The following is a 113,650-nucleotide window of genomic DNA, read 5'->3' on the forward strand; positions in this document are numbered from 1 at the left end:
CATGATCGTCGGAGCGCTCTGTCTCGCCTGGTGAGCCATGGCGATCCCACCGCTCCGCACATGGAAGACTTGTCAGCATGTTGCGCTGGTTGACCGCCGGAGAGTCCCACGGCCCCGAACTCGTCGCCATCCTCGAAGGACTGCCCGCGGGGGTGGAGGTGACCACGGCCGCCATCGACGAGGCGCTGCGCCGTCGCCGCCTCGGCTACGGCCGCGGCGCGCGGATGAAGTTCGAGGAGGACAAGGTCTCCATCGTCGGCGGCCTGCGCCACGGTCGCACCCTCGGCAGCCCTGTCGCCATCCGCGTCGGCAACACCGAGTGGCCCAAGTGGGAGAAGGTCATGGCGGCCGACCCTGTCGACCCCGCCGAGCTGGAGGGCCTGGCCCGCAACGCGCCGCGCTCCCGCCCCAGGCCCGGCCACGCCGACCTGGCCGGCATGCAGAAGTACGGCTTCGACGACGCCCGCCCCGTGCTCGACAGGGCCAGCGCCCGCGAGACCGCCGCCAGGGTGGCGCTCGGCGAGGTCGCCAAGCGCTTCCTCAAGCAGGCGCTCGGCGTCGAGATCTTCAGCCACGTCGTGTCGATCGGCGCGGCCCGTTCGCCCGGCAACGTCTTCCCCGTCCCCGGCGACCTCGCGGCCATCGACGCCGACCCCGTGCGCTGCATCGACCCCGAGGGCAGCGCCGCGATGATCGCCGAGATCGACAAGGCCCACAAGGACGGCGACACGCTCGGCGGCGTCGTCGAGGTTCTCGCCTACGGCCTGCCGCCGGGTCTCGGCAGCTACACGCACTGGGACCGCCGCCTCGACGCCCGCCTAGCCGCCGCCCTCATGGGCATCCAGGCCATCAAGGGCGTCGGCGTGGGAGACGGCTTCGAGACCGCCGCGCGTCCCGGCTCCAGGGCCCACGACGAGATCGAGTACACCACCGACGACGGCGTCAAGCGCATCACCAACCGCGCGGGCGGCGTCGAGGGCGGCATGACCAACGGCGAGGTCCTGCGCGTCAGCGCCGCGATGAAGCCGATCTCCACCGTCCCGAGGGCGCTGGCCACGATCGACGTCAAGACCGGCGAGGCCACCAAGGCCCACCACGAGCGTTCCGACGTCTGCGCGGTGCCCGCCGCCGGCATCGTGGCCGAGGCCATGGTGGCGCTGGTGCTGGCCGACGCGGCCCTCGAGAAGTTCGGCGGCGACTCCGTCGAGGAAGTCGCCCGCAACCTGTCCGGCTACCTCTCATCCATGGTGATCAAATGACCAAGGCCGTGCTGATCGGCCCGCCAGGGTCGGGCAAGACCACGCTCGGCCGCCTGCTCGCGCAGCGGCTCGGCGTCGCCTTCCGTGACACCGACACCGACGTCGAGTCGGTCGCGGGCAAGGCCGTGAGCGACATCTTCATCGAGGACGGCGAGGCGCGCTTCCGCGAGCTCGAGCACGAGGCCGTCCGCGTGGCCCTGGCCGAGCACGACGGCGTCCTGGCGCTCGGCGGCGGCGCGATCCTGCACGAGGGCACCCAGGCGCTGCTCGACGGGCACGCCGTCGTCTACCTCGAGGTAGGCCTCGCCGACGCCGTCCAGCGCGTCGGCCTCGGCTCGGCCCGCCCGCTGCTGGTCCTCAACCCGCGCAGCCAGCTGAAGAAGCTCATGGACGAGCGCCGCCCCGTCTACGAGCGGCTCGCCGTGCTGACCGTGGTGACCGACAAGCGCGACCCCGAGGACCTCGTCGAGGAGATCGTGAAGGGGCTGCCGGCATGAGCGCCACCCGCATCACCGTGCGCGGCGACAGCCCCTACGACGTCGTCATCGGCACCGGCGTGCTGGGCGAGCTGCCAGGCCTGCTCGGCGAGGGCGTCCGCACCGTGGCCGTCGTCCACCCTTCGACGCTGCCCGAGATCTCCAGGCCCGTGTGCGGTGCGCTCGAGGAGGCGGGCTACGACGTGATCCCGCTGCCGGTCCCCGACGGCGAGGCGGCCAAGTCCGTCGAGGTCGCCGCCCAGCTCTGGTCGGCTTTCGGCCGGTACGGCATCAGCCGCTCCGACGCCGTCGTCGGCGTGGGCGGCGGCGCCACCACCGACCTGGCGGGTTTCGTCGCCGCCACCTGGCTGCGCGGCGTCAAGGTCGTCATGGTCCCCACCACGCTGCTGGCCATGGTCGACGCGGCGGTCGGCGGCAAGAACGGCATCGACACCCCCGAGGGCAAGAACCTCGTCGGCACCTTCCTGCCGCCCGCGGGCGTGCTCTGCGACCTGGCCACGCTGCCGTCCATGCCGCGCGACGACTACGTCGCAGGCCTCGCGGAGATCATCAAGGGCGGTTTCATCGCCGACCCGACCATCCTCATGCTGGTCGAGGACGACCCCGAGGGCGCCACCAGGCCAGAGGGTGAGCACACCCGCCAGCTGATCGAGCGCAAGATCCAGGTCAAGGCCGACGTCGTCGGCGCCGACCTGCGCGAGGCGGGCCTGCGCGAGATCCTCAACTACGGCCACACCCTCGCCCACGCCATCGAGCGTGCCGAGCACTACCAGATCCGCCACGGCGAGGCCGTCGCCATCGGCATGGTCTACGCCGCCGAGCTGTCCCGCCTGGCGGGCAGGGCCGACCTGGTCGAACGGACCCGCTCCATCCTCACCTCGGTGGGCCTGCCCACCGCCTACCGCAAGGACGCGTGGCCTGAGCTGCGCGACCACATGCGGCTCGACAAGAAGAACCGCGGCGCCAAGCAACGCTTCGTCGTCCTCGACGGCCTGGCCAAGCCGGGCCGGTTGGAAGACCCCGCCGAGGAGCTGCTGGAGGCCGCCTACCGCGAGGTGGCGCGATGATCTACGTGCTCAACGGCCCCAACCTGTCGCGCCTCGGCACCCGGGAGCCCGACGTCTACGGCGCGGAGACCTTCGAGGACCTGCGCACCCTCTGCGTCGCCACCGGGCGCGAGCTCGGCCTCCACGTCGAGGTCCGGCAGACCGACGACGAGGCCGAACTCGTCGGCTGGATCCACGAGGCGGCCGACGGCAAGATCCCCGTCGTGCTCAACCCCGCGGCGTTCACCCACTACTCCTACGCGCTGCGCGACGCCCTCGCCCAGCGCACCGCGCCACTGATCGAGGTGCACATCTCCAACCCGGCCGCGCGCGAGGAGTTCAGGCACACCTCCGTCGTGGCCGCCGTCGCCACCGGTACCATCGCCGGGTTCGGACTCCAGTCCTACGTCCTTGCGCTGAGGGCGATGGCGGACCTGATCAACGAGTAGGGCCCCCACGATGACGCGGTACCGCTCCTACGTCGCGCTCGGCGACAGCTTCACCGAAGGGCTCAACGACCCCGGCCCCGACGGCCGCTTCCGCGGCTGGGCCGACCGGGTCGCCGAACGCCTGGCACAGCTCGAGCCCGACTTCCACTACGCGAACCTCGCCGTGCGCGGCAAGCTCATCGACCAGATCGTCGCCGAGCAGGTCCCGGTGGCCGTGGCGATGAAGCCCGACCTGGTCAGCTTCTGCGCCGGCGGCAACGACCTGCTCAGGCCGGGCAGCGACCCCGACAGGATGGCCAAGAAGCTCGCCGCCGCCGTCGCCGAGCTGCGCGCGACCGGCGCCGAGGTGCTGCTGTTCACCGGCGTCGACCCGCGCGACACGCCGCTCATGCGGCGCGTGCGCGGCAAGTTCGCCGTCTTCTACCTGCACCTGCGCTCCATCGCCGACCTGTACGGCTGCCGCGTCGTCGACCAGTGGTCGATGCAGGCGATCCGCGACTGGCGGGCATGGAGCGACGACCGGCTCCACCTGAACGAGGACGGGCATCGGCTGGTCGCCGCCAGGGTGCTCGACGTGCTCGACGTGCCGTGCGACGACTCGTGGCACAAGGACTGGCCGGCCCGCGTCGTCGACCCCAGGGTCAAGCGGCGCGAGGACGCCCGCTGGGTGCGCGAGTTCCTGGTGCCCTGGGTCAACCGCCGCCTGCGCGGCACCTCCTCCGGCGACGGCCTCGACCCCAAACGCCCCGACCTGAGGCGCTGGAACCTCCACTAGCACCTGCCGGTCGGGCGGCGCCCAGCTCATCGCCGACGAGATCGCACACCGCGATCCACCCGGCGACGCCCTGGCCGGACACCGCCCCGCGCATCCCGCCCGACTCACGGCCTCCGGAGTGCTGGCCTGCCCGGTGTGCTGGCCTGCCCGGTGTGCTGGCCTGCCCGGTGTGCTGGCCTGTCCGGTGTGCTGGCCTGTCCGGTGTGCTGGCCTGTCCGGCCCGCCGCCCGCATGGCGGTCGCTCATGCCCTGGTGCTTCCCGGCTGCGGGCGAGACCCGGATGGCCGCAACGGCGGGTGACTGAGCGCCTCACCGCAGCCGAGCACCACGGTCAGCGTCTCGCCGACGATCAGGCCGCACGGGTCGCGGACGGCCGGTTCTTCTCGCACAGGGTGAGGCTCGCCGGCTCGAGCTCGTCTCGGCGTGATCTCGCCGGATCGGACCTCCTTCGCCGGCCGGGAGAGCCCCTCCGCTAGATCCGATCTAGCGATGATCTAGCGCCTCCTTCATGAAAGGAGGTGCGGGATGAAGGCTTCGGGCCCGCTGCGGATGGCGGTGATCATCGGCAGCACGCGCGAGGGCAGGGTCGGTGACAGCATCGGCCGCTGGTTCGCCTCCCGTGCCGGGCTCCGCGACGACCTCGACGTCTCCGTCCTCGACCTGGCCCACTACACCTTTCCGCCGGCCTTCCCCTCCGTGGCCACACCCGCCATGCGGGCGTTCGCGGCCTCGGTGTCGGCGGCGGAGGCCTTCGTCGTGGTCACCCCCGAGTACAACCGCAGCTTCCCCGCCTCCCTCAAGCAGGCGATCGACTTCGCCTACGACGAGTGGCAGGCCAAACCGGTCGGGTTCGTCTCCTACGGGTCCGGATCGTGCGGCCTTTACGCCATCGAGCACCTGCGAACCGTGTTCATCGGCCTGCATGCCGTCACCGTGCGTGACGGTGTCGGGGTCGACCTGCTCGACGGCGGTGTGGGCGAGGACGGCAGGCCGTACGACACCGACCAACGCGAGCAGGCGGTCACCACGATGCTCGACCAGCTCCTGTGGTGGGGGCTCGCGCTGCGCGCCGCCCGCGCCGCCCGGCCCTTCGCCTCCTGAAGAACCTCCTGAAGAACTCCATACAGAAAGCGACGTCACCATGACAGAACTAGCCATCGAAACATCAGGCCTGGTCAAGTCGTTCGGCGACAACCGCGCCGTCGACGGGCTCGACCTGAGCGTCCCCGCCGGCATCGTGTACGGCGTGCTCGGCCCCAACGGAGCCGGAAAGACCACCGCCGTCCGCATGCTCGCCACACTCCTGCGTCCCGACGGCGGCCAGGCCAGGGTCTTCGGCCACGATGTCAGGCGCGAGGCCGATGCCGTACGCGCCAGAGTGAGCCTGACCGGGCAGTACGCCTCGGTGGACGAGGATCTGAGCGGCATGGAGAACCTCGTCCTGCTCGCCCGGCTGCTCGGCCACCGCAAGCCCGCCGCGCGCGACAGGGCACGGGAACTGCTGGAGGCGTTCGGCCTCACCGAGGCGGCCGACCGCCTGGTCAAGAACTACTCGGGCGGCATGCGCCGCAGGCTCGACATCGCCGCCAGCATCCTCAACACTCCCGACCTGCTCTTCCTCGACGAACCGACCACCGGGCTCGACCCGCGCAGCCGTAACCAGGTCTGGGACATCATCCGCATCGTCGTCGCCCACGGCACCACCGTGCTCCTGACCACCCAGTACCTCGAAGAGGCCGACAGACTGGCCGGCCGCATCGCGGTCATCGACCACGGCAAGGTCATCGCCGAGGGCACGCCAGGCCGGCTGAAGTCGTCCATCGGCGCGGGCGCGGTCCACGTGCGGCTGCGCGACGCCGCCCAGCGTCCCGAGGCCGAACGGCTGCTGTCCGCCGCGCTCGGCACGCACGTCTACCTCGAAGCCGACCCGGTCGCGCTGACGGCCCGCGTCGCAGGCGCCGACAACGGGGAGCGCGTCGCCGCCGAGCAGGCCTCGCTCGCCCTGGCGGAGCTGGCCCGCGCCGGCATCGTCGTCGACGACTTCTCCCTCGGCCAGCCCAGCCTGGACGAGGTCTTCCTCGCCCTCACCGACCGTCCCGCCTCCGAGAAGGAGATCGCAGCATGAGCACCGACACCTCCACCGCCTACGTTCCCGTGGCCGAGACGCTCGGCACCGTGCTCGCTCCGTCCGCCCGGCCGCAACGCCCGAGTGCGCTGTCGTCGTCCATGACGTTCGGCTGGCGGGCGATGTTGAAGATCAAGCACGTGCCCGAGCAGCTCTTCGACGTCACCGCGTTCCCGATCATGATGACGCTGATGTTCACGTTCCTGTTCGGCGGTGCCCTCGCGGGCTCGCCGGGGCAGTACCTTCAGTTCGTCTTGCCCGGCATCATGGTGCAGAGCGTCGTGATGATCACGATGTACACCGGCGTCGAGGTCAACAAGGACATCGAACGAGGCGTGTTCGACCGCTTCAGGACCCTGCCCATGTGGCGGCCCGCGCCCATGGTCGGCTACCTGCTGGGCGACATGCTCCGCTACGTGACGGCCTCGACCGTCATCCTCATCGTCGGCCTGATCCTCGGCTTCCGCCCTGGCGGCGGCATCGCGGGCGCCGTGGCGGGAATCGCGGTGCTGGTCGGCTTCTCGTTCGCGTTCTCATGGCTCTGGACGATGCTCGGCCTGCTCCTGCGCAGCGAGAAGTCGGTGATGGGGTGGAGCATGATGGTGCTGTTCCCGCTCACGTTCCTCAGCAACGTCTTCGTCAACCCCGACACGATGCCGGGCTGGCTACAGGTGTTCGTGGTCCACATCAACCCGATCAGCCACCTGGTCGCCGCCGTCCGCTCCCTGATGGGCGGGAACGCCGACTTCGGCGAGCTGGGCTGGGTGCTGGCGGCGAGCCTCGTCCTCGTCGCGGTGTTCGGCGCCCTGACCATGCGCCTGTACAACCGCAAGTAGTGACACACCGTCGTACCAGCTGAAACATCGATAACGATCATTCTGAGGACACAGCGGCGGGCGCGAAGAAGGCATCCACGGCCTTTCGCGCCCGCTCCGCTGCGTCGGCGCTGAAGCGGGGGCGAATCCTGTGCGTGAACCTTGCGGCAAGCTCAAGTCGGGCAGTCACGAGCGCCCGTCGATGGTTCGCGCCCTGGTTCATCGTCGGCGGCGTCATGATCGCACTGGTCGTGGATGCCCCGCTGTGGATCCGCTTCGCCGGAGGCGGTGGTCACAAGCGCCACGTGAGGTCGGAGTCGGGGTCGTAGCGGCAGGTGGTGCCCGTCGAGACGGTGGCGCGCAGGTGCGCGGCCAGCTCGGGGTGGAGGGTGTCGAGCTTCCTCAGCACGTCGCGGATCCTCGCGGTGACCGTCTTGCGTGCTCGTTCCGCCTCGTCGCCGAGTCTGCGCGCCCGCCCTCCGAGCCCCGCGGCGGCTCTCAGCTCGGCCAGCAGCGCCTCGCGCTCCCTGTCGAGCGCCGCCGCCCGCGAGTCGTCGCCCAGCTCCAGCGCGCGGTCGGTCTCCTCGTCGAGCCTGGCCAGGTGGTGGCGGTACCGCGCCTTGGCCTCCTCGTCGAGGACCGCGTCGCCGCCCAGTCGGCGCGCGGCGACCACCACCTCGCCGCCCTCGGGAGCCAGGAGCTGTACGGCGGGCAGATCCGTGCCGGGCCGGCTCAGCAGGTGGTGAAGGTCCCGCAGCCCTTTGGCGTCGGGAACGTGAGCGGTGCGGCCACCGAACGTCAGGGACCACACCGACCCCTGCCTGGTGAACTCGCGGCCGGCGTCCGCCACCCCGACCTCCGCGAACGCCTCCCGCCCGTCCGTCACCCCCCACGAGCTCGCCGTCCCGCGAGACGATCCGTCGACACCCGGAGGCCCAGGGGAGTGCTCTCCGAGGGACTGTCCGCCGCCCGGCTCCCGTAGGCCCCCCATGTCCGACCAGGGGATCCGCTCTCCGTCTTCCTGTGATGCTCGACTCCCGCGCGCCTCCTGAGCGCGACGCCGGCTCGCCGCCGTCCGACTCCCGGCAGACCCGGCCGGGTCGCCGTCCACCGGCCCTTCGCCATGAGCGCCGGTCCTGACGTCGTCGGGCATGCCGGCCTCACGCACACCCGGCCCGACGAACGGGGCGTGATCGGATCGGTGAGCCGGCCCGCTCCTCTGCTCGGTGTGCGGCGCGCGATCGGGGCGCCGGGCCTGGCGCTCGTCCGATGACGTGGGCTCGTCGTTCGCGCGCCGTTCCACGCCTTCGGCCGGTACGGCGGCGCGGCCACGAGGGGCCTGCCGTACTCGGTCAAGGCGGTCGGGCATGTGGCGCATGTCCAGCGTGGCCGCCTCGGCGGCCAGGTCGTCCAGCAAGCGCTCGGCGGTCCGCGCGTCGCCCGGGTGGGCGCGGGCGAGCAGCGCGGCGGCCAGGTGCAGGCGGGCCTCCACCGACCACAGCCGCGCGTGCAGCCGGTCGGCCGAGCTCTTGGCGGCGGTGAAGGCCTCGATCGCCGCGTCCCAGCGTTCCTCGGCCGCCTCCACGAGGCCCTGCCAGAGGATCATGGGGCCGCTGACGTCCCAGCCGTAGAGGGAGACGGCCCACTCGTCCAGGTGGGGTGCCAGGAGCTCCCTCGCTCTCGCGCACAGCTCGGGGTCTCGGGAGGCCGCCGCCACCTCGGCCAGGTAGCGCAACCACAGCGGCCGGATCGACTCGTCGGAGGGCGCGTCGCCGATTCGCGGCAGCGCGGGCTCGGCCCGCCCACGCCGCAGGTCGGTCAGCGCCTCGAGCATGGCCGCGTAGGGGTGACGGCCGGCGCGGAGCCGTTCGTGCACGGAGCGCAGCTCCTCGAAGCGCCCCTGTGCCAGCAGCACCGCCCAGCGATGGTGGTCGACCATGTAGCCGAAAGGGGTGTGATCGTGGCCGCCGGCGACCTCGATGACCTCGTCCAGGAGCGACTCCGCCGTGGCGAAGTCGCCGGACAGGAGCTCGATGATGCTCAGGTCGATCAACGTGGACAGGCCGACGTGGGCGTGGTCGCTGCGCCTGCCCATCGTGATGTAGTGGTGGAACTGGTCGAGGAATCGGGGATCGCCGAGCTCCAGCAACGCCACCCAGTGGAGTGAGGTGGTGAAGTGTTCCATCTCGGCGTCGTTGCCGCGGCGGGCCAGCGCGCGCAGCTCCTCGGTCAGCTCCACCCGCTGCTTGGCGGTGCCCGGCCCCCAGATCGTGTCGTGGAGCGCCCACAGGCCGAACGTCAGCGCCTCGTCGTCGTCGCTGTTGCGCGCGACGAAGCTGATGCGCACCGCGAGGTCCTGCGCGAGCCGGTCGGCGGAGGGCCGGTCGCTGCCGCCCGCGTCGGGGACGAACCTTCGGTGCGCGTCGCGGAGCAGCTCCAGGCTGGTGGCGGTGTCCTCGTTGCGGCAGGTGCCGTAGTAGGTGAGCGCCGCGCGGGCCAGCAGCGCGGGGTCGTCCAGCCTGCGGGCGGCGGTGATGGCCCGGTCGAAGACCCGCGCGGACTCCTCGCTCTCGCCGCCGCGGTGCAGCTCCCGGCCGAACGCCAGACCGACCTTGATCAACGACTCGGGCGGTCCCTTCTCGGCCAGCTCCATCGCCCTGCGCCAGTGGGTCAGCGACTCCTCCATGGCCAGCCGGTGCAGCGCCTGCTTGGCCGCCGACACCAGCAGCTCGCAGGCGAGGACGGGATCGAGGGCGTCGCCCGCGAGGTAGGCGTGGCGCGCCAGATCCCCCGGCAGGGCCTCCGGCACGGCCCGCAGCGCGTGGACGGTCGCGACGTGCCTGGCGCGCAGGTCCGCCTCGTCGAGCGAGTCGTAGAGCGTCTCCCTGACCAGGTCGTGGGCGAAGGCGAACACGCCGCCGCCGTGGGGGACGACCAACCTGGCGGCGGCGGCCTGGGCCAGCAGCCTGTCGACATGGGCGGCAGGGGACGCGGCGACGGCCGCGAGCACCTGCCGATGGAACTCCCTGCCGAGCACCGCGGCGTCGGTCAGCAGGGTGACCACGCTGGAGGGCAGCAGCGACAGCCGCCGCCGCAGTGTGTCGCGCACACTCGGCGGGATGGCCGCCATCGAGCCGTTGCTGCGCCACAGCCGGGCGGTCTGCTCGACGAAGAAGGGGTTGCCTCCGGTGCGCAGGTGGATCTCCTCCACCACGTCGTCACCGGGCTCGTGGCCTATGGTGCGGGCGATGAGCGCGGCCACCTGCGCCCTGTCGAGCCCGGTGAGCGTGATCATCGTGGCGCGCGCCGACAGCGAGGTCAGCTGCGGGCGCAGCGGATGCTCGACCTGCTCGACCTCCACGTCGCGGTAGGTGCCGAGCAGCAGCAGCCGCTCGAACCAGGTGTGCTGCGCCGCGAACTCCAGCAGCCGCAGCGAAGCCCCGTCGGCCCAGTGGAGGTCGTCGAGCACCACCACGACGGGGCGCGTCTGTGACAGCGTGACCAGAGCGGTGGTGACGGCGTCGTAGACCTGGAAGGCGTCGCCCGCCTCTCCTGTGGCGCCGTCGCCGAGCAGCGCGGCCAGACTCCCGCCCGCGGCCTCCTCGATGACCGGCCACTCGCCGGTACGGCGCAGCGCGCGGATGACCTGCACCCACGGCCAGTAGCCTGGCGCGGCCTCGGAATCCCAGCAGGACCCGCTCAGCACCACCGCGCCCGCACGCCTGGCCTGCTCGGCCGCGCTGGTCACCAGCGTGGTCTTGCCGATGCCCGCCTCGCCCGTCACCAGCACCAGGCCGCCGTGGCTGGCGGTCACCCTGCCGATCTCGGCACGCAGCAGCTCGGCAGGGTGATCCCTGCCGATGAGCGCCTGGCCGTCGTGAGTTCGCATCGTGCTCAGAAGGTAGCGGTTGGTGCCGACAAAATCCGTGCCCGACCTCAGGGTACGACGGGCAGGTAGGCGAGAGAGCGCTCTCTCACGTCGTAGAGTGGGCTCGTGCTGATCACGCAGATCCGTATATATCCGATCAAATCCATTTCAGGATGGGCAGTGGACACCGCGTACGTCCACCCCTGGGGTCTGGACGGAGACCGTCGGTGGGCGGTCGTCGATCACCAAGGTGACAATCTCTGGCTCGGCGAGTATCCCCGGCTGCTGGCCGTCACCGCCGCGGAGCGGAGCGACGGCGGCCTGCTGCTGTCCGCGGAAGGACTCCCGGATCTCGAGGTGCCACCGGCGCGCGGAGGGAGCGTTCCCGTGGGATTCTCGGGGCTGGACCGCGCCGTGCTCGCCGCGGACGAGGCCCACTCCTGGTTCACCGACCTGCTCGGCGTGCCCGCCAGACTGGTGTGGCTCGACGACCCGGCCCGCCGTTCCATCGACCCTGCCCATGGCGGGCTGCCGGGGGAGGTGGTGACGTTCGCCTGGGACGCGCCGCTGCTGCTCACCTCCGCCGCCTCCGCACGCAGACTCGACGAATGGATCGAGGAGGGCGCACGCGAGCGGGGCGAGCCGTCGCCAGGGCCGCTGTCGCCGCTGCGGTTCAGGCCGAGCGTGGTCGTCGACGGGCTCGTGCCGTTCGAGGAGGACGGCTGGCGGGAGGTGCGGATCGGCGGCGTCGACTTCCGGGTGTCGGAGCTGTGCGACCGGTGCGCGGTGACGATCATCGACCCCGACACCCGGCTGAGGGGCAAGGAACCGCTCCGGACGCTCGCCAGGCACCGCAGGTGGGACGGCAAGACGTGGTTCGGTATCCGTCTGGTCCCGCGCACCCTGGGCGTGATCAACGTGGGCGACCCGGTGACGGCCCGCTGACCGCAGGGCCGTCGAGCGCCCTGGCGGCCCGTCAGCTCGTCAGGCGCTTGAGTGCGGTCCTGACCACCGCAGGGTCGCTGGTCCGCCAGAACGGAGGCAGCGAGTTGAGCAGGAACCCGCTGTAGCGGGCCGTGGCCAGCCGAGGGTCGAGCACCGCCACCACCCCCTTGTCGTCCTGCGCCCGCAGCAGCCGCCCGGCCCCCTGCGCCAGCAGCAGCGCCGCGTGGTTGGCCGCCACCGCCATGAACCCGTTGCCGCCCTTGGCCATCACGTGTCGCTGCCGCGCCGAGGTCAGCGGGTCGTCCGGCCTGGGGAACGGCACCCTGTCGATGATCACCAGCCGCAGCGAGGGGCCGGGCACGTCGACGCCCTGCCACAGCGACAGCGTGCCGAACAGGCAGGTCGCCTCATCCTCGGCGAACTGCTTGACCAGCAGCATCGTGGAGTCGTCACCCTGGCACAGCAGCGGCACGTCGAGCCGGTCGCGCAAGGCCTCCGTCGCCGCCTTGGCCGCCCGCATCGAGGAGAACAACCCGAGCGTGCGCCCGCCCGCCGCCTCGATCAGCTCGGCGATCTCGTCGACGTAGGCCTGCGGCAGCCCGTCACGCCCCGGCTGGGGCAGATGCTTGGCGACGTAGAGGATGCCGGAGCGCGGGTGGTCGAAGGGCGAGCCGACGTCGATGCCCGTCCAACCCTTGTCACCGAGCCCCCACTGCGCGGCCAGCCCGTCGAAGGTGCCGCCGAGGGCGAGCGTGGCCGAGGTCAGCACGACCGTCCGCTCGCCGAACAGCTTGTCGCGCAGCATCCCGCCCACGCTCAGCGGCGCCACGCGCAGCGTCGCGGGCCGCCTGTCGGTGGCGCCGTCGAGCCACACCACCTCGGCTCTGTCGACCTCCGAGGCGTGCCCGTAGGCCTCCAGCATGCGCACGGCCGTGTCGTGCACCTCGTCGAGCGCGGTGAAGGCCGCCTTGCGCTGGCCCACAGTGTCCATGTTGTCGGGATCGGCGGAGTTGTTGGCCCCGCGCGGGCCCATCGCGGTGACGCACCTGGCGGCGCTGTCGCGAACCAGCGCGAGCGTCAGCCCCAGCACTTCGGGCAGATCGTCGATCCGGCCGGGCGGCGCGGCGTCGAGCAGCGCCTTGAGGTCCTCGCCCGCCTCCATCAGCTGGTCGGCGATCGGCTGCTCGATGAGCCGCCCGACCCGCCGTACGGCCAGCGAGACCGAGGCCTCCGACAGCTCGTCGGTCACCACCGAGGTGACCCTGTCGACCAGCTCGTGCGCCTCGTCGACGACCACGACCTCGTGCTCGGGCAGGATCGACATGCCCTCCATCGCGTCGATGGCCAGCAGCGCGTGGTTGGTGACGACCACGTCGACCTCTCCGGCCCGCGCCTTGGCCAGCTCGGCGAAGCACTCGGCGCCGCTCGGGCAGCGCTGCGCCCCCAGGCACTCCTTGGCGCTCACCGAATACTGCCGCCAGGCCTGCTCGTTGACGCCGGGCACGAGCTCGTCGCGGTCGCCCGTCGTGGTCTCCTCGGCCCATTCCTGGATGCGCTGGACCATCCGGCCCGTGGCACTGACCTCGCGGGGGTCGAACAGCTGGTCCTGCTCCTCCTCCGGCCATCCGGCCGTCACCTTGTAGCGGCACAGATAGTTGCGCCGCCCTTTGAGGATGGCGAAGGTCGGCTCGTGCGGCAGGTCCTTGCCGAGGGTCTCGGCCAGGCGCGGCAGGTCACGGTCGACGAGCTGCCGCTGGAGGGCGATCGTGGCGGTGGAGACGATCACGGGGGAGTCGGACTCCATCGCGTGCCGGATCGAGGGCACCAGGTAGGCGAGCGACTTGCCGGTGCCCGTGCCGGCCTGGACCGCGAGGTGCTCCTCGTCGTCGATGGCCCGCTGCACGGCCTTGACCATGGTGATCTGCCCTGGCCTGTCGCTCCCTCCCAGGGCGCCTACGGCGATGGACAGCAGCTCTTCGACTGGTGGGAGTGTGGAGTCCGGCACGGCAGAAACCGTACCCGGTCGCGGCGACAGATTTGGCAGCCTTGCGATCGGGCCGCGTCGCGGCCGTCCGCAGGCATCCTCAAGAGTCGCCCAAAGGGTTGCAAAACCCCGGTCACCTCTCCGTACGGAGGTGAACACATCCTGGCGTTCCAGGCACCCTTGCGCGTACGGCGTGGCACACTTGCCGGGCGTAACCCGCCAGGTCAAAGAAGATCTTCCCGCCGTGGCGCCCCGGTGCTCGCAGTGGGTGTGGAAAGCCCGTTTAGGTAGGGTTTCTCAAGGTTGAGTGGACGAATAAAGGCTGGTTAAAGCAGTATGTCTGCCATGTCGGAAGTTGTCCCGTTGCCGTCGTTCGGCGAAGTGTTCTTCGATGCACGAGGTCAGGAGAGGTGTCTCCGGGTCACGTGGCACGAGGGAACCCTGGTGCTCAGCCTGTGGCGAGGGGAGATGTGCACCGGCAGTTTCCGGATGCCGATGGACGACGTCGGGCGGCTGCTCGACACCCTCGACGACGGCTACGCGGAGGCCGCGGGCGAGGAGCCCGCCGCCCCTGTCGTCCAGCCCGTCGCCGATCCTGTGGAGTACCCGGGCACGGGCCAGTACCACCGCCCCCCGCCCTTCGAGCACGAGCCGCAGCGCGCCCACGACGACAGGCCGACGGCGACGCTGTCGCCCAACGACGTGCTCGTGGCCCGCGGCGCGCCCGCCCAGCAGGACAAGCTCGTCGCCTCCTACGGTGACCAGCGCGAAACGCCCATCCCCGCCGACGGCAGGCCCCGGCTGGCCGAGCAGCCTCCTGTGAGCGCCGAGCCGATGGCCGCCGCGGGTCCCGGCTACCCGATGCCCGACTACCAGCTGCCGTCCGAGCGCGAAGGCGCCAGGGGGCCGCAGTCCACCGATCCGCTGGGCTTCCCCCGGCAGTCGGCCACGCCGTACGCGACGCACTCGGAGCCGTTCGCCGCGCAGAACGCTCACCCCGGCTCCTTCCCGGGACAGGGCGGTCAGCCCGACCCCTTCGCGGGTCAGGGCGCCCAGCACGACCCGTTCGCGAGCTCGCAGCCCGATCCGTTCGGGACGCAGGGACAGCCGCAGCCCAGGCAGGACGCCTACGCGCAGGACCCCTACGGCCAGGACCCGTACACCCAGCCGGGGCGGCCGCCCGCCCAGCCGTACACCGACCCCTTCGCGCCGCCGCAGCGGGCGCAGAGCGCCCCAGGCTCGGCCGGGCTCGGCACGCCCATGCACGGCATCCCCGGCGCGGGCCGCAGGACGGCCCCCGAGCCCTACCCCCAGCCCGAGCCGCACGGCCAGCAGGACCAGTACGGCCAGCAGGACCAGTACGTCCAGCAGGACCAGTACGGGCAGCCCTCCTACCAGCAGGGGCCGATGAACCCTTCGGACCCGCTGGGCCTCGGCCCCGACGCCTACCAGCACCAGCAGTCCGACCCCTCCATCCATCGCCCCTACGTGACCGACCAGATGTATGTCACGGGCGAACGCCTGCGCCCCGAGCAGCAGCACCGCGACGACAGGATCGAACGCAGAGAGTGGTGACCGCCCGCCCCTGATGCCCGCGGACGTCGTCCGTGTGAGAAACTGGCCGCCGGGTCAGACCGGTCGGATTCGCCCGTTTCTCGGCAACAGGGGGGCACGTGGACGCGTCAGCGGGTCTGTACTGGCTTCTGGTGGCCAGTGGCTCGATCTTCGTCGCGTGGGTCGCCAGACGAAGGGGCTGGCCCGCGCCGCTGCTCCTGGTGCTCGCCGGCCTGGTGGTCTCGCCGTTCGTGCCCATGGTCGCGCTGCAGCCCGAGCTCATCCTCTACGTGTTCCTGCCGCCGCTGCTCTACTCGGCGGCGCTGGACAGCTCCTACCTCACCCTGCGAGAGAACAAGAGAGCGATCGGCCTGCTGTCGGTCGGCCTCGTGCTGTTCACCACCTTGGTCATCGGCGGCGTCGTGCACCTGATGCTGCCCGACCTGCCGCTGGCCGCCGCCTTCGCGCTGGGCGCGATCGTGGCCCCGCCGGACGCCGTCGCCGCGGTCGCGGTCGGACGCAGACTGGGACTGCCGCGCAGATCGCTGACGATCCTCATCGGCGAGAGCCTGTTCAACGACGCGACGGCGCTGACCGCCTACCGGGTGGCGATCGGGGCCGCGGCCGGCCACGGCATCAGCCTGCTCGAGGGCGCCGGCGAGTTCCTCTACACCGCGGTCGGCGGCGTGGTGATCGGCATCGCGGTCGCCATGGTGGCGGGGTGGCTGCTGGAGCGGGCGCGCGACGCGCTGGTCGAGAACACCGTCATGCTGCTGATCCCGTTCGCCACCTACCTGGGCGCCGAGTCCGTCCACGCCTCCGGCGTGATCGCGGTGGTGATCGTCGGCCTCTACCTCGGTCACCGGATGCACCGCACCGGCGCCGGCACCCGTCTGGTGCTCACCTCGGTGTGGAAGGTCACCGACTTCCTGCTGGAGTCGATCGTCTTCGCGCTGATCGGCCTGCAGTTGGTGCCGGTGCTGAGCGGGCTGGCGGGACGCAGCCCGTGGGAGGTCGCCGGCTACGTCCTGGCCATCTTCCTGGCGACCGTCCTGGCGAGGTTCGTCTGGGTCTTCCCCGCCACCTACCTGCCGCTGATGGTGCGCAGGACCTCGATGAAGCCGCCTTGGCAGAACGTCGTGGTCGTCGGCTGGGCGGGCATGCGCGGCGTGGTGTCGATGGCCGCTGCCTTCGCCATCCCCCAGGGCTTCCCCGAACGCGACCTTCTGCTGTTCCTCACCTTCAGCACGGTGATCCTCACCCTGCTGGTGCAGGGCCTGACCTTCCCCACGCTCATCAGGAAGCTGCGCGTCACGAGCGAGCGCGAGCAGTACGAGGACAACCTGTCGGAGGCCGCGGCCCAGCAGGCGGCGGTCGAGGCGGGCATGGCCAGGCTGGAGGAGATCCTCAGGGAGGAGGAGACGGACGAGGTCCACGCCGAGGTCATCGACATGCTGCGCGCCAAGTCGGAGCGAAGGGCGCTCAACGCGTGGGAGCGGCTCGGCGGCGGGACCGCGCAGGGCGGCGTCGAGACGCCGAGCCGCCTCTACCGGCGGCTGCGCAGAGAGATGCTGGCCGCGGAGCGCGAGGTGTTCGTACGGCTCCGCGACGAGCGTCGGCTCGATGACGAGGTGCTCCGCCGCGTCACGGCGGAGCTCGATTTCGAAGAGGCGATCCTGGAGCGTTAGGCCATCGCGTTGTGCACGAAACACCACTTCCAGTCCTCGCCGGGCTCGAACGACTGCATCACAGGGTGACCCTCCGCACGGTAGTGCGCGGTGGCGTGCTTGTTCGGTGAGGAGTCACAGCAGCCGATGTGACCACAGTCCAGGCACCGGCGCAGGTGCACCCACCGCGCCCCCATCGCCATACACTCCTCGCAGCCCTGAGGCGTGCGCGGTGCCGGGTCGTCTGCCTCGAGAAGATGCTCGCAAATTGCCATGGCAAGAAGCTTAGGACCAGAACACAGTTCCAATTTGGTCGCACCTATTGATCGGGCGGGTGGTGCGGGCGACTCTTTCTCTCATCGGGGGGTCCCCACCTAGGAGGCCCGCGTGCTTGAGGTTCGCAATCTCGAGGTCGTGTACGACGATGTGATGCTCGTGCTGCGCGGAGTGAGCCTCGCCGTGCCGCCCGGGTCGATCGTCGCGCTGCTCGGGGCGAACGGCGCGGGCAAGACCACGCTCCTGCGCGCCCTGTCGGGCCTGCTCGACGTGCACGACGGCGAGATCACCAAGGGTTCGGTCACGCTCGACGGCCGGCCGATCCACACCATGAGACCCGCCCAGATCGTACGGCTCGGCATCAGCCAGGTCATGGAGGGGCGGCGCATCCTCGGCGAGCTCACCGTCGAGGAGAACCTCAGGGTGGGCGGCCACACCTCGTCGACCTCGCACCTGGACAGGGTCTACGCCCTGTTCCCCGTGCTGAAGGAGCGGCGCAAGAGCGTGTCCGGCTATCTGTCCGGCGGTGAGCAGCAGATGCTGGCGGTCGGCAGGGCGCTGATGGCGGGCCCCCGCTACCTGCTGCTCGACGAGCCCAGCCTGGGGCTGGCGCCCGCGCTGGTGGGGCAGATCCGCGACCTGGTCCTCGAGATCAACCGGCAGGGGACCACGGTTCTGCTGGTCGAGCAGAACGCGACGATGGCGCTGTCGATCGCGGCCCACGGGTACGTGATGGAGACCGGCAAGATCGTGATGGACAAGCCGGCGGGGGAGCTGCTGGCCGACGAGGACATCAAGGAGTTCTACCTGGGGCTGGGCGCCGAGGGAGCCGCCAAGTCCTTCAGGGACGTCAAGCACTACAAGAGACGGAAGCGGTGGCTCTCATGACCGCCCCCACCCCGAGCCCTCCGGACGACGTTCGAGCCCATCCCGGCACCACCTCGTCGAACGCGACCGAGGCGCGCCCGCCCGGCGATCCCCCGGAAGCCCGCGGATCCAGCGGGAACGTCCTGGAGGTGCACGACATCCGGCTGTCGTTCGCCGGGGTGAAGGCGATCGACGGCGTCTCGTTCGACGTCAGGCCAGGGGAGCTGTTCGCCGTCATCGGCCCCAACGGCGCGGGCAAGACCTCCATCTTCAACGTCCTGTCCGGCGTCTACCGCCCCCAGCGCGGCTCCGTCACCTTCCAGGGCGAGGACCTGCTCACCAGACGCCCCCACGACATCGCCGCCATGGGCATGGCCCGCACCTTCCAGAACGTCGAGCTGTTCCACAACCTGACCGTCCTCGACAACCTCATGCTCGGCCGCCACTGCCACTTCCGCTACGGCGCGCTCCCGGCCATCGTCTGGTTCGGCAGGGCCCGCAGGGAGGAGCTGGCCGCCAGGGCCAGGATCGAGGACATCATCGACTTCCTCGAGCTGGAGGCCTGGCGCAGGCACCCGGTACGGCTGCTGCCGTACGGGATCCAGAAGCGGGTGGAGCTCGGGCGCGCGCTGGCGATGGAGCCGAGGCTGCTGCTCCTGGACGAGCCGGTCGCCGGGATGAACCTGGAGGAGACCGAGGACATGGCCAGGTTCGTCCTGGACATCCGCGACGAGCTGGGCATTCCCATCGTGCTCGTCGACCACGACATGGGCCTGGTGATGGACCTGGCCGACCGGGTGCTCGTGCTCGACTTCGGCCGCCCCGTCGCGCTCGGGACGCCCGCGCAGGTGCAGCAGGACCCGAAGGTCATCGAGGCGTACCTGGGAGGCGCCGCATGACAATCACCGCCACGAGAACAGAGACCATCGCCACGAGGGTCCGCCGCAGGGCGCGCGAGAGCCCTGACGCCGTCGCCATGCGCCACAAGGACTTCGGCGTCTGGGAGGAGGTCGGCTGGCGCGCCTACTGGGCGAACGTGGAACTGGTCGCGCACGCGCTGCTCGCGCTCGGCGTCGAGCCGGGCGACCGGGTGGCGGTCCACTCGGAGAACCGGCCCGAGTGGCTCTACGCCGACCTCGGGATCGTCGCGGTCAGGGGCGTCACAGTGGGCCTCTACCCGACCAACCCGCCGGCCGAGGTGGCCTACCTGCTGTCGAACTCCGGGGCGAGGATCCTCATCGCCGAGGACCAGGAGCAGGTGGACAAGGCCCTGGCCGTCCTCGACGAGTGTCCAGGGCTGGAGCGGATCGTCTACCTGGAGCCGCGGGGCATCAGGGGCCGCTACGCGGATCCGCGTCTGATGTCGTGGCCCGAGCTGCTGGAGCTGGGCGCCGAGCACAGCGCGCTGCACCCGGACGCGCTGGAGGCCAGGATGGCGACGGCCGAGCCGGGCGACGTCGTGACGCTCATCTACACCTCGGGCACGACGGGACCGCCGAAGGGCGTGATGCTCACGGTGGCCAACGTGGAGTTCGCGGTCAGGACGCTGGTCGAGGGCGGCGGCTTCACCTCGCCACCGCCGTCCGAGCGCGATCTGGTCGTCTCCTACCTGCCGCTCTGCCACGTCGCCGAGCGCGCCTTCACCGTCTGGTTCAACGCCGCCGCGGGCGTGCAGGTCAACTTCGCCGAGTCCATCGACACCGTCCAGGCGAACCTGCGCGAGGTGCAGCCGACGATCCTGTTCGGCGTGCCGCGCATCTGGGAGAAGGTCCTGGCCCAGGTCAACATCAAGATCGATTCTGCCTCGCCGCTCAAGCGCGCCGTCGCCCGGTTCTGGCTGCGCGTGGCCGACCGCATCGGCGACACGCTGGTGCGCACCGGCGGCGTCCACACCCCGGGCACGCGGCTGCTCTACGGCCTGGGCTGGTTGATGTGCTACCGCTCGCTGCGCGAACGCCTCGGGATGCGCCGTGTCCGCTACGCCGCCTCGGGCGCCGCGCCGATCGCGCCCGCGGTGCTCAAGTTCTACATGGGCATCGGCGTCGCCATGCACGAGGTGTACGGCATGAGCGAGAACACCGCGATCGCCACGGGCAACAGGCCGGGCCGGATCAGGCTCGGCACCGTCGGCGAGCCGCAGCCGGGCACCGAGCTGCGGATCGACGAGCCGACGGGCGAGATCCTCACCCGCCATCCGGGCACGTTCGCCGGATACTGGGGCAACCCCCGCGCGACCGCGGACGTGCTGGACGAGGACGGCTGGCTGCACACCGGAGACGTCGGCGAGTGGGTCGAGGGCACGCACGTGCGCATCACCGACAGGATGAAGGACATCCTGATCACCGCGGGCGGCAAGAACATCGCGCCCAGCGAGCTGGAGAACGCGCTGAAGGCCTCGCCGTACCTGAAGGAGGCGGTGGTGATCGGCGACCGGCGGCCGTACCTGGTCGCGCTGATCGGCATCGAGCTGGACACGGTGGGGGAGTGGGCGCGCAGGCGCGGCCTGTCCTACACCACCTACCGCGACCTGTCGGACAAGCCCGAGGTGCGTGAGCTGGTCCAGGGCATCGTCGACGACGTCAACGCCAGGTTCGCCAGAGTCGAGCAGGTCAGGCGGTTCGCGTTCCTGCCCAAGGAGCTCGACCACGAGGACGGCGAGCTGACCGCCACCCAGAAGGTCAAGCGCGGCGCGATAGCCAAGCTCTTCGAAGAGCAGGTCGAAGGGATGTACCGCGGGTGAAGGGCGTGCTGGAGTCGGTCATCAGGGGCCTGGGCAACGGATCGGTGTACGCGCTGCTCGCCCTCGGCTTCGTGATCATCTACAAGGCGACGCGGGTGATCAGCTTCGCGCAGCCGTCGCTGATGCTGGCGGGCGCGGTCGCGGTCAGCTACCTGGCCGAGGTCACCGGCTTCTATCCCGCGGTGCTGCTGGCCGCGTTGCTGATCGCGGGGGTCGCGCTGGCGATCGAACGGATCGCGATCAGGCCGATGGTCGGCAGGCCCGTCTTCGTCGTCGCGATCATCACGCTCGGCATCGACGTCGTGGTCCGGGTGGTCGTCAACGCGTTCATCGGCAGGGACGTGCGTCAGATGGGCGACCCGTGGGGCTTCACGCAGGTCTCGCTCGGCCCGCTGGTCGTGCAGACCAGGTGGCTGGCCATGCTCGCGGTCACGGCCGTGCTCGTGGGGCTGCTGTTCGCCTTCTTCCGCTTCACCAGGTACGGCCTGGCGATGCGGGCCGCCGCCTTCGACCAGGAGACCGCGCTCGCCCAGGGCGTGTCCGTCGGCATGGTGTTCGCGCTGTCGTGGGGGCTGGCGGGCTTCCTCGCGGCCATCGCGGGGATGTTCGTCGGGACCGGCCAGGGCGTGGAGCAGCTCACCTGGATCATCGCGCTCAAGGCGCTGCCCGCGATCATCGTGGGCGGCCTCGACTCCCTCGGCGGCGCGGTCGTCGGCGGGCTGGCGATCGGCGTGGTCGAGTCGCTGTTCCAGAGCTACCAGGGCGAGTTCGCGCCGTGGCTGGGGCAGAACTTCGCGGTGGTCACGCCGTACGTCGTGATGCTGCTCGTGCTCCTGGTCAGACCCTACGGCCTGTTCGGCACGAGAGAGGTGGAGCGGGTATGAGCGAGCTCGACACGCCGGCGAAGGAGCGGCGCGCGTCGCGGCCCCGCATCTCCGACATACCGACCGGACGGTCTCGACGTCCCCGCGGGCGGCCGTCGCTCTACACCGCCTACGCCCAGGACATGGCGCTGCTCGACACCAGGGCCAAGAAGGTGTGGACCGCGGTGCTCGTGCTGGCCGCCTTCGCCCTGTCGGTGGTGCTCGCCGACCGCTCGCTCGAGGTGCTGGCGGGCGCGTACGTGCTGGCGATCGGCGCCATCGGGCTCAACATCGTCACCGGCTACGCGGGCCAGGTCTCGCTGGGCCACGCCTTCTTCGTCGCGATCGGCGCCTACACGGGCGCCGCGCTGTCGGCGCCGCCGGGCGGCAGGACGATCGGGCTCGGCCTCGCCGAGATCTGGATCTGGCTGCCCGCCGCGGGCCTGGCCGCCGCCCTGGCGGGCGTGCTCGTCGCGCCCCTGGCAACCCGGCTGCGCGGCCTCTACCTCGCCGTCGTCACGCTCGGCCTGGTCTTCCTCGGCGAGCACGTCTTCAAGGAGTGGGACGCCCTCACCGGCGGCCCAGGCGTCGGCCGCTCGGCCGCGGTGCCGCAGCTGTTCGGCGTCCGCCTGGACCAGGACGGCCCGCTCGGCACCCGCGAGCAACTCCTCTACCTGCTGATGCTGGCCGCGCTCGTGCTCTTCGCGCTGGCCGCGCGCAACCTGGCCCGCTCCCGCATCGGCAGGGCCTTCATGGCCGTCCGCGACCGCGACATCGCCGCCGAGGTCATGGGCGTGCCGCTCACCCGCTACAAGGTGCTCGCCTTCGGCATCTCCTCCTTCTACGCCGGGTGCGCGGGAGCGCTGCTCTACAGCATCACCGGCTTCGTCGAGCCAGGCTCCTTCAGCCTGCTGCTGTCGGTGCAGTTCATCGCGATGGTGCTGATCGGCGGCGTCGCCACGGTGTCGGGCGCGATCGCAGGGGCCCTGTTCATCTCGCTGCTGCAGCCGCTGACCAGGTCGCTGCCCGCGCTGGTGCCGTTCGTCAGCGGCGACACCACCGTGACGCCCAACGTCTTCCAGGTCGAGACCGTCCTGTACGGCCTGCTGATCATCCTGTTCCTCGTCTTCGAGCCGCGCGGCCTGTTCGGCATCTGGGTCCGCGTGCGCAACTACTGGAAAGCCTGGCCCTTCTCCTACTAGAAAGGGAAATTTTGTGAAGAGTCGCTATGTCGTGACTGGTGTCGCGGTAGTGGCCCTTCTGTCCGCTTGCGGCGTCATCCGGGGGGACGACGAGGGCAGCAAGGGCGGCGGCGCCATGGCAACGGGCGTCACCAGCGAGCCATGTCCCAAGGCGGTCGACAAGAACAAGGGATGCATCTACCTCGGCACGATCTCCGACCTCACCCAGGGCCCCTTCGCGGCGCTGGCCGTCCCCATCACCGACGCGCAGAAGGCCTTCTGGAAGCGGGTGAACACCGCGGGAGGCATCGGCGGCAAGTACGAGGTCGACGTCGAGACCTACGTCAGGGACAACAAGTACAACCCCGAGACCCACCGGCAGGTCTACAACGAGATCAAGGACAAGGTCCTCGGCCTGGCGCAGACGCTCGGCTCGCCGACGACCGCCGCGATCCTGGACGACCTCAAGGCCAACAGCGTCGTGTCCGCGCCCGCCTCGTGGACCTCGGCGTGGGAGTTCGAGGACGTCATCGTCGAGACCGGGTCCAACTACTGCATCGAGGCCATGAACTCGGTCGACTACGCGATGGAGGCCTACAAGCCCAAGAGCGTGATGGCCGTGCACCTGGCGGGCGACTACGGCGCCGACGCGGCGGCGGGCGCGAAGATCGCCGCCGAGCGGAACAAGCTGGAGTTCACCGCCGTCGAGACCCCGCCCGGGGCCACCGAGCAGGGGCGTGCGATCACCGAGATCACCAAGAACAAGCCCGACCTGGTGATCCTCACGACAGGCCCCGCCGACGCGGCGGCCATCATCGGCCAGTCGGCGGCGGCCGGGTACAAGGGCCGTTTCATCGGCACCGGGCCCACGTGGAATCCCGCCCTGCTCAAGTCGCCCGCCGCGCCCGCGCTGAAGGCGCTGTACGAGCAGTCGGCGCCGGGCAAGCCGTACGGATCGGACACCCCGGGCCACAAGGCCATGCGCGACGCGCTGCCTGGAGTGACGGCGAACGACGGCTACACCTCGGGCTGGGCCTGGTCCTATCCGCTCAAGGCCGCGCTGGACAAGATGGTCGCGAGCGGCGACGTCAGCCGCAAGGGCCTGCTGGCCGGGGTGAAGTCCCTCTCGACCGTCGACTACGAGGGCATGCTGCCCACCGAGGCGGGCAACTTCTCCGGCGACGCCAACACCGCCACCTTCCGCCAGACGCTGATCAACAAGGTGGACGAGTCGGCGCCCACCGGGGTCGCGATCGTCAAGGACTTCTTCACAGGCCCGACCGCACAGGGGTACACGATGGACGGCCCCTGCTTCAACAAACTGTCATGATCAGCGCAAGGGGCGCGGCCGTTGGCTAGTGTCGAGGACATGCGACTCGTTGCCAGCAGGTTCGTGCCCCTTGCCGCCTTCGCCGTTGTCGTCTTCGCCAGCGGCTGCAGCGAGATCAACGCGACGGTCGACAAGGCTCAGGCCTGTCTGGAGGCCCCCAAGATAGTCTCGGAGACCGTCGCCAAGATCAGCGGCCTGGTCAACGACCCCGCCGCGATGGAGAAGGAACTCGACGCCGCCTCGAAGAAGCTGGGCGAGGTGGCCGACAAGGCGTCCAACACCACGCTGAAGGAGGCCACCGACGATCTGGCCGCCAGCCTGAGCAAGCTCGACGTCAACAGCGCCAACGAGGCGGTCGACGCCGTACAGAAGGTCGGCAACGACACCGCCGCCTACCTGACGAAGCTGAAGGAGGCCTGCAGCTAGGCCTCGTCCGCCAGATGGGCGGCCAGCAGCCCGGCGCCGAAGTCGGCGCCCGGCCTCCTGATCACGGTGTGCGCGTGATCGGCGGCGTCCTGCGTGTTGTCGTACTCGACGAGCAGCCCAGGGCCCTGGATCCGGTAGTAGTGACCGGCGCCCGCCGCGACGGGCCCGGCCCACGCGAAGGAGAAGGCGGCCGGATCGTGCGCGCCCCGCAAGGAGGGGGCCAGCCGGTCCAGGTAGACACCGAGCAGCCCGCCCAGCAGGTCGCGCTGGGCGGAGGCCAGCTCGCCGCCCCACACGCCGCGCGGTTCCAGCTCCGCGGCCACCGCGGACGTGCCGGTGAGGATGTCGGGCGGCGCGACGTCCGCGACCACCGCCCGGGCGCGCAGCGCGGGGGACAGGTCGGCCACCAGCGCCCTGGCCATCTCCTCCTCCAGCGGTAGCGGCCTGACCACGGCGGTCTCGCCGTACCGGACGGCGGCCGGGTGGGCGCCGAGGAACAGCGGCGCCACCTCGACCCGCCCGCCCGCGACCGTCGCCGTGACCGACACGTGGTGGCCTTCGAAGCGCCAGCTCCACGCCTCCGTCCCCGGCGTGCCGAAGATCGCCACGTGGTAGTCGTCGCTGTGGCGGCCCCTGCGCCCTCCCTCGTCGAGGTCGAGCACCTCCTCCATCGCCATGATCGTCACCACCTGGGCGAACGCGTGCCGCGACAGCGCCGTGGCCAGCAACCGGTGCGCCGCCTTGCGCGCCTCGCGGCTCAGCCCGAGCAGCGAGGCTCCTGGTCTGGGCGCGGGCACGTAGGTCCAGCGCCGCCGCAGCGGGTCGCCGAACTCGTAGGCGGCGGCCTGCCGCTGCTCCGGCGTCAGGCGGTCGAGGAACCGGGTAGCGATCTGCGCCATGAGCATGACAACAGGATCTCCTATCCCGGCTTCTCTAGGGGAAATGGGGTCGATTTAGCGTGGTCACATGAACGGCACCGAGCCTGATCCCCGCTTCACCCTCGCCAACGAAAGGACCTTCCTGACCTGGTTGAGCACGTCCCTGGCGCTGTGCGCGGGCGGCGTGGCGATGGCGGCGGTCTCCGACGACATCTTCGTGCCGTGGGTGCGCACCGTGATGGCCCTGATCCTGGTCCTTCTCGCCGCGCTCGCCGCGGGCATGGCCTACCCGCGCTGGCGCAACATCCAGCGCGCGCTGCGCAACCAGGCGCCGCTGCCGCCGCCCGCCCTGGCGGCCGTCTTCGGCTACGGCGTGGCCGCCGTCGCCGTCGTGGCTCTCGTCCTCATCCTGATGGCCTGAGCATGTCGGCCGAGATCTGGGACCCCGGGCTGCAGAGCGAGCGCACCCGCCTGGCGTGGGTGCGCACCGCCGTCGCCCTGTCCACGGGCGGCCTGGGCGCGGCGGGGCTGGCCGCCCGCGCGGGGCTAGGCCTGGTGTTCGTGGCGGCGTTCGCGCTGGCGGCGCTCTGCGGAGGGGTCCTGCTCGTGCGGACCGCCTCCCGCTTCCGCCACGTCCAGCGCGCCCTGCACAACGGCGATCCGCTCGACAGCAGGCCCGACGCGCTGCTGGCCTGGGTCGGCACCCTCTGCGTGGTGGCCGGCTCGATCTGTTTCGTCGTCACGACGAGCCTGGCCCACGGCTAGAGAGCGGGAGCAGCCCCGCGTCCACCACGGCGCGTCCGAAGGGCCTGGCCAGCTCGGCCAGGCGCGAGCAGCCGTCCTCGCCCAGCGCGGCGTAGGCGGGCATGGCCAGCTCGTCGGTCCTGCTCTCGATGTGGCCGCGCAGCCTGGCGCCCTCCTCGGTCAGGCCGTCGGCGAGCAGGCCGCGTGCCTTGAGCGCGTCCGCCGCCTCGCCCCACGCCTCCTCGGGCCAGCCCCGCGACGTCTTGAGGAAGATCTCGGGCACCTCCCTCGACGCGGCATGCAGGACCAGGGCCTCGACCGGCGACAGCCCCTCCGAGACCAGCAGCGCCACGTGCCCGTCGCCCCTGAACTCCCGCAGCAGCGTCTGCGCGTGGAACAGGTCGAGCAGCGGCTCGCCCGGCCAGGGGAGAGCCGCGTGGGCGGCGAACAGCGGGCGGCCGTGCACGTGCTCAGCCGCCGCCTCCGCCGCCCTCCTTGCCAGGGCGAGCGTCTCGGCCAGCGCGCCGGCCCCGTCGACGCCACCTCGGCGCAGCGCCGTGCCGGCCGCCTCCAGCCTGGCCGCCAGGACCTCGGTGGGGCTCGTCTTCTCCCAGGCCGCGGCGAGGGAGCGCCGTACGAGGTCGGGGTTGAAGTTGTAGAACGTCGCGATGACCACCTCGGCGGACGCGGCGCCGAAGGCGGCGCCGCGGGAGGCGAAGTAGCCCGCGCGTCCCCGCAGGCCGAGGGCCGCGTACAGCTCCCGTGCCTCCGGCACGAAGTAGATCATGCCGTGCACCGGCTCCAGGCGGCGCCATGCGCGTCTTGCCTCGCGGGTGTCGACCATCGACTGTCTCCTCGCCTCCGAACCAACCGGTCGGTATGGGAACCTACGGGGCCTTTCCCGCCTCGTCAACGGCTTGCGGGGGCGGCAGGGGGAGGCGGACACTCGAAGAAGACCAGCTCGGAGGTGATTCACGTGCACGAGGGCTATGACGCACGCGAGACATGGCCGTTCGAGTGCCAGTGCTGCTGGCACGTCTGGCAGGAGGAGTACCTCGTCAGGCACCTCACCGACAGCCATGGCAACGAGGTCGAGGTGTGGATGCGGTCCGGCGTGGCCGTCCAGCCGCCCACCTCCGACAGGAGTTGCCCCAAGTGCGGGGCGGTCCAGATCACGACCTTCCCGGCCGGATACATGGCCAGAGATCAGGAACCGCCCGTGCCCGCCCCTCGTGAGGTGACCAAGGAGACGGCGCTGAAGTTCACCTGGCGCGCGGCGATCACGTGACCGCCCGGTCCCGGGCGCGCGGCAGCGGCGCAGGCCGATGACACGTGCCCGGGAGGGAGGAGGTCAGGCCAGGCTGTCCAGCCAGGCCTGGTGCAGACCGGCGAACCGTCCCGCCGCGGTGATGAGCGCCTCGGGCGGCCCGTCCTCGACGATCGTGCCGCGCTCCATCACCAGGACCCTGTCGGCGATCTCCACCGTCGACAGGCGGTGCGCGATGATGAGCGCGGTCCTGTCGGCGAGGATTGTGCGCAGCGCCCGCTGGACCAGCCGCTCGCTCGGCACGTCGAGCGACGAGGTGGCCTCGTCGAGGATCAGCACCGCCGGGTCGGCCAGGAAGGCGCGGGCGAAGGCGACCAGCTGCCGCTGGCCCGCCGACATCCGGCCGCCGCGCTTGCCGACCTCGGTGTCGTAACCCTCGGGCAGCGCCGAGATGAACTCGTGCGCGCCGATGGCCTTGGCCGCGTCCACGACCTCCTTGATGGAGGCCTCCGGCCTTCCGAAGCGGATGTTCTCGGTGACCGTGCCGGAGAACAGGAAGTTCTCCTGCGTCACCATCACCACGGCCTTGCGGAGCGTCGTCTCGTCCAGGTCGCGCAGGTCGACGCCGTCGAGCAGCACCCGTCCCGCCGTAGGGTCGTAGAAGCGGGAGATGAGCTTGGCCAGCGTGGTCTTGCCCGCGCCCGTCGCGCCGACCAGCGCCACGCTCTGCCCGGCGGGGATGGTCAGGTCGAGACGCGGCATGATCGGCATCTCGGGCACGTAGGAGAACTCCGCGCCCTCGAAGCGGACCTGACCCCGCGCCCTCGCCAGTTCCGCGCCCCGCGGCGGCTCGGGAACCGACGGCTCCTCCTCCAGCACGCCCGACAGCTTCTCGAGCGCCGCGCCCGCCGACTGCAGCGTGTTGTAGAACTGGCTGATCTCCTGCATCGGCTCGTAGAACTGGCGCAGGTAGAGCAGGAACGCCGCCAGCACGCCGACCGTGACCTCGTCGTGGAAGGCCAGCCAGCCGCCGTAGATCAGCACGCCGGCGATCGTGAGGTTGCCGATGAGCTTGATGCCCGGCATGAACATCGCGATCAGCTGCATCGCCCGTGCGTTGGCGTCGCGGTAGTCGGCGTTGAGCTGGCCGAAGATCTCCTGGTTGCGGGGCTCGCGGCGGAAGGCCTGGACGGCCTTGATGCCGGTCATCGACTCCACGAAGTGCACGATGACCAGGGCCACCGTCTCCCTGGTGCGCCGATAGGTGATCGCCGACTGGCGGCGGAACCACCGGGTGAACAGCAGCAGGACAGGCAGCGGGACCAGCGCCACCAGACCGAGGTGCACGTCGAGGATGAGCAGCAGCGCCGCTGTCCCGAACATCGTCAGCACCGCGGTGACCAGGCCGTCGAAGCCCGACTGCAGCAGCTCGGCGATCGCCTCGATGTCGGAGGTCAGTCGCGAGATCACCCGGCCCGAGGTGTACTTCTCGTGGAAGGCGAGCGAGAGCCGCTGGAAGTGGTCGAAGACCCTGCGCCGCAGCTCCAGCAGGATGTCCTGGCCGATCCTGCCCGACAGCTTCAGGAACGCCTGCCTGGTCAGCGCCTGGGTGACGGCCGCGGCCAGGATGACCGCGATCACCGTGAGCAGCGTGACGGGGCCCTGCCCGCGCAGCATCGGCGGGATGCCCGAGTCGATGCCGACCTTCACCAGGTACGGGATGGCCAGCCCCGCGCCGCTGGAGCAGATGATGATCGCGGTGAGCAGCGCGATCGCCCTGCGGTGCGGCCTCAGCAGATCGGTCAGCAGCCCGCGCGAGCGGGTCCGCAGCAGCAGCGAGACCTTCTCCGGCAGGTCGTCCTTGTTCTCCGAGGCGACGCCGCGCCAGTCGGTGGTGGCCGTCATCGCAGGGCTCCTTCCTCGGACAGGTCGGCGTCCTGCGCCAGCAGCGCGCGGTACTCGGGCACCTCGGCCAGCAGGTCCTGGTGCCTGCCGACATGGGTGATCGTGCCGTCACGCAACAGCGCCACCTTGTCGGCGAGCAGCACGGTGGAGGCGCGGTGCGCGACGACGATGCCGGTCGCGTCGCGCAGCACGTGGCGCAGCGCCTCCTCGACCAGCGCCTCGGTCTCCACGTCCAGCGCCGACAGCGTGTCGTCGAGCACGAGGATCTTCGGCTTGGACAGGACCGCCCTGGCCAGCGCCAGACGCTGGCGCTGGCCGCCCGACAGGGACATGCCCTGCTCGCCGATGCGGGTGTCGAGGCCCCACGGCAGGTCGTGGACGAACGTCGCCTGCGCCACCTCGAGCGCCTCGCGCAGGTCGTCGTCGGAGGCGTCGCGGTGGCCGAGCGTGAGGTTCTCGCGCACGCTCATCGAGAACAGCGTGGGCTCCTCGAACGCGGTGGCCACCACCTCCCTCAGCGTGCTCAGCTTCAGGTCGCGCACGTCGTGGCCGTCGATGGTGACCCTTCCCGAGGTCACGTCGATCAGCCGGGGGACGAGCGCGGTCAGCGTGGTCTTGCCCGAACCCGTCGCGCCCACGACGGCCACTGTCTCGCCCGGCCGTACGTCGAGCCAGACGTCGTGGAGCACCGGCCGGTCGGCGCCGGGGAAGCGGAAGCCCACGCCTTCCAGCCGCAGGTGGCCGCGCGGGTGCTCGATCGTCTCCGTGCCGTCCTCGATGGAGGGGACGGTGTCCATGACCTCCATGACGCGGTCGGCGGAGGTCATCGACTCCTGCGCCATCGCCAGGATGTAGCCAAGGCTCGCGATCGGCCAGACCAGCTGCAGCACCAGCGTGGTGAAGGCGACGAGCGAGCCCTGCGAGAGCGAGCCCGACCCCACGGCCAGCGCGCCGAGCAGCAGGACCAGGGCGAGCGTGAGGTTCGGGATCACCTCGAGGAAGGTGAAGAAGCGGGCCGAGAGCCCCACCTTGTCGAGGGAGGTGGCGTACACCTTCCGCGCGGAGTCGTCGAAGGTGTCGAAGACGTGGTGCCGGCGGCCGAACGCCTTGATCGTGCGGATCCCGATCGCCGACTCCTCGACGAGCGTGGCGAGGTCGCCCTGCTCGTCCTGGACCTGGCGGGAGATCTTGATGTACCTCTTCTCGAACCGCAGCGACACCCAGACGATGGGTACGGCGGAGGCCGCCACGAGCAGGCCGAGCGGCCAGTACATGTTCAGCAGCACGATCGTCACCGTGGTGAGCTGGATGACGTTCATGACCAGGAAGAGCATGCCGAAGCCGAGGAAGCGCCGGATGGTCGACAGGTCGGTCGTGGCCCGCGAGAGCAGCTGGCCGGACTGCCACTCGTTGTGGAAGGCCATGGGCAGGCGCTGCAGGTGCCTGTAGAGGTCGTCGCGGATCTCGGTCTCGAGGCCGAGGACGGGCTTGGTCTGCACCCATCGCCTGAGGAAGATCATCAGGGCTTCCGCGACGCCGACACCCACGGCCAGGAGGCCCAGAGGGAGCAGGTCGACGGTCTGCTTGGCGTCGATCACTTCCTTGCCCACCAAGGGGAAGGCGATGCTGGCGGCGATTCCGAGGATGGCCACCAGCCAGATGAACACCAGTTTGCCGACGTAGGGGCGTAGGTAGGACCGCATACGCCACAGGGAGTTGGAGGAGAGCAGGGGACGGCTGGGAACGTTCGTATCGGGAGGCATCACCTTCTAGGTTAAACCTTGGGATCAATCCATTTTTTTGCCCGCAGACCGGACCATCGCGCCCACGAGGCAGGCGGTCGCGGCGGTCGACAGGACGGCTCTGACGAGGTTCCACGCCACCCACGGGCCCTCGAACTGCTCTCTCGTGACGGTCCCCGCGGCGAGGCCGTCGTTGAGCGGGACGTTGATCGCCGAAGTGGTCACAAAACCGATCAGGTAAAGGGCCAATCCCGCCAGGATCCACGGGACAACAGATCTGGCGCGGCGGTGACGGACCAGTGCCCAGATGGGCAGGACCACCGCGGCCAGGAAGGGAACAAGGAACGCGGGGTTGATGATGGCGGTGTTGATCTGGTTCATGACGCTGACGAAGGCGCGGTCGTCGACGGCGGCGAGCCCCGGCATGACCGCGATGGAGAAGCCGTAGTAGGTGCCGGCGACCAGACCGGTGGCGAGTGCGGAGAGGCTCAGGATGAGGCGCATGCACGTATTCAACCGGCGGGGACGGGCCGGTCACCATCGCTGAGGCGCTCGCCCGCATGTCCGGCCGTATCACCGGCGTGCCATCGGCTCTTCACGGAGGTCACCGCGCACGGCGGCGGGGCCTCCACGCGCCTCGGGCGAGGCGTGTGGAGGGCCCGCGGCGGCTCCGATCGTCACATGGGGCTGAGCTTGCCCAACCAGGCATAGCCGCCACTGTGGATCTTCAACCAGTTGCCCTCGGCCTTGCCACCGGTGAGGCCGCCCGCCGGGATCCAGTCGATCGCCGGGCAGGACTTGCTGGGACACGCGCGGACGGGCGCCCCGCCGGGACTGGTGACGACGTAGCCGCCCCCATGGCGTCCAGCGGTGGTGTCGGCGCTGGCGGCGCCGGCGAGCGCGGTTCCCGCCACGGCGGCGGCGGTGATCGTCAGGGCCACGGTCGAGGCGGCGATGTACTTACGCATGGGAACATTCCCTCGGATGTCTCGTTACTTGCTGACATCCCCGAGAATGCGGTCGGCGGCCATAGGGCGGTGTCATGGTGACGTTAAGGCCGTCCTAAGGCCCGGGGATCACGGGACCTCGGGCGCCGACAGCTTCACCCCCACGCCGCGCACCGTGTGCAGGTAGCGGGGGCTGTCGGCCGTCTCCCCCAGCTTGCGGCGCAGCCACGACAGGTGGACGTCGACGGTCCTGTCCGCCCCGCCGTAGGGCAGCTGCCACACCTCGACCATCAGCTCCCTCTTGGTGACGACCTTCCCCCTCCTGGCGGCCAGGTAGTGCAGCAGGTCGAACTCCCTCGGGCTCAGCTCCAGCGCCACGCCGTCCAGCGTCGCCTCGCGCGCCTGCGGATTCACTCTGAGCCCGCCCACCTCGATGCCCGCCTCGTCCTCCGGCGCCGCGCTCCCTCGGCGCAGCACCGCCCTGATCCTGGCGTCGAGCTGCTCGGCGCCGAACGGTTTGATGACGTAGTCGTCGGCGCCCGCGTTGAGCGCCTTGACGATCTCCGCCTCGGCGTCCCTGGCCGAGGCCACCACCACAGGGGTCGCGCTGATCGCCCTCAGCATCCTGAGCATCTCGCAGCCGTCCACGTCGGGCAGGCCGAGGTCGAGGACCACGACGTCGGGACGGCGCTCCATCACCTCGTTCAGCCCGCCCATGGCGGTGGGGCTGGAGGACACCGCGTGGCCGCGATCGGTCAGGGCCCTGGTCAGCGCCGTCCTGATCGCCGCGTCGTCCTCGATGAGGAGAACATGCACCACGACCTCACGCTAACCGCGCTTTCGCGGCCTTGACCCGAGCGCGACGGTGTCCATGCCACACCGAGACCCGCACGTGAGGTCCCGTCGGTGACGGTGGAAAGGTGGAGTTCAGCAGGTTGCGTCCGCGATCGATCAGAGCGCGCATGACGGCGGCCACCGTGGTCGGCTTCGGCGTCATCCTGTTCATCGGGGTCCTCGCCCTCTGCCTGACCTTCCCGCGCTGGGTTCGCGCCCAGCAGGTCGACCGCGCGGACCAGGCCAGCAGGCAGGTCACCCTCCTCGTCGACGACGAGCCGGTGCACGGGCCGATCCCGCCGCAGCACGGCGTACGGCTCCTGCAGGTCGTGGACGCGGAGGACAAGGTGGTGGCCGCCAGCGCCGCCCTGAAGGGCAGGCCCCCGCTCACCGCCGCGCGCCCCGAGCGCGGCGACTCCAGGGTGCAGACGCGGGTGTGCGACAAGGGCACGGAGGACTGCCTGATCGTCGTCGGCACCACCAACAGGTCGACGCCCTACGGACCGGTCATCGCCTACGCCGCGGTCAGGGAGTCGATCGCGCTGCACGTGCCGCTCGTGGCCACGGTCCTCTCCCTTGGCGCGGCGCTCCTGCTCGCGCTCATGGCGTGGGCCACGTGGATCGGCGTCGGCAGGGTTCTGGCCCCCGTCGAACGCATCAGGTCGGGTCTGGAGCAGATCAGCGCCACCGACCTGAGCGACCGCATGCCGGTGCCCGACACCGGTGACGAGGTGGCCCAGCTCGCCGTCACCGTCAACGACACGCTGGCCCGCCTGGAGGACGCGGTCGACCGTCACCGCCGCTTCGTCTCCGACGCCTCCCACGAGCTGCGCACGCCGCTGACCGCGATGCTGGTGCGGCTGGAGGGCAGGCCCGAGGGAGAGGACTGCGAGACCCTGAGGGAGGCGCTCGGCGACGCCCAGCGGTTGTCGGCGATCGTCCAGGACCTGCTGCTCATGGCGCGCCTCGACGCGGGCGTGCGAGCGCCCGACGAGGTCCTCGATCTCGGCAAGCTGGTGGCCGACGAGATCGACAGGCGCCCGTCCCGCCTGCCGTTCACCGCCTCGATCGAGCCGGGCCTCATGGTGCGCGGCAACAGGCTCCGCCTCGACAGGCTGCTGACGAACCTGCTGTCCAACGCCGACCGGTACGGCGAGAGCGCCGTCCGGATCACGGTCGCGCGCGACGGCTCCGACGCCGTCGTCGAGATCGTCGACGACGGTCCCGGCATCCCCGCAGGCCAGCGCGAGGCGGTCTTCCGGCGGTTCACCAGGCTCGACACCGCCCGCTCGCGCGACACCGGCGGGACCGGCCTCGGCCTTCCCATCGCCCGCGACATCGCCACCGCCCACGGCGGCACGCTCAGGGTGGCCGACGCCCCCGCCAAGGGCGCCCGGCTGGTCCTGCGCCTCCCTCTGAGCTGACATGTCAGGCACAATCCGGACATGAGTGATCCACTGTTCGAACGGGACACGGCTCCCGCCGCCCTGGACCTCGTGGCCCGCGCGGCGGCCCCCTTCCTCGGCTCGCTGACCGACCGGCCCGTCCACGATCACGCCGCCGATCATCTGATGGATCTCCTCGACGGACCCCTCCCCGAGGAGGGCGAGGGCACGCTGGCCGCCATCGAGGAGTTGCTCGCCGTGGGCACCGGGGCCTCCACCCAGACCTCAGGCCCGCGTTTCTTCCACTTCATCGTCGGCGGCGCCACCCCTGCGGCGCAGGCGGGCGACTGGGTGACCTCGCTGCTCGACCAGGCCAGCGGCCTGCACCTGACCTCGCCGCTGGCCGCGAGGGCGGAGAAGGTGGCGCTGGACTGGCTGAAGGACCTGTGCGGGCTGCCCGAGCCGTACGGGGGAGTGCTGACGCCGAGCGCCACCTTCGCCAACCTGACCGGCCTGACGTGCGCGCGGCAGTGGTGGGGTGAGCGTCACGGCGCCGACATCACCTCGCAGGGCCTGGCGGGCCTGCCGCGGATGCCGGTGGTGGCGAGCGGCTACATCCATCCCAGCAGCCGCAAGGCGCTGCAGATCCTCGGCGTCGGCCGCGACGGCGTGACGGTGTGCGCGCGCGACGACGCAGGCAGGGTGGACCTGGAGGCGATGGAGCGGACGCTGTCCGAGCTCGACGGCCCCGCCGTGATCGTCGGGAACGCGGGGGAGGTCAACGCGGGCGACTTCGACCCCATCGCCGACCTGGCCGACCTGGCCGAACGGTACGGCGCGTGGCTGCACGTGGACGGCGCGTTCGGGCTGTTCGCGGCCGCCTCGCCGCGCCTGCGGCACCTTGTGTCGGGCGTCGAGCGCGCCCATTCCGTCGCCGCCGACGGCCACAAGTGGCTGAACGTCCCCTACGAGAGCGGCTTCGCCTTCGTCCACGATCAGGACCTGATGTTCAGGTCGTTCGGCGCGTGGGGCGCCCACTACCTGCCCGCCGACGTCAACTACAACAACCTCGGCCCCGAGTCCTCCCGCAGAGCGCGGGCCTTCCCCATCTGGGCGACCCTGCGGGCGTACGGCAGGCAGGGATACGCGCAGCTCGTCGACCGGCACCACGACCTGGCGCTCCGCCTGGGCGAGGCCGTGGAGAAGGCCCCCGACCTGGAGCTGCTCGCGCCCGTGACGCTCTGCGTGGTGTGCTTCAGATACGCGCCGCGGGGCGTGGCCGAGGGCGAACTGAACGAGCTGAACCGCCGCATCGGCGAGGAGTTGATCGCCGACGGCCGCTACTACGCGGGCACGACCACCTACAGGGGGATGACCGCCCTCCGCCCCGCGATCGTCAACTGGCGCACGACGGAGGAGGACATCGACGGTCTGGTGGAGGTGCTGAGGGAGGTCATCGCCCGCGTCCACCCTGGCTCGTAGCCGTAGCCGTAGCCGTAGCCGTAGCCGGACGGCGGAGGGCCGGCACGTGGAGTGTCAGAAGGTGGGGCGTCAGGAGGTCGAGCCCATGGCGATGGTTTCGGCGACCTCGGCGTGGCGCTCGGCCTCCTCGACGGCGAAACGCTCGGCGTCGAGCTTGTCGGCGATGTCCTCGTCCTGCTTCATGAGCGCCTCGAGCGACTGCCCCGCCATCTCGAGCACGCCCATGTCCGCGTACGCCTGCTGCAGGCGCGGCGACCACAGGCCGATGTCCTTGACGCACGGCACGATCCTGCTGAACAGCAGCGACCTGAACAGCCGCAGATACTCCGACTGGTCGACGGCCTCCATGGCCTCGGCGACCTCGGCCTGCGACAGGCCGAGCGTCTCCCAGGTCTCCCTGCCGCGCAGCCGGTCGCGCATCAGGTAACAGCCCTCGATGACGAAGTCCTCGCGTTCACGCAGCTCGCTCTCCGACAGGTTCCTGTAATAGTCGCGCAGCGCCATCCGGCCGAAGGCGACGTGCCTGGCCTCGTCCTGCATGACGTAGGCCAGGATCTGCTTGGGCAGAGGCTTGGTGGTGATGTCGCGCATGACGCCGAAGGCCGCCAGCGCGAGGCCCTCGATCAGCACCTGCATCCCCAGGTACGGCATGTCCCACCTGGAGTCGGTCAGCGTTGAGTCGAGCAGCGACTTCAGATGCTCGTTGATCGGGTAGGCCAGGCCCACCTTCTCCTGCAGGAACCGCGCGTAGGTCTCGGCGTGCCTGGCCTCGTCCATCGTCTGGGTGGCGGCGTAGAACTTGGAGTCGAGGTCGGGAACCGACTCCACGATCCGGGCCGAGCAGATCATCGCGCCCTGCTCCCCATGGAGGAACTGGGAGAACTGCCACGCGGCGCCGTGCCTGCGGACCTCCGCGCGGGTCTTGTTGTCCATCCGCTCCCACAGCGGCGTGCCGTAGATGGCGATGGTGTTGTCGGGGATGCCGAGCACGTCGTATGGATCGACCTCGAGACCCCAGTCGATCCTCTTCACGGAGTCCCACTGCTTGTCCTTGCCCTTCTGGTACAGGGCGAGCATGCGGTCCCTGCCGTCGTCGTACTCCCATGTGAAGCGGCTGGACCCGGCCATATCCACGTTCCACGTGGAGAGCTCTGCGGGGATCGTGTAGAGATCGTGCGTCGACATGCGGCCTCCAGGGGGGACGTACACCGTACGTATGCCTCCGAGAGTTGCACGTACGGTGTACGTGCGTCAATAGAATGAGCTATGCCCAGCGAGCCGCTCTCCCGCGCGCGCATCGTCGCCGCCGCGATCGACCTCATCGAGCGTGAGGGCGCGGACGCGGTGTCCATGCGCAGGATCGCCTCCGACCTGAGTGTCGGCGTCATGTCGCTCTACAACCACGTGCCGAACAAGGCCTCGCTGCTCGACGGCGTCGCCGAGTCGGTGCTGTCGCAGATCGAGTTCACCGACGACCCCGAGGCCCACTGGACCGACAGGGTGCGGATGCAGGCCAGGGCCTTCCGGCAGATCGCCCACCACTATCCCCGCTCCACCATGCTGGTGGTCAGCCGCCAGCTCCACTCCAACGCGGGGCTGTTCCCCGTCGAGCGGGCGCTGACCACGCTGCGCCAGGCGGGCTTCGACGGCGCCGACGCGGTACGCATGCTGCGCCTGTTCATCGCCTACGTCATCGGCTCGCTGCTGCGCGAGGTGGGCGTCACGCCGACCTTCGCGCCCGTCCCCGGCGCGCCTCCGGTCAGCGACGTGGACCCTGAGCTGTTCCCTCAGGTCAGCGCTCTCGCGTCCCTGCTCGGCTCGTGCGACCACGAGGAGGAGTTCGACTTCGGTCTCGAACTGCTCATCCAGGCCATCGCCGTCCATCTGGACAGGAAGGGCACCCGGGGCTGAGCCCGGATGCCCTCCCACGACAGCCGCCACTTCCCCTCGGCGGCTGCCTAGTACCAGTTGTGCGCCCTGAAGTGGCCCCAGGCGCCGCACGGCCTGCCGTAACGGCCCTCGATGTACTTCAGGCCCCACTGGATCTGGGTGGTGGGATTGTCCCGCCAGTCGCGTCCGGCGCCCGACATCTTGCCCGCAGGCAGCGCCTGCGGGATGCCGTAAGCCCCTGAGCTGGGGTTCTGCGCCCGATGGTTCCAGTTGCTCTCCCTGGTCCAGAGGCTGTCCAGGCACTGGAACTCACGGAACGACCACGACCTCCGTACCACGAGGTCGAGCGCGATCCGCTTGTTCGTGTTCTTGCCCGGCAGCATGGGCCGCACCTTCGGCTGGGCCTTGGTCTCCCACGTGGCCTGGTGGATCACGTGAGGAACGGCCTGCACCGTCCAGGTCCGCTGGTGGACCACCGCCCCTGGCGACCAGGTCCGCTGGTGGACCCTGTCGGGTGACTCCGTGTCAGCCAGGGCGATCGTGGATGTCCCGCCAGTGAACGCGGCAGAGGCGATCATTACGGCGAGAGCGCGTTTGCTGTCCAACTTGATCCTTGCTGTCCGGCCGCGTGCGGGCGGGCTCCTGCGAAGCAGGGGTCCTGCCGACCCGCGCCCGTGGCTCGGACGAGGATGGTCCCGCGCGGCCTTCCGAGTCCATTCCCGCCCCATCTACCTGGACGGCCCGGAAGGCACCGCGACGATGTCTCTAGGCGGTTTCTAATACGCCATGTCGCCACAGGTGAGTGATCTCAGGCGGGGGAAGAAGAGGACTTTGCCGCTGAGCGGTCTCGCCTTGAGCCGTCCCGGCGGCGAGGTGACCATGACTATTCGAACAGCGGATGAGGAGATCAGTACCAGCCGCGCGACTGGAAGTGAGCCCAGGCGGAGCACGGCGAGCCGTATCTCTGCTTGATATAGGAAAGGCCCCATTTGATCTGGGTCTTGGGGTTCGTGCGCCAGTCGCGGCCCGCGCTCGCCATCTTGTGCCCGGGCAGCGCCTGCGGGATGCCGTAGGCTCCCGAGCCGTTGCCGGCCCTGTGGTTCCAGCCGCTCTCACGGGCCCACAGCCGCTCGAGGCAGGCGAAGTGGGCCCTGCTCCAGCCGCGATCGCTCACCATGGGCCTGGCGATGGCCTTGTTCCTGACACTGGCGGCGTTTCTGGCACTGGCGGCGTTTCCGGCGGTGCTGCTGTCCGCGTGCGCGGCCGTCGCTGTTCCCGCTCCCGACACCACGAGCGTGGTGGTCAGGAGCAAGGCTCGAAGCGTTGGCATGCGGTTTTCCCTTCGAAGGGTTCGGGGGACTGCGTCACCCTGCCGCAGATGAGCCGTTTGTCGCCAATTGACCATGAAAAGGTAGATCGTTGGTAAAGATCGCGATCTATGGCTGTTCAGGTCTTTTGCCGGTAAAAAGTGGGCTCTGTCACATTTTGTGGAGGGGTAGGGTCGGATCATGAATCTCCGTGACATCCCGGTCCGCACGCTCGCGGACGCCCCGACCACGCTCGCCGAGCTCACCGGCGACCGGGCCCTGCTCATCGTGAACGTCGCCTCCAGGTGCGGTCTGACCCCGCAGTACACCGGCCTGGTCAAGCTCCAGCAGGAGTACGGCCCGCGCGGCTTCAGCGTGGTGGGCGTGCCGTGCAACCAGTTCATGGGCCAGGAGCCCGGCTCGGCGGAGGAGATCCAGGAGTTCTGCGCCACCACCTACGGCGTCGACTTCCCGCTGCTGGAGAAGACCGACGTGAACGGCGAGGCCCGCCACCCGCTCTACGATCAGCTGACGGGCACGCCCGACGCCGACGGCGCGGCCGGCGACATCCAGTGGAACTTCGAGAAGTTCCTCGTCGACCGCGAGGGGACGGTTGTGGCCCGGTTCAGGCCCGGCGTCGAGCCCTCCGACCCGGCCGTCGTCACCGCGATCGAGAAGCTTCTTTGAGCGGAAGGTCATGCCCGTGCGGGCTGCCCGCGGCCTACGAGGAGTGCTGCGGGCGGCTGCACAGCGGCCGGGCGGCGGCCGAGACGGCCGAGCAGCTCATGCGCTCGCGGTTCAGCGCCTTCGCCGTGGGTGACGCCTCCTACCTGCTCCGCAGCTGGCATCCCTCGACCAGGCCTGCCGAGGTCACCTTCGAGCCCTTCCTGCGGTGGAAGAAGCTGACGATCGTGAGCACCAGCGGCGGCGGCGCGGGCGACGCCGAGGGGACCGTCGAGTTCCGCGCCCGCTACAGCCAGGCGGGCAGGGCGGGGGAGATGCGCGAGACCAGCAGGTTCACCAGGCACGAGGGCGCCTGGGTCTACCTCACGGGCGAGGCCCGCAGCTCCCGCGCACGATGAGCTCGGTGGGCAGCAGCACGCCGCGCGGGCGGCGGGCACCCGCCCTGAGCACCAGCTCGGCCGCTCGGTAGCCGAGATCCTGGCCGGGCTGGGCGATGACGGTCAGCGGGGGCGAGCACAGCTCGGCCCACGGCACGTCGTCGTACATCACCAGCGACAGGTCGCCGGGGATGCGCAGGCCCAGTTCGCGCGAGGCGAGCACCGCCGCCTCGCCCAGCGGGTTGCCGCCGGCCAGCAGCGCGGTGACGTCGCGGTGGCTCTGGAGGAGGCTGGAGGCCGCGGCGTAGGCCGAGTCGCGGCTGCCGCCCGCGAACACGATCAGGTCCTCGTCGGCCAGCGGGCCCAGCGCCTGTCTGAAGGCGGCCACGCGGCGCGGATGTCCTGGGCCGCCGAGGTAGGCGATGCGGCGGTGGCCCAGACCCTTGAGGTACTGCACCGCCGTACGGACGCCCGACCGGTCGTCGGCCAGCACGGTGGGGATGGCGCTGTCGGGCCTGGGCGCGCTCCTGACCCCGTCGAGCAGCAGGAGTTCGTCGAGGGGGTCGTCGTCGCCGGGCTCCTGCTCCGGCTGCTCGCCGACGAACACGACCGTCATGCCGGCCCTCATGGCGGGGCCCCATACCTCGGCGTCGCCGGAGGGCACCGCGATCACCCTGTCGACGCTCTGCTCCAGCAGCATGCCGATGAGCTCGGCCTCCTGCTCGGGGTCGTCGCCCGTCGAGCCGACCACGACGGGCTCGCCCGCCGAGCGGGCGCAGGCGAGCACGCCTTCGGCGAGCCTGCCGTACAGGGTGTCGGTCAGGTCGGGCACGAGCAGGCCGATGCCGCCCGTGCGCTGCTGGCGCAGGTTGCGCCCCAGCGCGCTGGGGCGGTAGTCGAGATGCGCGGCCACCGCGAGCACCCTCTCGCGGGTCTCGGGGCTGGCCGATCCACCGGACAGCACCCGGGAGACGGTGGCGACGCCAACGCCGGCCGCCTCGGCCACGTCCTTGATGGTGGTGCGCTTCATGGAAACGATTCCATCATGTGTTCCGTAAGACTTCCAGCTCGAATGGATAACATCGCCTGGTCCCTTGACAGGGATGTCCCTTTCGGGTGAGATGCATGAAAACGTATCCACAGTGAGTGGCGACCCCCACGAACGTCCGGGTTCCGGCCCGTTGCGCGAAGGACTGTGATGGCATCCATCGTTCTGTCAAACGTCGACAAGATCTACGCCGGTGGCGTGAAGGCCGTGAACGGGCTCAACCTTGAGATCAAGGATGGCGAGTTCATGGTGCTCGTCGGTCCCTCCGGTTGCGGCAAGTCGACCGCGCTGCGGATGATCGCCGGACTCGAGGACATCAGCGGCGGCGAGATCTCCATCGGCGACAAGGTGGTCAACCACCTGCCGCCGAAGGACCGCGACATCGCGATGGTGTTCCAGAACTACGCGCTCTACCCCCACATGACCGTCGAGGAGAACCTCGCCTTCGGTCTGAAGCTCCGCAAGATGCCCAAGCCGGAGATCCAGAAGCGCGTCAACGAGGCCGCCAAGATGCTCGGCCTCGAGACCTACCTCAAGCGCAAGCCCGCCGCCCTGTCCGGTGGCCAGCGCCAGCGTGTGGCCATGGGCCGCGCCATCGTCCGCGAGCCGCAGGCCTTCCTCATGGACGAGCCGCTGTCGAACCTGGACGCCAAGCTCCGCGTCTCCATGCGCGCCTCGCTCAACCAGATGCACGAGCGCCTCGGCGTCACCACCGTCTACGTCACGCACGACCAGGTCGAGGCCATGACCCTCGGCGACCGCGTCTGCGTGCTGCGCGACGGCCTGCTCCAGCAGGTCGACACCCCGCAGAACCTGTTCGACAAGCCGGTCAACCTCTTCGTGGCCGGCTTCATGGGTTCGCCGTCCATGAACTTCGTGAACGCGGAGCTGGTCCGCGACGGGAACGGCGCCGCCGTCTCCTTCGCCGGCTTCAAGCTGGCGATCCCCGAGTCCACCTTCAGCGACAAGCCGGGCCTCGACCAGTACATCGGCAAGTCGCTCATCCTCGGCATCCGCCCCTCCGACTTCGAGGACGCCAGCGCCGCCGGCAACCACGCCAACGGCTGGGCCACCCTGGCGGCCAAGGCCGAGGTCACCGAGGAGCTCGGCTCCGAGATCAACGTCCTGTTCCTGATCGACGCCCCGCCGGTCGAGCACAAGGACACCGTCGCCGCCCAGGACACCGGTGACGACGAGGAGGCCGCGCTGCCGCTGTCCGGCGACAAGTCGCTGTGGACCGCCCGCGTCAACGCCCGCAGCCACGTGCGTCCCGGCCAGTCGATCGACCTGGTCGTCGACACCCACAACCTGCACTTCTTCGACACCACCAGCGGCCTGGCGATCGGCCACGAGGCCAACCGCTAAGCCTGCCCCGTTCGTCCCCCCGCCGCGACCCCCTCCCGCGGCGGGGGGATCGGTTTTCCTCTCCCCTTCCCGTCCGCTTCGCTTCGGCCGCCGGCTCCCAGCCCCGTCGGCCGAACGGCGTCCGGCCTCACACTCCCGGGCACGGCCGGCGATCACGCAGGCCGTGCCCGGGGCTCATCCGGCTCGGGTCTCATCTGAAGGCGTCGAGGTGGCCCGCCGCCCACTGGCGGAAGGTGCGGAGCGGGCCCCCGACGAGCTCCCCGACCAGGGGCGTGGGCGTCGCGAAGGGGCTCGAGCCGTCGCCGCGCAGCGATCCGACGCTCTGCTCGGCCTCCTGCCTGGAGATCCCGAAGCCCATCATCGACCGGACGCCCTCCTCCTCGGATATCTCCTCGAAGGCCAGCTCCCGCCCGAGCAGCTCGCCGAGCACCCGCGTCTGCTCGGCGGGCGTGGTGCGTTCGGGCCCGGTCATCGCGTACGAGCGCCCCTCGTGGCCGGGAGACAGCAGCGCCACGGCGGCCACCGCCGCGATGTCCTGCGGATCGATCGGCGCGACAGGGGCGTTCCCCGTCTGCGCGAGCCTCGCCGCCGAGCCCGGTTGCTCACTGCTCGAGCACGACCTCCTGGCCTGGCTGGCCGCCGCGCCGTCCTGCCGGTCGCGGATGCTCGACCTGGCCGATCAGCTGGCCGTCGCGCGTGGCGGCCTCACGCGCATCGTCGACAGGTTCGTCGAGCGGGGCTGGATCGAGCGTGACAGGCCCGAGGCCAATCGGCGGGAGGTGTACGCCGTGCTGACCGCCGAGGGTCGCGCGATCCTCTCCGCCGCCCGCGCGGTGTATTCACGCGTTCTGAAGGAGACGCTCGGCGCGCACCTGGACGAGCGTGACCTGTCCGATCTCGCCAGGATCACCGGCAAACTGCTCGACGCGATGGGCTGACCCGCCGTCCGCCCGGATCGGTCGACCTGCACCCAAAAGCCAAAGAAGTCTTTGACATACTCGAGATGTCAAAGCTATCTTTGGGAATGTGAAGATCACCGATCCACGCGCGATGCGCGCGCTGGCACACCCCCTGCGCCTCGACCTGATCGAACTGCTCGGCCGCATCGGTCCCGCCACCGCCGCCGAATGCGCCAGGCACCTCGGCTCCACGCAGGCGTCGTGCTCGTTCCATCTGCGGCAGCTGGCCAAGTACGGCTACGTCGTCGAGGCGTCGAGCGGCGACGGGCGCGAGCGGCCGTGGAAGGTCGCCGACCTGGAGCAGAGCTGGTCGGCAGGCCACGGCGGCGTCGCCGCGGCCGAGCTCGAGCGCGTGTTCGTCGAGCGCGAGGCGGGCAGGATGCTCGACTGGTCCCAGACCCGGGACTCGGCCGCCCCCGAATGGCGCGAGGCGGCCTTCCTCAGTGGTGTCACCGCCCCGATGACCGCCCAGGAGCTGGACGAGGTGGGCGAGCGCCTGATGGAGGTGCTCGCGCCGTACATCGCCAGGTCCAAGGGTGAGGCGGCGGTGCCCGAGGACGCCAGGTTCGTGCGCGTCCTGCTGTCCGGCCTGCCCGTCGACGAGGCCGGTGCCTCCGGTGAGCGGGAAGGCGGCGAGCGGTGACCGCGCTGCGCAACCCCCTCTTCCGCCGCCTGCTGGCAGGCGACGCGATCTCCAGCTTCGGCGACAGCGCTCTCTACCTGTCGCTCGGCATCTGGGCCAAGGACCTCACCGGGTCCGACTCCGCCGCCGGTCTTGTCTTCCTGTGCCTGGCGGTGCCGGGGCTGTTCTCGCCCCTCTACGGCCACGTCGTGGACCGTGTGCGCCGCAGGCCGCTGCTGATCGCGATGAACGCCACGATGGCCCTGGTCGTCATGGCCCTGCTCCTGGTGCGCTCGGCCGACCAGCTGTGGATCCTGTACGCCGTCGCCCTCGCCTACGGCGTCACGTTCTCCGTCCCCGCGTACGGCGGGCTTCTGAAGGACCTGCTCCCCTCGGAGGAGGCCGCCGGAGCGAGAGCGGCCCTCATCACCGTACGGCAGGGCGTGCGCATCCTGTCACCCGTCGCCGGGGCCGCTGTCTACCTCGCCTACGGCGGCGGCGTGCTCGCCGTCGTCGACGCCGCGACCTTCGTCGTCGCGATCCTCTTCCTCGCCTCACTCAAGATCGTCGAGTCGGCTCCCGAACCCGCGGGAGAGCGGTTCCTGCCCTCTCTCACCGCGGGCTTCCGCTACCTGCGGCACGTGCCGCTCCTGGGCAGGCTCGCCGTCGCCGAGGCGATCTTCATGGCCACCGCCGGCCTGATGGACACCGCCGCCTTCGCCGCCATCGAGCGCGGCCTCGGCAGGCCCGCCGCCTTCTTCGGCGTGCTCACCACCGTCCAGGGAGCGGGTTCGGTCGTCGGGGGGATCCTGGCGGGCATGCTCGTCAAGCGGCTGGGGGAGTCGCGCGCCTCGGGCGCGGGCTACGCGCTCTTCGCGCTCGGCGCGGGCGCGTTCCTGGCCCCTTCGGCGGTGCTGTTCCTCGCAGGGGCCGCGCTCTACGGCCTGGCGATCCCGCTCTTCTCCGTCGCCCTCGCCACCGCCCTGCACCTCTACGTGCCCTCCAGGCTGCAGGGACGCGTGGGCGCGGCGACGGGCACGCTCACCACGATCACCCAGACGGCCTCCATCGCCACGGGAGCGGCGCTCATCGGGGTCGTGGACTACCGGATCATGTACGGCGTGCTGGGAGTGACCGCCCTGGCCTGCGCGGCACTCGTGGTCTTCCGCCCTGCCCCGGTGCCCGAGGTCGTCCCCTCCATCGCCGACGAGCGGGCCGCGGTGCCCGCGTGAGCCCCGGCTACCTGCGGCCGAGCGTGTTGGACACCTGTTGGGCGACCCTGCGCGGGACGAGCCTGCCCACCGCCACGACCAGCTTGTACCGCAGGTCGGGGATCGAGACCAGCTTGCCGCGTGCCAGATCTCGCATGGCCTCGTTGACGACGTCGTCGGCCTTCAGCCACATGAATCCGGGAATGCCCGAGACGTCCATCGAAGCCCGCTGGTGGAACTCGGTGCGCACGAACCCGGGACACAGCGCCATGATCCGGATCTTCGGGTCGTCCACCTCCATGGCCACCGACTCGCTGAAGTTGACCACCCAGGCCTTCGAGGCGCTGTAGGTGCCGCGGTTGAAGAAGGCGGCCACGGACGCCACGTTGATCACCGCGCCCCTGCCGCGGGAGCGCATGCCGGGCAGCGCGGCGAGGGTGAGCCTGAGAACGGCCTCGCAGTGCACCTTGAGCATGCGCCGCTCCTCCTCGACCGGCACCTCGAGGAAGCGGCCGGGGTGCCCGAACCCCGCGTTGTTGACGAGGAAGTCGACGCCGTCGCGCACGCGGGCCTCGACATCCTCCAGCCCCTGGTCGGTGGCCAGGTCGGCGGGCAGGATCTCGACGGCGACGCCGTACCTCTGCTTGAGCCGGTCGGCGGTCTCGGCCAGCCGGGCTTCGTCGCGGGAGACGAGGACCAGCGAGAAACCGTCGGCGGCCAGGCGGCGGGCGAACGCCGCGCCGATGCCGGCGGTCGCGCCCGTGATCAATGCGGTAGGCATACGGCCAGCGTAACGCCCGCCTCGGAGGGCCCCGCACCGCCCGGACGATCTCCGGCGTGGCATGAGGCGGGGGAGGGGAGAACCTTCGGCGATGAAGGCGACTAGACGCTGTGTGACGAGATCGCATGAGAGGATCGACGGCGTGCGCCATGCGCTTCCCGCCGCCGCCCTGGTCGCGGTGCTGACCGCCTGCTCGGCCGTCCAGCCAGGGGCGACCCGACCGCCGCAGGACCGCTCGCGGGCCCCCGCGCCGGCACTGTCTCCGACCGCCGTGCCCTCGGCGCAGGTGGGGTCGGCTCCACCGCCCGCGAAGCTGGAGTTCGCCGAGATCGCGCGGTTCGACAAGCCTGTCGCCTTCGCCGTGCGCGAGGGCGACGATGCCCTCTACGTCGCCGAGCAGGGCGGCAGGCTGCGCTCGCTCAAGGACGGCAGGCAGACGGTGATCGTCGACCTGTCCGCCGAGGTCAGCGACGGCAACGAGCAGGGCCTGCTGGGCGTGGCCTTCCACCCGAGCGGCAAGTGGCTCTACCTCGACTGGACCGACGACCAGGGCGACACCCACGTCACCGAGTGGGCCTTCGACGGGGTCAGGGCCCGCGACCGGCGTGACGTGCTCACCCAGGACCAGCCGTACGCCAACCACAACGGCGGACAGCTCGCCTTCGGGCCCGACGGCCACCTCTACATCGCGCTCGGCGACGGCGGCAGCGGCGGCGACCCCCACGGCAACGGCCAGAACCTGCGCACGTGGCTGGGCAAGATCCTGCGCATCGACCCGCGGGGCAAGCCGTACACGGTCCCGAAGGACAACCCGTTCGTGGGCCGGCGCGGTGCCGAACCGGAGATCTGGGCGTACGGCCTGCGCAACCCGTGGCGGTTCACCTTCGACAGGGAGACCGGCGACCTCTGGATCGGCGACGTCGGCCAGGACGCGTGGGAAGAGGTCGACCATGAGCCCAGGGGCCAGGGCGGCCGCAACTACGGATGGAACGCCTTCGAGGGCGGGCGCCGCTACGAAGCGGGCGTGGCGGCGGCAGGCGCCACCGATCCTGTCATCACCTATCCCCTCCACGAGGACGGCAACTGCTCGGTCATCGCCGGCTACGTCTACAGAGGCGCCGAGATCCCCGGACTGCGGGGCCATTTCCTCTACGGCGACTTCTGCGCCGGATGGGTGAAGGCGGCGCCCGTGACCGACCCGGCCAAGGGCGTCGAGGTGGGGCGGGTCGAGCAGCTGTCGTCGTTTGGGCAGGGCCACGACGGCGAGCTCTACGCCCTCAGCCTCCAGGGCCCGCTGTACCAGGTGAAGGCCCCGTGAGCAGGCTGCTGATCGTCCACCACACCGCCTCGCCCGCCACGCAGGAGATGCTGGAGAAGGTGCGGCAGGGGGCGACGACGGACGAGATCGAGGGCGTCGAGGTCGTCACCAGAGCCGCGCTCAACGCGACCGCCTCGGACGTCTTCGCCGCCGACGCCGTCATTCTCGGGACGCCCGCCAACATCGGCTACATGAGCGGCGCGCTCAAGCACTTCTTCGACACGATCTACTATCCGTGCCTGGAGGAGACGCGGCGCCTGCCGTATGGGCTGTACGTGCACGGCAACAACGACGCCACCGGAGCGCTGCGCGCGGTCGAGGCGATCGCCGGCGGGCTCGGCTGGGAGCGGGCCGCGGCGCCCGTCGTGGTCGTCGGCGCCGTGACGAAGACGGACCTGGAGGCGTGCTGGGAGCTGGGCGCGACGGTCGCCGCGACGATCAGTCCATGAGCACGCGATCGATCAGCTCCTCCACCTGGCCGTTGAGCCGCGCCCCCCGTGCCCACCCCGCGTAGTGGGTGAGGAAGACGACCGTCTCCCTCAACTCCTCCACGCTCAGGTCACCGGTGCGCAACGCCGTCTCAAGCTGCACCTCGACCGCCTGGTCGAGCCCCTGACCGACCAGCAGGCCGATCAGCAGCAACCGGCGGTCGCGGTCGCTGATCGCCTCGCGCGCCCACACCTCGGCGAACAGGTGCTCCACGGTCATGGCGAAGTTGATCGGTTCGTTCATGTCGGGCTCCGAGCGACGCGGGAGGGGGGTCCGAAGCTCCTTATCCTTCGCCAGATCGGCGCGAAGAGATAGGCCCTTCGCGAAGACATCTTGGCTGCAAACCGGTTGCGCAAACGTTGCAACAGGGTAGGGATGGGCAAGGAGGTCTTGATCCGGACTTTCTACGCCGCTTCGCGATCTGTAACAAACGGAGCCCATAAACGGCGGCAATTTGGTCAAGACTTCTGGGCGCCGAAGAGGAGATTAGCCGCCAAAAACGGGCACAACCAATGCGTTGGCGGGTAACGCGGAGGTAAGCCCTGGTGAAAAAGACACGGGCTTGGATGAAAATGGCCGCGACCACGGTCGCGGCCTTCCTGATGGCCGGAATCGCCGCCTGCGGTCAGGCGGACTACACCTACGTGCGCGACAGGGAAGGGACCACCTATTTCAAGGTGCCCTCCTCCTTCTCGAAGATCGATTCCACGAAGATCGATCTCCTGCTCAGCGGTGACCATCCCAACTCCGAGACGGCCAAGCTGCGCAAGCAGCTCGTCTGGTCGACCGCTTTCGACCAGGCCGCCGAACCGGGCGTGGACCACCTGCTGGGTTCCCAGGACCCGTTCGTCTACTCGACCGTGCATCTGCTGACCGAGCCGCAGCGGAACATGATCTCGCTCAACACGATGCGCGACTTCATCCTGCCCGTGACCGAGGAGATGCGTCAGGCCTACACCCAGCGCCTGACCGAGGCGGGCCAGCAGCCGTCACTCTCCCGGTTCGAGCTGCTCAACGACCAGCCGATCGCGCTCGACGACGGCGCGAGAGGCGTGCGCGTGCGCTTCAACTACCTGATCGGCGACACCATCCAGACCTTCGACCAGACGGCCTACCTCGACAAGACCGGCGGAACCGTGTCGGTGCTGCTGATCCGCTGCACCGCCGACTGCTTCACCAAGAGGGCCGCCGAGTTCGACGGCATCGCCGAGTCCTTCAAGCTGCTCAAGATGCCAGGCTGAGGGAGCCAACGTGACCACGACCCACCATGAGGGCCTGCGCGCTCCCGGCAGCGGCCCCAACGATCCCGACTCCCTGACCCGCAAGAGAATGGCCTTCTGGGATCGCAGCAAGTTCCTGATCGGCCTGGGGCTGGCCTTCCTCGTGCTCGCGTGGAAGGAGATGGCCGACTACGAGGGCATCATGCCCTTCACCGACGCATTACGGCGTATCGGGGAGAACCACCCCTGGATCTTCTACCTGCTTGCCGCCGAGTTCGTCAGACAGCTGCACTTCTTCGTCAGCGAGCGCTCGGCCGGCTACCACCGCTTCTGGAGCAAGAGCGTCTTCGGCGGCTTCGAACGGTGGACCCACCGCAGGTTCAGCGACTGGACGAGGTTCAGGCTCGCCAGAGTGATCAAGATCGCGTTCTGGATCACCCTGCTGGCGCTCGTGCTGGGCGCGGTCCTCGACCGAAGCCCCTTCCTCGCCCTCTTCCAGGCCCCCGCGCTGGCCTTCCAGGCGCTGCCGTACGTCGCCCAGCTGGCCTTCGCGTTCTTCTTCGTCATCTTCCAGTTCGTCGGACTGTTCTGGTTCCTGTCCAGGGGCGGCGTCGAGACCTACTATCCCGACGACATCAAGACCAGGTTCAGGGACGTGTGGGGCCAGGACCACGTCGTCGAGCGCGTCAAGGAGAACATCGTCTTCCTCGAGCAGCCCGACGCCATCGAGGCGCGCGGCGGCTACGTGCCCAGCGGACTGCTGCTGTGGGGTCCGCCGGGAACCGGTAAGACGCTGATGGCCGAGGCCGTGGCCGGTGAGACGGGCAAGCCGTACGTGTTCGTCGACCCAGGCGCGTTCATCAACATGTTCATGGGCATCGGCGTGCTCAAGGTCAAGTCGCTTTTCAGGAAGTTGCGCAAGCTCGCGCTCCGCTACGGCGGCGTGATCGTCTTCTTCGACGAGGCCGACTCCCTCGGCCGCCGCGGCCGCCTGGCCGGGCAGGCCCCTCCGGGGCAGGGCTTCAGCGCCGACGGCTGCCACGGCTTCGGCTACCTGTCGGAGTCGTCGAGGTCGGTCCTGTCCACCAGGGTCAAGCAGCCGGACGCGGAGAGCAGCAAGTTCTTCATGGGCGGCGGCATGAACGGCGGCGGCGGCGACATGGGCACGCTGCAGGCGCTGCTCACCGAGCTGTCGGGCCTGAAGAAGCCGCGCGGCCTGTTCAACCGGCTCGTCCGGCGCGCGCTCGGCATGCGTCCCAAGCCGCCGCCGAAGTACCGCATCCTGGTCATGATGGCGACCAACATGCCGGACGCGCTCGACGACGCGTTGCTGCGGCCGGGCCGTATCGACCGTATCTACAAGGTCGGCTACCCGTCCAAGGCGGGCAGGGTCCGCACGTACCAGGGCTACTTCGCCAAGGTCCAGCACGAGCTGACCGACGAGCAGATCGACAAGCTGGCCACCATCACCCCCTACGCCACGGGCGCCACGATCAAGGACCTGGTCAACGAGGCGCTCATCACCACCATCCGCGACGGGCGCGAGGTCATCACCTGGTCGGACGTGCTGCGCGCCAAGCGGCTCAAGCAGCTCGGCCCGCCCGAGGACGTCGAGTACATCGAGCGCGAACGGCACGCGGTGGCCGTCCACGAGGCCTGCCACGCCGTCATCGCCTACCGCACCCGCTACCACCTCGAGATCGACATCGCCACCATCGAGAAGGGCGCCGACTACCTGGGCATGGTCGCCTCGATCAAGCCCGAGGACCAGTTCACCCGGTGGAAGTCCGAGCACGAGGCCGACATCATGGTCTCGCTCGCGTCGCTGGCGGGCGAGCGGATGTTCTTCGGCGACGACAACTCCTCGGGCGTCTCGGGAGACCTGATGTCGGCGACCTACCTCGTCGGCCTGATGGAGTCGCACTGGGGCATGGGCACCGGCATCGCGTCCCTGCCCGCGCTGCAGGAGCTCGGCATCCACGCGGGCAAGGCGATGCGCGGCCAGCCGGGCGCGCAGGAGCACAACCCCGCGCCGCCCGAGAGCGTCATCCCCGAGCACCTCAGCGAGCGGGTCGAGTTCAACCTCGTCAGGCTGCTGGAGCAGACCGAGGAACTGCTGCGCGAGCACAGGCGCGAGGTGCTGTGCCTGGCACACGCGCTGGAGACGCACAAGACCCTCAACGGCGAGGACGTCGTCGCGGTGCTCGAAGGCACGCAGGGGCCGCTGCTCGACGGCTCGATCTACCGGTCGGACGCCCTCGTCGAGGAGATCGAGGAGTACCACCTCGCCGCGGCCAGGGCGCACCGCGAGCACAGCAGGGTCGAGCGCGACCTGCCGGGTCCCGTGACCGTCGAGGCGGAGCTCGTCGAACCGTCCTACGACGTGCAGGTGCTGGCCGCGCCCGGCACGCCCGACGGCGCCCAGGCCCACGGAGGCAACGGAGCCGACGGAGCTCACGGGGCCGCCCTGGTGCCGGACGACCGGCGCCCCGAGTTCGTCCCGTGGGCGCCCCAGGCCCAGGGTCCGGCCGCCGGCCCTGCCCACTCCCCGCTGTACGACGGGGGTCCGTTCAGCGCGGACCCGTCCGGTACGGCGGAGCCGCCGCCCGCCCGCAGGTCGCCCGCGACCGTGTGGGTGGTGGTCGGCAGCCTGATCACGCTCGCGGGACTGGCGCTGTTCGGCGCGCTGGCCGCCACGGGCGCGACGGGCAGAGCGGTCGGCGCGGTCGGGGCGATGTCGCCGGGTCTGCTGCTCGTGCTGTTCATCATCGTGGTGGCGGTGGTCGTCGGCATCGGCGTGGCGCTCATCGCGGTGAAGGCGGTGCGCACGGCGCAGAAACGGGCCGAACAGGAACGCGACAGGGCCAACGCCCGCGCCCAGCTCCTGGCCGCGGCGATGGACCCGGAGACGGCGATGCGCCTGCTCGGCTACGACGGACGCGGGCCCGGCGAACGCTCCTAGAGTGGCGCGAGGAGCGGGACTGTCCGGAGTCCCGCTCCTTGTCCTTCCTCTCCATGAGGGAACGGTCTCTCCATGAGGGAACGACGCCCGTGCCCGCGGGCCAGGTCAGGCGGCGTGGTCGACCACACCGGGCGTGAGGTCGCCGAGGCCGGGCACGACCGCCGTCGCCAGGGCGAGCGCGTCGGCGGCGGGCGGGTACCCCGGATGGGGGACGGCGATCACCCGCATCCCCGCCGCAGCCGCCGACCGAAGCCCGTTGCTGGAGTCCTCGACGGCCACGCAGTCGCCGGGGTCGACGCCCATCCGCCCGGCGGCCTCCAGATAGCCGTCGGGGGCGGGCTTGCCACGCGCGACCTCCTCGGTGGAGACCGTCGCGGTGAAGAACGCCGCCAGGCCGGTGGCGTCCAGGACCACGTCGATCAGGGCCCGCGGCGACGAGCTGGCCAGGCCCAGCGGCCGCCGGTGCTCGGCCAGGCGCGCGACCGCCTCCTTGGCGCCGGGCATGAGCGGGACACCGTGCCGGTACCGCTCCGCCATCCGCTCGACGACACCGGAGGCGATCTCGCGGGGCGGCAGCCGTACCCCCAGCTCGGCCAGGTAGGCGGCCCACTCGCCGGTGCTCATGCCCATGAGCCTCGACTGCGTCTCCGGCAGCCACGTGCCGCCGTGCTCGGCGACGAACGCCCTGCGGACCTCCTCCCACACCGGCTCCGAATCGACGAGCACGCCGTCCAGGTCGAAGATGACAGGCCTCATGCGCGGTGCTCCATCCAGTACTCGACGAACTCCGTGCAGCGGCCCTCGCCGTCCAGCCGGATCAGCCAGAGGTTGCTGAAGGTGGTGCCGGGGTAGGTGGTGACGCCCTTGACGACGGCCACGTCGGCGGTGACGGCGACGGGCTCGTACTCGAAGGCGGAGGGGCCGCTCTCGTCCTTGCGCGCCAGCCACTCCTTGACGATCGCGTCCCTGCCGCGCCACGGCTGCGCGTGGGGTTCGGGGTAGTAGGCGGCGTCCTCGGCGAACAGCGCGCCGACGTCGGCGGGGCGGTTGGTGGCCCACGCCCTGAGGTAGGCGTCCATCCAGCTCTCGAGCTCGGTCATGGACACCTTTCTACCCGGCCCTGGTGAAGAGCCGCAGACCGCAGCTGGAGGCGATCGCCAGCGTCATGCGTCTAACCCCGCCATCCTGATCTCCATGCCCGCCAGCGGGCCGATGCCCTCACGCACCAGAGGATCGTCGGGGTGGATCTCCTCGTGGTCGCGCGCCACCCGCCCGCCGTTCACGCAGTCGAAGACGCCCCTGCCGGTACTGGAGGAGACGAACAGCAGGTCACGGCCCGCGAACCCGAAGCCGACGTCGGTCAGACCGCCGATCGCGATCGGCGCCAGCGGGCGCCAGGGGGCGGGCGGAGGGAGCAGCGGAGCCTCGCGGAATCGACGACGGAGCGCAGTCCAGTCCATAACCCCCGATTCTTCCGGAAGAATGGGTCGCCACACCTCGATGAAGGGCTATTCCATGACCGACTGGGTCTCCCAACTCGCGGACGACGTCATCGCCGAGTCGGAGCGTCGCGCGCCCGGCAAAACGATCGTCTGCGCCTCGGGTCTCAGCCCTTCTGGACCGATCCACCTGGGCAATCTCCGCGAGGTCATGACCCCGCACCTGGTGGCCGACGAGATCAGGCGGCGTGGCCTCGAGTGCGTCCACCTGCTGTCGTGGGACGACTACGACCGCTTCAGAAAGGTCCCCGCGGGCATCGACCCGTCGTGGGCCGAGCACATCGGCAAGCCGCTCACCTCGGTCCCCGCCCCTCCGGGCAGCGCCTACCCCAACTGGGCCGAGCACTTCAAGACCCCGATGATCTCCGCGCTGGCCAGGCTGGGCGTCACCTACCGGGGCATCAGCCAGACCAAGCAGTACACCTCGGGCGTCTACCGCGAGCAGATCCTCCACGCGATGCGCGAACGCGACCGCATCGACGCCGTCCTGTCGCGCTACCGCACCAAGGCCAAGCCGAAGGCCAAGGACGCCGACGAGGCCGCCGCGCTCGAAGGCTCCGGCGCGGCGGAGGAGGAGGCGGGCTACTACCCGTACAAGCCGTACTGCGCGCTGTGCGGGCGCGACCTCACCACGGTGACCGGCTACGACGACGAGACGACCGAGCTGGCCTACACCTGCGAGTGCGGTTACGGCGAGACCGTACGGCTGGCCACCCACGACCGCGGCAAGCTGGTGTGGAAGGTCGACTGGCCGATGCGCTGGGCCTACGAGGGGGTCGTCTTCGAGCCCTCGGGCGTCGACCACACCTCGCCAGGCTCCTCCTTCGAGGTCGGCGGCCACCTGGTCGGCGAGATCTTCGGCGGCGCGCAGCCGATCGGCCCGCGCTACGCCTTCGTCGGCATCAGCGGCATGGCGAAGATGAGCAGCTCCAAGGGCGGCGTGCCGACCGCGGCCGACGCCCTGGAGATCATGGAGGCGCCGCTGCTGCGCTGGATGTACGCGCGCCGCAAGCCCGCCCAGTCCTTCAAGGTCGCCTTCGACCAGGAGATCCAGCGCCTGTACGACGAGTGGGACGCTCTTGAGCGCAAGGTGGCCGACGGGCAGGCGCTGCCCGCCGACCGGCTCGCCCACGCCAGGGCGGTGGGGACGGCCGAGCAGCCGCTGGAGGCGACCGAGCGGCGCGTGCCGTACCGGATGCTGGCCTCGATCGCGGACGTGACCACCGGCGACGAGGAGCAGACGCTGCGGATCCTGCGCGAGCTCGACCCCGCCGAGCCGATCAAGGACCTCGCGCTGGTGCGGCCGCGCCTGGACAGGGCACAGCGGTGGGTCAGCACGCAGGTGGCCACCGAGCAGCGCACCACCGTCAGGTCGGAGCCCGACGAGGAGCTGCTGGCGGGGTTGGAGGAGGGGCAGCGCGAGTCGCTGCGGCTGCTGCTCGAAGGGCTGGACGAGCACTGGTCGCTCGACGGGCTGACGGACCTGGTGTACGGCGTGCCGAAGCGGCAGGCGGGCCTGGCCGCCGACGCTCAGGCGACGCCGGAGCTGAAGGCCGCGCAGCGCGAGTTCTTCGTCCTGCTCTACACGCTGCTCGTCGGCCGTGACACCGGCCCCCGGCTGCCCACGCTGCTGCTGGCCGTCGGGGCCGACCGCGTTCGAAAGCTGCTGGGCGCGTAGAGTCAGGATCATGAGACCTGTGCTCGTGTTCGACGGCGACTGCGGCTTCTGCACCACCTGCGTGCGCTTCGTCGAGCGGCGCCTGCGCACGAAGGCGACGATCATCGCCTGGCAGTTCGCCGACCTGGACGAGCTGGGTGTGACGCAGGCGCGGGCCGAGTACGAGCTGCTGTGGGTCGACGAGCGCGGTGGCGTCTTCGGCGGCGCGCAGGCCGTGGCCAAGCTGCTCGTCGACGCGGGCCTGCCGTGGAAGGCGCTCGGCCTCCTGCTGAGGGTGCCGCCCGTGCGCTGGCTAGCGCACGGGTTCTACCGCGCCGTCGCCAACAACAGGGGCAGGCTTCCCGGCGGCACTCCCGCCTGCGCGCTTCCGGCGGATCGTCGCCCGCTCCAGCGGTAGGAAGGCCGCCAGGCAGATGACGTGCGGCAGGAAGTGGATCGTGATCGCCGCCCATGTCAGCAGGTGGAACAGCCCCCAGAAGGCGACCGCGGCGTAGAGCGCCCTGCCGCGCAGGAACAGCAGCACGGGCGAGGCCGTCTCGGCCAGCAGCACGGTCCACTGCCCGATCAGCAGCGCGCCGGGCACGGAGGCGACGAACTCGCCGAAGAACGTGCCGCGTCTGGAGATCGCCCACTGGAAGGTGGCGCCGTTGGGCCATTCCCAGCCGCCGTGCCTGATCTTGGCGTACGCCGACAGGAAGTAGGCGGCGACGACGGCGATCTGGACGCATCTCATCGCCCACCCGGCCGCCTCCTCGCCCGCGCGGGCGGCGGTCGGCAGCACGAACAGGGCGACGACCAGCGCGAGGTGGTCGTGGTCGACCTTGCCGTACGACATCGCCAGCAGCGCCCAGTACAGATAGCCGGTCGCGACGAGGTAGCCCGCCGCGCGTGGCAGCCTTCCCCATGCCGCCACCAGCGCCGCCCCGACCACCACCGCGAACAGCGTGTAGACCAGCGCGGGGCTCGCGCCCGGCAGGTGCAGCAGGCGGGCGACCAGGACGGGCCGGTACCCGGCCGAGTTCTCGGCGTGACCCCAGACGCTGCCGGTGAACAGCAGCATGTCCAGCGGGAGGAACAGGTAGACGATCACCGACAGGACCCGCACGCGCCGGGCGGGGACGGGCGCGAACCACCAGCGCTCTAGCGCACCACCCATGACACCCTCTCCACGTCCTTGGTCCACGCGGGACGGCGGTCCCTGAGCGTGATCACTCTGGTGACCACGATGAGCTTGGCGAGCCGCGGGTCGGCGGGGCGGATCCGCTTGTGAGCGTCCGCCAGGCTCTGTAACAGTTCGGGCCTGGCGAGATAGCTGGTCAGCTGGCCTTCGAGTTCGGCCCGGCGGATGCCGACGTAGTAGGGCTCGATCGGGATCTCGACCTTGGCCCCCGCGACGGTCACCGCCTGCAGGTGGAGGGACTTGATCTCACCGTCGGGCGGGATGCTGAACGCGTACTGCACCATCGGCCCGAAAGGGAACAGGTCGTCGTCGCCCAGCACCGTGCCGTACCCCAGGGCGGCGAGCACGGCCCCCGCCGCTCCTAACCGCCATACTTTGCCCAGCTTTGTCAAGCCTCCCCGCATGCGAGCAAGCTAGCAGATCATGTCCTCAGTGATCATGATATTCCGGACCTTGATCCCGTATCGCCACCACAGGCTCACCTTCCGGTACGGCAGGCCGGCCCCGCGCCGAGGTGGTCCGCCCCACCGATGCGTTTCGCTGACCTCGGCGGTCGCGCCGATTCACGGCAGCTCCGCGAAGCGCTCCACGTTCTCGGTCCTGCCGGAGACCAGGATGACGTCGCCGTAGGAGAGCTCGGTCTCCGCGGTCGCGTAGGTGAACTCCTCGCCGGGGCTCTTGACCGCCACCACCGTCACCCCGAACTTCTTGCGCAACCCCGACGAACCGAGCCGCACCCCCACGTACTCCTTCGGCGGCCGCGTCTTGGCCAGCGCGAAACCTTCGTCCACCTGCATGTAGTCGAGCATCCGGCCGCTGACCAGATGCGCCACCCGCTCGCCCATGTCGTGCTCGGGCAGCACCACGTGGTGGGCCCCGATCCTGGTGAGGATCTGGCCGTGCTGCCTGCTCACGGCCTTGGCCCAGATGTCCTCGACCGCCATGTCGACCAGCAGGGACGTGGTCAGGATGCTGGCCTCGAGGTCGTTGCCGATCGCCACCACCGCGCGGTAGAAGTCGGGAACGCCGAGCTGGGTGAGCGCCTCGGAGTCGGTGGAGTCGGCGATGGCGATCTGGGTGATCTGGCCCGACAGCGCCTGCACCACCTTGGGACGGCTGTCGATGGCCAGCACCTCGGTGCCGCGCCTGGTCAGCTCCAGGGCGAGCGCGGTACCGAACCTGCCAAGCCCGATCACGACCACGGGGTCGTTTCTCATGTCAACCAACTATGACCCGTTCCTCAGGTAGTTCGTAGCGGGTGGAGCGTTCTTTCAGCGCGAGCGCGGAGCCCAGCGTGAGCGGCCCGATCCGGCCCACGAACATCAGCAGGACGAGCAGCAGATGCCCGGCAGGCGGCAGGTCGGAGGTGATGCCGGTGGACAGGCCCGCCGTGCCGAAGGCGGCGATCACCTCGAACAGCACCCTGTCGAGGCTGTGCGGCGTGATCACGAGCAGGATGTAGGTGGAGACGGCCACGAACGCGACGGCCATCAGGCTGATCGCGACGGCCTGCCGCTGCGCGGACTCGGGCAGGCGGCGGTGGCCGATGTTGACCCTGGGCTCGCCGCGCAGCTCGGCCCAGATCACGAAGGCCAGCAGCCCGAACGTGGTCACCTTGATCCCGCCGGCCGTGCCGGCGCTGCCGCCGCCGATGAACATCAGCACGTCGGTGACCAGCCAGCTCGACGGGTGCATCTGGGAGATGTCGAGGGTGTTGAAGCCGGCCGAGCGCGGCATGACGCTGGCGAAGAAGGCGGCCAGCAGCTTGCCGGGGTCGTCGAGAGCGCCGAGGGTGCGCGGGTTGGTCCACTCGGCCACCAGGAAGGCCAGCGTGCCCACGGTCAGCAGGGCGAGGGTCATCCAGACCGTGATCTTGGTGAGGACGGTCCACTTGGCCGGATGCCGCCAGGCGCGGAACAGCTCGAACACGACCGGATAGCCGAGCCCGCCGACGATCACGGCGACGGCGATCGTCAGGCAGATCCACGGGTCGCCCACGAAGCGCATCAGGCCGTCGCTCCACAGGGCGAACCCGGCGTCGTTGAAGGAGGAGATGGCGTGGAAGACGCCCAGGTAGATCGCCTTGCCGGGCGGCTCGCCGTACCCGATGAGGAAGCGCAGGGTCAGGATGACGGCGATGATCGCCTCGCAGCTGAGGCTGAAGTACAGCACCTTGCGCGCGACCCTGCGCATGTCGGCGGTGCCGAGCGCCTTCGACTCCGCCTGCGCCAGCATGCGGGCGCGCAGACCCAGTCGTCCCGACACCAGGACCGTGAACATGGTGGCGAGCGTCATGATGCCGAGCCCGCCGACCTGGATCAGCGCGGCGATCACGATCTCGCCCATCACCGACCAGTGGCCGTCGGTGTCGACGGTCGCCATGCCGGTCACCGTCACCGCCGACGTGGCGGTGAACAGCGCGACGACCCATCCGGCCGACTCGCCCGTGGTCGTGGCCGCGGGCAGCCGCAGTAACAGCGTCCCAGCCAGGACGGCCAGCCCGAACGCGGTCGCGATCACCTGCGTCGGGCTCTGGAACCGTTCGAGTGCGGTCGAGCCTCTCATCTCACGCACTCCACCTTGCCGGACGGCACCGTCACGAATGTCACGACCCAGACCGTATCGGGTGAGAACGGGATGGCGAGTCCGGGGTGAACCCGGAGCGCGCGGCACACGTTTGCAGGGGCATGAGGAATCTGGTCGCGGCGATGGGTGTCCTGTTCGCGCTGTCCGGCTGCGCGGCCGAACGGGCGTGCACGCTGATCGGCACCCCTGTCGGGATCGCGGTGCGCGTCGACGCGCCGCTCGCCGGCAGGGTGTCGGCGGCCGAGCTGACGGCGTGCTGGGACGGCTCCTGCCGTACGGCCAAGGTGGAGCTTCACCCGGCCGGCGGCGTCGCACGGCAGACCTGCGAGGGCGAGGCCTGCACGGCGGAGGTCGAGCCCACGGGCGGTAAACAGGGCTTCGTGGACGTGGCCGGGCTGCCCAAGGCGCGCGTGCGGGCGACGTTGCGGCTGACGGGGCCGACGGGCGAGGCCGTCGTGGAGCGGGAGCTGACCGTCACGCCCAAGGGCGCCTTCCCCAACGGGCCGGACTGTGGCGAGGGCGGTCCGCAGGCATCGATCGCCGTCTCGGGCTCGGGCGAGGTCAGCGAGGTGAGGTGACCTCGTGGTGGCGGGTCAGGCGGGCTCTTCTCGCAGCGCGCCGTACAGGAAGATCTGGACGAGGTCGGCGGTTGAGAGGCCTTCGTCCTGGCGCGCCTTGCTGAAGCGCAGGTCGAGGAAGAGCGCGGCGATCTGTTCCGCGGGTGCCCGCAGTGACGCGGCCTCCGGCTCGAACAGGTCGGCGGTGGCCCTGATGAGGTCCGTGGAAGGGCCGCGCCTCCTGGGAGGAGCGGGGGCGGGGTCGCGCCGGTGGTGGCCCGACGCCATCAGCGCGCCCGCCACGGCGCCGATGCGCTCGAGGTGGCCGCCGAGCGCGTCGGCGGCCTCGGCCAGGCGGTCGGCGAGCGGCTGGTCCATCGGGATGGAGGCGATCTGCTCGACCGCGTGATCGGGGCGCAGCGCCTCGGCCATGCACGCGTCGAGCAGCTCCTCCTTGTCGGAGAAGACGCGGAAGATGGTCGCCTCGCCGATGCCGGCCGCTCGGGCGATCTGGCTGGTGGTCACGGCGGTGCCGTACTCGGCGACCAGGGGGAGCGCCGCCCCGATGATCATCGCGCGCCGCTGATCGGGGCTCATGCCGGGTGCCCGGCGCCTGGGTTGCTCTGTCGTCGTCATGCGGATCACGGTACGGAGTGAGTACTCACTCCGTCAAGAAACCCGATAGGGTGATCCATATGAAGATGCGTTGGACCGTTATCGTGCCCATCGTCGCCCTTCTCGTGCTCGCTCTCACCTGGGGTCGCTCGACCGGTGGTCTCCTGGTCGCGGTCGTCGCGCTGGCCCTGGTCGGCGCCGTCATAGCCGCCGTGCATCACGCGGAGATCGTCGCCCACCGGGTGGGAGAGCCCTTCGGGACGCTGATCCTGGCCGTCGCCGTCACCGTCATCGAGGTCGGCCTGATCGTGATGCTGATGAGCGCGAAGGGTGAGGGTTCGGAGTCGCTGGCGCGCGACACGGTCTTCTCCGCCTTCATGATCGTCTGTAACGGCGTGATGGGCCTGTGCCTGTTGGTCGGCGCGCTCAAGCACCGCGTGCTGGAGTTCAGGGTCGACGGCGTCACCGCCGCGCTCGCGACGCTGAGCGCGGTGGCCACGCTCGCGCTGGTCCTGCCCAACTTCACGGTCGCTACGCCCGGCCCGACCTACTCGACCGCGCAACTGGCCTTCGCCGGAATCGCCTCCCTCACCCTCTACGGCGTCTTCGTCTTCATGCAGACCGTTCGCCACCGCGACTACTTCCTGCCGGTGCGGGCCGACAGCGAGAGGGGCCCTTCCGAGGAGCACGCCGACCCGCCGGCCCTGCGGACCGCCATGACCAGCCTCGGCCTGCTGGTGCTCTGCCTGGTCAGCGTCGTGGGCCTGGCCAAGACCGCCTCGCCCGCCATCGAGGCGAGCATCAGGGCGATCGGCGCGCCGCGCACCACCGTCGGTGTGACGATCGCGCTGCTGGTGCTGCTGCCGGAGACGGCGGCGGCGGTGCGCGCCGCCGCCCGCAACAGGGTGCAGAACAGCTTCAACCTCGCGCTCGGCTCGGCGCTGGCGAGCATCGGCCTGACCATTCCCTCGATCGCGGTCGTGTCGATGCTGAGCGGCACCAGTCTCGCGCTCGGCCTTGGACCGCTCCAGATGGTGCTGCTCGCACTGACGGTGGTGATAACAACTCTGACCGTCGCTCCGGGAAGAGCGACACTCATGCAGGGAACCGTCCATCTGGTGCTTTTCGGGGCTTTCCTCTTCCTTGCCGTCAGCCCCTGATCTCCTTTTTAATCGGATTCTGCGATTTCGGACGGAGATCATTGACCCCGCTTCCAGGCGCCCAGGTCGTCATTCAGACCATCCTGCGGCGCACGAACCTCCTCATGGCGGGCAAGCGTGTAGCGGTCGTGGGCGACGTGCCAGGACTGACCTCCCGCCTGCGCGCCATGGGCGCCCACCCGGGCGCCCCGCTCGCCGAGGCCGACCTCGTGATCGGCGACGACGTCGACCGCGAGGCGCTGCGGCCTGGCGCGATCCTCGCGACCACGCGGCCCGGTCACGGCGAGCGCCTGCGCGAAGGCGTCCTCGCGCAGGGACGGCTGTTCGTGGTGGATCTGACGTGCTGACCGACATCAGACACCCTGAGCGCTGGTCCGAGGGGTTGGAGAAGATCGCATGGGCGCGCCGGTTCATGCCGGTCATGGCGGCGCTGCGCTCCGGGCTGTCCCTCGACGGCGTCAGGGTCGGCCTGGTGCTGGTCCTGGAGCCCAAGACGGCCAACCTGGCCCTGACGCTCAGGGACGCGGGGGCCGAGGTGATCGTCACCTGCCCCGGCAGGGAGACCATGGACGACGTGGCCGCCGCGCTCGTCCACGAGGGCGTCGCCGTGCTGGCACGCTCCGACGCCGACCGCGCCCAGGACGACGACCTGGCGCGGCGCATGCTCGCCCAGCGGCTCGACGTGCTCGTCGACGACGGCTCGCGGGTCATCAGGCTGGCCCACGCCGAGGACAGGCTCGGCACGCTGAAGGGCGCGGCCGAGGAGACCACCAGCGGCCTGCGCGCGCTGCGGCGGACGGCCCTGCGCATCCCCGTCATCGCCGTCAACGACGCCCGCTCCAAGTACCTCTTCGACAACGTCCACGGCACGGGACAGTCGTGCGTGATGGCCGCGCTCGACCTGACCGGGCTCGACCTCGACGGCGCGACGGTCGCGGTCGCCGGCTACGGCCACGTCGGCCAGGGCGTCGCCCGCTACGCGGCCGCGCTGGGGGCCCGGGTGATCGTGAGCGAGGTGGGCGCCCTCGCCGCGCTGCGTGCCTTCCACGACGGCTACGAGGTGCGGCGGCTCGTCGACGCGTGCCCGGAGGCCGACCTGCTGTTCTCCGCGACCGGCGAGCCGTACACGATCAGGCGGCCGCACCTGGAAGCGCTCAAGGACGGCGCCGTCGTCGCCGTCGCGGGAGGCGTCCAGGGCGAGGTCGAGCCTGGAGTCGCGGGAAAGTACCGGCTGCTCGCCGACGGCGAGTGCGTCAACTGCGCCGCGGCCGAGGGAAACCCGATCGAGATCATGGACCTGTCGCTGTCTCTGCAGGCCCTCGCGGTCGGACACCTGCTCGCCCACGACCTGCCGCCAGGGCTGCACCCGCTGCCCGACCACCTCGACGAGCGGGTCGCCAGACTGAAGCTCGACGCGCTCGGACTGGAGCTCGACCAGTGATCATCGACATCCGCGACGCCTCCGTCCGCTACCGCACCACGGGCAGGCAGGTGCTCAGCGACGTCTCCCTCCAGGTGGGTCCGGGCGACTTCGCCCTGGTCAGCGGCCCCTCAGGGTGCGGCAAGAGCACACTGCTGCGCATGGTCAACGGCCTGGTCCCGCACTCCTACCGAGCCGAGGTCACCGGCCAGGTGAACGTCGGCGGCGAACCCGTGGCCGGCCAGACGATCAGACGCCTGTCCACGATCGTCGGCACCCTGCTGCAGGACCCGCACAAGCAGATCGTCGGCGCGACCGTCTTCACCGAACTCGCCTTCGGCCCCGAGAACCTGGGCCTGCCCAGGGCCGAGATCCTCGCCCGCATCGAGGAGGTCGCCGCCAGGGTCGGCATCACCCACCTTCTCAGGCGCTCGACCCACGAGCTGAGCGGCGGCGAGCTGCAGATGGTCGCCTTCGCCGGCGTGCTGGTCATGCGGCCACGCGTGGTCGTGGTCGACGAGCCGCTGGCCAACCTCGACCCCGCCGCCGGCCGCCGCCTGCTGACGGAGCTGCGCGGGTTCGTCCACGGCGGCGGTGCGGCCGTGGTCGTCGAGCACCGCGTGGAGGAACTGCTGGAGTTCGGCCCCACCCAGGTGCTCTACCTGGAGGACGGCAGGCCCCGCTACACCGGCGACGTGCCGGGCTTCCTGCGCGCGGCGCCCGTCGCGCACGTCAAACTGCCCTTCGAGGCGCTGGTGGCCAGGGCGGACGAGCTGCCCGACGTGCCCGCCGTACCGCCCGCCGCCACGGTCACCCATGAACCGACCAGGCTGCACTACCGCCGGGTCACGCTCGGGTACGGCGAGCGGCCCGTCCTGCGCGAGGTCGACCTGGCGCTCGGCGCGACCGAGAGGGTCGCGGTGCTCGGCCGCAACGGCGCGGGCAAGTCCACGCTGCTGCGCGCCGCCGTACGGCTGGTCGAGCCCTCCACCGGCGAGGTGCGCGTCGACGGCGAGCCCATCGACCGCCGTTCGACGCTGAGCCTGGCCACCACCTTCGGCTACGTGTTCCAGAACCCGAGCCAGGCGCTGTTCTCCGCCACCGTCGCCGAGGAACTCGCCTTCGGCCCCCGCAACCTGGGATGGACGGCCGGCCAGATCGCCGAGGTCTCCGAAGAGGCGCTGGCCACCATGCTCCTGAACCACGAGCCCGACATCATGAAGCGCTCGCCGCACACCCTCTCCCACGGCCAGCAGCGCCGCCTCACCGTCGCGCTCGCCCTGGCCATGCGCCCCGAGACGCTCATCCTGGACGAGCCGACCGCCGGACAGGACCTGCACACCACCACGACGTTCATGGAACGGGTGCTCGGCGGGCTGCGCAGCGTCTACTTCATCACCCACGACGTCGATCTGGCGCTCACCTCGGCCGACCGGATCGTGATCGTCGACGGGGGGCGGATCGTCGCGGACGCGTCCCCCGCCGAGCTGGCCCACCGCGAGGAGCTGTGGGCCGCATCGGGCCTGCGAGCCACCAGCCTGGTCCGAGCCGTCCGCGACCGTCTCCCCGGAACGGGAACCATCCCGCACCCCTTCCAATTAGCGCGCCTTACCCCCCAATAGGAAGGACCACCCCCCATGAGTACTGAGTCAGTGTCACCAAGGGCTCCCCTGTGGGAGATCAACTCCAGAGTCGTCGTGTTCGCGGCCGTCGGCGCCGCCCTCTACGCGGTCCTCGGCCTGATCAGCTTCACCATCCCCGGCACCCAGAACGTCGACATCAGGCCCGCCTTCGCGCTCGTGCCGTTCTTCGGCATGCGGTTCGGCCCGATCGCCGGGTTCTTCGTCGGGCTGGTCGGCAACATGGTCATCGACCAGATCAAGGGCTACGGCGCGCTCACCTACTGGAACTGGAGCCTCGCCAACGCCCTGACCGGACTGCTCGCCGGGATCCTGTTCGCCCTCGTCGCCTCCCGCCTGCAGAAGGAGGCCGTGCGCCTGGTCGCCGTCGGCGTGATCACCTGGATCGCCATGCTGATCGCCTTCGCCACGACCTTCACCGACATGTGGCTGCAGGACATGAACTTCGCGACCTGGGCGAGCGTCGCGTTCGGTCCGCTGCTGCTCAGCAACACGCTCGTCGCTCTCATTCTCACGCCCGCGCTCGATGCGGTCTGGGAACCGATCTCCAAGCGCATCGGCAGGTAGCCGATGGACGTCACGCCACGTTACCTGGGAGGGGACTCCTTCCTCGGCCGCCGTGATCCGCGCGTGCTCCTGCTGGTCCCGGTGTGCTATCTCGTGGCAGTGGCGCGCCTCGACGACCTGCGGGTCATGCTGCTGTGCGGCCTGGTGGCCCTGACCTACTACCTGTCCGCGGGCATCCCGTGGCGGGCGGTCAGGGCCAACTGGGCGTTCGTGCTGACGCTGATGACGATCACCGTGCTGGTCAACAGCGTGTTCACCGACGCCCTGCAGATCGAGACGACCACGGAGGCCCCGACCCTGTTCACGATGCCGATCACCGGCAACGCGGTCACCGCCGCCACGCTGTCATACTCGGGAACGCTGCTCATCCGGTTCGTGTCGCTGGCCATGATGGGCTTTCCCGTCGCCTTCTGCATCGCGCCGGGGGATCTCGGCGTCACCTTCGCCAGGCTGAAGGTGTCGCAGCGGCTGGCGTTCGGCGTGGACCTGACCTTCCGCTTCCTGCCCTCCACGGCGGCCGGCATGCAGGAGATCATCGACGCCCAGCGGGTACGCGGGTACAACCATCCCCGCACCAACAACCCGATCAAGCGCCTGAAGTCGCTCAAACCCATCGTCATCCCGCTCACCGTCAACTCCCTCATCGACGCAGAGGACACCTCCAACGCCATGGACCTGCGCGGATTCGGTGCCAAGCACCGCACCTGGATGCGCGAACTGGCCTTCGACCGAACCGACCACCTGCTCCTGGCCGCCTTCGCCGCGCTCACCGTCGCCCTGCTGAGCTACAAGATCTTCGGGAACGACGTCGTATGGGTGCCGTGACCACCTTCAGCGCCCCGCTCGTCATACCCGTCGACGGTCCGCCCGTGCGCGACGGCAGGATCGCGGTGCGCGACGGCAGGATCGAGGCGATCGACACCGGCAGGGGAGCGGTCCACCACGAGGGGATCATCGTCGCCGGGCTGGTCAACGCGCACACCCACCTGCAGTACACGTGCATGGCCGAAGTCGGCGCCCACCTCTACGCCTCCTTCGAGGAATGGGCCGCCGCCTTCGACCGCGCCTACTTCGGTGGCGAGCACGGCAGCTGGAACCCCGCCTTCAGGCATGGCGTGTGGGACTGGGCCGCCGGAGCGATCGACGGCGCGTGGCAGTGCCTGCGCACCGGCACCACCGCCGCCGCCGACATCGTCACCGACGTGGAGGCGCTCGTCGACACCCCGCTCGGCGGCCTGCGCTACCTGGAGGCGATCGGCGACAACGACGCGACCTGGCGCGACGGCGGACGCGAACGCTTCCTCGACCTGCTGGCCAAGGCCGACGCCATCTCGCCGCACGCCCCCTACTCCCTCGACACGGGGGTGCTGGCCGACCTCGGAGCCCTGGCCCGGCAGCGGGACCTGCGGATCCACATCCACCTGGCCGAGTCGGCGCACGAGCGGGAGTTCACCGTCCACGGCACCGGGGCCCTCGAGCAGTACATCACCAAGCTCGGCCTCGACTTCGCCATCCTGCGTGACGGCGGCTCCGGCCTGGCACCCGCCGCCTACCTCGACTCCACCGGCCTGCTCGGCCCCGGCTGCCACGTCGCCCACGGCGTCGACCTCACAGCCGAGGACCGGGCGCTGCTGCGCGAGCGCGGCACCGCCGTCGCACTCTGCCCCCGCTCCAACCACGTGCTCGGCCTGCCAGGGCCTGACGTGGCCGCGCTGCTGCGCGAAGGCAACCCCATCGCCGTCGGCACGGACTCCCTCTCGTCCTCACCCTCGCTCGACCTGCTGGCCGACGTCGCCGCTCTCCGCGAGCTCGCCGTACGGCAGGGCTATCGGGACGACGATCTCGACCAGCGCCTCACAGAGGCGGCCACCATCGGCGGCGCGCGCGCGATGGGGCTGGAGCACGAGATCGGCGCCCTCACCCCAGGACACCGCGCCGACTTCGCGGTGTTCGACCTCGACCCTTCGACCGCGAACCCCTACAGGACCCTCACCGAGCACGGCGCAGGCCGCTGCGTCGCGACCGTGGTAGGCGGTTCACCCCTGACCGAAATGACTTGACCCATGCCCTCCCAGAGTCTCCGTTTCAAGCTGTACTCGCTGCTCAGCCTGCCGATCGTGGCGCTCATCGGCCTATGGACGTTCGTGGCGGGGCACGTGCTCGGCGACTTCTTCGAGCTTTCCACCGCGACGGCCGTCTTCGAGGAGATCGGCGACCCGGCAGGAGGGCTCGTCTCCTCGCTCCAGAAGGAACGCAGGGATTCCGCCGTCTTCCTGAGCTCGGGGCAGCCGGACGCGCTGCGGCTCGCCAACGCGCGCCGCGTCACCGACCAGGCCGTCGAGCAGTTCAGGCGCACGGCCACCGGCGAGCGCGCCTCGACGGTGACCACGCAGGAGATGCGCGTCGCCATCGACGCCGTCCTCGACCGCACCAAGGGCCTGTCCAGACTCCGCGAGAAGGTGGACGGCAAGCAGTCGGACAGGCTGGAGACCGTCCAGGCCTACGGCGCCATCACCGACAGCGTCTTCCGCCTGTACGACCAGCTGATCACCGTCCCCCGGGTCCAGCTCTACCAGCAGGCGATCGGCCTGCAGCGCATCGCCCACGCCCGCGACCTGATCTCGCGCGAGGACGCGCTGATCTCCGGCGCGGTGATGTCCGGCAGGCTCGGCCACGAGGAGTACGAGGCCATCGAGGTCCTCGCGCCCAACAGGCAGCTCCTGATGGGCGAGGGCGTCGCCATGCTCGACACGGAGCTGCGCGCCCCCTTCGAGCGGCTGGTCGACGGCGCCGACAACACACGACTGGGCGCGCTCGAACACGAGATCGTCGAGGAGGCCAGGCTGCCCCGCGACACCGCCGCCTGGCAGGAGGTCGTCACCCGCCTGGGACCCGCGCTCGACCAGCTGCTCGACTCCCGCATCCAGCTGCTGACCGGCAGGTCGGACGACACCGCGGGCGCCATCATCACCAGGATCGTCGTCGTCGGCGGGCTCGGCCTCACCGCCATCCTCGTCGCCGTCATCTGGTCGGTACGGCTCGGCCGAGGCCTGGTCGAGGAGCTCGACGGCCTGCGCGGCGCCGCCACCGACGTGGCCGAGGTGAGGCTCCCGCAACTGGTCGAACGGCTGCGCAGCGGGCAGACCGCCGAGGCCGACACCTCCTCGCCGATCGCCGTCACCACCCCCACCCAGGAAGTGCGCGACCTGGCCAACGCGTTCGAGAGCGTGCGCCGTACCGCCGTCAGGGCCGCGGTCGGGCAGGCCGAACTGCGCCAGGGGCTCAACCGCGTCTTCCGTAACCTGGCCAGGCGCAACCAGTCGCTCGTCCACCGCCAGCTCGGCCAGCTGGACGCCATGCAGCGCAAGACCGCCGAACCCGACCAGCTCAGCGACCTGTTCCGCCTGGACCACCTCACCACCCGCATGCGGCGCCAGGCCGAGGGCCTGGTCATTCTGTCCGGCGCGCCCGCGGGACGCCAGTGGCGCCGTCCCGTCCAGATGCTCGACGTCGTACGCGGCGCGGTCGCCGAGGTCGAGGACTACCTGCGCGTCAACGTCCAGCCCATGCCCGAGGCCACGCTCACCGGCGGAGCCGCCGCCGACGTGATCCACCTGCTGGCCGAGCTCGTCGAGAACGCGACCGTCTTCTCCCCGCCCAACACCCAGGTCAACATCAGCGGCGAACTCGTGGGACGCGGCTTCGCCGTCGAGATCGAGGACCGCGGCCTCGGCATGCCGGACGCGGAACGCGACGAGCTCAACCGCCGCCTGGCCGACCCGCCCGAGTTCGACCTGGCCGACAGCGACCGGCTCGGCCTGTTCGTCGTCGGGCGGCTGGCCGTACGGCACCGCATCAAGGTCACCCTGCAACGCTCGGCCTACGGCGGCACGACGGCCATCGTCCTCATCCCCAGTACCCTCATGACCGACCCCTCGGGTGACCTTGCTCACACCCACACCGATTAACACGCCGTTCACATACGGGCAAAGACCGCGAAACGGTGCACTGCGAATCTCGGCGTGGCTGTGAAACACCCCGAAAGGACCGCCGTGAGCATCAAGGCTGAGTACATCTGGATCGACGGCACCGAGCCCACGGCTCTGCTGCGCTCGAAGACGAAGATCCTTGCCGACGGCGCCACGCCGCCGGTGTGGGGCTTCGACGGCTCGAGCACGAACCAGGCCGAGGGCCACTCCTCCGACCGCGTGCTCCGCCCTGTCTTCACCTGCCCTGACCCGATCCGCGGCGGTGCCCACATCCTCGTCCTGTGCGAGGTCGAGGAGATCGACGGCGAGGCGCACTCCAGCAACACGCGTGCGCAGCTCCGCCCGATCGCCGAGCGTTTCGCCGAGCAGGAGTCGTGGTTCGGCATCGAGCAGGAGTACACCTTCTTCAAGGGCTCCCGCCCGCTCGGCTTCCCCGAGGGTGGCTTCCCCGCCCCGCAGGGCCCCTACTACTGCGGTGTCGGCGCTGACGCGATCTTCGGCCGTGAGATCGTCGAGCTGCACCTCGACCGCTGCCTGGCCGCCGGCCTGGCCATCTCCGGCATCAACGCCGAGGTCATGCCTGGCCAGTGGGAGTTCCAGGTAGGTCCGGCCGGTCCCCTCGAGGTCTCCGACCACCTGTGGATCGCCCGCTGGCTGCTCTACCGCACCGCCGAGGAGTTCGGCGTCGAGGCCACCCTCGACGCCAAGCCCGCCCGCGGCGACTGGAACGGCGCCGGCGCGCACACCAACTTCTCCACCAAGGCGATGCGCGAGGGCTACGACGCCATCATCACCGCCTGCGAGGCGCTCGGCGAGGGCGACAAGCCGATGGAGCACGTCACCCAGTACGGCTCCGGCATCGAGTCCCGCCTGACCGGTGCCCACGAGACCGCGCCGTGGAACAAGTACTCCTACGGCGTCTCCCACCGCGGCGCCTCGGTGCGTATCCCGTGGCAGGTCGAGGTGGACAAGAAGGGCTACATCGAGGACCGTCGCCCGAACGCCAACGTCGACCCGTACGTGGTCACCCGCCTGCTGGTCGACACCTGCTGCACCGCCCTCGAGAAGGCCGGCCAGGTCTGACGGTCGGGTCCCCCGCCCGCGGCTCGGGTCCGGTCCCGCGCGGGAAGGCTTCCGCCTCTCGTCGACCGGGATCGGAATGTGGACGAAGCCCATCGCTGTTCCGCAGCGGTGGGCTTTCCCGTGTTCCGGCGGTCGCCACATGTCGGCGAAGAGGGCGATTCCCGGCCTTTCAGCGCAGTCGCGCCCGGTACACCCGCCGCGCCTCGTCGATCACCTTCAGATAGTCGTCCACCTGCCCCGGATGGTCGAGCTTGGCCGTCGTCCTCACCAGCTCCTCCAGCAGCTCGATCCACCGCAGGCAGAACAGCACGTCGTCCTCCCTGGCCACCCGCCGGTGCTCCACGTCCAGGTACACCGGGCTCGTGTGCGCGTAGACGTGCGTGAACAGCGACCTGGGGTGCGCGCCGCCGTCCGCCACCGCCACCACGTACGTCGGCGCCCGCACGGTCAGTTCGGCGCTCACCTCCGACCCTGACGAGGACGCCAGCTCCCCGTCGGCCGTCAGCAGCGTCAGCCGCTCCACCTCGGGCCCGATCACCCGGGCCGTCACCCGCACACGCTCGCCCGGCAGCAGGTCGAGCGTCTCGCCGGGCCCCCGCCCCTCCACCAGCAGGTCGAGGAACGGCCCCGTGGTGGCGAACGTGCGGCCCCGCCGTACGGCATCGGCGTAGGAAGCCGCGGTCAGCGGCCCCTCCACCCGCGCGTAGGTGCGCTCCCATCCGATGGGGCTGGCCACCATCTCCATCCGCTGTCTGGTGAAGGTCAGCATCGAGTCGGTGCCCGCGACCGCCGCCAGCCGGTTGCCGGCGCCGATCAGCCGCCGGTAGGCGCGCGCCGACCCGGTCGCGCACGAGAAGTGCAGCAGCTCGAACCCGTCGACCAGGCCGAGCGCCGCGTCCACGACCGCCATCCTGGCGGTACAGCCGGGCGTGCCGACCAGCTGCTCGGGCGTCTCCGTCGGCCCGCGGAAGGCGTGCGCGTAGCCGACGAGCGCGCCGAGCTCTCTCAGTTCCTTCAGCGCCTCCGTCGTCGGCGGCCAGTCGGGCGCGCCCGCGAACCCGGTCGCGTAGAGCGAGGGCGGCCCCGTCGGCGAGAAGGCGTGCAGGTGACCGAACAGGTCGTTGCGGTGTTCGACGCCCATCCTGGCCACGTGGGTGGCGTCCGACCACGGCAGGTCCTGGCCGGCCCAGTGTTCGAGGGCCTCCTTGTCCAGCACACGGTCGCCCGAGACGTTGGCCGCCAGCAGGCTCAGTACGTGAAGGTCCTCGCCGTGCTGGGAGTCGGCCGCCCACTGCGGTGGCGCCACCAGGTCGCCGACGTAGTTGAGGTGGACGTGCAGGTCGCCGCCGTACCACCCCCTGGCCGCCGCGTCGTAGATGCGCTTGGGCGTCAGCTCGACCAGCGTCTCGATGTGCTCGGGTGGGGTGAGCGTGGTCTCCGCGCAGCCGTACTCCATGCCTCTGGTCACCCTGACCGTCAGCGGCTCGGCGGGGACGAAGAGCATCAGATCGTCCCCGTGGAAGTACGGCACGCCGTTGTAGTCGCGCTTGTGCGGCACCCCCGGCGGGTACCAGCCCTGGCCGTCGGCGCTCCACACGCTCCACCTGCAGGGAAATCCGGCACGCAGCCGCAGTGCCGCCCTCGGCGCGGTCCTGGTCAGGCTCGACAGGTCGATGGCGCGGCCGTCGATGCGCACGTCGGCCCCCGTGTCGAGCTCGATCAGGCGGGCGCCCTTCGAAGCCACCTCGTACTCCTGCTCGCCGACCGTCACCCACGCCTCGTGGTCGCAGGCGCTGTCGATCAGCAGCGTGAGCGGCAGCGGCGCGCCTCCCACCACCGCCCTGGTACGGCCACGCAGGTCGTGGCCGTCGGGCGTGAGGCTGAGCACCGCCAGCCCCTCCGGCGGGATGGGGCCGAGCGCGCCGCGCAGCACCTCGTCGTAGTCGAGCTCGCATTCCAGGCGTTGCAGCTCGGCAGGACCCGCCTCGGGGGACTGCTGCCTGGCCAGGCGCCTGGCCTCACGCCAGAAGGGGCCGACGTCCACGAACCGCGACTGGCTCATGACCCTGACATAGGCGATGGGGGGTTCGCCCCATGTCATCCCGTGATCGGCTAGGAGCTGGCGGTACTCCTCCAGCATCTGGGCCACGGGCACTGGAAGCATCGGATCGTCACGCATCGGTTTCTCCCCGTAATCGCAGGCGCCGTCATCGTGACACACACCGGCATTGGCCTGCGGTGGGGCGGATGTGGTTTTTCCACACCCGGGTTGACGCAGCTTCGACCCAGATCAACTCAGATGCGGAACTCCAGGTCGGGCGTGATCTCGGCGACGTCCATCTGCGCCTTCTGGAGCCTTCCCGAGTGGTCCCAGTTCATCGCCTGCCAGCGGGTGAACTGGTCGAGCACCCACATGCCCGACTGGCGGCTGCCGTTGCCCGACTTGCCGTTGCCGCCGAACGGCAGGTGCGCCTCGGCGCCGCTGGTGGAGTTGTTGACGCTGACCATGCCCGCCGAGATGCCCTCGCGGAAGCGGAAGGCGCTGCGCGGGTCGGTGGTGTAGATCGAGGAGGACAGGCCGTACCCGGGCAGGTTGGCCAGCTCGATCGCCTCGTCCAGCGTGCTGAAGGTGGTGACGCCGACGATCGGGCCGAAGGTCTCCTCCATGAACAGCCGGTCGCCGGGCTTCACGCCGTCGACGATCGTCGGGTGGTAGTAGATGCCGCCCTCGCCGGTGAAGGATCCGCGCGGGCTGTCGGCGCTGATCCTGCCCTGGTCGGTGCGCACGGTGTGGTGGGGCCGCACCCAGGTCAGGAACTCCTCGAACCGGTCGGCGAACTTCTGGTCCAGCAGCGGGCCGGCCAGCACGTCGCCCTTCGGGTCGCCGATCTCGGCCTCGGCCAGCGCCCTGACGAAGCGCTCGACGAACTCGTCGTGCACCGACTCGTGCACGATGGCGGTGCCGAGGCTGGTGCAGCGCTGGCCGGCCGTACCGAACCCGGCGAACAGCGCGCCCTCGACGGCCAGGTCGAGGTCGGCGTCCGGCATGATCACCATCGGGTTCTTGCCGCCCAGCTCCAGGCACGGCGACTGCAGGTGGCGGCCGCACATCTCGCCGATCTTCCTGCCGACCTCGGACGAGCCGGTGAAGCCGACCTTCTGCACCGTGCCCTCGACGATGGCCGTCTCCAGCCCTTCGAAGGTCTCCCGCCCGTCGGCGAAGACCACGTTGAGCACGCCCTCCGGCAGGCCGGAGGCGGCGAACAGCTGGTACATCGCGTGCGCGGACGCGGCGGCGTACTCGGCGGGCTTCCACACCACGGCGTTGCCGCACAGCAGCGCGGGCACCAGGTACCAGCTCGGCACGGCGACGGGGAAGTTGCCCGCCGTGATCACCGCGGCGACGCCGACCGGGTTGCGGAAGGTGAACAGGTTCTTGTCCGGCATCTCCGACGGCACGGTCTGGCCGTACAGCCTGCGCCCCTCGCCGAGGAAGAAGTCGCAGGTGTCGACGATCTCGCGGACCTCGCCGAGCGACTCCGCGTACGGCTTGCCGATCTCCTCGGTCACCAGCCTGGCCAGCGCCTCGGCATTGGCCTCCACCAGCCTGCCGATCGAGGCGATCACCCTGCCACGGACCGGCGCGGGCGTGCGGGCCCACTCCCGCTGCGCCTCCTTGGCGGTACGGCAGGCCGCGGCGAAGGCGGCCGCGTCCGCGAGACCCACGCGCGCGACGACCTCGGCGGTGTCGGCGGGGTTCGTCGAGTCATAGGTGGTGGTGGAGGCGGCTTCCTTGCCGCCGACTACGGAGACGATCTGACGGGTCACCGGTGACCTTCTCGTGGTTCTTCCTGCCGCAAGCCAATCATTCCGCACGACTTCCGGGAAATCCCCCCATCAGGCGGTGAAATCGGCGAACTCGAATCCTGGGGAGACGACGCAACTGACAAGCACCGCCTCGTCACCCGCGGGCCGCGCCGCCTGCCACACGCCCGCGGGCACCCTGGCCTGCGGCACCTGTCCCTCCTCGACGGCCGGACCCAGGAGGACCTTCTCGTCGCCGATGGTCAGCGTCAGCGGGCCGCCCCTGTGCCACAGCCAGATCTCGTCGGACCTGACCATGTGCGGCACCGACTCCTCGCCGGGCTGGAGCAGGAAGTAGATGCCGGTCGCGCTCGACCTCGGCCCGTCGTAGCCTTCGGGCTCGAAGGTGACGGCGCTCTTCCACGTCTGCCTGAACCAGCCGCCCTCGGGGTGGGGGAGCAGGTCGAGCGCCTCGGCGACGGCCGGACGCTCGACGAAGGCGACGGCTCTGCCGCGGACGTCGCGGCGCAGGAAGCGGGTGCGGTCGAGGACGAGTTGGCCTTCCAGGTCGCTGGCCAGCGCTTCGGCCTCGTCGGCGACCTGGGTGACGGGCCCGTCCGGATAGATCATCAGCTCCATGAGGCGAGTCTAGGTCCGCCGCGCCGCCGGCCCCCGCCTCGGCCGCCGACGACGCGCTGACGCCCGGACGCGAGCAGGATCGCGTGGCGCTGACGCCCGGACGCGAGCGGGATCGCGTGGCACGGGCGGCCCGGCGGAATTGTCGGAGGGGCTCGCTAGGCTGCGGCAGGTGATCGAACGGTGGAGCCAGGAGCCGGCCGACGTCTCCGCTCCCCAGGGTTCTCGCGTCGCGCCCGCCCGCCACGTGAGGGTGGCGGCCGGGCTCGCGGAGCTGGAGAGGTGGCTCGACGACCAGGTGCGCCACGGGCTCGCGGCGGCCGACGAGCGGGAGTGGGCCGAGCTGTCCAGGCGGCTGGTCGACGCGCAGGCTCCGGGAGTGGCGGGCGTCGTGGGAAGGCTGGGCGCGGCCAGGTCCTCGGCCGACTGGCCGGAGCGGCTGCTGGAGGAGTACGCGATGCTCCGGCTGCTCGCCGTCGGGTACCGCAGGGCCGCCGACCTGCCCGCGGACCTGGCCAGGAGCGTGCGGACGAGGGTGGGCTTCCCCGTCTCGCGCGAGGAGGTGCTGGCGGGCCCCGCCGTACGCGACGTGTGGCACGTGGTGGGGCGGCGCGAGGAGACGCGCGACAGGCTGGTGGCACGGCGGGTGTGGCTGAAAGGGCGGCGGACGGGGCGGGCGGCGCTGGTGCTGTCGTTCGCGCCGGTGGGGCACGCCCTCGACGACTCCCTGGTCACGGGGGAGGCCGTCGACGCGTCCATGGCCTTCTACCCCGGCGCCTCCCCGTTGCGGGCCCTGGTGTCGGCTCGCCACGACGAGGCGAGCACGCCTGGCGACGCCGCGTCCTCGGGCCCCTCCCCTGCGGGCGACGCCCTCCCCGGCGCGGGGGTCGCGCCGGGGACGAGCGAGCGCGAGGCTCTCGACGAGGTCGCGGCGGCGCTGGCGGGAGACCCGTGGACCGAGTCGTGGCCGCTGGTGCTGTCGGGCGTCGTCCCCTCGGCGGACCGGCTCGGCGGGCTCAGGCTGCACCCCAGGGTGGAGACCCCGTGGCGGCTGATCGCCGTGTCGGGGGGCAGGCCGCTCACCGTCGCCGCCGAGTGGACGCCGCGCGGGCTGGTCCCCCTGACCACGTGGGACGAGCACGGCCAGGTGGTGATCCTTTGAGCCCGGCATGGGAGGAGCTCGTGTCCGCCGCCCTGGTCGGCACCGACCGCAGGCCCTACGACGGAGACCTGCTGGCCGACGCCGCCGTCGAGCTGGTGCGCCACAGGGCGGGCCAGAGGCCGTACGGCGAGCCGCGCCCCGCCGCCGCGCCCGCCCGCGAGGAGGACCAGGAGGCGGTGAGCCCGGCCGCCGCCGCGCGCCTGGCCGGCATCCTGGGCGGCCGGCACCCGAGGCTGCTGACCGAATGGCTGGCGGAGGCGGCCTCGACCGGGCGGAGGGTGCCGCCGCGGCTGCTGCCCGAGCTGCTCGACAAGGGGGCGAGGGACCGGTCGATCAGGCCGTTCCTCGGCGTGCTCGCGGGGCGGCGCGGCAGGTGGCTGGCCGGGCTCAACCCCGCGTGGTCCTATCTCATGGCCGAGCCGACGGGCGAGAGCTGGGAGCTGGGCGGGCACGGTGACCGCCTGGCCTACCTGGGCGGGCTGCGGCGAAGCGACCCCGGCGCCGCCAGGCGGCTGCTGGTGGAGGCGTGGGAGAAGGAGACCCCGGAGGACAGGGCGGAGTTCCTGGTGCTCATGGGCGAGGGGCTGTCGATGGCCGACGAGCCGTTCCTCGAGGACGTGCTCGACGACCGGCGCAGAGAGGTGCGCCAGCAGGCCGCCGACCTGCTCACCAGGCTGCCGGACTCCAGGCTCGCGGGCCGGATGGCCGAGCGCGCGGCCCGCTGCCTCGCCGTACGGGATGACCGGATCGTGGTCGAGCCGCCCGCGGAGTGCGACAAGGGCATGGAACGCGACGGCGTCAGGGCCAGGCCGCCCAGGGGCACGGGCGAGCGAGCCTGGTGGCTCCAGCAGGTGGTCTCCAGGGCGCCGCTGCGGATGTGGGACACCGCGCTGCTCAGGATGAGGATCCCGGAATGGGACCGGGAGGTGCGTTCGGGCTGGGTGCGGGCGACGGTGCTGCAACGGGATCCCACGTGGGCCAAGGCGCTGTTCGCCTGGGACCCTCTGGCCGACCTGCTGGCCGTGCTGCCGCCGGGCGATCAGGACGAGGTGGCCGCCGACTTCGTGCACAGGCACGGCGTCGACGGGCAGATGATCATGGTGTTGGGTGGGGCCTCGACACCATGGGGGCGGGGGCTGGCGCACGCCGTCCTCACCAAGATCAGAAAGGTGGCCGCCACGCAGCCGTGGAACCTCGACGAGCTGGCCAGGATGGCGGGCGAGCGGATCGATCCCGCCGACCGTTTCATGGCCGACGGGCTGACCGAGGTCTCGAGCCTGCTGGGGTTCCGCGCCGCGATGATGAAGGAGCTCAGGTGACGACCGTTCTGCGACCGCATGCCGAAGACCACTACGCCGAGGAGCTGGCGCTGCTGGCCAAGGAGGACGACAGGGCCAGGCCGCCAGGGTGGCGGCTGTCGCCGTGGGCGGTCACCACCTACCTGCTCGGCGACGGCGACCGGATCACCCCCAAGTACATCGGCGCGCGCCGCATCGTCGAGGTCGCCGTCGCCACGCTGGCCACCGACAGGGCGCTGCTGCTGCTCGGCGTGCCGGGCACCGCCAAGACATGGCTGTCGGAGCACCTGGCCGCCGCCATCAGCGGCGACTCCACGCTCCTGGTGCAGGGGACGGCGGGCACCGCCGAGGAGGCGATCCGCTACGGCTGGAACTACGCCAGGCTGCTGGCCGAGGGACCCTCGCGCGACGCGCTGACCCCGTCGCCGGTCATGCGCGCGATGGCCGAGGGCAGGATCGCCAGGGTCGAGGAGCTGACCAGGATGCCGTCCGACGTGCAGGACGCGCTCATCACCGTGCTGTCGGAGAAGACGCTGCCGATCCCCGAACTCAACGAGGAGGTCCAGGCCAGGCGCGGCTTCAACCTCATCGCCACCGCCAACGACCGCGACAGGGGCGTCAACGAGCTGTCCAGCGCGCTGCGCAGGCGCTTCAACACCGTCGTGCTGCCCGTACCCGCCAGCGCGGAGGAGGAGGTCGCCATCGTCGCCCGCCGCGTCGCCGAGCTGGGCCGCTCGCTGGAGCTGCCCGAGACGTCGGCGGGGATGGCGGAGATCCGCAGGGTCGTCACCGTCTTCCGCGAGCTGCGCGACGGCGTCACCGAGGACGGGCGTACCAAGCTCAAGTCACCCAGCGGCACCCTGTCGACGGCCGAGGCGATCTCCGTGCTGACCGGCGGGATCGCGCTGGCCGCCCACTTCGGCGACGGCGTCGTGCGCGCGGCCGACGTGGCGGCCGGCATCGTCGGCGCGGTCGTGCGCGAGCCGGTCTCCGACAGGGTGGTGTGGCGGGAGTACCTCGAGACCGTCGTGCGCGAGCGCGAGGACTGGCGAGACCTCTACCGCGCCTGCAGGGAGGTTCCGTGACAGTTTCCGTGCTCGGGATCCGCCACCACGGTCCCGGGTCGGCGCGTGCCGTACGGGAGGAGCTGCGCAGACTCGAACCCGACGCCGTCCTCGTCGAGGGGCCTCCCGAGGCCGACGCCCTGCTCGGGCTCGCGCCGGAGATGGAGCCGCCGGTCGCGCTGCTCGCGCACGCCCGCGCTCGCGCCGTCTTCTGGCCTTTCGCGGTGTTCTCACCGGAATGGCAGGCCATCCTGTACGGCGCCGCGGCCAGGATTCCTGTCCGCTTCATCGACCTGCCCGCCGCCGCCACCCTGGCCGCTCCCGACACCGACGCGCACGCCGGCCCGCACTCCGACCCGCTCGGCGAACTGGCCGCCGCGGCCGGCTACGACGACCCCGAACGCTGGTGGGAGGACGTCGTCGAGCACCGGGGCGACACCCCCTTCCAGGTGATCGCCGAGGCCATGGCGGCCGTCCGCGAGGGATACGCCCCGGCCGACAGGGAGGCCCGCCGCGAGGCCCACATGCGCCGGTGCCTGCGCGCCGCGATCAAGGAAGGCTTCCGGCGCATCGCCGTCGTCTGCGGCGCCTGGCACGTCCCCGCCCTGACGGGCCCGCTGCCGCCCGCGACCGCCGACAACGCGCTGCTGCGCGGGCTGCCGAAGGTGAAGACCGAGCTGACCTGGGTCCCCTGGACGTACGGCAGGCTCGCCTCGTGGAGCGGCTACGGCGCCGGCATCACCTCACCCGGCTGGTACCACCACCTGTTCACCGCCCCGGACCGGCCCGTCGAACGCTGGCTCACCGCCGCGGCGGCCGTCCTGCGAGAGGAGGGCCTGGCCGTCTCCTCCGCCCACGTCATCGAGGCGATACGGCTGGCCGAGGGCCTCGCAGCGCTGCGCGGCCGTCCTCTCGCCGGGCTCGGCGAGGTGACGGACGCGGTGCGGGCCGTGCTGTGCGACGGGGACGAGCTGCTGGTCTCGCTGGTCCAGCGGCGCATGGTGGTCGGCGACAGGCTCGGCGCGGTGAGCGAGCGCACGCCGATGGTGCCGCTCCAGCGGGACCTGGCCGAGCAGCGCAGGAAGGTCAAACTCAAGGCGGAGGCGGTGGACAGGGAGCTCGACCTCGACCTGCGTCGGCCCCTCGACCTGGCCCGCAGCCACCTGCTGCACCGCCTGCGGATGCTCGGCGTGGAGTGGGGGCGGCTCGGGGAGACGCGGGGGAAGGGGACGTTCAGGGAGGTGTGGCGGCTGGCCTGGCACCCGGAGTTCGACCTGACGCTCATCGAGTCGGCCGCTCTCGGCACGACCGTGGAGTCCGCCGCCACCCGGCGCGCCCGCGACCTCGCTTCGGACGCAGGGGCGGGAGCACCGGGGAGGGTACGCCCGGCTCCCGCGGGAACGCGTGGTGTCATGCCTTCTCCAGGACCGCCTTCTCCAGGAGCGCCTTCTCCAGGGGCGGCGGTTCCCGCCGGGGCGGCGGTTTCGCTGGCCGGGCTGACGGGCCTGGTGGAGCTGTGCCTGCTGGCCGACCTGCGGGACGCGCTGCCCGACGTGCTCGCGGCGCTGTCGGCGAAGGCGGCGCTCGACACCGACCTCACCCACCTCATGGCCGCCCTGCCCGCGATGGCCCGCGCCCACCGCTACGGCGACGTCCGCGGCACCTCGGCGGCCGGGCTCGAGGCCGTCGCGGAGTCGATGCTGGACCGGATCTGCGCGGGGCTGCCCGCGGCGGTGGCGGGGCTCGACGACGAGAGCGCGGCGGCGCTGGTCGTGCACGTCGACGCCGTCCACGCGGCCGCCGCCCTTCTGGCGGACTCTGCCGTCGCGTCAACGCCGCGCGGCCCGGCGGAGCCTGTCCCCGCTCCCGCTCCGCGCACCATCGGTGAGGGTCCCGCGGCGACCTCACCGATGGCCGACTCGCCTTCGGCCGAGCCCGGCGCGACGCCTGCCGGATCGCCTTCGGCCGAGCCCGGCCCGACGCCTGCCGGATCGCCTTCGGCCGGTTCCGAGGTACCGGCCGGGCCCGGCGCGTCGGTCTCCGGTGAGGATTGCGGGGCGACGCCGTCGGGGGGTGGGTCGTCGGCTGGGGCCGGTTCCGAGGTACCGGCCGGGCCCGGCGCGTCGGTCTCCGGTGAGGATTGCGGGGCGACGCCGTCGGGGGGTGGGGCGTCAGCTGGGGCCGGTTCCACCGCGCCGGTCGGGTCCGGCACATCGACGCATGATGAGGTTTCCCGGGGCAAGGCGTCGCCGAGGGAGCGGTGGCTGGCGACCCTCGGGGCCGTGTGCGACCACGCCGAGCCGCACGGTCTCATCGAGGGCCGGCTCACCCGCCTCCTCCTCGACGCCGGGAAGCTCGACGCCCGCGACGCGAGTGACCGCATGTCCAGGGCGATGTCCCACGGCCATCCTCCCGCCAGGTCCGCCGCGTGGGTCGAGGGGTTCCTCGCCGGCGGCGCGCTCATGCTCGTCCACGACCCCCGCCTGCTGGCCCTGGTCGACGGTTGGCTGTCGGGTCTGACGGGCGACCAGTTCACCGAGGTACTGCCGCTGCTGCGCCGGACGTTCGCCGCGTTCGAGGCACCGGAACGGCGCGCGATAGGGCAGCGGGTGCGCGCCGCGGGTTCCGGTACGGCGAGCCGACCGCACGAGGTGGACGACGACAGGGCGGCGGAGGCCGTACGAACCGTGCAGACGATCCTGGGGGTGGCGCATGGATGATCGGCTGCGCCGATGGCGGCTGGTGCTGGGCGGTGGCGACGCCGACGGCACCGGCTTCGCGCCACAGGGCGCCGACGCCCGGATGGACGAGGCGCTCGCCGCCCTCTACGAAGGCGAGCAGGACAGGACGGGCGGGCTCGGCGCGTCGGCGCCGCGAGTGGCGCGCTGGCTGGGCGACATCAGGTCGTACTTCCCCTCCACCGTCGTGCAGGTCATGCAGCGGGACGCCATCGAACGGCTCAACCTCACCAGGCTGCTGCTCGAACCCGAGATGCTGGAAGCGATCGAACCGGACGTGCATCTGGTCGGCACCCTGCTCTCGCTCAACCGCGTCATGCCCGACGAGTCGCGCGAGTCGGCGCGGGCGGTGGTGCGCAAGGTCGTGGGCGAGCTCCAACGCAGGCTGACCGAAAGGACCAGGTCGGCGATCGCTGGAGCGCTGGACAGGACGGCCAGAACCCATCGGCCGAAGCGCGCCGCCGACATCGACTGGGACCGCACGATCAGGGTCAACCTCCGGCACTATCTGCCCGACCGGCGCACGCTCGTACCCTCCACGCTGGTCGGCTACGCCAGGCGACAGAGCGCCGTGCGGCGCGAGGTGGTGTTGTGCGTCGACCAGAGCGGGTCGATGGCCGCCTCGGTGGTCTACTCGGGCGTGTTCGGCGCGGTACTGGCGTCGATGCGGTCGCTGAAGACGTCGCTGGTCGTGTTCGACACGGCGGTGGTGGACCTCACCGACCAACTGCATGATCCGGTGGAGGTGCTGTTCGGCACGCAGCTCGGTGGCGGCACGGACATCAACAGGGCCGTCGCCTACAGCCACGAGCTGATCACCCGGCCGAGAGATTCGATCTTCATTCTGATCAGCGACCTGTTCGAGGGCGGGGTACGCCAGGACATGCTGCGCAGGATTTCGGCGATGACGCAGGCGGGCGTGCAGGTGATCGTGCTGCTCGCGCTGTCGGACGAGGGCGCGCCCTTCTACGACCATGACAACGCGGCGGCGCTGGCGGCGTTGGGGGTGCCGGCGTTCGCGTGCACGCCCGACGCGTTCCCTGACCTCATGGCCGCCGCGATCCAGCGTCAGGACCTCACCCAGTGGAAGGAACGCCACCTCGGCTGACGGCCTCGAACCGGAAGTCCGTCGCCGCCGTCGTGCGACCCGCCGAACGGCGGCACCGTTCCCACCGACGGCAGGACCCCATCGAGAGGCGGCACGGTTCCATCGAGGGACCGCGCGGTTCGCTAGAGCGGCGGCGGCGTTCCGAGCGGGGCGGCGCGGCCTTCATACGGCGTGGCCTGGTATCCGGCTGGCGTGGTGTGGCCTTGGGTCGGGTGGGCCGGCCTCCGATCGGCGGGGCGTGGTCTCCGAGTGGACGGTTGGGGTTTTGAGGGGATGGTCCTCGAACGGCGTGGCCTGGTATTCGGCCGGCGTGGTGTGGCCTTGGGTCGGGTGGGCTGGCCTCCGATCGGCGGGGCGTGGTCTCCGAGTGGACGGTTGGGGTTTTGAGGGGGTGGTCCTCGAACGGCGTGGCCTGGTATTCGGCCGGCGTGGTGTGGCCTTGGGTCGGGTGGGCTGGCCTCCGATCGGCGGGACATGACCGTCGCACGGACGGCTTGGGTTCTGAGGGGGCGGCGCGGCCTTCAGGCGGCGCGGCCCTGCTCTCGAGCGGTCGGGCCACGATTGCGGGCAGGGTGGCAGGCCTTCGACTCGGCGTGGCGTCGTCTCCGAGCGGACGGCTCCGGTGACGTGGGGCGGCATGCCCTGGACGGAGTGGCGCGGCCTCCGGCGGTCGGGTTGGCAGCGGTGAGGCGTGACTGCCCGCGTGAACGGCATGGATTTCGAGGGGCGCGGTGTGTCCTCGGGACGGGGTGGCGTGGGCTGCGGCTGGGACTGCGAAGCCCCGGCCGGGCGGGGGCCGGGGCGCGTGCCGTACCTGAGGTCAGTGCGAGGTCTCCTCGCGAGCGTGGCGCGGCAGGAGGAAGGAGAGCGCGCAGGTCACGAGCAGCAACCCGATCTCCGCCCAGACCGTCACCTGCATCGCGTCCCCGAAGCTCCACTGGTTCTTGAGCAGGTTGAAGAAGAGCGTGCCGAGAACCGCGGCGCCCAGCGCGCCTCCCAGTTGTTGGACGGCGGTCAGCGTGCCGGAGGCCGAGCCGGACTCGTGGGGTTCGACGCCCGCCAGCACGATGTCGAAGAAGGGCGCCATGGTCAGGCCCATGCCGATGCCGACCAGCGCGAGGCCGGGTGCGAGCTGCCATGCGCTGATGTCGAGGGCGGCGAAGTGGATCGTCAGGCCGAGCACGCCCGCGCCCGCCGCCATGACGACGGTGCCGATCTGCAGCAGGGTACGGCCGAGCTTGGCGACTAGGGCCATGGCGATGGCGAAGCCGACCACACCGCCGACCGCCTGGGGAAGGCTGGCCAGACCGGCCTGGAACGGGGTGTAGTGCAGGCCTCCCTGGACGTACAGCATGAAGACCATCGACAGGCCGATCATGCCGGTGAAGAACGCGAGACCCGCGATGAGGCCGCCGGTGAAGGCGCGCTTGCGGAACAGGCCAGGCGTGACCAGGGGGTCCTTGCCGGCACGGTGGCGGCGTGACTCGTAGGAGCCGAAGAGCGCGAACATCACGACCGAGCCGGCCATCGAGAGGAACGTCCAGGCGGGCCAGTCGAGCTCCTGGCCCTGGATCAGCGGGAAGATCAGCAGGAAGGCAGCGATCGAGACCAGCAGCATGCCGACCAGGTCGAGCTTGGTGGCGTTGGACAGGCGGAACTCCGGGAGGAACTTCAGCGCGGCGAGCACGGCGGCGATGCCGATCGGCAGGTTGATCAGGAAGATCATTCGCCAGCCCGTGCCGAACAGGTCAGCGTCGACCAGCCACCCGGCCAGCACCGGGCCGCCGACCGAGGAGATGGTCATGACGGGGCCGAACATGCCGAAGGCCTTGCCCATCTCCTCGGGAGGGAACATCTCCTTGATCATGCCGAGGCCCTGGGGGATCATCACGGCGCCGAACAGTCCCTGCAGTACGCGCGAGGCGATCAGCATCTCCGGGCTCATGGACACGCCGCACAGCAGGGAGGCGGCGGTGAAGCCGAGTGCGCCGATCACGAACATCCGCTTGCGGCCGTAGAGGTCGCCGAGCCGTCCGCCGGTGATCAAGCCGACCGCCATGGCGAGGGTGTAGCCGGAGACCAGCCACTGGATCAGACTGGTCGAACCGCCCAGCTCCTTCTGGATGGTGGGCGCGGCGATCTGAGTGATGAGCGCGTCGAGCAGGTCCATGACCTCGGCGGCGAGGATCACGAAAAGGGCGGGCCAGCGCCACCGGTAGGCCGCGGACTGGGCCGCGGCGGAGGCGGTCGTCGTCATGGGGGGACTCCTTCGAGAACGATGTTCTTAAATCGAACTCCGTTCCTCGGGACGAACGGTGTTCGTAGGCAAACACTGTTCTATGTACGAACACCGTTCGTGTCAAGTACATTGTTCGTCATGGAGCCACTGCCAGCGCCTCCGTGGCGAAAGACACGTCCGCCCAAGCCGGTGAAGCCGCAGCTCACCCAGCAACTCATCGTGGAGACCGGCCTGCGCATCGTGGACCATGAGGGTCTCGACGCGCTCAGCATGCGCAAGGTCGCCCAGGAGCTCGACACGGGCCCAGCCTCCTTGTACGCGCATGTCGCGAACAAGGAGGAACTGCTGGAGCTGATCTACGAGCGAGTTCTCGACGACATCGAGGTGCCGGCCCCCGAGCCCGAGCGGTGGGCCGAGCAACTACGCGAGGTCGTGCTGGACATGCACACGAAGCTCAACTCCCACGCGGACGTGGCGAGGGTGTCGCTGGCCAACGTGCCTCTGGGAGCCAACTCGCTGCGCGTAGGCGAGGCGATGCTCGCGATCATGATCGAAGGCGGGGTTCCCCCTGCCATTGCCGCCATCGCGCTCGACCGCATTGTCATGTTCGTCGCGGCCGACGCCTACGAAGGGTCGCTCTACAGGACCCGGCAGCGGGACAGCGGGATGGACGTCGAGACGTTCGTCGCCGACTCGTTCGGGGCGATCGCTGACTACGTCCGTAGCCTGCCGGCTGACAGGTTCCCCTATATGGCGCGATACGCGGACGAGTTGGTGGGCCCGGGTGGGGAGGAGCGGTTCGAGGTCGGCCTGGACTTGATGATCACGGGGCTGGTCGCCCACGTCCGGACCGGCTGACCCGGTCACGGAGCCGGTCGTCCGCGCCGGAGGGTTGACGTCCGCGCCGGACGGGCTGGCCTGGTCATGGAGTTGGTCGTCCGGGCCGGAGGGCTGACGTCTGCCCCGGACGGGCTGGCCTGGTCGCGGGGCTCGTCGTCCGCGCCCGGACGGGTTGACGTTCGCGCCCGGTCCGCGCCTGGACTGGCTGACGTCTGTGCCTGGACGGGCTGGCCTGGTCACGGAGCCGGTCGTCCGCGCCGGACGGGCTGGCCTGGTCACGGAGCCGGTCGTCCGCGCCGGACGGGCTGGCCTGGTCACGGAGCCGGTCGTCCGCGGCCGGATCGGCTGATACCCGGAGCGGGTGACATCTTTGGCCGCGGGGAGCCGGTCGCGACGGGGGGCTTCCCAGGCCCAGCGTCCGCGGCTCTGGTCCTTTCCTCGGGTGCTGTCGAACTGTGAGAGGCGACATTCCAGGGTCCCGCGACGTCGTCCCCGCTTATCCCGTCGTGTCTCGGCTCGCGGCTGCCGACTCGGCGGGATGGTGTCGATCAGCCGTCAAGGTCTTGCTGTGACTTCCTCCGGTATCAGTTGCTCGTGGGGCCTGGGTTGCACGGGTCGCTGCTGTGGTCTTGGTGTTCAGGGCGGGCGCAGTCGGGCACCTGCTCGATGCTGCCGGGAGCGGGCCTGTTCGGACCGTTGTCGATGGGGCCCGGGTTGCACGGGTCGCTGCTGTGGTCCTGGTGTTCGGGAAGGGCGCAGTCAGGCGTGCGGGGGGCGTCCGGTTTGTGCCCCGGCCGCCGACAGGGCCGGCCTGCCTCGCGGCCGCGGTGTGGGCGTATACAGGGGCGGAATGCGACATCGGTTTGAACGGACGGGGCCGTGGCCTCGGTCACGGTGGCGCCGGCGGGGCTGCCCGCAAGTGTCACGGGAAGGGCGAAAGCTGAGGCCGCGATCGCGCTGGCGGCGAGATAGCGCTTGAAGTTGATCATAAGGTTCTCCATGTCTTTTGTGGTGATTCGTGCTCCTTTCTAGTGACATCGCATTTCATATCCCTTTCGTGCATCTTGCAGAGGTCTCGCGGGATGCGGGCTCCGCACGTGGTGTGACCGTCCCGCGGAGTCTTGAGGTGCCTCGATGGCCGCGCCGGTGTGAGGTGGGGGAGTGGCCGAGCGCGGGGGGTGGGTCAGCCTAAATGCCTAGGTCCCCTGCCCGATGTGCCGGTCCCCGCCCCGGCCGTACGTTTCCGGCATGACAACGACCCTTGATGAACCCGCACCCCCCGTCAGCGTGGTCTCCAGCGCGTACCGATCGCTCAGCTTCGGCCTGGTCGCGCTCGTGATGCTGGTGGCGTTCGCGGCGATGGCGGTGGCCACGGCCATGCCCGTCGTCGCCAAGGACCTCGACGGCATGCACCTCTACAACCTCGCCTTCAGCGCCACCCTGGCGGCCAGCGTGATCGCCACCGTCCTGGGCGGTCGATGGGCGGATGTGAAGGGCCCGTTGCCTCCTATCGCCGTCGGCGTGGTCACCTTTGTCGGCGGATTGCTGATCGCCGGGTTCGCCCCGAACATGGAGGTGTTCGTCGGCGGCCGCTTCATCCAGGGGCTCGGCGCCGGTTTGATCCAGGTCTCCCTGTACGTCCTGGTCGCCAGGGCCTACCCGCCGGCGATGCATCCCAAGGTGTTCGCGTTGTTCTCGGCCGCGTGGGTGGTCCCGTCCATGGTCGGCCCCGCGATCGCGGGCCTGGTCGTGGAGAACCTCGACTGGCGCTGGGTCTTCCTCGGCGTGGCCCTGATCGTGGTGCCCTCCGCCTTGGTCCTCTGGCGTGGTACGGCAGGCCAGCGGCTCGACACGGGTAACGCCGCGCCCGCCCCCGGCCTCGGCGGCAAGCTCGTCTGGGCGACCGTGACGGCCGTGGCCGCCGCTCTGATCCAGTACGGCAGCGCGCTCGAGCTGAGCGGCGTCCCGCTGCTGGCCGTCGGCGTCGTCCTGCTGGCCGTGGCGCTGCCCAGGCTGCTGCTGCCCGGCTCGCTGAAGGCGGCCCGTGGACTGCCGACCGCCCCCGTGCTGCGCGGCCTGGCGTTCGGCTCGCTGACGGCCTCCCAGGTGCTGATCCCGCTCATGCTGATCAACGAGCGCGGGCTGTCCCCGATCGGCGCGGGCGTCGTCCTGACCGTCGGCGCGCTCGGCTGGTCCACCGGATCGTGGATCAAGGGCCGCGGCACGATCGGGAACCTGGCCGCCCTGCGCGGCGGTGCGCTCCTCGTCGCCCTCGGCATCGCGCTGATCACGCTCGTGCTGTTCGACGCGGTCCCCATCGCCCTCGCCTTCGTCGCCATGGCGATCTCCGGTCTCGGCATCGGCGCCCTGCACCCCACGGTCTCGGTGCTGGTGCTGGAGATGTCCAAGCAGGGCGAGGAGGGTCAGAACACCGCGGCCGTCGGCGTCGGCGAGTCCGTCTTCACCGTCGTGGCCGTCGCCTTCACCGGCGCCCTGTTCACCGCCAGCGGCGAGCACTACGTCGTCGGCTTCGCCTTCACCTTCGCCCTCGCCGTCCTGGCCGCGGCGATCGCTCCCCGTTTGGCGCAGTCCGCTCCTACGGGCACCATGGAAGGAGTCCGTTCTTAGGGGGAAACATGCCGCGAGTGCGCGAGCTGGAAGTCTTCCGGCTGGTCCTGCCGTACGGCAGGCGGCCGGAGACCCTGCTCGTCCGCCTCACCGACCACGGGGGGATGAGTGGATGGGGCGAGATCGTCTCGCCCGAGCCGAAGCTGTGGGGCGCCCTGGAGGAGGGGCTGGCCGCACAGCTCGTCGGCGTCGACTGGGAACATCCCGACCAGGTTCCGGGCTGGGGGAGCGCGGTCGACATGGCGCTGTGGGACCTGTGGACCAGGATGCGCGGCGTTCCCCTGTCCCACGCGCTGGGCGGCGCAGGAACCTCGCTCATGGCGACCGTCCGCCTCGGGCTCGATCCGTCGACCGAGAGCCTCGTCTCCAGGGTGAACCAGCAGGTATGCGGCGGCTACGCGCACGTCACCCTCGACGTGCGGCCCGGGTGGGACGTCGAGCCGGTGCGTGCCGTACGGCAGGCCTATCCCGCCCTGAGTCTCGCGATCGACTGCGGCGGTGCCTACACCTCGCCGGAGCAGCTGGTCGCGCTGGACGAGTACGGCCTGGAGGTGATCGAGCGGCCGTTCGACGTCGAGGACGTGTACGCGCACGCCGGCCTCCAGGACAGCGTGCGCGCCTCGATCGCGGTGGAGCCCCGCTCGACGGCCGAGCTGGACGACTACCTGACGTTGCGGGCGGCGAAGGTCCTGCTGCTTCGTCCCGCGGCGCTGCCGTCCCTGAGCGATGCCAGAAGGGCGCACGACAGGGCGGCGGCGGCCGGGTGGGACATCCAGTGCGCCGGCGGTCACGGGGCGGGGCTTGCCCGGGCGGCCGCCGTCGCCGTGGCCAGCCTGCCGGGGTGCACGCTGCCGTGTGACGTGACGCAGCCGCCGCGCAACGCGCAGATCGTGACGCCCGCGGTGGGGGCGTCGGGCGGGATGGTGGCGGTGCCGCTGACCCAGCCGGGGCTGGGGCACATGATCGACGAGGAGCGGGTGCGGCGGCTGGCGAAGGACTCCTTCCGCGGCTGACCGGTCACCCGCGATTCCGGCTACAGGCGGACGATCATCTTGCCGGTGTTCTCCCCGCGCAGCATCCCGAGGAACGCCTCCGGCGCGTTCTCCAGGCCGTCGACGACGGTCTCCTGGTAGGACAGCTTGCCCTCGCGCAGCCATTCGGAGATCTCCGTCACCATGGCGGTCATCCGGTCCATGTGGTCCGTCACGATGAACCCGCGCAACGTCAGCCGCTTCCCGACGGCCAGCGCCAGGTTGCGCGGCGCGGCGGGCGGCTCGGTCGCGTTGTAGACCGCGATCGCCCCGCACATCGCGACCCTGCCGAAATTCCGCAGGGACCCGATCGCCGCCTCCAGGTGGTCGGCGCCCACGTTGTCGAAGTACACGTCGATCCCGTCGGGCGCGGCGTCCTTGAGCTGCTCGGCCACGGGCGCGTCCTTGTAGTTGAACGCGGCGTCGAACCCGATGCTCCGCAGGTACTCGACCTTCTCCGCCGATCCCGCGCTCCCGACCACCCTGGACGCGCCCTTCAGCTTGGCGATCTGGCCCGCGATGCTGCCGACCGCCCCGGCCGCGCCCGAGATGAAGACCGCGTCGCCCTCCTTGAAGGAGGCCATGTCGAGCAGCCCGACGTAGGCGGTCAGCGACGTCATGCCGAGCACCGCGAGGAACGCCGAGTTCGGCAGGCCCTCGATGGGCGCCACCTTCCGCGCCCGCGCGGCGTCGAGCACCGCCTCGTCCCGCCATCCGAGGCCGTGCAGGACGAGGTCGCCAGGGGAGAAGGCGTCCGAGCGCGATTCCACGACCTCGCCCACCGCGCCGCCGTCGAGCGGCTGCCCGATCTGGAACGGCGGGACGTAGGACTCGACGTCGTTCATCCGCCCCCGCATGTAGGGGTCGACCGACATGAACTGGTTGCGGACCCTGATCTGCCCCTCTTCCAGCGGCTGCGAGTCCGCCTCGACCAGGGTGAAGTTGTCGGGGGCTGGCCAGCCTGAAGGGCGTGCGGCCAGGACGATCTGACGAGGCATGGTTGATCCTCCTAAATAGTTGGCGTGCATCAACTATACTCGACGGTATGAGCGTGACACGGGAGGTCGTGGCCCTGATGGCCGAAGTGGCGGCCAGGTACAACGAGGGCTACGAGCAGGCCGCCGCCGACCGCCAGCTCACCGCGCTCCAGGCCAAGGCGCTGGTACTGCTGGCGCGCGAGCCGCTGCCCATGCGGCGGATGGCCGAGCTGTTCCAGTGCGATCCCTCGAACGTGACGGGCATCGTCGACAGGCTGGAGCGGCGGGGGCTGGTCAGCCGCGAGCCGAGCGCGGCCGACCGCAGGGTGAAGAACGTGACGCTGACCGAGGAAGGGGAAGGCGTGGCCGAGGAGCTGAAGGGCGTACTCGGGTTCGCGGGTGCGCCGCTGGCCGCGTTGAGCGAGGCCGAGCGGATCCAGCTGAGGGACCTGCTGCTGCGGATGCTCGGCCGCCAGGCGTGACCCGGCACCGGCGGCCGCAGGGCTAGACGCCGCAGCCGTCCGTGATGCCCTTCGGGGCGGCGAGATCGCTGGGCTTCGGCTTCGCCATGGGCTTCTTCGACGGCCTGACCGCCGAGGACGGGTCGGCCGACGGCTCGTCGGAAGGGGCGGCCGAGGCCGCGCCGGCGCGCTGCGCGACCGAGTCCTTCAGCGCCTTGGCGGTCACCGCGCGGATCTTCACCCAGTCGGGGTAGCCGGTGTTGATCAGCGGCGGCACGAACTGCACGCTGGTCACCTTGGCGTTCTTGACCTTCAGCGCGAGCGGCACCAGGTGCTCCAGCATCCGCCGCGGGATGTCGGTCCTCACCAGCTCCTTGGTGGCGAGGGCGATCTTGTTGAACCTGGTCAGCACCGTCGCGGGGTCGGCCTGGCTCAGCAGCGAGCCCAGCACGCAGCGCTGCCTGCGCATCCTGGTGAAGTCGTCGCTGAAGGTGCGCGAGCGTGCGTACCACATGGCGTCCGCGCCCTTGAGCTTGCGCGTGCCCGCCTTGACCAGGCCCTCGTTGTACTTGCCGAACACGACGTCCTGCTCGACGGTGATCGTGACGCCGCCGATCGCGTCGATGAGCCTGGCGAAACCCCACATGTTGACCAGCGCGTACCAGTCGATCTCGAGGCCGAGCGTCCAGCCGATGGCCTCCATCAGGGTCTTGGCGCCCTGCCCCTTCTTGCCGCCGAAGACCTCCGGGTGCGCGTCGGCGTACTCCCACACGCTGTTGAGCAGGTCGCTGCGCCCGCCGCCCGGGTCCGGAGGCAGCGTGAAGCCGTCGGGGAAGCGCTTGGCCATCGGGGTGCCTGGCGGGAAGCGCACGTCCTCCAGGTTGCGCGGCAGGCTGAACAGGACCGTGTTGCCCGTCTTGACGTCGATGCTGGCCACGTTCATGCTGTCGGTCCGCACACCGATCCTGTTGTCGTCGGCGTCGCCGCCGAGCAGCAGGATGTTCACCCGCGTCCGCCCGGCCCACGGGTCCTCGGGCCGGTGCCTGGCGACCTGCGGCTCCGTCGGCTCCTTGAAGACGCTGTCGAGCGTCTCCTGCGCGCGCAGGAGGTACTGCGTGGTCAGCCCGAACGGCAGGATCACCACCACGGCCAGCAGGCCGGCGATCGATCCTGTGAGGATCTGGCCCCCCTGCGTCAGCCTGCCGGGCGACAGCACCAGGTAGGAGTGCAGGATCAGCGCGAACCACGCCAGCCCGAGCACCGCCGAGACGATGGTGATCGTGGTCATCCACGTCTCGGAGACGAGCGCGCCGAGCATGCCGCCGTCGGCCGTCAGCGCCAGCCAGAGCAGACCGAGCAACAGGGCGCCGTAGCAGCTCATGATCACAAGCCCGGTTCTGCGCCATCCTGCGCGCAGGTGCGCGGCGCCGGGGACGACCACGGCGAGCAGGGTCCAGCCCAGCACCGTGCCCGAACTGGCTGCTCTCGTCCTGTGCCCCACGCCCTACCTGCTTCCCCGTGAGCTTTGTCCTAGGCCGACCGGAGCCTACGGACTTTGTGCGAAATATCTATCTATGCATGGGTGAACATCCAGCAAACCCTGCCGACCGAATAACATTCGGTCCATGCCCTTCACTCAGATCGAGTACGGCGTAGCCGATGGAATCGCCACCCTGACATTGAATCGCCCGGAACGCCTGAATGCGTTCACTCTGACCATGCGGCGTGAGTTGATAGAAGCTTTTGACCTGGCCGATACCGATGACGCCGTCCGCGCCGTGGTGGTCACCGGCGCGGGCAGGGCCTTCTGCGCCGGTGCCGACCTGGCCGGAGGCGGCGACACCTTCACCCGCGCGGGCGACCACGAGGATCAGGAGAACATCGACGGCGTGCCCCGCGACGGCGGCGGCACGGTCGCCCTGCGCATCGCCGCCTCGCTCAAACCGGTCATCGGCGCCGTCAACGGCCCCGCCGTCGGCGTCGGCGTCACGATGACGCTCCCGATGGACGTACGGATCGCCGCCGACACCGCGAAGTTCGGCTTCGTCTTCGCCCGTCGCGGCATCGTCACCGAGGCCGCCTCCAGCTGGTTCCTCCCGCGGATCGTCGGCATCTCCCAGGCGATGGAGTGGGCCGCGACGGGCCGCGTCTTCTCCGCCGCCGAGGCGCTGGAGGGCAGGCTGGTGTCCAAGGTGCACCCGGCCGGTGAACTGCTGCCCGCCGCCTACGCGCTCGCCCGCGAGATCGCCGACAACACCTCGGGCGTCTCGGTCGCGGCGATCAGGCGGCTGATGTGGTCGGGCCTGTCGGCAATCTCGCCGTGGGAGGCGCACGCGGCCGACTCCAGGCTCATGCTCGACCTCGGCCGCGGCGCGGACGCGATCGAGGGTGTGACGTCGTTCCTGGAGAAGCGCCCCGCGCGCTTCACCATGAAGGTGAGCGAAGTTGACGTGCCGTTCTGGCCCGAGAATCCCTATGGTGTCTAGCGTGTACGAGACAACGGTCTTGAAGCTGCCGGCCGACTTCGAGGGCGAGGTCATCGCGACCCTGCTCTCCAGGACAGCCGGCTCGCGCCGCGCGGTCCTCTACCTCCACGGTTTCACCGACTACTTCTTCCAGGACCACCTGGCCGACTTCTACCTCGATCAGGGCGTCGACTTCTACGCCCTCGACCTGCGCAAGTACGGCAGGTCGCTGCTGCCGCACCAGACCAGGGGGCTGATCAGGAGCGTCACCGACTACTTCCCCGAGATCGACCAGGCCGTACGGATCATCCGCGAGAGCCACGACGAACTCGTCGTCAACGCCCACTCCACCGGCGGGCTGGTCGCCGCGCTGTGGGCCGACAGGGTGCGCGGCAGGGGCCTGGTCGACGGGCTTGTGCTCAACAGCCCGTTCTTCGACCTCAACGTCCCCCTTCCGCTGCGGCTGGCCGCCGACCTGCTCAAGACGCCCCTGTCCTACACCACGCGGCCGCTGCCGCTGGGCGTCAGCACCGCGTACGGCAAGAGCATCCACCGCGACCACGGCGGCGAATGGGAATTCGACCTGGAGCTCAAGCCCATCGGCGGGTTCGACGTGCACGCCGCGTGGCTGGCCGCCATCCGCAGGGCGCAGCGCCGCCTGCACCGCGGGCTCGCCGTCGACGTCCCCGTGCTGGTGCTGGCCTCCTCGACCGGCCTGCGCGTGCGCGACTTCGTGCCCGAGGCGCGCTCTGCCGACATCGTGCTCGACCCGCGGCAGATCGCCCGTTGGTCCACCGCGGTCGGCCCGCACGTCACCTGCGTCCGCGTCCAGGACGGCGTCCACGACCTGGTGCTGTCGGCCGAGCCCGTCCGCAAGCAGGTCTTCGACCACATCGAGCGATGGCAGCGCGCCTACCTGTGACTCACCAGGGGAAGGCGAACAGGCCGTAGTAGGCGGCGGCCACCAGCAGCAGGCCCGTGCCGCCGAGCACGCCCGCGATCGCCACGTGCTGCCACCTGCTCGGCCGCATGCCCTCGCGCAGGCCCGACACGACCGCCGCCACGGCCGTCACCTCCTGCAACAGCATGAGGACGGCCAGCACCCGCACGACCAGCCACCCGGCCAGCACGGCGGGCCACGCGCCCGCCTGGTTGATCGAGAACATCACCAGGAGCGTGATGAAGGCGAGCACCGCGGCCAGCAGTCCGACACCCGTCCACGCCATCCTCCGCAGCCTGCGCCTGATCGGCGGCCACAGCCTGGCGTTGGTCTCCTCCAGCGTCGTGTGGCGGCCGCGCAGCCGTACGAACATCACCGCGACGGGCCCGGCGACGTAGCCGACGGCCGCGAGGCAGATCGTCAGCCCGAGCATCGCCCCGCCCGCGTACCAGGGAGCGGCGGGCACGTCGCTAGCCTCGAAACGCTGCACAGGCGTGGCGCCCGCCAGGTGGATCGCGGGCTTGGCCGTGTGGGACAGTCCGAGGATCCAGTTGCCGAGCGTGTCGAGGTAGCCGGGGGTGAACGGGCCGCCGCCGATGCGCATCGCATGGTCGGCCCTGGCCAGGTAGCGGATCGTGTAGCTGTCGTTGCCCGCCTTGGCCAAGCCCTTGATCAGGGCCTCGGTGCTCTCCACGAACGGGATGGACGGGTCGGCCGTGCCGTACAACGCCAGAACGGGCTGCTTGATCCCCTCCAGCGCCGGCATCGCGTCGTAGCGCAGGAAGTTGAAGCCCACGCCGCCCATCGCCCTGGTCAGCAGGTCACGCGCGCCGATCGGGGCGTGCAGGCGCAGCAACTGCTCGTTCAGCGCCCACGCGACCTGGCGCAGCGGGGAGACGTTCGGCGAGGAGATCAGCACGATGAAGCCCACGGCCGAGCTCTTGGCCGCGGCGATCGGCACCACCCAGCCGCCCTCGCTGACCCCCCACACGCCGGTGCGCGCCGGATCGACGTCCGGCCTGGCACGCAGGTGATCCACCATGCGCAGCACGTCGTCGGCGAGCAGGCCGAAGTCCCTGCTGCGGAAGTTGTAACCGACCTCGCGCTTGTCGTAGGCGAGCGTCACCACGCCCGCCCTGGCGAGGAACTCCGCCTGGGGGGCGAACTCCTCCCTCGAGCCGTTGCCGGACCCGGACACGAACACCATCGCCGGGTGCCTGCCCGGCGTCATCGGGGCTCTGATCGTGCCGTGCAGCCACTGGCCCTCGGCGGGGACCGAGAACCGCTCGACGCGGAAAGCGCCGGTCGCCCGCACGGGCCGCGTCTCGATCGCGGGCTGCGGCGGCAGCGACTGGAACACCGGGTCTGCCGCCAGGGGCGGGGGATCGAAGGCAGGAGGCAGCGCGTAACCAACCGTGGCGAGAGCCATCAGCACCAGGCCGACCGCCACGCTCAAAGTGCCTCGGCCGGGTCGCATCGGCCTCTCCATGTGATGTGGTGTGCCCGCTGATCTTTCAGCCTACTCCCGGCGGCCCTGCCGATGCTCGCGGTGTCGTTGAGCCTGCTTTTGTCGGTGAGAACTGTTAGCTTCCTGCGACATGCGCCTCCTGCACACCTCCGACTGGCACCTCGGCAGGTCCTTCCACCGCGAGAGCCTCATCGAGGGGCAGGCGGCCTTCGTCGACCACCTGGTCGAGACCGTGCGCGCCGAGCGGGTCGACGTCGTCGCCGTGTCCGGCGACGTCTACGACAGGGCCCTGCCGCCCGTCGACGCGGTCGCATTGTGCAACGAGGCCCTGCGGCGGCTCGTGTCCGCCGGCGCCCGCGTCGTCATGATCAGCGGCAACCACGACTCGGCCCGCCGCCTCGGCTTCGGCGCCGACCTCATCGACGCGGCCGGCGTCCACCTGCGCACCGACCCGTCCCGCGCGTGGGAGCCTGTGGTCATCGGCGACGTCGCCCTCTACGGCATCCCCTACCTGGAGCCCGAGCTGGTGCGCGGTCCGTGGGAGCTGTCCGAGCGCAGCCACACCGCGGCCCTCTCCCACGCGATGGGCCTGATCAGAGCCGACGCCGTACGGCACCGCCGCTCCGTCGTGCTCGCCCACGCCTTCGTGGCCGGCGGCGCGGCCAGCGACAGCGAGCGCGACATCAGCGTCGGCGGCGTCGCCCACGTGCCGCTCGCGGCCTTCGAGGGGGTCGACTACGTCGCGCTCGGCCACCTCCACGGCCGCCAGCGGATGGCCGACCACGTCCGCTACTCCGGCTCGCCGCTGGCCTACTCCTTCTCCGAGGCCGACCACGTGAAGGGCTCGTGGCTGGTGACGGTCGGCTCCCCTGGGGCAGACTTCGTCCCCGCTCCGGTGCCACGCCCTGTCGGCAGGCTGCGCGGCACGCTCGACGACCTGCTCGCCGACCCCGCGCTCGCCGTACGCGAGGACCACTGGCTCCACGTCACGCTGACCGACGCGGTGCGGCCCAAGTCCGCGATAGACCGGCTGCGCGCCCGCTTCCCCCACACGCTCGCCCTCGCCTTCGACCCGCAGGGCGCCGCCCCCGCCAGGCAGGCCGTACGGCTGGCGGGCCGGCCGGAGGCGGAGGTCGCGCTCGACTTCGTCCGCGAGGTCAGGGGCGAGCCCGCCGACGCTATGGAGGAGCGCCTGCTGCGCGAGGCCGTCGAAGCGTCGAGGGCCAAGGAGGTCATGGTCTAGTGCGGCCGCACCGGCTGACCCTCACCGCGTTCGGGTCGTTCCCCGGCACCGAGACCGTCGACTTCGACGCCCTGGCGGAGGCGGGCCTCTTCCTCGTCCACGGGCCGACGGGCGCGGGCAAGACCACGCTGCTCGACGCGCTGTGCTTCGCCCTCTACGGCGTGGTGCCAGGGCAGCGCAACAGCGCCCGCAGCCTGCGCTGCGACCACGCGCCGCCCTCGGTCGGGCCTTCGGTGACGCTGGAGGTCACGCTGCGGGGCCGGCTGCTGCGCATCCAGCGCTCGCCCGCCTGGACGCGTCCCAAACTGAGGGGCGCGGGGGTCACCGAGGAGAAGGCCAAGGTCATCGTCTCCGAGCGGCTGCGCGGGCACGACTGGCAGGGGCTGACCACGCGCGCCGACGAGGCGGGCGACCTGGTGGGCGGGCTGCTCGGGATGAACGCCGACCAGTTCTGCCAGGTCGCGATGCTGCCGCAGGGCGACTTCGCGCGGTTCCTGCGCGCGGACGGGGAGGAGCGGCGGCGGCTGCTGGAGCGCTTGTTCACGGTGAAGGTGTTCACCGCGGCCGAGGCGTGGCTGGCGGAGCGGCGCAAGCAGACGTGGCGGGAGTCCCAGGAGGGGCGGCAGGAGGTCGAGTACGCGGTGAAGCGGCTGGAGGAGGCCGCGGGCGACGTCCTGTCGACCGCCTCCTCGTGGACGTCGCCCCTCGACGCTGCCTCCCCTGTGGTCCCTGGTACCGTCCCGCTCACCGCTCCCACGGACCCCGCCCCGGACGGCGCTTACGGTGTTCCTGCCATGCCCTCGCAGACCGCTCGCGAGGTTCCTGCCCGGTACCACAGCGTTCCCGCCCCGCGCGCCGAGGTTCCGCAGGCCGTTGTGCCTGTCCCGCGCCCCGGCTCCGACGGCGACGCGGTTCCGACGGCCGACAGCGACCCGCTGGCGTGGTCGGGCCTGTTGCGCTCGGCGGCCGAAGCGGTCGTGGGGCGGGCCACCGAGGCATGGGCCGCGAGTGAGGCGGCGGTACGGGAGCATCGCGACAGGTTCGAGCGGGCGAACGCGCTGGCCGAGCGGCAGCGCCGCCACGCGGAAGCGGTGGCGCTGCGCCGGACGCTCGACGACCGGGCGGAGGAGCGTTCGGACCTGCTGAGCGTTCTCGACGAGGCGGCACGGGCCGACCGCGTCCTTCCCCTGATCAACGCCGCCCGCCAGCGTGCCGCGACGGCGGGAAAGGCGAGGGGGCTGGCCGCCGACGCCGTGGCCCGCGCCACGCCGCTGCTCGGCCCGCTCACCTCCGGCCCTCGCCCAGGCACAAGCTCACGCTCGGGCTCGGCCCCATATGCGGATGCAGACTCACACTCGGGCGGGGACCCGCGCCTGGGCTCTGGCCAGTCCACCGTCGACCCCGAGGTGCTCGCCGGGCTCGAGCGGGAGCGCTTGGCCGAGATCACCAGGGTGTCCGAACTGCTCGCCGACGAGAGCAGGCTCGCCCGGCTCCGGCGTGACCTGCGCGAGGTCGGCCAGCAGATCGAGATGTTGTCCGCCGGGGAGCGCGCCGCGGCCACCCGCCTGGACGAACTGCCCGATCTGGTGAAGGCGGCGGACGACGCCGCCGCCAAGGCGAGACTCGACGCGGCCATGATCCCCGCCGCCGAGGTCGCGAGGTCCTCCGCCGCCGGCCGCCTCGAGGCGATCGAACGCCGCGACCGCCTGATCACCGATCTCGCCGCCGCCCAGACGGACCTGGCGACCCGCCTGCGCGATCCCTCCCTCACCCACGCGCTCACCGACCTCGCGACAAGGCTGAGCGGCCCCGACGCCGACCTGAAGGACCCCGCGGCCCGCCGGCGAGGGATCGGCGTCGATCCGGCGGGTCCGGCGGTACCCGCGCGGGATTCCGACCTCGAAGAGTCGGCGGCCACGACGGTTCACACGGGTGACGGCTCTCTCGCGAGGTCCGGGATCGACGAGCTGAGGTCGCTCATCGGCGGTGACGTGGCAGCCGGGGTCGTGCGGGAGCGGGCACTGCTGGCCGAACGTGCCATGGGCGACCAGCTCGCCGCCCTTGAGGGGTTGCGCGCCGACGAGTCCAGGCTGGCCGAGCTCGACGCGCGGCTCGCCGTACTGACCGCCGAACTCGACGCGCTCGCCGAGCAGGAAGGCGCGTGCCGCGCGGCCGTGGACGAGGTGCCCGACGCGCTGCACGAGGTGACCGCACGGCTGGCGGAGGCGCGCGCCGCCGCGGGACGCCTGCCGTCCGCGATCGCCGCCCGTGACGCGGCGGCGTCCCTGCTCGCGGTGGCGGGGCGAAGACACGAGCTGGAGGGCGAGACGGAGGCCGCGCGCGCCGCCCTCGCCACGGCGGTCGAGCAGGCCCAGGACCTGCGGGACCGGCTGCAGGAGGTGCGCCAGGCCCGCATCGAGGGGATGGCGGCGGAGCTGGCGGCCGAGCTGTCGGAGGGCGAGCCGTGCGCGGTGTGCGGGTCCGCCGAACATCCCTCGCCGGCCGTTCCCGCCGAGCTCGCCTACGCCGCCGACGACGAGAGCGCGGCGCAGGCCGCCTACGACGCCGCGCTCGCCGACCGGCAGGCGGCCGACGGCCTGCTGTCCTCGCTCTCCTCGCGGCTGGACGAGCTCGCCGACGCTCCCGCGCCTGAGGAGGCCGAGGCCGAGCTGGCCGCCGCCGAGGACGAGGTGGCGACGCTGACAGGATGGGCAGCAGAGGAGTCCGCGTGCGAGCGGGCCGCGCTGGCGCTGGAGTCGCAGCTGGAGCAGGCCCGCGACCAGCTCCACGAGACGGAACGGCGGCTCGCGGAGGCGCGGACGGGGTTCGCGGCGTCGGCGGGGGAGCGGGAGCGCATCCACGCCCGGCTGGAAGCGGCGCGCGGCGTCGACGCGAGCCTCGGTGCGCGCAGGCGGCGGCTCGATGGCGAGATCCTCCTCTTGGCGGGGCTGGCCCGGTCGGCCGAGCGGATGGGTGAGATCACCGCACGGCTCGACGACGCCCTCGACACCCTCGCCCGCCTCCTGACCCCGCCCCCGCTCGCCGGTACCCCCGCGTCACGAACGGCGATGGCGGCGGCCACGTCCCACGATCCGACGAAGCGAGCCGCCGAGGCCACCAGGCAGTGGGCCGCCGTTGAGCTCGAGGCGGCCGACCGGGAGGCGGTCAGGTTGCGGGCGGCCGCGGCCGCGCACCCCCGGCTCGCGGCGCGGGCGGCCGAACTGGCCGACGAACACGTCAGGACCACCGAGGCCTTCCGCGAGCTCGGCCTGCGGCTGGCCGCGGGCCGTACCAGAGCCGACGAACTCGAAGCGGAAGCCGCCCGGCTGGCGGCCCGCATCGACGAGGCCAGGGGCGCGGACCCGACGCTCGCCGCCAGGCTCGACCGGCTGCGCGAGGAGGCGCAGTTGCTCCGCGAGGCTCACGAGGCGACGCGGGCCGCCACGTCCGCCGCCGCCGAGCACCGTACGGCCGTCGAGGCGGCGGAACAGGCGGCGGTGGCGGAGGGGTTCGTGGACGTGGCGGACGTGCTGCCTGCCGTACGAACCGCGGAGGAAAGGGAGCAGAAGGCCGAACGGCTGCGCGAGCTGGACGCCGCGCACGCCGCGGTGACACGCACACTGGCCGACCCCGAGCTGGTCGCCGCCGCCGCGGAGCCCGCGCCCGACCTGGCGGCGATGGAGTTCGCGAGGGAGGAGGCGGAGCGGGCGCACACCGCGCTCGCCTCGGCCCGTGACAGGGCGGAGCGGCGGGTGCGCAGGCTCGCCGAGCTGCACGAGGAGCTGGCGGCGCGCCTGGGCCGCTGGCAGCCCGCCGCCGACAGGCACCGGCTGGCCGAACGGCTGGCCGCGCTGGCCAGCGGCACCTCGGGCGACAACCAGTGGAGCATGAGCCTGTCGTCGTACGTGCTGGGGGAGCGGCTCAGGCAGGTCGTCGACGCGGCCAACGAGCGCCTCGACCACATGTCGGGCGGCCGCTACCAGCTCCAGCACGACCTGCGGAAGACGGCGGGCGCGCGCGGAAGGGCGGGCGGCGGGCTCGGGCTGCGGGTGCTCGACGCGTGGACGGGTGTCGACCGTGACCCCGCGACGCTGTCGGGAGGCGAGAGCTTCATCACCTCGCTGGCGCTGGCACTCGGCCTGGCCGACGTGGTGAGCGCGGAGGCGGGCGGCGCGGAGATCGGAATGTTGTTCGTGGACGAGGGGTTCGGCACCCTCGACGAGGACACTCTCGACGGCGTGCTCGACATCCTCGACGGGCTGCGCGACGGCGGGAGGGCGGTCGGCATCGTCAGCCACGTGGGCGAGCTGCGGACCAGGATCCCCGCGCAGCTCAAGGTCACCAAAGCGCGGGAGGGATCGACGCTCACCGTCACCGCCCCCTGACCGCCCTCCGTCGCGGTCTGCCGAGTCTGCTGGGGCGCGCGTCGACGGCGTGACGGCACCCGGCCTCGACGCGGTGACGCGCGAGGCGAACCAACGGCCGGCAGGAGGAGCCGGGCGGCCAACCCGTGATGGAGCGTTGCCATGCGCCCTGGCCTGACAGGATGGGTCCATGGTGAGCATTGGACAGGTGGTGCTCGGCGTCACGGAGATGCCGAGGGCCGTACGGTTCTGGACGCAGGCGCTGCACTACATCCCCCGCGCCGGCGCGGTGACGGACACATGGACGATCCTCGATCCGGTGAACGGCCTGGGCGTGCCGGTGGCGCTCGGGCTCAGCTCCTCGCCGGTGCAGCAGGTGCCGCGCATCCACCTGGACCTGTTCGCCGAGACCACACAGGAGCAGCGGGAAGAGGTCGAGCGGCTGGTGGCGCTGGGCGCCGAGCTGGTGCAGTGGGACCTGTATCCGGACAACGCCGACTTCGTGGTGCTGGCCGATCCCGAAGGCAACAGGTTCTGCGTCATCGACCTGAGTCACGAGTGACGACGCCGCGGCCGACCAGGACGCGCATCGCCGCCGCCAGCCTCATCGGCACCGCGATCGAGTTCTACGACTTCTACATCTACGGCACCGCTGCGGCCCTGGTGCTCAACACCGCCTTCTTCCCCGAGATGGACGAGCTGGCCGGGACCCTGGCCGCCTTCTCGACCTTCGCCGTGGCGTTCGTGTCGCGCCCGCTCGGCTCGGCGATCTTCGGACACTGGGGCGACCGCGTCGGACGCAAGTCCATGCTGGTCGTCTCGCTGCTGCTCATGGGCCTGTCCACCGTGGCGATCGGCCTGCTGCCCGGATACACCGCCATCGGCGTGGCCGCGCCCGTGCTGCTGGTACTGCTGCGCTTCACCCAGGGCATCGGGCTGGGCGGAGAGTGGGGCGGCGCCGCGCTGCTGGCCACCGAGCACGCGCCGCCGGGCCGGCGCGGCCTCTACGCGATGTTCCCCCAGCTCGGACCGCCGGTCGGGTTCATCGCCGCCAACGGGCTCTTCCTCATCCTCGGTGGCCTGCTCACCGACGACGAGTTCCTCACCTGGGGCTGGCGGCTGCCGTTCGTGGCGAGCCTGGTGCTCGTGGCGATCGGCCTGTACGTCCGGCTGAAGATCTCCGAGACGCCGGTCTTCCAGCCGGCGATGGAGGAGCGGAGGATCGCCAGGGTGCCGCTCGCGGGCCTGATGCGCCACCAGTGGCGCCGGGTGCTGCTCGGCGCGGGCGCGATGGTCATCGCCTACACCCTCTTCTACACCGCCACCACCTACTGCCTGGCGTACGGCACCGCCACCCTCAAGATCCCGCGGACCACGATGCTGTCCCTCACCATGATCGGCGTGGTGTTCATGGCCGCGGGCACGGTCGTCTCCTCGCTGGTCTCCGACCGCGTGGGCCGCCGCCCTACGCTCCTCGTCGGCACCGCCGGTGCGATCGGGTGGGGGCTGGCGATGTTCCCGCTGATGGAGACCGCCTCCGTACCGCTGGTCGGGCTCGCGCTCGCCGGCGCGCTGGCGCTGATGGGTCTGATCTTCGGTCCGATGGGCGCGTACCTGCCTGAACTGTTCCGCACCGAGTACCGCTACAGCGGCGCGTCGGTCGCCTACAGCCTGGGCGGCGTCCTCGGCGGCGCGATCCCGCCGCTGATCGCCACCCAGATGCAGGCCGGCGGGCTGCCCGTCTTCTACGTCGGCGTGTACGTCTCCGCCATGGCCGTGCTCAGCCTGCTGTGCCTGCTCGCCCTGCCGGAGACGGGCACGCTGGAGCTGTCAGAAGCCGAGTGGTGACCCGGTCGGCGACGCGTGCGAAACCGATCGGGTACCGCCCACTCCCGCCCCCACTCGCCCGCTGTCCCGGGCCTGCCCCGACTGCTCGCCCGCTGTTCCCGGCCTGCCTCGACTGCTCGCCCGCGCCCGGCTCCCAACCCTCGACGCCTGCCTTCCGTCCAGCGCGTGCCCCCGCCCGGCTCCCGCCCCCGGCGTCTGCCCCCCGTCCGGCTCCCCGCCCCGCCTGGCGCCTGACCTCCGTCTGGCTCCCAACCCTCCGGCGCCTGCCGTCCGTCCGGCCGTGACCTCCGCCCGCTCCCGACCCGTCCGGCGCGTGACCTCCGTCTGGCTCCCAACCCTCCGGCGCCTGCCGTCCGTCCGGCCGTGACCTCCGCCCGCTCCCGACCCGTCCGGCGCGTGACCTCCGCTCGGCGCCCGTCGCTCCTGGCCCGCCCGTTTGCTCCTGGCCCCACGCGTCGCCTGGCTGCTCGCCGTCCGCCAGCCCCGCTGTCCGCGATCCCCGGCAGCAGCCCGCAGGCCGTTCCACCTCGTAGTGGGTGAGCTGGAGCGGGACCGGGGAACGGGAGCGGCAGCACGCCAGGGTCGGCCGCGATCAGCTGACGCTGACCTGGCCGGGGAACAGGAGGGAGAGCTCACGAGGGTAGGCCGCGATCAGGCGGAGCTCGTCGTCGGTCAACGGCCTGCCTGTCATGGCGTTGCAGAGCTGCACCAGCTCGAACGTCAGCTCCTCCTCCTTCACCTCGGCCTCCAGCCCGTCCATGACGTGACGGAACCCGGCCTTCCCGCCGTACTCGCCGGTCAGCACCACGCGCCCCCTGCGCGCGTGCCAGTCCTCAGGGAAGGGGCCGAGGGTGCTCTCGTCGTACAGCTCGTAGTTGCCGTGATCCTTCAGCGCGCCGTCGGCGTGGATGCCGGACTCGTGCGCGAAGGCGTTCGCACCCACCCCCACCTGGTTGAACGGCAGTGCCTGCCCGAAGGCGTAACTCGCCCACATCGAGAACCTGCGCGCCCACGAAAGGTCGAGCGCGTCGCCGATCTCCGCGGCGAGCCCGAAGCCGTGCCTGAAGGCCAGGATCGTCGAGAGCAGGTCGGCGTTGCCAGAGCGCTCGCCGATCCCGTTGACACAGGTGTTGATCCACGCGTCCTGTCCTGCCTCCAGGTCACCGAGTGCGCCGGACACCGAGTTGGCCACCGCCATGCCCAAGTCGTTGTGGCAGTGCGTCTCGATCGGCATGCCGGTGGCGGCGGCCAGCTTGGCGAAGCGCTCGCGGATCCTGCCGGGGGTGTCGCCGCCGATCGTGTCGCAGTAGCGGACCCTGTCCGCGCCCGCCTCCTTGGCCGCGAGCGCGAACTCCAGCAGGAACCCGTCGTCCGTGCGCGAGCCGTCCTCGGCGTTGACTCCGACTGTCTCGGCGCCTCCCGCCTTCGCCACGGCCACGGCCGCGCTCATCTCCCTGATGATGGCGGCCCGGTCGAGCCTGCCCCTGAACTTGTTCTGGATCATGTAGTCGGAGGTCGAGATGGACAGGTTGTAGTGCCTGAGGCCCAGCGGGAGCGCCTTCTCGACGTCGCCAGCAACGCCCCTGCACCAGCCCGACAGCCGCAGCTCGCCGAAAGCGCCCGCCTCCACGAGGGCGACCTGGGCCTTCACGTACGGGACCTCGTGAAACAGGAACGGGAACCCGACCTCCGACTGCGCCACGCCCAACTTCGCCAGATAGAAGTTGACCATGGTCTTGCCGAACTTTGACAGGCCGGTCCGTGCTGTCTGCACGCCGTCCCTGTTGGTGACGTCAAGGAAGTGAATACGAGGCATGCCGCCACGTTGACATCGTCTATCAAGGTGGATCAATATTGATTTTCATCAACTTGGACGAGTGGATCGACGCGGGGACGGCCGCCGAACGGCTCGGGGTGAAGCCTGCCACCCTGTACGCCTACGTGAGCCGTGGCGTGCTGAGACGCAGGCGGGCCGACGACGGGCGACGCAGCCTGTTCTCCCTGGCCGAGGTCGAGCAACTGGCCAGGCGAGGGCGCCCGCGCAACCAGCCGCCGGAGCTGGTCATCGAGTCGCGGGTGACGACGCTGGGCGTCGACCGGCCGTACTATCGCGGGATCGATGCACTGGAGCTGGCGCGGACAGCGGCCTTCGAGAGCGTCGCCGAGTGGCTCTGGACGGGGGAACCTGCTCGGGCCGCCCCCTTTGAGTGGGCGGGCGACCCGGAGGGAGTGCGGGCCGCTGTCGCAGCGCAGCTGGCGCTGCCAGAGGGGCTGCTGCCGATCGACAGGCTCCAGGTGAGCACCACCGTGCTCGGCGCCATCGACTCGCTGCGCTACCAGCTCGACCCCGCCTCGGTCGCCGCCACGGGCCGCCGACTGATCGCAGGCCTGATCGACTCCCTCCCCATCGCCGGCCAGTCCTCCGCGTGCCAGGATTCCGGCCAGCAGTCCTCTGCGGGCCAGTCCTCCATGGGCCAGTCCTTTGTGGGCCAGACCTCCGCTCAGCAGTCCTCCGCGGGCCAGTCCTTTGTGGGCCAGACCTCCGCTCAGCAGTCCTCCGCGGGCCAGTCCTTCGCTGGCCGGTCCCCCGCCGACCAGCTCTCGACTGGTCTTCCCTCCACAGGTCTGGTCCCTACCGACTTGCCGGCTGCGGGCCGGGCTCAGACCGACCTGCCGTCCGCGGGCGTGGGCCCGACCGGCCTACCTTCCGCCAGCCAGGCGACCTCCGCGGGATTGCGGCCGACCGGTCAGTCCGCTGCTGGTCTGTCCTCGACCGGGCCGCCCGCAACCGGCGGTCCGCTCGCGGCGGAGGGTCTGTCCGCGACGGGCGGTGTGTCCGCGACGGGCGGTATGTCCGCGACGGGCGGTATGTCCGCGACGGGCGGTATGTCCGCGACGGGCCGTGTGTCCGCGACGGGCGGTATGTCCGCGACGGGCCGTGTGTCTTCGACCGGTGGTGTGCCCGCGGCGGAGGGTCTGTCCGCGACGGGCGGTATGTCCGCGACTGGCGATGTTTCCCCGACGGGCGATGTGTCCGCGACGGGAGGTCCGCTCGCGACGGGTCTGAGCCAGGCCGGTCAGCCGTTTTCGGGGTCGGAGGGTACGGCGCGGCCTTCCGGTCGTCTGCCTTCCGTGGACGCCCTCGCCGCCGGTCCGGCCACCCCTGATCAACGCCTTCGGGTGGCGGAGGACCTGGCGGACCTGCCCATCGCCGAGGCTACGGGTCACGGCGGGGTGGCCGATCGACTGTGGGCGCGGTTGTGTCCGACGCCGCCCACCCCAGCGTTGCTCGCCGCGCTCCAGGCGGCGCTCGTCCTGCTGGCCGACCACGAACTGGCCGCCTCCACCCTCGCCGCCAGGGTCGCCGCCTCCGCGAAGGCCGACCCCTACGCCGTCGTCCTCACCGGCCTCGGCGTCCTCGGCGGGCCGCTGCACGGCGGCGCGTCCTACGAAGCCGAGCGACTCCTGGCGGAGGTGACGGAGCCCGGCCGCGCCGCCCGCGTGATCGCCGACCGCATACGGCGCGGCGAGCGCATCCCCGGCTACGGCCACAGCGTCTACAAGAACGGCGACGCGAGAGGCGCGTTCCTCATGGAACTGGTCGAGGCCGCCGCCCCGGGGCACGACAGGTTGGACGCCGCCCGGGCTCTCAGGATCGAGGTGCGCCGCCGAAGGCTGCCCGAGCCGAACATCGACTTCGCCCTCGCCGGGCTGGTCGCGGTGAGCGGCATGATCCCCGGCGCGGGAGAGGCGATCTTCGCGGTGGCCAGGATCGCGGGCTGGCTGGCCCACGCCATGGAGGAGTACGCCAAGGGCACGCTCCTCCGCCTCCGCGCGACACCCCGCTGAGAGTCCGAGCTCTCCGTGTGGCGTCCGGCTGGGAGTCCGAGCTCTCTGTGTGGCGTCCGGCTGGGAGTCCGAGCTCTCTGTGTGGCGTCCGGCTGGGAGTCCGAGCTCTCTGTGTGGCGTCCGGCTGGGAGTCCGAGCTCTCTGTGTGGCGTCCCGCTGAGAGCCCGAGCTCTCTGTGTGGCGTCCCGCTGAGAGCCCGAGCCTTCCGTGTGGTGCCCGGCTGCGAGCGCTTCCGCGCGGTGCGCCGATGAGAGCGTTTCATCGGGACACCCTGCCGAGAGAGCCGCCGGCACGAGACATCGCGGTGAGATCTCTTGGGCCGAACGCGCGGAGGGCCGCGCGGCAGGCGGGGTGCCCGCACTCTCAGCAAAGCCTCGCCCTCGGTGACAAGCAAGAGCAGGGACGCTGCCCCGGCGGTCAGTAGCCGCGGGTGCGGCGGGCGGCGGGGCGGGTTCTGCGGGCGAGGCCGCGCCCGCGGATGGCCCGCAGGATCTCGGCCCCCAAGATGACCCCAGCGCCGATGCCGACCGCGATCGACAGCGCCTCGACCAGGTGCAGCGCGCCCGCCAGCACGTTGTCGAGGCTCAGCTCCAGCATCCCCCTGTACAGCGCGGAGCCTGGCAGCAGCGGTCCGATCGACGGGATCACGAACACCGCCGACGGCACTCGCACCCTGCGCGCGTAGGCGGTGCCCAGCAGGCCTATCACCGCCGCCGCGATCGTCGTCGCGCCGAGCGCCGGCACGCCGTGGGCGGTCAGCGACACGAACGTGAGCCAGATCAGCCCGCCGCCCAACGCGCCCGGCAGCAGGTGGCGCGGTGGTACCAGCAGCGCCACCGCGAAGGTCAGGCTCAGCGCCAGCGCGCCCAGCAGCTGGGCCGGCGCCAGCGACAGCGGCGCCGACGGCACGCTGTCCACGGTGATCGGCACGCCGAGCCTGACCGCGACGGTCAGCGTCGTGCCGATGCCCGCGATGACCGCGGCCACGATGAACACCACCTCGGTCAGCCGTGCCGTCGCCGTGACGTACTCGCCGGCGATGCCGTCCTGCACGCACGCCACCAGCGGCCTGCCGGGCAGCAGCGCGACCACGGCGCCGACCACCGCCGCGGACGCCTCGACGGGGACGCGCTGCCAGATGAGCAGCACCGCCACCACCGAGCCGAACATGGCGGCCACCGCCGTCTGGAAGAACTCGGCCACACCGCGCCGTCCGAGCCATGCGCCCGCCCTGTCGCCGAGCACCGTCGCCACGAACGCCGCCCCCGCCACCGTCGGGCCGCCGCCGATCAGCACCGCCGCCGAGGAGGAGATCAGCGCCGACGACGTGACCACCGCCCACTCGGGGTAGACGCGCACCCGCCTGGTGATCTCCTTCAGCCGCTCGACGGTCTCGCCGAGCGGCAGGTCCTGCGCGTTCACCTCGCCGACGAGATGGTGCACGGCGATCAGCCGGTCGTAGTCGGGCTGGCGCCGGCGCACCCGCCGCTCGGCCGTGGCGGGCGGCCTGCCGTCGGTGGGCACGTGCGACAGCGTGATCGCCGACAGGTTGACGTCCGCCTCGACCTGGCGCATGCCGTACGACTCCAGGATCCTGCGCATGGCGCCCGCGACGTTCTCGGTCGCCTCGCCGCTGCCCAGCAACAGCTCACCGACCCGCAACGCCAGCGCCATGGCACGATGCCCCTCGGCATCCGAAGCGGAGTATGTCATCGCATGGCGTCATACCCGCGCTCTCGCCCTTTGATCGACATCCTCGGGAACGCCCCACCGCGCGCCATGCACCGCGTCGCGGGCGGCGGGCGGCCGGTCAGTGGGCGGGTTCCAGAGCCTGGGGGCGGCTGACGTACGAGGCCAGCGCGCGGACCCGGTCCGCGTGCTCGTCGTGACCGACGATCACCGGCGGCTCGTTGTAGGCCATCGCGTCGGAGCTGCGGCGCAGCTTGATGTACTGCCCGCACGCGTCGATCGCGTAGGGCTCCATGTCGTCCTGCAGCGCGCCGATCACCGTGATCCCGTACGTCTCGCCGATCCTGCGGAACAGTGCCACCGCCTCCCTGCGGTGCTCCTTGCCCAGGTTGCGGCCCAGCTCGTCAAGCACCAGGCACAGGTGGCCGCCGCCCGAGGAGGCGATGGCCGCCGCGCACACCAGCTTGACCGCCTTTTCGTCCATCAGCGCGGTGTTCGCCCTGCGGTTGTACGGCACGAAGCCCTGCCCCTCGCCGCGCCGCCACTTCGGCGTGACCCGCCACTGCCAGCGCTGTTCGGGGTCGGCGGGGGCGGGCGGCACGGGGAACTCCAGCGTCGCGCCGTAACCGCCGTAGGACGTGTCGAGCTTCTCGAACTCCTCGGCCACCCTGGCCAACCGCGCCTTGATCGCCGCCGTCAGCGCCGCCCGGTGCACGGCCGTCGACTGCGCCGCCTCCTCGGCCCCCTTCTCCGCCGCCGCCAGGTCACGCTGCCGGGTCACGATCTGCGACTCGATCTGGCGGCGCTGGTGCTTCTCGTACTCCTCCTGCCCGCGAAGGTAGGAGGCCAGTGACCCGCACACCGCCGCGAACGTCGTCTGCTCCCTGCTCGCCCGGCCCGTGCGCTCGCCTATCAGGAAGCGCAGCTCCTCGGGCACCTCCTCCTCGTCGTCGCCGGGGAAGGTGTCGCGGAAGGCCTGGTCGAGGTGGCGTTCGGCGACCCGCCACCATTCCTCCGCGCTGCGCGGACGCTCCTCCTCCTGCAGCGCCGTCAGCCATGCCCTGGCCTCGTCGAGGGGACCGCCCCACTCCCTGCCCAGTTCGTCGAGGCGCAGCGCCGCACGCTCGGCCGCGACCTTGGCCGCCGCGTCGCGCGCCTGACCGCGTTCCGACTCGTGCCTGGCCCTGCGGCCCTCCAGCCGTTCGATCTCCATGTCGCGGGTGCGGGCCCGGAAGTCCAGCGCGCCGGCCTGCTGCTCGGCGACCGCCACCGCCGGCGTCAGCTCCTGCAGCGCCTCGGTCAGTTCGGCCAGCTTGGCCCTGCGCTCGGCCAGGCGCTGCTCGATCTCCAGCAGCCGCACGCCCGCCTTGGCGCCGTCGAGCCGCCGCTGCGCCTCGGCCACCCGCTCCTCACCCGCCCTGACGTCCTGTGCCGCCCCCTCCTGAACGTCCCTGGCTCGGTTGAGCCGCTGCTCCGCGGCCTTGATTCGGGCCTCCCTGCCGGTGGCCACACCGTCGAACGCGCCGACCACGCTGACGCCCGCCGAGCTGACCAGCACCGAGCCCGGCAGGTCCTTCAGCGCCTCAGCGGCGGCCTCGAGCCTGGCCGCGTCGACGACCACCGCGTGCTCGGTCGGCCAGCCCCGCAGGTCGACGTGGTCGCGGGCCTGCTCGGCCACGTCCAGGGCGTCGAGCAGGCCGGTCGCGCCCACCCCGGCCGCCGCCAGCGCGGTGAGCTGCGCGGCGGCCGGCCCGCCCTCGGCGTCGTCGAGCGCGGCCTGTGCCGAGGACACCTCGCGGTCGGCCACGCCGAGCGCCTTCAGCGCCTCGTTCAGTCGCCCGCGCGCCTCGGCCAGCTCCCGCTCGGCCGTGGGGACGTCACGCCCGTCGGCCAGCCGCCGCCGCTCCTCCAGCGAGGGCACCATGCCGCGCAGCTCGTCGGCGGAGTTCTCCGCCACCGCCCGGTCGGCGTCGAGCTTGGCGGCCCTGGCCTGCAACACCGCCAGCTCCTTGCGCGCCTCGACCACCCTGCGGTCGAGCGTGTCGTCCTTCAGCGTGGCGATCTCGGCCCGCACCGTCGCGATCGCCTCGGCCGCCGTCTCCTGCGCCGCCTCCAGCGTCTCGAGCTGGGCGGCGAACGCCTCGTCACGATCGGCGGCGTCGGCCAGCCTGCGCGCCTGCCGTCCCCTCCAGCAGCGCAGCGCCTCCGCGAGCCGCACCCTGGCCTGGTCGCGGCGGTCGAACGTGGTCAGCAGCGCGCTCGACTCCGCCTCGAACTCCGCCAGCCGTTCGCCCGCCTGCGCCGCCTTGACCCGCCTGGCGTGCTCGTCGCGGCGCGCCTCACGCTCCTGCTCCAGCTCGGCGTCGAGGCCGGTCAGCGCGGCGATCGCCTCGAAGACCCGCTCGGGGGAGATCTCGTTCAGCGGCTGGGACAGCAGGTTGGTGGCCACCTTGCTGCGTACCGACGTGGACAGGAACGACACACAGCGCACGCGGTCGCCGTACAGGACCTTGGTGAGGTCCCTGGCCACCACGTCGCGGCGGCCCGCAGACCTCGGCAGCGCCGACCACACCTCGTCCGCTCTGGCCACCCGCTCGGCCTCGGAGCTCGCGGCGGCCAGGTGGACGCCGTCGCGCCAGCGGATCTCCAGGTGCGGCGCCTCCTGGTTGACCCGCAACCAGACGGTGATCGGGCCGTTGGCGGTGTCCGGCTCGGGGAAGAGCCCCTCCCCGTCGTCGCCTGATCCGTCCACCTCGATCTGGCCGTCGCCCGGGCCTGACGTCCCCGATCGGCCGCCGCCCTGGGCGCCCGCTCCTGATCCGTCCCCTGCACCGCCCGCCACGCTGAGAAAGTCGAGCGCGCTTCCCCCGGTCGTGTGCGCCGCGCCGTTCGCCTGGGCGGCGCCGTCCATGTGCGAGGAGGGGCCGAAGACGCCCACGATGTAGCCGTGGTCGGCGCTGGCCCACTGCCGTCCGCCGGCGCCGCTGGCCAGCTCGGCATTGAACAGCAGCTCCGACACCGCCTTCGCGCCGGACGCGAACCGCCACTGCTCGTCCCCGAGCAGCGCCGTGATCGACGCGATGAACGACGACTTGCCCGCGCCGTTGGAGTCCTTCGGCCCCGCGCCCGCCACGACGATCAACGTGCCCGGCACGGTCGGCACCGGATGGGTCGACAACCGTGAGATGTTGACCGCCTGGACGGCGATCAGCACCCGATCCCCGACGACGTTCTCCACCAGAGCCACTTACCCGTCCCCCGTCTTCCGCTGTGCTCGTACGGCCGCCGCCAGAGGCGTGTGCGGCCCCGCGGCGAGGATCAGCTCTTCCTGCAGGCGCCGCCGCGCCGCCTGCGTGAGCCGGTGGAACTGCGGGCCCGGCACGTAACCTCCGGCCTCTTCGCCCGCCTTGACCTGCGAGAGCAGCCCGGCGTGCCGCAAGGTGCGCAGCGCGGCCTCCAGCTCGCCGATGGGCAGCTGGGTGTGGCGGCGCAGCTCGTCGACGGGAGTGGCGTGCGGGGACAGCCACGTGTCCTCGGGCAGCAGCCCCTCCGCACGCGGGATCGCCACCGAGTGCACCAGCACCAGCGTCAGCACCGCGCGCTCGCTCTCGCCCAGCGTCGTGCCCGCCCTGACGGCCACGGCGTCGTCGTAACCCGAGATCCACCGCTCCCGTTGCTGGATCAGCGTCCGTCCGCGCCTGGCGAGCATCTCGGCGAGGGTACGGCGGAGCGCGGGGTCCCTCAGCGCGGTGAAACGCGCCTCCTGGACGGGCTCGGCGGCGAACTCCACCGCCATGAACGCCGCCACCAGCTCGGCCCTGCGCCGCTCGTCGAAGGCGTCGAGCAGGTCGTCGAACTCGGCCCTGGCCGTCTCGACCCTGCCGCCGAGCACCTCGATCTCGCGGGTGGCGTCACCGGCCGCGGGAGCGTCTACGGGGGAGGCGGGTGCTTCCGCCGGGATGGCGGGCGTCTCCTGTGGGGCAGCGGGCACGACCGCCCCAGGAGCCGCGGCGACCAGATCGGCGTCGCGGACCACGGTCAGCGCCGTCCGATCCGCCTCGGGCAGCCGCCTGACCAGCTCCTTCAACTGCCCGTACGACTCCACGGGCCACGTCGCGCACCGCGGCCCGAGCCGGACGAACCCGTCGGCCATGACCACCCACGACGAGTCGTGCAGCCGCCGCAGCGCCCCCACCGCCCAGTTGCGCATCAGGTCGTCGGTCCGCCCGATCAGCGCCCTGTACGTGTCGAGCACCAGCTCCACCGGCGCGGTCGCCCCTGGCCATGGATCGGTGGACAGGTCCACCCAGCAGCACTTCAGGCAGGCCGCCAGCACCCGCCTGGTCTCACCCGACCGCTCGACGCTGGGCGGGGCGACCTGGTGCTCCTCCAGCAGCGAAGGCGTCACCCCGTCGGGCCACACGGGGACGGCCAGCTCGGCCATCCGGACCATGCCCGCGGGAGTCGCCTCGCCGTGGCCGAGCCGCAGCGGGCCCTCCGCCCTGGCGCGGGCGTGGGCGAGGGAAGCGGTCATGCGATGCGCTCCAGGAAGCCGTGGGACAGCCACGTGGGCTCGTGAGAGGGATCGGCCGTCAGCTCGTCTGACCAGACGAGCCGGTAGGGCAGCTCGGGACGCAGATCGACGCTGGTCAGGTCGGCCAGCAGGCGCCGGGCGGAGGCCCAGTCGGAGCCCAGCAGCCCGGCCAGTGCCACCCTGTCGGCGCCGCCGAGCACCGACTCGGCCACCGACGTCAGCCGCTCGACGGCCGCGCCGGGCGACTGGTCGAGGGAGCCGGACGGCCCTGGGTCGGGCAGGTCCGAACGAGGGGGCGTGGGCTGGGCGGGGGCCGGCCGCGGGCTCTCGTCGACCGCGCGCACGATCGCCGCTGGATCGTGCCAGGGGGAGGGGGCGTCGAAGACGAACCCGTCGAGGACGGCCGCGAGCCGTTCCTTCGAGGCCGTCTGCGAGAAGGTGCGCCAGGTCTCGGACGGCAGCAGCGTCAGGTTGCGGGTGGTGCCCGCCGAGTCGGCCAGTCGGCCGGCCGCGCGGCGGGAGGCGTCGCTGTAGGCGTAGATGGCCGCGCGCAGGTCCGTGCAGAGCCTGTCGAGCTCGGGCCAGCGGGTCAGGATCGTGCCGTGCAGGTTCTGGGCGCGACGGGCGATCTCCTCGGTGCCCCACAGCTTGGGCGCCTGCTCGCGCAGCTCCTCGATCGTGCCGGTGGTGAGCGTGATCAGCTCGAGCGCCCACAGGCGGAAGGCCCTGGCCAGGTTGGCCGCGCTCTGCCCGGCCTGCTCCATCGTGGTGCGCGGGTCGGCGACGTTGAGGTCCTCGAGCGCGAGCAGGCGGTGCATCTCCGACTGGCCGCCGTCGTCCATCATCCGCCGGATGAACATCAGCCCGACCACGCTGGTGAAGGAGGCCCGGTAGCGCAGCTGGTTGGGCTTGGGGAACACCTCGCGGATCGCGCCGAGGCCCTTGAGGACGCGCAGCCTGTTGTCGAACTGGTCGGAGGGGAAGGCGCGGCAGGCGAAGCGCATCTGCTCGTGCGTCAACCACTCCTCACCCGCCTCCGCGAACGCGGCGAAGAGCGTCTCGGCGACGTCGACCATGGCGGGATCGTCGACCACCGCGCCGCTGTCGCGGGCCAACGCCGCGAACATCCTGCGGTAGGTGGACAGCACCGCCTCCTCCGAGAGGGCGGCGTCGAGGGTCAGGGGCTGTTCGGACACGCGCTCTAAG

The 113,650-nt window shown here is 71.1% G+C and carries 101 protein-coding genes (1 of these 101 cut by a window edge); 63 read left to right on the plus strand and 38 right to left on the minus strand.

Features of this window, described 5'->3' with window-relative positions; translation table 11 throughout:
* The 6 genes in view from ACFSKW_RS21680 to ACFSKW_RS21705 are tightly spaced (at most 43 nt apart) and all read left to right on the plus strand, a layout consistent with a single transcriptional unit that may run on beyond the window.
* Positions 1–34, plus strand: the 3' portion of a protein-coding gene (locus ACFSKW_RS21680) for a prepilin peptidase (RefSeq protein WP_379574124.1). The gene continues 599 nt to the left of window position 1, outside the view; only the last 34 of its 633 coding nucleotides appear in the window; its start codon lies beyond the left edge, outside the window; it ends in the stop codon at positions 32–34.
* Positions 35–77: 43 nt separating this feature from the next.
* Complete coding sequence (gene aroC / locus ACFSKW_RS21685) at positions 78–1,259, plus strand: chorismate synthase (RefSeq protein WP_379574125.1); 1,182 nt, start codon at positions 78–80, stop codon at positions 1,257–1,259.
* The gene (locus tag ACFSKW_RS21690; RefSeq protein ID WP_379574127.1) at positions 1,256–1,756 is read left to right on the plus strand and encodes a shikimate kinase; all 501 of its coding nucleotides are present in this window, start codon (positions 1,256–1,258) and stop codon (positions 1,754–1,756) included. The genes aroC and ACFSKW_RS21690 overlap by 4 nt, the downstream gene beginning before the upstream one ends.
* Entirely contained in the window at positions 1,753–2,823 is a 1,071-nt protein-coding gene (gene aroB, locus ACFSKW_RS21695) for a 3-dehydroquinate synthase (protein WP_379574128.1), read from the plus strand. The genes ACFSKW_RS21690 and aroB overlap by 4 nt, the downstream gene beginning before the upstream one ends.
* Positions 2,820–3,251 (plus strand): type II 3-dehydroquinate dehydratase, encoded by a 432-nt coding sequence (aroQ, locus tag ACFSKW_RS21700; RefSeq protein WP_379574130.1) that lies wholly within the window; start codon positions 2,820–2,822, stop codon positions 3,249–3,251. The genes aroB and aroQ overlap by 4 nt, the downstream gene beginning before the upstream one ends.
* Before the next feature lie 10 nt (positions 3,252–3,261).
* Complete coding sequence (locus ACFSKW_RS21705) at positions 3,262–4,026, plus strand: SGNH/GDSL hydrolase family protein (protein WP_379574131.1); 765 nt, start codon at positions 3,262–3,264, stop codon at positions 4,024–4,026.
* Between the two features lie 242 nt (positions 4,027–4,268).
* On the opposite strand, the gene ACFSKW_RS21710 is transcribed toward ACFSKW_RS21705, so the two are convergent.
* Entirely contained in the window at positions 4,269–4,415 is a 147-nt protein-coding gene (locus tag ACFSKW_RS21710; RefSeq protein WP_379574132.1) for a hypothetical protein, read from the minus strand.
* Between the two features lie 136 nt (positions 4,416–4,551).
* Between ACFSKW_RS21710 and ACFSKW_RS21715 the strand changes: the two genes are divergently transcribed.
* The 3 genes from ACFSKW_RS21715 to ACFSKW_RS21725 are packed head-to-tail and all read left to right on the plus strand — an operon-like array spanning position 4,552 to position 6,987.
* Positions 4,552–5,127, plus strand: coding sequence for an NADPH-dependent FMN reductase (locus ACFSKW_RS21715; protein ID WP_379574133.1), 576 nt, complete (start codon positions 4,552–4,554; stop codon positions 5,125–5,127).
* A gap of 40 nt (positions 5,128–5,167) precedes the next feature.
* Entirely contained in the window at positions 5,168–6,151 is a 984-nt protein-coding gene (locus tag ACFSKW_RS21720) for an ATP-binding cassette domain-containing protein (RefSeq protein WP_379574134.1), read from the plus strand.
* Complete coding sequence (locus tag ACFSKW_RS21725) at positions 6,148–6,987, plus strand: ABC transporter permease (protein ID WP_379574135.1); 840 nt, start codon at positions 6,148–6,150, stop codon at positions 6,985–6,987. The genes ACFSKW_RS21720 and ACFSKW_RS21725 overlap by 4 nt, the downstream gene beginning before the upstream one ends.
* Positions 6,988–7,258: 271 nt before the next feature.
* Here the strand turns inward: ACFSKW_RS21725 and ACFSKW_RS21730 are convergent, their stop codons facing one another.
* Entirely contained in the window at positions 7,259–10,855 is a 3,597-nt protein-coding gene (locus ACFSKW_RS21730; protein WP_379574136.1) for an AAA family ATPase, read from the minus strand.
* Between the two features lie 105 nt (positions 10,856–10,960).
* Here ACFSKW_RS21730 and ACFSKW_RS21735 point away from each other — a divergent pair, with 105 nt between their 5' ends.
* Complete coding sequence (locus tag ACFSKW_RS21735) at positions 10,961–11,779, plus strand: MOSC domain-containing protein (protein ID WP_379574137.1); 819 nt, start codon at positions 10,961–10,963, stop codon at positions 11,777–11,779.
* A gap of 31 nt (positions 11,780–11,810) precedes the next feature.
* On the opposite strand, the gene ACFSKW_RS21740 is transcribed toward ACFSKW_RS21735, so the two are convergent.
* The gene (locus ACFSKW_RS21740; protein WP_379574138.1) at positions 11,811–13,784 is read right to left on the minus strand and encodes an ATP-dependent DNA helicase; all 1,974 of its coding nucleotides are present in this window, start codon (positions 13,782–13,784) and stop codon (positions 11,811–11,813) included.
* A gap of 324 nt (positions 13,785–14,108) precedes the next feature.
* On the opposite strand from ACFSKW_RS21740, the gene ACFSKW_RS21745 reads away from it, so the two are divergent.
* Entirely contained in the window at positions 14,109–15,338 is a 1,230-nt protein-coding gene (locus ACFSKW_RS21745) for a chromosomal replication initiator protein DnaA (RefSeq protein ID WP_379574139.1), read from the plus strand.
* A 98-nt stretch (positions 15,339–15,436) separates the two neighbouring features.
* On the plus strand, positions 15,437–17,005 hold the full coding sequence (locus ACFSKW_RS21750; RefSeq protein WP_379574140.1) for a Na+/H+ antiporter: 1,569 nt from the start codon (positions 15,437–15,439) through the stop codon (positions 17,003–17,005).
* On the opposite strand, the gene ACFSKW_RS21755 is transcribed toward ACFSKW_RS21750, so the two are convergent.
* On the minus strand, positions 17,002–17,259 hold the full coding sequence (locus tag ACFSKW_RS21755; RefSeq protein ID WP_379574141.1) for a ubiquitin carboxyl-terminal hydrolase 14: 258 nt from the start codon (positions 17,257–17,259) through the stop codon (positions 17,002–17,004). The genes ACFSKW_RS21750 and ACFSKW_RS21755 overlap by 4 nt on opposite strands.
* A 112-nt stretch (positions 17,260–17,371) precedes the next feature.
* Here ACFSKW_RS21755 and ACFSKW_RS21760 point away from each other — a divergent pair, with 112 nt between their 5' ends.
* Genes ACFSKW_RS21760 through ACFSKW_RS21790 form a run of 7 tightly spaced genes read left to right on the plus strand, consistent with a single transcriptional unit; the run spans position 17,372 to position 24,667 of the window.
* Positions 17,372–18,148, plus strand: coding sequence for an ABC transporter ATP-binding protein (locus ACFSKW_RS21760; RefSeq protein WP_379574142.1), 777 nt, complete (start codon positions 17,372–17,374; stop codon positions 18,146–18,148).
* Positions 18,145–19,026, plus strand: coding sequence for an ABC transporter ATP-binding protein (locus tag ACFSKW_RS21765; RefSeq protein WP_379574143.1), 882 nt, complete (start codon positions 18,145–18,147; stop codon positions 19,024–19,026). The genes ACFSKW_RS21760 and ACFSKW_RS21765 overlap by 4 nt, the downstream gene beginning before the upstream one ends.
* On the plus strand, positions 19,023–20,867 hold the full coding sequence (locus ACFSKW_RS21770) for an AMP-dependent synthetase/ligase (RefSeq protein WP_379574144.1): 1,845 nt from the start codon (positions 19,023–19,025) through the stop codon (positions 20,865–20,867). The genes ACFSKW_RS21765 and ACFSKW_RS21770 overlap by 4 nt, the downstream gene beginning before the upstream one ends.
* Positions 20,864–21,751, plus strand: a complete 888-nt coding sequence (locus ACFSKW_RS21775) for a branched-chain amino acid ABC transporter permease (RefSeq protein ID WP_379574145.1) — start codon at positions 20,864–20,866, stop codon at positions 21,749–21,751. Before ACFSKW_RS21770 ends, ACFSKW_RS21775 begins: the two co-directional genes overlap by 4 nt.
* On the plus strand, positions 21,748–22,932 hold the full coding sequence (locus tag ACFSKW_RS21780; RefSeq protein WP_379574146.1) for a branched-chain amino acid ABC transporter permease: 1,185 nt from the start codon (positions 21,748–21,750) through the stop codon (positions 22,930–22,932). Before ACFSKW_RS21775 ends, ACFSKW_RS21780 begins: the two co-directional genes overlap by 4 nt.
* Positions 22,933–22,945: 13 nt before the next feature.
* The gene (locus tag ACFSKW_RS21785; RefSeq protein WP_379574147.1) at positions 22,946–24,241 is read left to right on the plus strand and encodes an ABC transporter substrate-binding protein; all 1,296 of its coding nucleotides are present in this window, start codon (positions 22,946–22,948) and stop codon (positions 24,239–24,241) included.
* Between the two features lie 39 nt (positions 24,242–24,280).
* Positions 24,281–24,667: a hypothetical protein gene (locus ACFSKW_RS21790; protein ID WP_379574148.1), complete on the plus strand. Its 387-nt coding sequence runs from the start codon at positions 24,281–24,283 to the stop codon at positions 24,665–24,667.
* On the opposite strand, the gene ACFSKW_RS21795 is transcribed toward ACFSKW_RS21790, so the two are convergent.
* The gene (locus ACFSKW_RS21795; RefSeq protein WP_379574149.1) at positions 24,664–25,566 is read right to left on the minus strand and encodes a DUF3500 domain-containing protein; all 903 of its coding nucleotides are present in this window, start codon (positions 25,564–25,566) and stop codon (positions 24,664–24,666) included. The genes ACFSKW_RS21790 and ACFSKW_RS21795 overlap by 4 nt on opposite strands.
* A gap of 67 nt (positions 25,567–25,633) precedes the next feature.
* On the opposite strand from ACFSKW_RS21795, the gene ACFSKW_RS21800 reads away from it, so the two are divergent.
* A complete protein-coding gene (locus tag ACFSKW_RS21800; RefSeq protein WP_379574150.1) occupies positions 25,634–25,966 on the plus strand; it encodes a YidH family protein in 333 nt (110 codons plus the stop codon).
* Positions 25,967–25,968: 2 nt separating this feature from the next.
* Positions 25,969–26,310, plus strand: a complete 342-nt coding sequence (locus tag ACFSKW_RS21805) for a DUF202 domain-containing protein (RefSeq protein WP_379574151.1) — start codon at positions 25,969–25,971, stop codon at positions 26,308–26,310.
* On the opposite strand, the gene ACFSKW_RS21810 is transcribed toward ACFSKW_RS21805, so the two are convergent.
* Positions 26,285–27,133, minus strand: coding sequence for an SCO6745 family protein (locus tag ACFSKW_RS21810; protein WP_379574152.1), 849 nt, complete (start codon positions 27,131–27,133; stop codon positions 26,285–26,287). The two genes, ACFSKW_RS21805 and ACFSKW_RS21810, sit on opposite strands and share 26 nt — an antisense overlap.
* A gap of 132 nt (positions 27,134–27,265) precedes the next feature.
* Here ACFSKW_RS21810 and ACFSKW_RS21815 point away from each other — a divergent pair, with 132 nt between their 5' ends.
* Positions 27,266–27,577, plus strand: a complete 312-nt coding sequence (locus tag ACFSKW_RS21815; protein ID WP_379574153.1) for a hypothetical protein — start codon at positions 27,266–27,268, stop codon at positions 27,575–27,577.
* Positions 27,578–27,640: 63 nt separating this feature from the next.
* Here the strand turns inward: ACFSKW_RS21815 and ACFSKW_RS21820 are convergent, their stop codons facing one another.
* The 5 genes from ACFSKW_RS21820 to ACFSKW_RS21840 form a co-directional block, all read right to left on the minus strand.
* Entirely contained in the window at positions 27,641–29,461 is a 1,821-nt protein-coding gene (locus ACFSKW_RS21820) for an ABC transporter ATP-binding protein (protein ID WP_379574154.1), read from the minus strand.
* A complete protein-coding gene (locus ACFSKW_RS21825) occupies positions 29,458–31,224 on the minus strand; it encodes an ABC transporter ATP-binding protein (protein ID WP_379574155.1) in 1,767 nt (588 codons plus the stop codon). Before ACFSKW_RS21825 ends, ACFSKW_RS21820 begins: the two co-directional genes overlap by 4 nt.
* A gap of 24 nt (positions 31,225–31,248) precedes the next feature.
* The gene (locus tag ACFSKW_RS21830; protein WP_379574156.1) at positions 31,249–31,707 is read right to left on the minus strand and encodes an anthrone oxygenase family protein; all 459 of its coding nucleotides are present in this window, start codon (positions 31,705–31,707) and stop codon (positions 31,249–31,251) included.
* 173 nt (positions 31,708–31,880) lie between these two features.
* Entirely contained in the window at positions 31,881–32,171 is a 291-nt protein-coding gene (locus ACFSKW_RS21835) for a hypothetical protein (RefSeq protein ID WP_379574157.1), read from the minus strand.
* A 108-nt stretch (positions 32,172–32,279) separates the two neighbouring features.
* Positions 32,280–32,969: a response regulator transcription factor gene (locus ACFSKW_RS21840; RefSeq protein WP_379574158.1), complete on the minus strand. Its 690-nt coding sequence runs from the start codon at positions 32,967–32,969 to the stop codon at positions 32,280–32,282.
* A 101-nt stretch (positions 32,970–33,070) separates the two neighbouring features.
* Between ACFSKW_RS21840 and ACFSKW_RS21845 the strand changes: the two genes are divergently transcribed.
* On the plus strand, positions 33,071–34,408 hold the full coding sequence (locus ACFSKW_RS21845) for a sensor histidine kinase (RefSeq protein WP_379574159.1): 1,338 nt from the start codon (positions 33,071–33,073) through the stop codon (positions 34,406–34,408).
* A 21-nt stretch (positions 34,409–34,429) separates the two neighbouring features.
* Entirely contained in the window at positions 34,430–35,851 is a 1,422-nt protein-coding gene (locus ACFSKW_RS21850) for a pyridoxal phosphate-dependent decarboxylase family protein (RefSeq protein WP_379574160.1), read from the plus strand.
* A 69-nt stretch (positions 35,852–35,920) separates the two neighbouring features.
* Here the strand turns inward: ACFSKW_RS21850 and ACFSKW_RS21855 are convergent, their stop codons facing one another.
* On the minus strand, positions 35,921–37,036 hold the full coding sequence (locus tag ACFSKW_RS21855) for a ferritin-like domain-containing protein (RefSeq protein ID WP_379574161.1): 1,116 nt from the start codon (positions 37,034–37,036) through the stop codon (positions 35,921–35,923).
* An 81-nt stretch (positions 37,037–37,117) separates the two neighbouring features.
* Between ACFSKW_RS21855 and ACFSKW_RS21860 the strand changes: the two genes are divergently transcribed.
* Positions 37,118–37,762: a TetR/AcrR family transcriptional regulator gene (locus ACFSKW_RS21860; RefSeq protein ID WP_379574162.1), complete on the plus strand. Its 645-nt coding sequence runs from the start codon at positions 37,118–37,120 to the stop codon at positions 37,760–37,762.
* A 47-nt stretch (positions 37,763–37,809) separates the two neighbouring features.
* Here the strand turns inward: ACFSKW_RS21860 and ACFSKW_RS21865 are convergent, their stop codons facing one another.
* Positions 37,810–38,346, minus strand: coding sequence for an aggregation-promoting factor C-terminal-like domain-containing protein (locus ACFSKW_RS21865; protein ID WP_379574163.1), 537 nt, complete (start codon positions 38,344–38,346; stop codon positions 37,810–37,812).
* A gap of 302 nt (positions 38,347–38,648) precedes the next feature.
* Positions 38,649–39,071: an aggregation-promoting factor C-terminal-like domain-containing protein gene (locus ACFSKW_RS21870; RefSeq protein WP_379574164.1), complete on the minus strand. Its 423-nt coding sequence runs from the start codon at positions 39,069–39,071 to the stop codon at positions 38,649–38,651.
* A 178-nt stretch (positions 39,072–39,249) separates the two neighbouring features.
* On the opposite strand from ACFSKW_RS21870, the gene ACFSKW_RS21875 reads away from it, so the two are divergent.
* Positions 39,250–39,735 carry a glutathione peroxidase gene (locus tag ACFSKW_RS21875; protein ID WP_379574165.1) on the plus strand — a complete coding sequence of 162 codons (486 nt, stop codon included), beginning with the start codon at positions 39,250–39,252 and terminating at the stop codon, positions 39,733–39,735.
* Positions 39,732–40,130 carry a YchJ family protein gene (locus ACFSKW_RS21880; protein WP_379574166.1) on the plus strand — a complete coding sequence of 133 codons (399 nt, stop codon included), beginning with the start codon at positions 39,732–39,734 and terminating at the stop codon, positions 40,128–40,130. Before ACFSKW_RS21875 ends, ACFSKW_RS21880 begins: the two co-directional genes overlap by 4 nt.
* Here ACFSKW_RS21880 and ACFSKW_RS21885 read toward each other — a convergent pair.
* A complete protein-coding gene (locus ACFSKW_RS21885; RefSeq protein ID WP_379574167.1) occupies positions 40,096–41,139 on the minus strand; it encodes a LacI family DNA-binding transcriptional regulator in 1,044 nt (347 codons plus the stop codon). The two genes, ACFSKW_RS21880 and ACFSKW_RS21885, sit on opposite strands and share 35 nt — an antisense overlap.
* A 168-nt stretch (positions 41,140–41,307) precedes the next feature.
* Between ACFSKW_RS21885 and ACFSKW_RS21890 the strand changes: the two genes are divergently transcribed.
* A complete protein-coding gene (locus ACFSKW_RS21890) occupies positions 41,308–42,522 on the plus strand; it encodes an ABC transporter ATP-binding protein (RefSeq protein WP_379574168.1) in 1,215 nt (404 codons plus the stop codon).
* Positions 42,523–42,712: 190 nt separating this feature from the next.
* On the opposite strand, the gene ACFSKW_RS21895 is transcribed toward ACFSKW_RS21890, so the two are convergent.
* Complete coding sequence (locus tag ACFSKW_RS21895; protein ID WP_379574169.1) at positions 42,713–43,036, minus strand: Rossmann-fold NAD(P)-binding domain-containing protein; 324 nt, start codon at positions 43,034–43,036, stop codon at positions 42,713–42,715.
* Between the two features lie 16 nt (positions 43,037–43,052).
* Here ACFSKW_RS21895 and ACFSKW_RS21900 point away from each other — a divergent pair, with 16 nt between their 5' ends.
* The 3 genes from ACFSKW_RS21900 (at position 43,053) to ACFSKW_RS21910 (ending at position 45,335) form a co-directional block, all read left to right on the plus strand.
* Positions 43,053–43,460 carry a MarR family winged helix-turn-helix transcriptional regulator gene (locus ACFSKW_RS21900; RefSeq protein WP_379574170.1) on the plus strand — a complete coding sequence of 136 codons (408 nt, stop codon included), beginning with the start codon at positions 43,053–43,055 and terminating at the stop codon, positions 43,458–43,460.
* Between the two features lie 88 nt (positions 43,461–43,548).
* Positions 43,549–44,124 carry an ArsR/SmtB family transcription factor gene (locus tag ACFSKW_RS21905; protein WP_379574171.1) on the plus strand — a complete coding sequence of 192 codons (576 nt, stop codon included), beginning with the start codon at positions 43,549–43,551 and terminating at the stop codon, positions 44,122–44,124.
* Positions 44,121–45,335: an MFS transporter gene (locus ACFSKW_RS21910; protein ID WP_379574172.1), complete on the plus strand. Its 1,215-nt coding sequence runs from the start codon at positions 44,121–44,123 to the stop codon at positions 45,333–45,335. The genes ACFSKW_RS21905 and ACFSKW_RS21910 overlap by 4 nt, the downstream gene beginning before the upstream one ends.
* Before the next feature lie 7 nt (positions 45,336–45,342).
* On the opposite strand, the gene ACFSKW_RS21915 is transcribed toward ACFSKW_RS21910, so the two are convergent.
* On the minus strand, positions 45,343–46,095 hold the full coding sequence (locus ACFSKW_RS21915) for an SDR family NAD(P)-dependent oxidoreductase (protein ID WP_379574173.1): 753 nt from the start codon (positions 46,093–46,095) through the stop codon (positions 45,343–45,345).
* 142 nt (positions 46,096–46,237) lie between these two features.
* On the opposite strand from ACFSKW_RS21915, the gene ACFSKW_RS21920 reads away from it, so the two are divergent.
* Positions 46,238–47,413 carry a PQQ-dependent sugar dehydrogenase gene (locus ACFSKW_RS21920; RefSeq protein ID WP_379574174.1) on the plus strand — a complete coding sequence of 392 codons (1,176 nt, stop codon included), beginning with the start codon at positions 46,238–46,240 and terminating at the stop codon, positions 47,411–47,413.
* Positions 47,410–47,862 (plus strand): flavodoxin family protein, encoded by a 453-nt coding sequence (locus ACFSKW_RS21925; protein WP_379574175.1) that lies wholly within the window; start codon positions 47,410–47,412, stop codon positions 47,860–47,862. Before ACFSKW_RS21920 ends, ACFSKW_RS21925 begins: the two co-directional genes overlap by 4 nt.
* Here ACFSKW_RS21925 and ACFSKW_RS21930 read toward each other — a convergent pair.
* Complete coding sequence (locus ACFSKW_RS21930; RefSeq protein WP_379574176.1) at positions 47,852–48,145, minus strand: carboxymuconolactone decarboxylase family protein; 294 nt, start codon at positions 48,143–48,145, stop codon at positions 47,852–47,854. The two genes, ACFSKW_RS21925 and ACFSKW_RS21930, sit on opposite strands and share 11 nt — an antisense overlap.
* 329 nt (positions 48,146–48,474) lie before the next feature.
* Between ACFSKW_RS21930 and ACFSKW_RS21935 the strand changes: the two genes are divergently transcribed.
* Both ACFSKW_RS21935 and ACFSKW_RS21940 read left to right on the plus strand, forming a co-directional pair.
* Entirely contained in the window at positions 48,475–49,143 is a 669-nt protein-coding gene (locus ACFSKW_RS21935; protein WP_379574177.1) for a hypothetical protein, read from the plus strand.
* A 10-nt stretch (positions 49,144–49,153) separates the two neighbouring features.
* Positions 49,154–52,084 carry an AAA family ATPase gene (locus ACFSKW_RS21940; protein WP_379574178.1) on the plus strand — a complete coding sequence of 977 codons (2,931 nt, stop codon included), beginning with the start codon at positions 49,154–49,156 and terminating at the stop codon, positions 52,082–52,084.
* Between the two features lie 105 nt (positions 52,085–52,189).
* Here the strand turns inward: ACFSKW_RS21940 and ACFSKW_RS21945 are convergent, their stop codons facing one another.
* The 3 genes from ACFSKW_RS21945 to ACFSKW_RS21955 form a co-directional block, all read right to left on the minus strand.
* A complete protein-coding gene (locus tag ACFSKW_RS21945) occupies positions 52,190–52,840 on the minus strand; it encodes an HAD family hydrolase (protein WP_379574179.1) in 651 nt (216 codons plus the stop codon).
* The gene (locus ACFSKW_RS21950) at positions 52,837–53,184 is read right to left on the minus strand and encodes a nuclear transport factor 2 family protein (protein WP_379574180.1); all 348 of its coding nucleotides are present in this window, start codon (positions 53,182–53,184) and stop codon (positions 52,837–52,839) included. Before ACFSKW_RS21950 ends, ACFSKW_RS21945 begins: the two co-directional genes overlap by 4 nt.
* A gap of 63 nt (positions 53,185–53,247) precedes the next feature.
* Positions 53,248–53,544, minus strand: a complete 297-nt coding sequence (locus ACFSKW_RS21955) for a hypothetical protein (RefSeq protein WP_379574181.1) — start codon at positions 53,542–53,544, stop codon at positions 53,248–53,250.
* 55 nt (positions 53,545–53,599) lie between these two features.
* Between ACFSKW_RS21955 and lysS the strand changes: the two genes are divergently transcribed.
* A complete protein-coding gene (lysS, locus tag ACFSKW_RS21960) occupies positions 53,600–55,261 on the plus strand; it encodes a lysine--tRNA ligase (RefSeq protein ID WP_379574182.1) in 1,662 nt (553 codons plus the stop codon).
* Between the two features lie 10 nt (positions 55,262–55,271).
* Positions 55,272–55,658 (plus strand): thiol-disulfide oxidoreductase DCC family protein, encoded by a 387-nt coding sequence (locus ACFSKW_RS21965; protein ID WP_379574183.1) that lies wholly within the window; start codon positions 55,272–55,274, stop codon positions 55,656–55,658.
* Here the strand turns inward: ACFSKW_RS21965 and ACFSKW_RS21970 are convergent.
* From ACFSKW_RS21970 to ACFSKW_RS21985, 4 genes are all read right to left on the minus strand, one after another.
* A complete protein-coding gene (locus ACFSKW_RS21970) occupies positions 55,554–56,417 on the minus strand; it encodes a hypothetical protein (RefSeq protein WP_379574184.1) in 864 nt (287 codons plus the stop codon). The genes ACFSKW_RS21965 and ACFSKW_RS21970 overlap by 105 nt on opposite strands.
* Positions 56,402–56,788 carry a hypothetical protein gene (locus ACFSKW_RS21975; RefSeq protein WP_379574185.1) on the minus strand — a complete coding sequence of 129 codons (387 nt, stop codon included), beginning with the start codon at positions 56,786–56,788 and terminating at the stop codon, positions 56,402–56,404. Before ACFSKW_RS21975 ends, ACFSKW_RS21970 begins: the two co-directional genes overlap by 16 nt.
* Positions 56,789–57,004: 216 nt before the next feature.
* Entirely contained in the window at positions 57,005–57,658 is a 654-nt protein-coding gene (locus ACFSKW_RS21980; RefSeq protein ID WP_379574186.1) for a potassium channel family protein, read from the minus strand.
* Between the two features lies 1 nt (position 57,659).
* Positions 57,660–59,006, minus strand: a complete 1,347-nt coding sequence (locus ACFSKW_RS21985; protein WP_379574187.1) for a TrkH family potassium uptake protein — start codon at positions 59,004–59,006, stop codon at positions 57,660–57,662.
* Between the two features lie 122 nt (positions 59,007–59,128).
* On the opposite strand from ACFSKW_RS21985, the gene ACFSKW_RS21990 reads away from it, so the two are divergent.
* A complete protein-coding gene (locus ACFSKW_RS21990; protein WP_379574188.1) occupies positions 59,129–59,605 on the plus strand; it encodes a putative periplasmic lipoprotein in 477 nt (158 codons plus the stop codon).
* Between the two features lie 15 nt (positions 59,606–59,620).
* Here ACFSKW_RS21990 and ACFSKW_RS21995 read toward each other — a convergent pair whose 3' ends face one another.
* The gene (locus ACFSKW_RS21995; RefSeq protein WP_379574189.1) at positions 59,621–60,220 is read right to left on the minus strand and encodes a TetR/AcrR family transcriptional regulator; all 600 of its coding nucleotides are present in this window, start codon (positions 60,218–60,220) and stop codon (positions 59,621–59,623) included.
* Positions 60,221–60,285: 65 nt separating this feature from the next.
* On the opposite strand from ACFSKW_RS21995, the gene ACFSKW_RS22000 reads away from it, so the two are divergent.
* The 9 genes from ACFSKW_RS22000 to glnII all read left to right on the plus strand — a co-directional run bounded on the left by ACFSKW_RS22000 (position 60,286) and on the right by glnII (position 70,058).
* Positions 60,286–61,359, plus strand: a complete 1,074-nt coding sequence (locus tag ACFSKW_RS22000; RefSeq protein WP_379574190.1) for a calcium:cation antiporter — start codon at positions 60,286–60,288, stop codon at positions 61,357–61,359.
* Between the two features lie 41 nt (positions 61,360–61,400).
* Positions 61,401–61,706, plus strand: coding sequence for a Rossmann-fold NAD(P)-binding domain-containing protein (locus ACFSKW_RS22005; protein ID WP_379574191.1), 306 nt, complete (start codon positions 61,401–61,403; stop codon positions 61,704–61,706).
* Positions 61,700–62,800, plus strand: coding sequence for an adenosylhomocysteinase (locus ACFSKW_RS22010; protein ID WP_379574192.1), 1,101 nt, complete (start codon positions 61,700–61,702; stop codon positions 62,798–62,800). Before ACFSKW_RS22005 ends, ACFSKW_RS22010 begins: the two co-directional genes overlap by 7 nt.
* Entirely contained in the window at positions 62,797–64,401 is a 1,605-nt protein-coding gene (locus ACFSKW_RS22015; protein ID WP_379574193.1) for an ABC transporter ATP-binding protein, read from the plus strand. The genes ACFSKW_RS22010 and ACFSKW_RS22015 overlap by 4 nt, the downstream gene beginning before the upstream one ends.
* A 15-nt stretch (positions 64,402–64,416) precedes the next feature.
* Positions 64,417–64,986: an ECF transporter S component gene (locus ACFSKW_RS22020; RefSeq protein WP_379574195.1), complete on the plus strand. Its 570-nt coding sequence runs from the start codon at positions 64,417–64,419 to the stop codon at positions 64,984–64,986.
* A 3-nt stretch (positions 64,987–64,989) separates the two neighbouring features.
* A complete protein-coding gene (locus tag ACFSKW_RS22025; RefSeq protein ID WP_379574196.1) occupies positions 64,990–65,811 on the plus strand; it encodes an energy-coupling factor transporter transmembrane component T family protein in 822 nt (273 codons plus the stop codon).
* Entirely contained in the window at positions 65,808–67,046 is a 1,239-nt protein-coding gene (locus ACFSKW_RS22030) for an amidohydrolase family protein (protein ID WP_379574197.1), read from the plus strand. Before ACFSKW_RS22025 ends, ACFSKW_RS22030 begins: the two co-directional genes overlap by 4 nt.
* 3 nt (positions 67,047–67,049) lie before the next feature.
* Entirely contained in the window at positions 67,050–68,954 is a 1,905-nt protein-coding gene (locus tag ACFSKW_RS22035) for a sensor histidine kinase (protein WP_379574198.1), read from the plus strand.
* 84 nt (positions 68,955–69,038) lie between these two features.
* Positions 69,039–70,058, plus strand: a complete 1,020-nt coding sequence (gene glnII, locus ACFSKW_RS22040; protein ID WP_379574199.1) for a glutamine synthetase — start codon at positions 69,039–69,041, stop codon at positions 70,056–70,058.
* A gap of 169 nt (positions 70,059–70,227) precedes the next feature.
* Here glnII and ACFSKW_RS22045 read toward each other — a convergent pair whose 3' ends face one another.
* The 3 genes from ACFSKW_RS22045 to ACFSKW_RS22055 form a co-directional block, all read right to left on the minus strand.
* Positions 70,228–72,237: a CehA/McbA family metallohydrolase gene (locus ACFSKW_RS22045; protein WP_379574200.1), complete on the minus strand. Its 2,010-nt coding sequence runs from the start codon at positions 72,235–72,237 to the stop codon at positions 70,228–70,230.
* 116 nt (positions 72,238–72,353) lie between these two features.
* Positions 72,354–73,886 (minus strand): aldehyde dehydrogenase family protein, encoded by a 1,533-nt coding sequence (locus tag ACFSKW_RS22050; RefSeq protein WP_379574201.1) that lies wholly within the window; start codon positions 73,884–73,886, stop codon positions 72,354–72,356.
* Between the two features lie 69 nt (positions 73,887–73,955).
* Positions 73,956–74,501: a cupin domain-containing protein gene (locus ACFSKW_RS22055; protein WP_379574202.1), complete on the minus strand. Its 546-nt coding sequence runs from the start codon at positions 74,499–74,501 to the stop codon at positions 73,956–73,958.
* A gap of 169 nt (positions 74,502–74,670) precedes the next feature.
* On the opposite strand from ACFSKW_RS22055, the gene ACFSKW_RS22060 reads away from it, so the two are divergent.
* The 5 genes from ACFSKW_RS22060 to ACFSKW_RS22080 are packed head-to-tail and all read left to right on the plus strand — an operon-like array spanning position 74,671 to position 81,868.
* Entirely contained in the window at positions 74,671–75,660 is a 990-nt protein-coding gene (locus tag ACFSKW_RS22060; RefSeq protein WP_379574203.1) for an SWIM zinc finger family protein, read from the plus strand.
* On the plus strand, positions 75,657–76,979 hold the full coding sequence (locus ACFSKW_RS22065; RefSeq protein ID WP_379574204.1) for a DUF5691 domain-containing protein: 1,323 nt from the start codon (positions 75,657–75,659) through the stop codon (positions 76,977–76,979). The genes ACFSKW_RS22060 and ACFSKW_RS22065 overlap by 4 nt, the downstream gene beginning before the upstream one ends.
* Entirely contained in the window at positions 76,976–78,043 is a 1,068-nt protein-coding gene (locus ACFSKW_RS22070; RefSeq protein ID WP_379574205.1) for an ATP-binding protein, read from the plus strand. The genes ACFSKW_RS22065 and ACFSKW_RS22070 overlap by 4 nt, the downstream gene beginning before the upstream one ends.
* On the plus strand, positions 78,040–80,742 hold the full coding sequence (locus ACFSKW_RS22075; RefSeq protein ID WP_379574206.1) for a DUF5682 family protein: 2,703 nt from the start codon (positions 78,040–78,042) through the stop codon (positions 80,740–80,742). The genes ACFSKW_RS22070 and ACFSKW_RS22075 overlap by 4 nt, the downstream gene beginning before the upstream one ends.
* Positions 80,735–81,868: a VWA domain-containing protein gene (locus ACFSKW_RS22080; RefSeq protein ID WP_379574207.1), complete on the plus strand. Its 1,134-nt coding sequence runs from the start codon at positions 80,735–80,737 to the stop codon at positions 81,866–81,868. Before ACFSKW_RS22075 ends, ACFSKW_RS22080 begins: the two co-directional genes overlap by 8 nt.
* An 820-nt stretch (positions 81,869–82,688) precedes the next feature.
* On the opposite strand, the gene ACFSKW_RS22085 is transcribed toward ACFSKW_RS22080, so the two are convergent.
* Complete coding sequence (locus ACFSKW_RS22085) at positions 82,689–84,125, minus strand: MFS transporter (RefSeq protein ID WP_379574208.1); 1,437 nt, start codon at positions 84,123–84,125, stop codon at positions 82,689–82,691.
* A 120-nt stretch (positions 84,126–84,245) separates the two neighbouring features.
* Here ACFSKW_RS22085 and ACFSKW_RS22090 point away from each other — a divergent pair, with 120 nt between their 5' ends.
* The 3 genes from ACFSKW_RS22090 to ACFSKW_RS22100 all read left to right on the plus strand — a co-directional run bounded on the left by ACFSKW_RS22090 (position 84,246) and on the right by ACFSKW_RS22100 (position 88,588).
* On the plus strand, positions 84,246–84,965 hold the full coding sequence (locus ACFSKW_RS22090) for a TetR/AcrR family transcriptional regulator C-terminal domain-containing protein (RefSeq protein ID WP_379574209.1): 720 nt from the start codon (positions 84,246–84,248) through the stop codon (positions 84,963–84,965).
* A gap of 1,230 nt (positions 84,966–86,195) precedes the next feature.
* Complete coding sequence (locus ACFSKW_RS22095) at positions 86,196–87,575, plus strand: MFS transporter (protein ID WP_379574210.1); 1,380 nt, start codon at positions 86,196–86,198, stop codon at positions 87,573–87,575.
* 8 nt (positions 87,576–87,583) lie between these two features.
* Positions 87,584–88,588 (plus strand): enolase C-terminal domain-like protein, encoded by a 1,005-nt coding sequence (locus ACFSKW_RS22100; protein ID WP_379574211.1) that lies wholly within the window; start codon positions 87,584–87,586, stop codon positions 88,586–88,588.
* Between the two features lie 20 nt (positions 88,589–88,608).
* On the opposite strand, the gene ACFSKW_RS22105 is transcribed toward ACFSKW_RS22100, so the two are convergent.
* Positions 88,609–89,604, minus strand: a complete 996-nt coding sequence (locus ACFSKW_RS22105; RefSeq protein ID WP_431898741.1) for an NADP-dependent oxidoreductase — start codon at positions 89,602–89,604, stop codon at positions 88,609–88,611.
* Positions 89,605–89,651: 47 nt separating this feature from the next.
* On the opposite strand from ACFSKW_RS22105, the gene ACFSKW_RS22110 reads away from it, so the two are divergent.
* A complete protein-coding gene (locus tag ACFSKW_RS22110; RefSeq protein WP_379574213.1) occupies positions 89,652–90,065 on the plus strand; it encodes a MarR family winged helix-turn-helix transcriptional regulator in 414 nt (137 codons plus the stop codon).
* A gap of 22 nt (positions 90,066–90,087) precedes the next feature.
* Here ACFSKW_RS22110 and ACFSKW_RS22115 read toward each other — a convergent pair whose 3' ends face one another.
* Complete coding sequence (locus ACFSKW_RS22115) at positions 90,088–91,545, minus strand: LCP family protein (RefSeq protein WP_379574214.1); 1,458 nt, start codon at positions 91,543–91,545, stop codon at positions 90,088–90,090.
* Between the two features lie 124 nt (positions 91,546–91,669).
* Between ACFSKW_RS22115 and ACFSKW_RS22120 the strand changes: the two genes are divergently transcribed.
* Entirely contained in the window at positions 91,670–92,530 is an 861-nt protein-coding gene (locus ACFSKW_RS22120; protein ID WP_379574215.1) for a crotonase/enoyl-CoA hydratase family protein, read from the plus strand.
* A gap of 1 nt (position 92,531) precedes the next feature.
* Positions 92,532–93,431 carry an alpha/beta hydrolase gene (locus ACFSKW_RS22125; protein WP_379574216.1) on the plus strand — a complete coding sequence of 300 codons (900 nt, stop codon included), beginning with the start codon at positions 92,532–92,534 and terminating at the stop codon, positions 93,429–93,431.
* 1 nt (position 93,432) lies between these two features.
* On the opposite strand, the gene ACFSKW_RS22130 is transcribed toward ACFSKW_RS22125, so the two are convergent.
* Complete coding sequence (locus ACFSKW_RS22130) at positions 93,433–94,926, minus strand: alpha/beta hydrolase family protein (protein ID WP_379574217.1); 1,494 nt, start codon at positions 94,924–94,926, stop codon at positions 93,433–93,435.
* Positions 94,927–95,047: 121 nt separating this feature from the next.
* Between ACFSKW_RS22130 and ACFSKW_RS22135 the strand changes: the two genes are divergently transcribed.
* The 4 genes from ACFSKW_RS22135 (at position 95,048) to ACFSKW_RS22150 (ending at position 102,372) form a co-directional block, all read left to right on the plus strand.
* A complete protein-coding gene (locus ACFSKW_RS22135; RefSeq protein ID WP_379574218.1) occupies positions 95,048–96,160 on the plus strand; it encodes an exonuclease SbcCD subunit D in 1,113 nt (370 codons plus the stop codon).
* Positions 96,160–100,545, plus strand: a complete 4,386-nt coding sequence (locus tag ACFSKW_RS22140) for an AAA family ATPase (RefSeq protein WP_379574219.1) — start codon at positions 96,160–96,162, stop codon at positions 100,543–100,545. Before ACFSKW_RS22135 ends, ACFSKW_RS22140 begins: the two co-directional genes overlap by 1 nt.
* A gap of 169 nt (positions 100,546–100,714) precedes the next feature.
* Complete coding sequence (locus ACFSKW_RS22145; protein WP_379574221.1) at positions 100,715–101,086, plus strand: VOC family protein; 372 nt, start codon at positions 100,715–100,717, stop codon at positions 101,084–101,086.
* On the plus strand, positions 101,083–102,372 hold the full coding sequence (locus ACFSKW_RS22150; RefSeq protein WP_379574222.1) for an MFS transporter: 1,290 nt from the start codon (positions 101,083–101,085) through the stop codon (positions 102,370–102,372). The genes ACFSKW_RS22145 and ACFSKW_RS22150 overlap by 4 nt, the downstream gene beginning before the upstream one ends.
* A gap of 592 nt (positions 102,373–102,964) precedes the next feature.
* Here the strand turns inward: ACFSKW_RS22150 and ACFSKW_RS22155 are convergent.
* Positions 102,965–104,188 (minus strand): homocitrate synthase/isopropylmalate synthase family protein, encoded by a 1,224-nt coding sequence (locus ACFSKW_RS22155; RefSeq protein ID WP_379574223.1) that lies wholly within the window; start codon positions 104,186–104,188, stop codon positions 102,965–102,967.
* 38 nt (positions 104,189–104,226) lie between these two features.
* On the opposite strand from ACFSKW_RS22155, the gene ACFSKW_RS22160 reads away from it, so the two are divergent.
* The gene (locus ACFSKW_RS22160; protein ID WP_379574224.1) at positions 104,227–106,221 is read left to right on the plus strand and encodes a citrate/2-methylcitrate synthase; all 1,995 of its coding nucleotides are present in this window, start codon (positions 104,227–104,229) and stop codon (positions 106,219–106,221) included.
* Positions 106,222–106,638: 417 nt separating this feature from the next.
* Here the strand turns inward: ACFSKW_RS22160 and ACFSKW_RS22165 are convergent, their stop codons facing one another.
* The 4 genes from ACFSKW_RS22165 to ACFSKW_RS22180 form a co-directional block, all read right to left on the minus strand.
* A complete protein-coding gene (locus tag ACFSKW_RS22165) occupies positions 106,639–107,934 on the minus strand; it encodes a threonine/serine exporter family protein (protein WP_379574225.1) in 1,296 nt (431 codons plus the stop codon).
* 97 nt (positions 107,935–108,031) lie between these two features.
* Entirely contained in the window at positions 108,032–111,157 is a 3,126-nt protein-coding gene (locus tag ACFSKW_RS22170) for a coiled-coil domain-containing protein (RefSeq protein WP_379574226.1), read from the minus strand.
* On the minus strand, positions 111,158–112,444 hold the full coding sequence (locus ACFSKW_RS22175; protein ID WP_379574227.1) for a hypothetical protein: 1,287 nt from the start codon (positions 112,442–112,444) through the stop codon (positions 111,158–111,160). It lies immediately after the preceding gene.
* On the minus strand, positions 112,441–113,640 hold the full coding sequence (locus ACFSKW_RS22180; RefSeq protein ID WP_379574228.1) for a hypothetical protein: 1,200 nt from the start codon (positions 113,638–113,640) through the stop codon (positions 112,441–112,443). Before ACFSKW_RS22180 ends, ACFSKW_RS22175 begins: the two co-directional genes overlap by 4 nt.
* Between the last annotated feature and the right edge of the window lie 10 nt (positions 113,641–113,650).

This window comes from Nonomuraea mangrovi (assembly GCF_042681425.1).
In the GTDB taxonomy this organism is placed as follows: domain Bacteria; phylum Actinomycetota; class Actinomycetes; order Streptosporangiales; family Streptosporangiaceae; genus Nonomuraea; species Nonomuraea mangrovi.

Coding starts and splice junctions, on each gene's coding strand:
- ACFSKW_RS22100 (WP_379574211.1), top strand. CDS start 87,584: ATGCCGCGAGTGCGCGAGCTGGAAGTCTTCCGGCTGGTCCTGCCGTAC.
- ACFSKW_RS22120 (WP_379574215.1), top strand. CDS start 91,670: ATGCCCTTCACTCAGATCGAGTACGGCGTAGCCGATGGAATCGCCACC.
- ACFSKW_RS22090 (WP_379574209.1), top strand. CDS start 84,246: ATGGAGCCACTGCCAGCGCCTCCGTGGCGAAAGACACGTCCGCCCAAG.
- ACFSKW_RS22175 (WP_379574227.1), bottom strand. CDS start 112,444: ATGACCGCTTCCCTCGCCCACGCCCGCGCCAGGGCGGAGGGCCCGCTG.
- ACFSKW_RS22020 (WP_379574195.1), top strand. CDS start 64,417: ATGAGTACTGAGTCAGTGTCACCAAGGGCTCCCCTGTGGGAGATCAAC.
- ACFSKW_RS21830 (WP_379574156.1), bottom strand. CDS start 31,707: ATGCGCCTCATCCTGAGCCTCTCCGCACTCGCCACCGGTCTGGTCGCC.
- ACFSKW_RS21885 (WP_379574167.1), bottom strand. CDS start 41,139: ATGAAGCGCACCACCATCAAGGACGTGGCCGAGGCGGCCGGCGTTGGC.
- ACFSKW_RS22130 (WP_379574217.1), bottom strand. CDS start 94,926: ATGCGACCCGGCCGAGGCACTTTGAGCGTGGCGGTCGGCCTGGTGCTG.
- ACFSKW_RS21870 (WP_379574164.1), bottom strand. CDS start 39,071: ATGCCAACGCTTCGAGCCTTGCTCCTGACCACCACGCTCGTGGTGTCG.
- ACFSKW_RS21825 (WP_379574155.1), bottom strand. CDS start 31,224: ATGCCTCCCGATACGAACGTTCCCAGCCGTCCCCTGCTCTCCTCCAAC.
- ACFSKW_RS21980 (WP_379574186.1), bottom strand. CDS start 57,658: ATGAGAAACGACCCCGTGGTCGTGATCGGGCTTGGCAGGTTCGGTACC.
- ACFSKW_RS22025 (WP_379574196.1), top strand. CDS start 64,990: ATGGACGTCACGCCACGTTACCTGGGAGGGGACTCCTTCCTCGGCCGC.
- ACFSKW_RS21765 (WP_379574143.1), top strand. CDS start 18,145: ATGACCGCCCCCACCCCGAGCCCTCCGGACGACGTTCGAGCCCATCCC.
- ACFSKW_RS21860 (WP_379574162.1), top strand. CDS start 37,118: ATGCCCAGCGAGCCGCTCTCCCGCGCGCGCATCGTCGCCGCCGCGATC.
- ACFSKW_RS22055 (WP_379574202.1), bottom strand. CDS start 74,501: ATGGAGCTGATGATCTATCCGGACGGGCCCGTCACCCAGGTCGCCGAC.
- ACFSKW_RS21935 (WP_379574177.1), top strand. CDS start 48,475: ATGGCCGCGACCACGGTCGCGGCCTTCCTGATGGCCGGAATCGCCGCC.
- ACFSKW_RS21800 (WP_379574150.1), top strand. CDS start 25,634: ATGAACGGCACCGAGCCTGATCCCCGCTTCACCCTCGCCAACGAAAGG.
- ACFSKW_RS21805 (WP_379574151.1), top strand. CDS start 25,969: ATGTCGGCCGAGATCTGGGACCCCGGGCTGCAGAGCGAGCGCACCCGC.
- ACFSKW_RS21945 (WP_379574179.1), bottom strand. CDS start 52,840: ATGAGGCCTGTCATCTTCGACCTGGACGGCGTGCTCGTCGATTCGGAG.
- ACFSKW_RS22110 (WP_379574213.1), top strand. CDS start 89,652: ATGAGCGTGACACGGGAGGTCGTGGCCCTGATGGCCGAAGTGGCGGCC.
- ACFSKW_RS21730 (WP_379574136.1), bottom strand. CDS start 10,855: ATGCGAACTCACGACGGCCAGGCGCTCATCGGCAGGGATCACCCTGCC.
- ACFSKW_RS22000 (WP_379574190.1), top strand. CDS start 60,286: ATGCGTTGGACCGTTATCGTGCCCATCGTCGCCCTTCTCGTGCTCGCT.
- ACFSKW_RS21690 (WP_379574127.1), top strand. CDS start 1,256: ATGACCAAGGCCGTGCTGATCGGCCCGCCAGGGTCGGGCAAGACCACG.
- ACFSKW_RS21755 (WP_379574141.1), bottom strand. CDS start 17,259: ATGGCAATTTGCGAGCATCTTCTCGAGGCAGACGACCCGGCACCGCGC.
- ACFSKW_RS22085 (WP_379574208.1), bottom strand. CDS start 84,125: ATGACGACGACCGCCTCCGCCGCGGCCCAGTCCGCGGCCTACCGGTGG.
- aroB (WP_379574128.1), top strand. CDS start 1,753: ATGAGCGCCACCCGCATCACCGTGCGCGGCGACAGCCCCTACGACGTC.
- ACFSKW_RS22035 (WP_379574198.1), top strand. CDS start 67,050: ATGCCCTCCCAGAGTCTCCGTTTCAAGCTGTACTCGCTGCTCAGCCTG.
- ACFSKW_RS21745 (WP_379574139.1), top strand. CDS start 14,109: ATGTCGGAAGTTGTCCCGTTGCCGTCGTTCGGCGAAGTGTTCTTCGAT.
- ACFSKW_RS21715 (WP_379574133.1), top strand. CDS start 4,552: ATGAAGGCTTCGGGCCCGCTGCGGATGGCGGTGATCATCGGCAGCACG.
- ACFSKW_RS21900 (WP_379574170.1), top strand. CDS start 43,053: ATGTCCTGCGGATCGATCGGCGCGACAGGGGCGTTCCCCGTCTGCGCG.
- ACFSKW_RS21855 (WP_379574161.1), bottom strand. CDS start 37,036: ATGTCGACGCACGATCTCTACACGATCCCCGCAGAGCTCTCCACGTGG.
- ACFSKW_RS21835 (WP_379574157.1), bottom strand. CDS start 32,171: ATGCGTAAGTACATCGCCGCCTCGACCGTGGCCCTGACGATCACCGCC.
- aroQ (WP_379574130.1), top strand. CDS start 2,820: ATGATCTACGTGCTCAACGGCCCCAACCTGTCGCGCCTCGGCACCCGG.
- ACFSKW_RS22095 (WP_379574210.1), top strand. CDS start 86,196: ATGACAACGACCCTTGATGAACCCGCACCCCCCGTCAGCGTGGTCTCC.
- ACFSKW_RS22135 (WP_379574218.1), top strand. CDS start 95,048: ATGCGCCTCCTGCACACCTCCGACTGGCACCTCGGCAGGTCCTTCCAC.
- ACFSKW_RS21955 (WP_379574181.1), bottom strand. CDS start 53,544: ATGGACTGGACTGCGCTCCGTCGTCGATTCCGCGAGGCTCCGCTGCTC.
- ACFSKW_RS22105 (WP_431898741.1), bottom strand. CDS start 89,604: ATGCCTCGTCAGATCGTCCTGGCCGCACGCCCTTCAGGCTGGCCAGCC.
- ACFSKW_RS21720 (WP_379574134.1), top strand. CDS start 5,168: ATGACAGAACTAGCCATCGAAACATCAGGCCTGGTCAAGTCGTTCGGC.
- ACFSKW_RS21915 (WP_379574173.1), bottom strand. CDS start 46,095: ATGCCTACCGCATTGATCACGGGCGCGACCGCCGGCATCGGCGCGGCG.
- ACFSKW_RS21810 (WP_379574152.1), bottom strand. CDS start 27,133: ATGGTCGACACCCGCGAGGCAAGACGCGCATGGCGCCGCCTGGAGCCG.
- ACFSKW_RS21930 (WP_379574176.1), bottom strand. CDS start 48,145: ATGAACGAACCGATCAACTTCGCCATGACCGTGGAGCACCTGTTCGCC.
- lysS (WP_379574182.1), top strand. CDS start 53,600: ATGACCGACTGGGTCTCCCAACTCGCGGACGACGTCATCGCCGAGTCG.
- ACFSKW_RS21965 (WP_379574183.1), top strand. CDS start 55,272: ATGAGACCTGTGCTCGTGTTCGACGGCGACTGCGGCTTCTGCACCACC.
- ACFSKW_RS21890 (WP_379574168.1), top strand. CDS start 41,308: ATGGCATCCATCGTTCTGTCAAACGTCGACAAGATCTACGCCGGTGGC.
- ACFSKW_RS21780 (WP_379574146.1), top strand. CDS start 21,748: ATGAGCGAGCTCGACACGCCGGCGAAGGAGCGGCGCGCGTCGCGGCCC.
- ACFSKW_RS21990 (WP_379574188.1), top strand. CDS start 59,129: ATGAGGAATCTGGTCGCGGCGATGGGTGTCCTGTTCGCGCTGTCCGGC.
- ACFSKW_RS22145 (WP_379574221.1), top strand. CDS start 100,715: ATGGTGAGCATTGGACAGGTGGTGCTCGGCGTCACGGAGATGCCGAGG.
- ACFSKW_RS21795 (WP_379574149.1), bottom strand. CDS start 25,566: ATGGCGCAGATCGCTACCCGGTTCCTCGACCGCCTGACGCCGGAGCAG.
- ACFSKW_RS22080 (WP_379574207.1), top strand. CDS start 80,735: ATGGATGATCGGCTGCGCCGATGGCGGCTGGTGCTGGGCGGTGGCGAC.
- ACFSKW_RS21995 (WP_379574189.1), bottom strand. CDS start 60,220: ATGACGACGACAGAGCAACCCAGGCGCCGGGCACCCGGCATGAGCCCC.
- ACFSKW_RS21950 (WP_379574180.1), bottom strand. CDS start 53,184: ATGACCGAGCTCGAGAGCTGGATGGACGCCTACCTCAGGGCGTGGGCC.
- ACFSKW_RS21705 (WP_379574131.1), top strand. CDS start 3,262: ATGACGCGGTACCGCTCCTACGTCGCGCTCGGCGACAGCTTCACCGAA.
- ACFSKW_RS21875 (WP_379574165.1), top strand. CDS start 39,250: ATGAATCTCCGTGACATCCCGGTCCGCACGCTCGCGGACGCCCCGACC.
- ACFSKW_RS21725 (WP_379574135.1), top strand. CDS start 6,148: ATGAGCACCGACACCTCCACCGCCTACGTTCCCGTGGCCGAGACGCTC.
- ACFSKW_RS21970 (WP_379574184.1), bottom strand. CDS start 56,417: ATGGGTGGTGCGCTAGAGCGCTGGTGGTTCGCGCCCGTCCCCGCCCGG.
- aroC (WP_379574125.1), top strand. CDS start 78: ATGTTGCGCTGGTTGACCGCCGGAGAGTCCCACGGCCCCGAACTCGTC.
- ACFSKW_RS21790 (WP_379574148.1), top strand. CDS start 24,281: ATGCGACTCGTTGCCAGCAGGTTCGTGCCCCTTGCCGCCTTCGCCGTT.
- ACFSKW_RS21985 (WP_379574187.1), bottom strand. CDS start 59,006: ATGAGAGGCTCGACCGCACTCGAACGGTTCCAGAGCCCGACGCAGGTG.
- ACFSKW_RS22165 (WP_379574225.1), bottom strand. CDS start 107,934: ATGACATACTCCGCTTCGGATGCCGAGGGGCATCGTGCCATGGCGCTG.
- ACFSKW_RS21850 (WP_379574160.1), top strand. CDS start 34,430: ATGAGTGATCCACTGTTCGAACGGGACACGGCTCCCGCCGCCCTGGAC.
- ACFSKW_RS22045 (WP_379574200.1), bottom strand. CDS start 72,237: ATGCGTGACGATCCGATGCTTCCAGTGCCCGTGGCCCAGATGCTGGAG.
- ACFSKW_RS22155 (WP_379574223.1), bottom strand. CDS start 104,188: ATGCCTCGTATTCACTTCCTTGACGTCACCAACAGGGACGGCGTGCAG.
- ACFSKW_RS21820 (WP_379574154.1), bottom strand. CDS start 29,461: ATGACGGCCACCACCGACTGGCGCGGCGTCGCCTCGGAGAACAAGGAC.
- ACFSKW_RS21770 (WP_379574144.1), top strand. CDS start 19,023: ATGACAATCACCGCCACGAGAACAGAGACCATCGCCACGAGGGTCCGC.